The organism is Bradyrhizobium sp. Rc2d (assembly GCF_900099855.1).
GTDB lineage: Bacteria > Pseudomonadota > Alphaproteobacteria > Rhizobiales > Xanthobacteraceae > Bradyrhizobium.
Map to the genome: position 1 here is coordinate 1 of NZ_FNCU01000001.1, position 115,343 is coordinate 115,343.

Consider the following 115,343-nt stretch of genomic DNA (forward strand, 5'->3'; position numbering starts at 1 on the left):
GGGTGCTCTTAGAAATGGTTCCGAGTGCTGTTCGTTTCCTCGTTCGAATGGAGGCCTGCGTCGCGATCCCAAGGAACGAAAGCGCCTGCCAAGGCTTTGGAAGAACACGAGACCGCCGCTCGCCGTTACCGATACGGCGCAGATCGCGGGATAGCCAAAGGCCGCTGCGAGCGGTCCGCTGTTCTGAATGCAAGCGCTCGCGTAGATAGCCAAAAGCGACGGTCTCCGGTTCCTTGATTAGGGCAGCCGTACTCGCAGGCGGAGAAGCTGCGAGAAAGGGGTAGGCACGGAGTTCCGTTATGCCCCGCCCCATCGACATAGACCATAAATACAGCCGGGCAATCGCTAAAGAGATCGGCGAGAAATTGCGCGCGGCGCTGAAGCCTGAGCCGGACCAACCAGAGAGCCTTAAAACGCAAATCGAACGGCTTCGGAAACTAGAGGAGCGCGCACCGACAATCGTTCCCGGTACTGAGCATGGGAACAAATCTCGCCGTTGAGCCGTCTGCGAGGTTCCAAGCAATTCGATAAGGAACACCTTCCGGTGCACTGCTTTGGGCTTTGAAGAAATACGGGATGCCGAGCCATGCCACGTTACTTTTTCGATTTGCGCGACGAAAACGAACTGATCCCCGATGAGGAGGGATTGGAGCTTTCTGGCTTCCCCGCCGTACAAGCGGAGGCGGCGAAGTCACTTGCCGATATGGCGAGAGATGCGGTGCACACCTCCCTCCTTCCGGCACCCGGCAAGCGCCACATGGCGATCGAGGTTCGGGATGGCTCCAGTCCTGTGTTGCAGGTGAAGTTCACCTTTGAGGTCGAGCCGCTATAGCAGTGAGGCCGCTCAGTTGGTGCAAACCGGCTTTATCGGAGAATTCGTGGATGTGTAGGCTACACGCCCTCAAGCGTGATCAGCATATCGAGATCACTCGTGCTCTCTTTGCGTAATTTTATGAGCGGCTGATACTCAGGCGAGTTGTACCAAGCGTCGAGCGATTGCTTGTCCGGGAATTCGATGATGACAACGCGGTCTGGCTCCCAGTGACCGCCTTCGGGGAATTGATGCGCGTTGCCCTTGGTCAGATAGCGCCCGCCATATTTTTCGATCATCGGCCCAACCTTGACCCGGTACTCCTCGAATACGGCGGGCTCGGTGATGAGGTGCTCAGCGATCACGTAAGCCTTCGGCATGGCCGCTCTCCGGCATCGTCTCCGGCCAGAAGCCTATCACGGATCGTGGCTCTGTCCCAAAGTGGTTCTGTCCCAAAAGTGGAGAGCCGCGATCTCCGCCGGTTCGCGGACATCGGTTTGAGCAATCTCGATCGACACTCCCGAAAGCAGCCAGCCTTGCCGGGGCAGGACAGGCTGTAACGTCGGTGAGTTGCTTGAACTTTGAAAAATCTTGGCCGGAATTGAGGCGGTGCCTAACGGGGCGGCTGTAATTCAGCCGACGCCATCCACCTATCCATCCGAGACACCGTTTCGATCTGGCGCAGTCTCCGCTCGATCAATTCGCGCTGTTGTTGTTGGCTCGTATTTTCCAATTGCACTTCGAGGCAAGCTTTTTCAGCGGACAAGAGTTCGCGAAACGTGTGTGGGATAGAGCGCTTGCGATGCATCGCTCTCGCCTCTGTAACGTTCGGCGGGAGAACGGTTGATCTCTCAGCCACCGGCGGCCAAGTTAGTTTGCCGGTGATGCCCGTTAACGAACAAGCCGGCGGAGGGGTTCAAGCTGGAACCGCCATTGCTAACCGAACTCATTTTGGTGGTTGTAGCCCGCGTGAGTTCAGCCACTCAAATATGTGGGAACCTGTCTCGGCTTGGCGGGCCCTGCGGACAAGGCGCTCGCGGTCAATGCCCGGCGGGGTGCCTTGAGCCTGCTTGCGCAGCCGTCGTGCTTGCTCTGCAAGGCGTTCGTCAAGCGGACTTGTTTGTGTCAAACGATGAGGCTCTGGCATTTGCTCCATCCCTTCGAGCACTGGCGGGAGCGCAACCGGCGTTCTCATCACCGATAACTGCCAAGGCTTCGCGCGGCGACAGCATAGTGTGCGCCCGGAAACTGAGCAGCGCCAGAACAAAAACGTTAAGTGTCAACTGGCCCTGCGATGCAGCATGCGATCTGCGCCATTTCATCGGGTCCTACCGATTGCGGCGAGGACCGGGGGGGACGCGCGACCGCCCTCTTTGAGAATATTTCACCTGGACGATTTTGCAGTTTGATTACGTGGGAGCGCCGCCTGTGCGCTGTCGGCGGGGCCTATGGAGGACTGCGCAGGCTCGCGTACGCGCCGGTAAACGGCTCGTACCCCATTTACCGGGGCAAAGAGCAAGTGGCGGTCGCTTAGGCACGAAAGTCTCGACGACCTCTCTGATCGGTGAAGTCGGGTCAGTGGACAGTAGCGGACTTGATGTGCTCAGCCTGAGTTCTTCGCATTTTCGAACCCAACGCGGACAGGAGGTCATTAGATAGTCAGCCACGTTGTCCAAATCGAAGAAGTGTTTGAGGTTGCAGGCGGCTGCGCACAGCGCGAGACTGGACAGGTTCGCCGGGGAGGTCTGTCATGAGTATGTTGGCAGGTCCGGCTCGGCCTCCGCGCGGAGAGAATGATGTCGCTTTCATGGCGGCAGCGATCTTGGCAGGCGCGGTATCGGTCGGGTTGTTTGCATTGGCAATATTCTCCGCCGCTGTTTGATGCACAGTTGGGAGAAGCATTTGCAAAGAGCGCGCCGAATACGCGGGCTCTCGCGGGATCCTGTCGTACGTCTGAAATCAGCACAGCCCGCTCTTGCGAGGGGCTGCACTCGACATGGTACGCGGCGGACAGGGAGGAGCACCGCCCATCCGCCGCGCCGAAAGCGCCGCCTGCCCATGCGCGAAACCGGCGGCGCATCTCGAAAATCTCACTGACCGAAATGGCGAATGACGCCAGCCTCGCCCGCGCCCTCGCGCGGCTCCGGCGAAGGCGCGGCGACCCACTCGAATTGCAGGATCGCGCGCAGATCGCAATCAGGCCGATAAGCCACGGGCAGGCCCTGCGACTGCGCGAGCGCGATCAGCAAGCATTCCTCGCGCGAAGCCGCGAGAATATCGGCCAGCACCTCGCTTTCTTTCTCGGCGCGGGATTTGGCATCGAGGGCGGAGGCATCGTCGGCGCATTCGTCGATCTCGCCGGACAGCCGCTTGATCATGCCTTCTCGATCCCACCAACACATGAACGCGACGACGTTGGTTAGCTGCCCGAAGCCGATAGCGCCAGGAGCGACGTTGAAGATATCGCACTGGAAACGTTCGAGAGGCCAACGAATGGGCTCGCCGCACTCGATGCTGCTGGCCGCGTCCGGCCGTCCCTGCTCCGCCAGCGCCTCGACTTGAGCGATCATGGCCGCCTTGCGAACCGCGCTCGGATGGGGCGCGCAGCGGACGCGGTTCAGATCGCTTTCAAGCTCGCGCAGCCTGCGGCGACGATTTTCGACGGCGTTGAGGACATCTCCTTTGAAAGCCGGTATTTCACCGTCCACCATCTTGGCGACAGTGCCCGCCGGACGCACGGCGATCGCCTGCTCGATATTTCGCAGCAATTCGCCTAGGTGCTTGCCTTCGGCAGACCGCGCCTCTTTAACGGCTAAAAGCCGGTTGAGATTGCCGCGCGCCTGATCCATCTTCTCTTGCTCGGCGACGACCTGCGGCGCGTCGCTACCGAGATTGAAGCCGCCTTCGCCGCGCGGTTTTTGCAATTCGGCGATGCGAGCCTCGTGCTTGAAGATTTCGGCGCGCAGCGCCTGTTCGTTTTCGAAATCAACGCGGTACAGCAGTGTGAATTCTTCGCGTCGGCGTCTCAGGTCCTCAACTGTTTCGCGCGCTGCCGGGGGCAGCAGGTCCAGCGGATCGCCGGTGTTGATCACGAGCATGCCGGGGATCGGGCCGGAGACAATGCTCGCGCTGGCATCGCCTGCCGCGAAGCCCATCGCCTCGTTGCTGATCGCTGGCCGGTCGTGGCCGAAACCATAGTGCTGATACCGATCCGCCATGGTGTCACCTCGCTCGATGATCGACGACGCGATCACAGCGCGGTTCATTTGCAGCGAATAGTCCTAGCTCGTTGCAAAGATCGTTATGAGATGGTCCCATTTGAAACAGCAGCATCGGCCTTGCGCTTCGCCAGCCAGCATCGAAAGGATTTGCTGCTGATCGGCTTCCAAGTCCTCGTAAATCTCGCGGTTCTTTTCTTCGTTCAACCTGATCTTGACGAGCGAGCGCAATTCCTTCGTCGGGACGCCGCGCGCCTTCCGCCTAGTCGGGCACGAGAATGCCGAAGATTGTCCGGACCGCCGGGACGTGCCCGCCGCGCAGTTGCAGAATTTGCCAGATCAAGCGGCGGCGATCGTCGCGGTGGCGGCATTCGCGATCGACGCGACTGCGCAGCCATGTGCTGCCAGCGTAGCGGCGCAACTCGGCATGGATCGCTTTGGCCTGCTGATTTCGCGTGAAGCCGGGATAGTACCGAGCAGCAAACCGCCTGAGCAAGCGGTCGCGCTCTTGGATCGCCCGTTGCGTCTCCGGCCGCCGCTGGCCGGGTTCGGTGTGCAACGCGGCCCTCAGCGCGGCCAACTCGTCTGCCGAGAAGCGGGCGATCATTGCGGCAGCGCTAGTCCCGTGCGGGAGTTTCGGCTCGACGACCTCCGCAGGCTTTCGTGCGGGGGTGCGGAGGTTGTTTTTCCCTATAGGGAAAAACAACTACCTCCGCAGCCTCCCGTCACTAGCACTGCGGAAGTCTTGCGGAAGTTTTGCGGAAGTTCCTTTGACTGACTTCCGCACCCCGGTTCCGCTGACTTACTGCCGCGCTTCGCTAGTCGTCGGCCCATTGCCCAACCTCGACGAAAACATACGAGTGCCGGTCGGTGTCCTTCCGCTCGACGTGCTCGAACATGCCGTTTTCGGTCCATGTCTTGAGCAGGCGCTTCACCTTCTCCCGATCCGCACCCTTCCGGACGTTGAGCCCGAGCGCCTTGGCAATGGGCTTGCCGACCCACATGTCCGCCCGGATGTCGGCGCGCCAAGGTCCACCCTGGCTGACCGCCTGTTGTGCTGCCCGGAGATCGTGGACGCTCACGCCGTCGAATGGGTCCGGCCATGACCACGCGACGACTGAGCCGACGTGATCGCCATTGGCGAGTATATTGGAGGCGAGCCTGTACCAATCGGCCTTCTCGGGCCGTGTCGCCATGCTGGCCTTGCCATTTTCGACGCGGAAATAGCGCCATGCCTCGCTCGGACTGATGCCAGCCCGCTTGGCCTCGTTCTCGGTCATGCGGTTCAACACCCGCGCCGAGCGCGACGCACTAATGAGCGCCGATGCGCCGCGAGCGTCCTCGATCGTGGCCTCCGCATTTCCTGTCTTGCGCGAGTGGTGCAATAGTTCGATTGAACAATTTGTCTTGTCGGCGATCGTCGCCCATAGCGACACCACACTGTCGATCGCGCTGTTATCGCTTTCGCCGACCCGGTGGCTGCGAATGAAGGGATCGACGACGAGCACGTCGATCCGGTTCTGTTTGATGGTCGCGATGATCTCCTCCGCCACCGACTGCGCGATCACGATCCCCGCTCGGGTTTGCGTTGCAAGCGTGATCGGCGTTTCTCGGCAGTTGAGAAACAGGTAATCGCCGATGTCCTGCGCCGTTAGCTTGTGCTGCTGCATGGCCGCTGCGATCCGACGATCCAGTTCGTCGCGTGGGTGCTCACCATTCCAAATCCAGACGCGGGCGCGTTCGGTCGGTGCAACGCCAAGCAACGGCCTGCCGCTCGCCATTGCCAATGCATCCGTGATCGCCAGCGAGGTCTTGCCCATGCCGCTGTGCGAGATCGTGCAAGTCAGGAACTGCCGGATGTAGTGGCGGCCGTAGAGCCATTGGCGCGGAGGAATCCTTGCCGGATCGCAGTAGATAAAGGGCGTGGCTGCGATCGATTTCGTCGCTATCTCGCGCGCGTCGGGCGCTTCGTCACGTTGACGCGATGATCCATCATAGATTTTGCTGCGAAACGGGGCGTCGGTCATATCAGGCCCCGCATTGCGAGATCGTCGAAGTCGGCACCGATCTGGATCGGTGTCAGCACCTCAACCCATCGATCCGCCGCCTCCCACCGCTCCGCACATTCGCTTGCGGCGTCCTGACCCGTGCCGCTCATGTCATTGTCGCAAAGGATCGTAAGAGCCTCGACGCCGGTTAGGATCGGAAAATTCCTGAGATTGTCCGCGTGACCGCATGCCCAAGCCGGACGCAGTAGCGTGCCGCAGTGGATCGCGCGCGTGGCAGCGGCGAGCGTGGTCTCGATGCCTTCGCCGATGACCAAGCCCTGTTCGACATACTCGTCGGGCCACAGGCGGATTACCCGCGCCCGGATCGGCCCGATGCTTTTCGGCTTCTCACCGCTCAGCGGACGCCGCCAGAGACCGCCAGGTCCGTTCGTCACCGGATCGGTGAAGCGAGCCACGATGCACGGCAGGGTGACGCCGTCGAAGGGGCACGCGGAGAGGAAGCGCAGTCCGCCTTGATCGGGCACGTCGTCGAGCGTGATGCCGCGACGGGCGAAATAGGCGATGGCCTCTGGCGGCAGCGGCACCGTCTGGGACCAAAGGCGCTCGCAATATCCGATCGTCTCCCGCAACTCCGCCGCCTCGCGCGCTTCGCGCTCGATCCGCTCGCGCTCCAACCTTTCGCGCCTCTCGACGGCCTGCGCTTCGCGGGCGCGGCGCTCGTCGTCGGTTTCCGTGCTGCCGTCGGGTGGCCGCCCGGCCAGCGTCTCGACCGCGCGCAGGAAATCGACGCTATCGAGAAACATCACCAAACTGATCGCGTCGCCGCCGCTGGCGCCGCAGCCGCGACAATGAAAGACGCCGCCGTTGCCTTTCTTGAGGTTGACCCCGAAGCGATCCCGGCCGCCGCAGTTCGGACACGGGCCTGCGAGATGGCCGTTGCGGCCTTTCAAGGTGATGCCGCGCTGCTGCAAGACCGACGCGACGGTCACGCTGCGGGCGCGGTCGAGCCAATCGTCGCGGGCCGTGAGGAGCTTACCGGTCATTTCGTGGCCTCTTGCGAGACGCACCGACCCGGCATATTTCGGCACCGTGACGACGGCCCGACCCTGCCCGGTCGGCAGACTGTGAAGCGCCGCCCCCTGCCGGGGCGGCGTTGTCGTTTCAGGTGGTGCTCACCGCCGACACCGTCCGCAATTTTTCCGGACGAGGTTGACACACCGGCACCCGGTTGGCAAACTTTACGTTAGGAGTTTTGCATGGCGACGTTGGCCCAACTGGTAGCTATCATTTCCACTGAGGAAGCGATTGACGTGGAGCGCGTCAACGCGCTGGCCCGGGCCATCCGCGAAGCAGGACTTGTCAGGACTTTCGGGCGAGGACGTTCGGCCACGCAAATGGACGAACGTGATGTGGCGAACCTGCTGATCGGCATCAATGTGGCGGATACAGCGCGCACCGCACCGGCTGCCGTCGCCGAATATCGGGCGCTTCGAGCGAAGCGAAATCAGAGGGCCAGCGAGGCTGGCAGCGAATTCGGCACCGAATTCGAAGAACTGATCTGGTCGGCACGGCGAAAATGCCTCGCCAACTACGTCATGAAAACGGTCTCCCTGTTCGGGAGCCGGAACCACGTTTTGGGGCGAAAGCCCTTCCCAAATGAGGCGTATCGTTTCTCTATCGCGTTCGACAACATTCCATCAATCCTGCTCGGAATTTCGATCTTTCGGAGCAGCACCATGGATTTTGTCTCCTTCAAAGATCAACGACAGCCTGAACCCAAGGTCCGTGGTGACCGCAAAGTCACGACGACAATCACCGATCGGACAATCCTGGCTGTCGCTGATGCTTTACGCACGCAGGAGTGAGCCATGAAGGCGCAGGACAATGACCGTATTGCCGACGACTTGCTCGAAGGCGCGAACGAGATCGCCCGGTTTCTGTTCGGCCCGAGAGGCAGGCGGAGGCGCATCTATTACCTGATCGCCAATTCAGGTCTGCCGGTCTTTCGCTTGGGCGAAACGATCTACGCCCGGCGCAGCACATTGCGCGCGTGGATCGCCGAGCAAGAGAACGCGGCGCGACCGAAGGGCAATGTTGGCAAGTCAACGTCGATGGCCGCGAAGGTTTGATGCGCGATCCGGCCGGACCTGCCTTCGGGGGAGCTGAACCATGATGACCCGAGACGACATTAGGCAATTGCTCATCAACATCGGCGACGGGATCAGCGAGATCACCGCTGCTCTCGGCACCGATCTTCGGCGTGATGAGGAGGGCTCCATCGTTGACGACAGCGATCTCGGCATCGCGGTGCGCGAGTTGGAGCGCATCGATACCGTGTTGTCCCGCCTGTCATTCAAGCTTCACCGCGAGGGTATTGAGGCTGCGCCACCGCTCGAATGAAAGGTGGGAGGACTGACATGACACGAGAGCAAAGGGTTCGGGCTTACGCAAATCACCTTGGCCTCATGGTTCGAGGGAGTGGCAGCGGCGCGCTCAAGCTCGTGGAGCGCTACGACGAGAAACGGATCATCGGAACGTATCGTTCAATTGAGACGCTCGAGCGCGGCATTGATCGGTACGGCTTGCGAACGCTGGCCGCTCTCGAACGCGAAGGTTAGGACCCGCCCGGTCGAGCACGAGCGGCGCGCGAAGGACGAGTAAGAGTTTGCGTGAGGAGTTGGTTCAATGATCGATCGCAAATCGAAACCGATCGCCCCGAGCGGCGCCGATCTCGTTGAGTTGGACGACAGCGGCGCTTCGCCACTCGATACGGCAGGGTCTCGACGCGAGCACGATCCCGACGAGCCGCGCCAGATGATCGACGAGCAACGACTTCTGCAACTCATTCCGATCGGGCGAGCCACGCTTTATAGGATGATGCGAGATGGCACGTTTCCCAAGGGGACTTTCGTAAGCCCGAACCGCAGGCTTTGGCTTTCGTCCGAGATCGCGCGCTGGCAGCGCGAGGTTGACGCCTATGTTCCGAACCGTCGCCGGGGCAAGGGGCGCGGCCGTCGGGCTTCGGGTAGCTCCGACTAGCGCCTATTGATGAGACTGGGGCCTATTGGGGCCCGCCGCATTTCGGCGGGCCTTTTTCTTTGGCCGCGAGCATCACCTAAGCCTTTGGTCTCTTTACGTTTTATCCAGTTTTGGGTTAACAGAAATAAGACTTGCAGCAAGGACCACACGGTTTTGCCGTACGCACGGTTCGCTATTCGCAGCAGTTTTTCCAACCCCTGTCGACGGAGCCGGAAACTTGCTGGCGAGACGAACCTGACAGCGCCGTTCGTCCGCACGAAGCCTTGGGCTCACGGAGAGCAATCCGCCCTGCCCTTAGCTTTCGCGCCCGACACTGCCGCGTCCACCGCTCCCCGGCTCTGCGATCATCACGACACATGATCGCCCCTCAAGGGTAAGCCAGGATGGGCAACACATACGATAAATCCGAATTTCGGTAAAGCATAATTTTTTTGCAGGCGCGGCTTGACACCGATGCGTGTCGGAATAGCGCGGTGTTTTGCCCGACGGGCAGTCTCGCCCGGCGCCGAGATGTCGGGCAACATCTGTTCATATCCAGCAACATTCCGCCTGTCGAAAGGCCACGATCCCCCGGCTAGTGGCCCCTGTCTCGTCCTTCCCCTCGGAAGGTCGCCGGAGCCCTTTCCCGGGGTCAGGCCAATGGATTTCAGCCGATTTGATGCCGTCACACTTGTTCTTCGTCGTTCCCATGCCATCCGCAAAGGAGAACCATCATTCGACGCCCCGCCTGCTGCACGCAGCTCGTTCGCACGCCGGATCGATTTGCGTCGCGCTGATGATGATCGGCTCACTGACGGGCTGCGCGGTGGGGCCGGATTATGCCGGTCCGCCCAGGCTGGACCTGCCTTCGCATTGGAGCGTCAAATCCCTCTCCCGACGGCAGACCAGCCATCTCGATCGTTGGTGGCTGCGCCTGCGCGACCCGCTGCTCAACCGGCTTATCGAGCAAGCCGTCGAGGCCAACCCCGATGTCGCGAAGGCAAAAGCGGTCGTGCGCGAGGCGCGCGCCACGTTGCAGCAGACGACCGCAGGCCTGTTTCCCTCCGTGAGCGGAACGGCCTCGGTGACGGACAACAAGACCAGTGCGGGATCCAGCTCTGTCCTCGTCGACAGCGCGCCCTACGCGCTGCACCAGGCGAGCTTCGATTCGAGCTGGGAGCTCGATCTGTTCGGAGGCACGCAACGGAGCATCGAGGCGGCGCTGCGCTCCGAGCAATCCGCCGTCGAGGATCTGCGCGACAGCCTCGTCACGCTGATCGGCGACGTTGCCGCCTATTATGTCGACGCGCGCGGCTATCAGGCCCGGATCGCATTGGCGCAGCGCACCTCGGTCTCGCAGCGCGACACCGAAAAACTCACCCGCAGCAAATATGAGGCCGGCAGCGGCAACGCCGTCGATCTCGCCAAAGCCACTGCGCAAGCCGCCAGCACCGAAGCCAACGTTCCAACCTATGAGGCCGCGCTCGCGGCCGACATCCACCGGCTCGGAATCCTGCTCGGACGGCCGCCCGATGGTGTCGCCTCGCTGCTGGCGCAGTCCGCACCCGTGCCTGCGCCGCGGATGCCGTTGCCGACGGGCATACCCGCCGATCTCCTGACCTGCCGTCCCGACGTGGCGAGTGCCGAGCGCAAGCTGGCGCAGGCGACCGCCAAGATCGGGCAAGCCGAAGCCGACCGCTACCCGGCGGTGTCGCTGACCGGCTCGGTCGGCACGTCGGCGCTGCGGGCCGGCGATCTCGCCAAATATTCCAGCGTGAGCTGGTCGGTCGGCCCCTCGGTCACCGTGCCGGTGTTCGACGCCGGCAAGCGACAGGCGGCGGTCAGGATCGCCGAAGCACAACGCGACCAGGCCTTCGCCACCTTCCATTCGAGCCTGCTCACCGCGCTCGAGGATGTCGAGAACGCGCTGGTTTCGCTGTCGCGCGAACGGATTCGCGCCACCAAGCTGTCCGAAGCGGCCAAGAACTATCGCGAGGCTGCGCGCCTGTCGCGATCGCTGTTCGAGACCGGCAGCGCCAGCTTCATCGACGTGCTGGACGCCGAGCGCTCGCTCTATTCAGCCGAGGATTCGCTGATCCAGAGCAAGGTGTCGACGGCCAAGGACTACATCGCGCTGGCAAAGGCGCTTGGCGGCGGCTGGGCCGATCCGATCGATGTATCGGCGCCGATCATCGTCGACGCGGACACGGGACCTCACCGGCGGGAGACGGTCAAGTGACTGCCATCATCACCGCCAGGCGGCTGAAGATCACTGCCGCGCTCATTGCCGCCGTGGTCACCGGCGTCGTCGCGGCGACGCGCTTTCCGGGCACATCGAACAAGGCGCAATCCTACATCACCGCGCCCGTCACCGTCAGCGATTTGCGCGAGGAGGTGCTCGCGAGCGGCACGCTAAAGCCGGCGCGACTGACCGCCGTCGGCGCGCAAGTGTCGGGCCGGATCACCGCGCTCAACGTGCGCGTCGGCGACAGCGTCAAGGCCGGGGACGTCATCGCCCAGATCGATCCCGTCACCAAGCAGAACGATTTGCGGAGCTCGGAGGCGTCGCTGAAGAACTACCGTGCACAGAAGGTCGAGAAGGAGGCCGCGCTCGTGCTGGCCGAGGCCAACCTGGCACGCCAGCAGGCGACATTGGCGCAGCGTGCGACGTCGCGCAGCGATTTCGACAGCGCGGATTCGACCGTGCGCCAGACCCGGGCCCAGATCGCGGCCCTGGAGGCGCTGATCGTGGGTGCCGAGGCCAGCGTCGAGACGGCGCGGGTGAACCTCGAATACACCCGCATCACCGCACCGATCGACGGCACCGTGCTCGCCACCGTGGTGCAGGAGGGACAGACCGTCAACGCGGTGCAGTCAGCGCCGACCATCGTCGTGCTCGGCCAACTCGAGACGATGACCGTGCGGGCGGAGATCTCAGAGGCCGACATCGTCAAGGTCAGGCCCGGGCAATCGCTCTACTTCACCATTCTCGGCGACCAGGACCATCGCTACGAGGCCCGGCTGGAGCAGATCGAGCCGGCGCCCGAATCGATCAAGAGCGACGCCAGTTTCTCTTCGACCACCACCAGTTCGACCTCGAGCACGAGTTCGTCGAGCTCGACCAGCACGGCGATCTACTACATCGGCGTCTTCAACGTGCCGAACAAGGACCTTGCGCTACGCACCTACATGACCGCCGAGGTACATATCGTCACCGGCGAGGCCAAACGCGTGAAGGTCATCCCCGCGCTCGCCTTGACGCGCAAATCCGATGGCCGCAGCACCGTCCGCACCCTCGATGCGTCGGGTGAGGTTCGCGAGCGCGAGGTCAAGACCGGCCTCAACGACCGCACCACGGTCGAGATCAGGTCCGGCCTCGACGATGGCGAACGGGTCGTTACCGGAGAAGCGAACGAGCAAACCGCATCGCACGGCATGCCGGGCGGCCCGCCGGGAGGTCCGTGACGTGACCGATCCGATCATCGCGCTTCAGAACGTCCAGCGTGAGTTCGCGGCCGGCGACACCAGTGTGATCGCACTCGACGACTTCTCGCTCAGCATCCAGCCCGGCGAGATGGTCGCGATCATCGGTTCGTCCGGATCGGGCAAATCGACGCTGCTCAACATCCTCGGCTGCCTCGACCGTCCGACCTCCGGCACCTATCGCGTCGCCGGCAAGAACGTCTCCGAGCTCGATGCCGATGCGCTGGCGGCGCTGCGCCGCGAGCATTTCGGCTTCATCTTCCAGCGCTATCATTTGCTCGGCGACCTCTCGGCCGGCGCGAACGTCGAGATCCCCGCCGTCTATGCCGGAATGAAGGCCCGGGAGCGCCGCACGCGCGCAGAGAAGCTGCTCGCAAGACTGGGCGTGAACGACCGGCGCGGCCATCGCCCCAACCAGCTTTCCGGCGGCCAGCAGCAGCGCGTCTCGATCGCGCGCGCACTGATCAACGGAGCCGAGGTCATCCTGGCGGACGAGCCGACCGGCGCGCTCGACCGGCACAGCGGCGAGGAGGTCCTGCGCATCCTGGCCGAACTGCACCGCGAGGGGCGGACGATCATCATCGTTACCCACGATGCCAACGTCGCCGCGCAGGCCGAGCGCATCATCGAGCTGCGCGACGGCAGGATCGTCGCCGACCGCCGCGCAGAGACCGCCGTCATCGCGGAGCCGTCCGCTCCGATTGTCAGGGCGTCCTGGGACGGCGACGCCGGCTGGTCCGGTGCGTTGCGACGCCTGCGCGAAGCATCGCGGATGGCGCTGGTGGCGATGGCCGCGCACCGGCTGCGCGCCTTCCTGACCATGCTCGGCATCATCATCGGCATCGCGGCGGTGTCGTCCGTCGTCGCGCTCGGCAACGCCTCGCAGCGCAAGGTGCTGTCCGATATCGCAAGCCTCGGCACCAACACGATCGAGGTTTTTCCGGGCAAGGACTTTGGCGATGCCCGTGCCGGCAAGATCAAGACGCTGGTGCTCGACGATGCCCGCGCGCTCGACCGCCAGGGCTTCATCGCCGGGGTCACGCCGACGGTCTCCACCAGCACCACCGTTCGGTACCGCGGCAACGAATCCAACGTGCTGGTGAACGGCGTCGGCGAGAGCTATTTCCAAGTCAAGGGTGCCAAGCTGGCGAAAGGACGCCTGTTCGACACCGATGCGGTCCGCAATATCGAGCGGCAGGCCGTCATCGACGACAATACCCGCAAGACCTTCTTCGCGGACGACCAGACCTCAGGCATCGGCCGCGTCATCTGGCTCGGCAAGGTGCCCTGCCGCATCGTCGGCGTCATCGCCCAGCAGCAGGGCGGCTTCGGTTCGAACCAGAACCTCTCGGTCTATCTTCCGTACACCACCGTGCAGGCGCAGTTCACGGGCGACCGCTCGCTTCGCAGCATCCTGCTCCGGATCAGCGACGAGATCTCGACCGCGCTGGCGCAGGATGCGGTGACCACGCTGCTGACGCGGCGGCACAACGTCAAGGATTTCGTCATCCTCAACACCGACGACATCCGCCGCACCATCACGAGCACGACGCAGACCCTGGCCTTCCTCGTGGCCGCGATCGCGGTGATCTCGCTGATCGTCGGCGGCATCGGCGTGATGAACATCATGCTGGTGTCCGTTTCGGAGCGGATCAGCGAGATCGGCGTGCGCATGGCGGTCGGCGCCAGGCGCAGCGACATCCTCCAGCAGTTCCTGGTGGAGGCGACGTTGATCTCGTCCATCGGCGGCATCGCCGGCATTCTCGTCGCGATCCTGCTCGGGACCGTGATCAACATCGCGATCCCGGGATTCCAGGTCAGCTATTCGCCGTTCTCGATCGGCGCGGCGTTCCTGACCTCGACAGGGATCGGGATCGCCTTCGGCTTCTTCCCGGCCCGGCGGGCCGCCTTCCTCGACCCCGTGGTGGCGTTGAGCCGTGACTGACCGTAGGATTGCCCCATGACCGTAGTTCTTCGGACGAGACATTCGTCCGCACATCGACCAACGATCGGCAGCCCCGATGCGATCTCAATCATGACAAACGGCACGCAGAGCATCCTGATCGTCGAGGACGATCAGCAGACCCGCGACCTTATCGCGCGCTATCTGCGCGATCATAAATTCTCGGTCGACGCCGTCACGAACGGCAAAGAGATGGACCGTCACTTGACGCAGAACCGCGTCGATCTCATCGTGCTCGACCTGATGCTGCCGGGCGAGGACGGCTTGAGCCTCTGCCGTCGCCTGCGCATGGACTCCAAGACCCCGATCATCATCCTCACCGCGAAGGGCGAGGATCTCGACCGCATCCTCGGCCTCGAGATGGGGGCCGACGACTATCTGCCGAAACCCTTCAACCCGCGCGAACTCCTCGCCAGGATCAACGCCGTCCTGCGCCGACAATCGAGCGGCCTTGCGGCCAGTGCGACGGCGAGCCGGCTGAAATTCCAGGGCTGGACGATCGATCTGCGCCTGCGGGAATTGCGCGATCCCGAGGGTGCGCAGGTGCCGCTGACCAGCGCCGAATTCGATCTGCTGCAGGCATTCTGCGAACGGGCCGGCCGCATCCTGACCCGTGACAGCCTGCTCAGCATGACGCGGGGACGTGCCGGCGCAAGCTTTGGCCGCAGCATCGACGTGCTGGTCAGCCGGCTGCGCCGCAAGCTCGACCGCACGGAAGGGACGTCCGTGATCAAGACCGTCCGCACCGGCGGCTACATCTTCACGCCTGTGGTGGAGGAAGCATGAGCCGCGCCGCCGACATCGTCACGCTGTTCAGCTTCAGGCGGATCAGCGGCCAGATCGCGGCCCTGGTGCTGGTGTCGCTGATCCTCATCCATGTCCTGATCGCCGGCTATTTCCTGCTCAACCGTCCGAAAATTCTGGCTGACAGGCCGCTCGAGCAGTTTGCGCTGATCGTTCGGATCATCGCCAACACGCCACAAGCCGAGCGAGCTCTCGTTCTCGAGAACGTCAGCCGAACCTTTCCCGCGTTGAAGCTTCAATTGCTGGAAGGCGTTTCCGCCTCCACCGTGCCATTGCCGGAGCGGACACTGAACGTCCCGTCGCCGCTCGACGGTGAGGTCGACCTCATTCGCGGCAGCACGTCAGAACACGATCGTGTGTGGTTTCACCTCTCAAAGGACGACGTGCTCGAGGCCACGATCGGATCGCCCAAAATGCCGGCCTTCGTCAGCGGCCTCTGGACCTCTACGTTGCTGTTCCTGGTGGCGAGCGTGACGCTGCTCGGCGTCTGGGCCGGTCGCGCGCTCTCCTCGCCGTTGTCGGCCTTCGCGCGCGCTGCAGAGGACTTCAGCTTGAACGGATCATCTGCGCCGCTGCCCGAAAACGGTCCGGAGGAGATCAGGTCCGCGGCAAGAGCGTTGAACCGGATGCGCGAGCGCATCACCACGCTGATGAACGACAGAACCCGCATGCTCGCAGCCATCAGCCATGACCTGCGCACGCCGATCACGCGGCTGCGGTTGCGCTCGGAATATATCGAGGATGCGGCGCAGCGCATGCAGACCGTGCGCGACCTCGACCAGATGCAATCGATGCTCGAATCGGTGCTCTCGTTGCTGCGCAACGAAAGCTCTGTCAAGCCGACCCTGGTGGACGTTGCCGCGCTCCTTCAAATGGTCTGCGAGCAGTTCTCGGATTGCGGACACGCCGTGACTTATTCCGGCCCCGACCGTGCCGCGTTCGTCATGCGGCCGGACGAGATCATTCGCGCGGTCACCAATCTGGTCGAGAACGCAACGCGATTCGGAACCGACGTCCGCGTCGAGCTGTCGACGCCCGGAAACGAGATCGTCATCGACGTCTCCGACGACGGACCCGGCATTCCCGATGAGAGGAAGGCGGCGATGCTGGAGCCCTTCGTGCGCGGAGAGGACGCCCGCAACATGGACGAGAGGGCCGGATTCGGCCTCGGCCTTTCGATCGCGCAGGCGATCGTGATCGCACATGATGGAACGCTTCAGCTGCTCGACAATAAGCCCAGCGGCCTGCGCGTCCGCTTGCAGCTTTCAAGCGCTGCCTGCGACAATTCGGGCAAGCCTCGGACATAAAGGCGCGGCAATTCTGGGGCCTCTGGAGCATCCCACCCTTGCCTGCTTCCCCGGAGTTCCCATGCATTCTGTCGACCGGCCGGCGACGCGCCTTGCGACTCGGCTCGCCTTCCTCGTCGCGGGCTTCGGCATCGCGTGCTGGGCGCCGTTGGTGCCGTTCGCGAAGACGCGCCTCGGCGTCGACGACGGCATCCTCGGATTGCTTCTGCTTAGCCTCGGCATCGGCTCGGTCCTCGCCATGCTTCTGACCGGCGTCCTGAGTGCGCGCTACGGCAGCAGGCCGATCATCATTGCGGGCGGGCTCGGTCTCGCCCTGGTCCTGCCGCTGCTCGCGATCGCGAGCTCGCCAGCAGCGCTGGCGTTGGCGCTCTTTGCGTTCGGCGCCGCGCTCGGCTCGATCGACGTCGCCGTGAACATCCATGCGGTGGAGGTCGAGCGCGCCGCGAAACGCCCGCTGATGTCCGGCTTCCACGCTTTGTTCAGCATCGGCGGCTTCGCCGGGTCCGCGCTGATGACGGCACTGCTCTCGCTGCAACTCGGCGCGCTCACTTGCACGCTGATCTGCTCGATCCTGATGCTGATCGCGATGTTTGTAACCTGGCCGCGTCTGCTGCGTTCGGCGCAGGTGCAGGAGGGTCCGCTGTTCGTTCTGCCGCACGGATCGGTGCTCTTGCTCGCGCTGCTCGGCGCCATCACCTTCCTCGTCGAAGGTGCGATGCTCGATTGGGGAGCGCTGCTCGTCATCGGCGCGGGCCTCGTCTCGGAGACGCAGGGCGGCGCCGGCTATATCGTGTTCTCGATCGCGATGACGGTGGGGCGGCTCGGCGGCGACGCCGTCGTCGCGCGCATCGGCGACCGCACGACGCTGTTGTGGGGAAGCCTCATCGCCATCGCGGGCTTCGTGGTCCTGCTCACGGCACCCGTTGCGGCGGTGGCCATAGCCGGCTTCCTGCTCATCGGCCTCGGCGCATCGAATCTGGTGCCGGTGCTGTTCCGCCGGGCGGCCAAGCAGACCGCCATGCCCACGGGCCTCGCCGTGGCGGCGATCACGACCGCCGGCTATGCCGGCATCCTCATCGGCCCCGCCGGCGTCGGCTTCGTTGCTCGCGTCAGTGGGCTGCCAACGGCGTTCTGGCTGCTGGCCGCGCTGATGGGTCTCGTCACGCTGTCGGCAGGCGTCGTGACGAAGGAGCAGCGCCGGACATCGCGCGTCAGCGCGTGAGCGGCCTCACAACTGATTCAGTCCGATCGATTTGATCACGGGCGCCAGGCTTGCCGTCGTCGCCTCGACGATGCGCTGGAATTTTTCGGGGCTTGAATCGGCGTCCGGCTCCATGCCTTGAGCACGGTAGCTTGCCTGGAGCGCGGCATCGGCCATGGCCAACCGCGTAGCCTGGGCGATCCGATCGATGATCGCATCATCGGTGCGCTTGGGCGCGAACAGCCCGAACCAGCCCTCATATCTGAGATCCGGCATGCCGGATTCGACCGCCGTCGGGATATCAGGCGCGCCGCTCAGCCGCCTTTCGGTGGTGACCGCGAGCAGCCGGATCTTGCCGGCTTGGCTCAGCTGCTGCAACTGGATCGACATGACGGCAATGACGAGCGATATCTGGCCGCTGACGAGATCATTGGTCGCCTGCGCGATGCCGCGATAGGGCACGTGGACGATGTCGAGCGCGCCGGCCTGCTGCTTGAAGGATTCGCCGACCAAATGATTTCCCGTCGCGACGCCGGGCGTCCCGTAGGACAGCTTTCCCGGATTGTCCTTCGCATAGGCGATCAACTCGCGCAGATTGGCCGCGGGCACGGACGGATGGACGGCGAAAACCAGCGCGCTGTTGATCAGGCGGTAGATGGCGCGGAAATCGCCGACGGAATAGCCGGGATTTGCCGAGGTCAAGGGAATGATGACCTGCGTGCTGCCGTTTCCGAGCAGCAGCGAATAGCCATCGGGCTCCTCGCGCGCGACCGCGGCAGTCCCGATCGCGCCGCCTGCGCCGCCGATATAGTCGACGAAGGTCGGGCCGAGCAGCGCTGACATCTTGTCGACCCATGGGCGCCCGATCTGGTCACCCGATCCGCCAGCCCCGTAGGGAATCACCAGTCGAATGGGACGGGACGGATAGTCGGCGGCTTGTCCGCTGCGTGGGATGGTCGCCAGCGCCGCTGCGCCCGATAGCGCAGAGACGAACCGTCGCCGCGAGAAGGAAGGCATGTTCGAATTCCGGAAGCGGTAGTTACAGTCGAGGCGGGACCGGCTCCCTGTCATCCCATCGCAGCAATCCGTAACCACCGTCAATGCTCCGGTCCGATCGAGCGGCAGCATGACCGCCGCGTCATGTTGGTCTAACCCATTCCTTTTCAAGAATTATTTCAATGAGCCGAGGTCGACCCAAGCCATCTGCGCAGGTCTGCCAGTCATGCGGCTTTCGGCCAGTTTACTCGGCGCCTCGTTCTGCTAGACCAGAACGAAATACCTTTTGACTCCCGCGAGGGGGCAATGGCGCGTGCCAGCACATAGTAACCAAGACTCAGCCATTTCATTTGGGCCATTTCGGCTGTTTCCCAAGTCCCGGCTCTTGGAGAAGGAGGGCGCGCCGCTTCATGTCGGCGGCCGCGCGCTCGACATTCTGATCTTCCTGGCCGAGCGTCCCGGTGAAGTCATCGACAAGCGCGAGCTGGTCAAGCGCATCTGGGCCGACGTCAATGTCGACGAAGGCAGTCTGCGCTTTCATGTCGCAGCGCTGCGCAAGGTGCTCGGCGATACCGGCAAGTCGGCCCGTTATGTCGTCAATGTACCCGGCCGCGGCTATTGCTTCGTCGCCTCGTTCGCGCAAGCGGCGCCGCAAATCGCCCCACCCTCCGCCGAAACCGCGCTTCCTCGCTCCCTGCCCGCTCAGCTTGCGAAGATGATCGGACGAGAGGAAGTCATCGAGAAGATCTCCAACGGACTTTCGCTGCATCGCTTCATGACCGTGGTCGGCCCGGGCGGTATCGGCAAGACCGCCGTCGCCGTCACCGTCGGGCATCGCCGATCCCAGGATTTCGGTGGGCGCGTCTTCTTTGTCGACTTCAGTCCGTTACGGGACGCCAGCCACATCGCGACCACCATTGCTTCGGCGCTCGGCCTGACCATCAGCTCGGAGGATCCGACGCCGGCTCTGCTGACATTTCTGAAGACCGGCCCGGCCTTGCTGATCTTCGACAGTTGCGAGCATGTGCTGGATGCGCTCGCGCCGCTGGTCGAGCACATCGTTCGCGAAGCACCGCAGCTTCGCGTTCTCGCAACCAGCCGCGAGTCGTTCCGCAGCGAAGGCGAGCGGATATTCAGGCTCTTCCCGCTGGATTGTCCGCCGGAGCGCGAGGACCTTGATGTCGCCGATGTCCTTGCCTACCCCGCCGCTCAGCTCTTCGTCGAGCGCATCGCGCAGAGCTCGGGTCCGTTCCAGCTCAGCGCCGAAGAGGCGCCGCTTGTCGCCAGCATCTGCCGGCGCCTCGACGGCATTGCGCTGGCGATCGAGCTCGCGGCAGGCCGCGTCAATGCCTACGGCATTGCCGGCACCGCGTCCCTGCTCGACAGCCGCTTCTCGCTGCAATGGCGGGGGCGCCGCACCGCCGTGCCGCGGCACCAGACCCTCGCCGCCGCGCTCGACTGGAGCTACGATCTGCTGCCCGCAGCGGAGAGCGCCGCCTTGCGACGGCTGTCCGTCTTCGCCGGGCCCTTTGCACCGGAAGCGGCCGCCGCCGTTGCGGCCGGCGATGGCCTCAGCGAATCGGAGACGCTGGAGGCGATCGACAGCCTGGTCACCAAATCGCTGATCTCGCCGTCCGGTTCGCGAACGCTGCGCTATCGCCTGCTCGACACCACGCGCACCTATGCGCTTGCGAAGCTGCACGAGCTCGGCGAAAACAGGCAGCTCGCGCGGCGCCATGCGGAGCATTTTTGCGATTTCTTCGAGCGCGCCGAGGCCGACACGACAACGCCGCTGCCCGAATGGCTGAACATCTACGGCGCAGAGCTGGACAATGTGCGCGCGGCGCTGGATTGGGCCTTCGCGCCCGAGGGCGACGCTGCACTGGGTATCGCCCTGACCGCAGCTGCGGTCACACTGTGGGTGCGCCGTTCGTTGTTCGCCGAATGCCGCGAGCGCACCAGAACGGCCCTCGCCGCGCTCGGCGACGCCGGCGACAACGACCGCGTCCGCATGCAGCTGCTGTCGGCGCTCGGCTGGTCGCTGATGTATGGCGAAGGCCGCGCGCGCGAGGCACGTCCGATTCTGGAGACGACCCTCGAGCTGGCGGACCGGCTCGATGACAAGGATTTCCGGCTGCGCGCGCTCTGGGGTTTGTGCATCGACCAGTTCAACAACGGGCAGTTCGGCAAGGCCCGCGCGCTTGCCGAGCGCTTTGCCGCCGCGGCAGCGAACTCACCCGACAGGACCGATGTCATGCTGGGCGACCGGCTGATGGCCGTCGCGCTGCACTATCTCGGCGACCAGGACGAGGCGCGCGCGCGCATCGATCGGGTCAACGTGTCGCTGCACGTGCTGGCGGAGAAGCCGAAAATTTTCCCGCTCGACCTCAGGATATCGACGCAATATTTCCGCGCCCGCATCCTGTGGCTGCAAGGCCTGGCCGATCAGGCCCAGGCGCTCGCCGCCAGGAACATCGAGGAAGGCCGCGCCAACGGCCACGCCCTGACCTTCTGCAGCGTGCTCGGACAGGCCGCCTGCCCGATCGCCTTCTGGGCTGGCGATTTCGACGCCGCCGAGCGCCACGGCACCGAGTTGCTCGAGCACACCGAGCGCCATGCGATCCGGCTGTGGGGCTTGTGGGCAAAGGCCTTCAACGCAGCGGTCATTGCCAAGCGAGGCGACGTCGCGACGGGCCTGCCGCTGCTGCGCGAAGAGCTCAATCGCGCCGGCGATGCGCGCTTCCTGCCGCGATTTCTTCCCTTGCTCGGCGAACTCGCGGCGGCCTTCCTTGAGACCGACCAGATCGACCGCGGCCTCGACGTGATCGACGACGTCCTGACCCGTTGCAACGACCGGCAGGAGCTCTGGTATCTGCCAGAACTGACCCGCATCAAGGCAGAATTGATGCTCAGGAGTGTGCGGCACCCGGGGGACGCCGAAGCACGTTTGCGCGAGGCTATGGACATGGCCGTTGCGCAAGGCGCCCGCTTCTGGGCGCTGCGCTGCGCGATCAGCCTCGCGCGATTCATGTTCAGGGCTGGCCGGAGCGCGGAAGCACTGGCGGTTCTCGACCCTGTCTGCGGGAGGTTCGCCGAGGGCGCAGACATCGCCGATATGCGCACTGCCCGCGATCTGATCGCGCAATTGCGCGCCTGACCGCGCGCTGACGCCGCGGCGGCCTGGAGCATGATCGGTTCTGATTGAATCAGAACCGAAGCTCTAGATTCTTGTTTGACGCGTTTTCTTCACGCGAACCGGTATCCACTTCGCTCGAAAACGCTCTAGCCTCCGGCAGCGGCCGCGCGCTGTGGCAGCTTCCAGCCCGGCCGGATGAAGTGGCAGGTGTAGCCGTCCGGATAGCGCTCGAGATAATCCTGATGCTCCGGCTCGGCCTCCCAGAACTCGCCGGCCGGCGCGATCTCGGTCACCACCTTGCCGGGCCACAGGCCCGACGCCTCGACGTCCGCGATCGTGTCCTCGGCAATCCGCTTCTGCGCCTCGCTGGTATAGAAGATCGCGGAGCGATAGCTCGTGCCGCGATCATTGCCTTGGCGATTGAGCGTGGTGGGATCGTGGATCTGGAAGAAGAACTCCAGCATGGTCCGGAAGCTGGTCTTTGCGGGATCGAACATGATCTCGATCGCTTCGGCGTGGCCCTCGTGATTGCGATAGGTGGCATTCTTCACCTGGCCGCCGGTGTAGCCGACGCGTGTGGAGACCACGCCTGGCTGCTTGCGGATCAGATCCTGCATGCCCCAGAAGCAGCCTCCGGCCAAAACTGCGCGCTCTGTCGTCATCAGTCCGCTCCCAATTGATCGCTCTGTCCGTTCTGCGCCTGTCGCATCATATGCTTTCGGCTGCCTGGCCGAAAGGCAGGTATTTGTCCACCCGGTCCTCTCATGGGCCCAAAGCATCGACAGCTTCAGTTTCCCAACCAGAACCGGATGGACACGAATTGAAAGCTCGCCGCTAGCCCAGCTTGGCGTCGAGCGTGATCGCGGCGTTGAGCACTTTGGATACCGGACAGTTCTTCTCGGCCTCGCCGGCGAGGCGCGCGAAACCTGCTTCATCCAGGTTCGGCACCTTCGCGCGCAAGGTGAGCGCTGACTTGCTGATCTTGAAGCCTTTGCCTTCGGGTTCGAGCGTGACGGCTGCCTCGGTCGAGAGCTCCTCCGGCGTGAAGCCTGCCATTTGAAGGCCGAAGGCCAACGCCATCGTAAAGCAGCCGGCATGGGCCGCCGCGATCAACTCCTCGGGATTGGTGCCCTTCTCGTTCTCGAAGCGGGTCTTGAACGAATAGGGCGTCTCAGCGAGCACGCCAGATTCACTTGAGAGATAGCCCGTGCCATCACGACCGGTGCCCTTCCATACTGCTTTTGCCTTGCGGATCATCCTGGTTCTCCTTGTTTGTTTGTGGATCGTTCAGCCCGATCCCGGCACCTCGTGCCGGTGGAAGACGGCGGCGGCCTCGCGCCTGCCGTCTCTCCAACCGGTCACGCGGCGCCGAGGTTCCGTCAATCGCCGATTTGTCCGATGATTGGCGCAAGATGGAAGACTGCCTTCAACTCAGGACGGCAGCGGCAGACCGGCTTGCTCGCGCACGATGTAGTCGGCGTACCAATCCGCCCAATTCTCGTCGTGTCCGCCGACCCGCGTCTCGTGCTCACCATGCGCAACCGATGCACGGCGCAACGCCGCCGCCAGATCGCTCTGCGAGGCGAACGTCGTGCCGTCTGCCGTGATGCGTCCGGGCAATCGTGTCGTGACTTCCTGGAACAGCCAGCCATTGCCGTCGGGATCGCTGAACGAGGCAAACGAGCTGTAGCTGCCGCGCTTCGGGTCAGCGCCGCTGACCCGGACGCTGCCGAACAGGTACGGCTCGTCCGGACCGGCGTGAACATCGCCGGCACCGTGGAAGGGTTCGCTGACCGCGATGCCGCGGTCGAGCAGATCTTGTCGTGCAGCCTCCAGATCGGAGACGATCAGGTAGAGGCCGCGCGCCGAACCAGGCGCGGCCGCCGTGACGTTCCTGCCGAAAATCACCGAACAGGCCGAGCCCGGCGGCGTGAACTGGATCACGCGCCATTCGCTGCCCGACGCGAAGTCGGCGTCCAGTCGCCAGCCGAGACACGTGTAGAATGCCTTGGCGCGGTCGACATCGGAGACGGGGATGACGACGACTTCGAGCTTCAGATCAAGGCTACGCGATGTCGAAGGCTTGGTCGCGACGTCACGGTCGATTTCGATAGTGGCCATGATAACCTCCCCGTTGGAGTAGGATTTAACTCGAAGGCCATACTGAATGCATCGCTCGGGTTTTGCCCGTTAGACGTTGCAAGATTCTGTTATGATCGGCGGCATCGCAATCTGGCGGCGGACACTGCGACCTCGACAGTCAAGCATGCTGACGAATTGTCGCAGTCATCGTCGTAAATCGCTCGCCTTTAAGCAAAATTTGTGACGGCTATTCCCCGTGCATTCGGTGATCGCCACGCGATTTCGCCATTTTCGGTCAGTTTACTGGACGTCTCGTTCTGATAGATCAACGTGCAGACATCAGCCTTTTTCAGCGGACCATTGCTCGTGCCGGACACTAACGACCAGGATTCGGCCATTGCTTTCGGGCCGTTCCGGCTGTTTCCCAAGTCGCGGCTGATTGAGAAGGACGGCGCGCCGCTTCACCTCGGTGGCCGCGCGCTCGACATCCTCATCTTTCTCGCCGAGCGCGCCGGCGAGGTCGTGGACAAACGGGAGCTGATGCGGCGCGTCTGGGCCGACGTGAATGTCGACGAAGGCAGCCTGCGCTTCCACATCACGAATCTGCGCAAAGCCCTGGGCGGTGCCGGCGAAGGCTCCCGCTACGTCGTCAACGTCCCCGGACGTGGCTATTGCTTCGCCGCCCCGCTGCTCCGGACAGCACCATTCGAGGACCGCACCAGCCTGCCTGCCGCTTCGCCCCACGCGCTTCCCTCGCCGCTTGCGAGGATGATCGGGCGCGACGATGAGGTCGAGAGGATCTCCGCAGAGCTGACTCAGCACCGCTTCGTCACCATCGTCGGCCCCGGCGGGATCGGCAAGACCTCGGTTGCGCTCGCCGTCGCGCACCGCGAGCTCGGGGCCTTCGATGGTCGGGTGAGCTTCGTCGATTTCGGTGCGCTGACGGATGCCCGCCTCGTGCCCGGGACGATTGCGGCCGCACTCGGCCTGACCGTCAACTCCGACGATCCCATGCCGGGCCTGCTGACGTTCCTGCGCAGCCAGCGGATGCTGCTGGTGTTCGACAGTTGCGAGCATATTCTCGATGAGCTCGCCCCCCTGGCCGAACGCATCGTCCAGGAGGCGCCAGAGCTGCATATTCTCGCCACCAGCCGCGAGTCCTTTCGCACCGAAGGCGAGCGCGTCCACCGGCTGTTTCCACTGGATTGCCCGCCGCAGCGCGACGGTCTCAGCATCGCCGACATCCTTGCCTATCCCGCAAGCCAACTCTTCGTGGAACGCATTGCCGAGAGCCTGAGCGAGTTCGAGCTCAGCGAAGAGGATGCCCCGCTCGTCGCCGAGATCTGCCGGCGTCTCGACGGCATTGCGCTTGCGATCGAGCTCGCGGCCGGACGTGTGAACGCGTATGGCGTTGCCGGGACCGCCTCGCTGCTGGACAGCCGTTTCTCGCTGTTGTGGCGAGGACGACGCACTGCGATTCCGCGACACCAGACCCTGAGCGCGGCACTCGCCTGGAGCTACGACCTGCTGCCGCCGGCCGAAAGCGCGACGCTGCGCGCACTGTCGGTGTTCGTCGGCCCGTTCACGCTGGAAGCCGCAATTGCTGTCGCGTCCAGCCAGGGCATCAGCGAATCCGAAGCGGTCGAGACGATCTCGAACCTGCTCTCCAAATCGCTGGTCGCGACGTCGCCCGCGGAGCGGCGGCTGCGCTATCGCCTGCTCGATACGACACGCGCCTTCGTCGCGGACAAGCTCGTCGAGAACGGAGAAGCGGCCCGCGCTGCGCGCGCCCATGCCGAATATTTTCGCGATGTCCTGCGCGACATCGCTGTCAAATCAGCGGGCATGCAGAGCGCCGGCGGCTTCCTTCCTTATGCCGACTACCTGCCCAATGTCAGGGCCGCGCTGACCTGGAGCTTTTCGGACGGCGGCGACCGGACAATCTGCGTGGATCTGGCGGCCTCGGCAGCCCAGTTCTTCCTCGAGCTGACATTGCTGACGGGATGCTACCGTTGGACCCAGCAGGCGCTGGCCTCGCTCGACACGGATTCGATCGACAGCCGCCAGGAGATGACGTTGCAGGCGGCGCTCGGCGTCTCCGTGATGTTCACGCAGGGCAATACGGAAGCGGTCCGGGCGGCGTTCACGCGCAGTCTCCAGCTTGCACGGGAGCTGGAGGATTTGCACTGGCAGCTCTGGCTGTTGCGCGGATTGCACATCTATCTCACCAGGGTTGGAGATTTTCACGGCGCGCTCGGCACGGGCGAACAGGGCGAAAGCGTTGCGCGCAGGCTGAACGATCCCGCCGCCGCGCTGAACGTGGAATGGATGCTGGGCGTTGCGCATCATCTGATCGGCAATCAGGACAAGGCCGTGCAGTTTTGCCAGAGCGCGATGATGCATAATCCCGGCTCGCAGCGGCTGAACATCGGGCATCTCGGTTATGACGACCGCATCGTGGCGCTGGTGGCACTGGCGCGCGGGCTTTGGCTCACCGGCCGGCCCGATCGCGCGATCGAGGCGGCCAAGTACACCGTTCGCGAGGCCGAGCTGCTGGAGCAGCCGCTGACCCTCGGTATTTCCTTGATCTGGACGATCTATGTGTTCCTCTGGGTCGGCGACTGGGCCAATGCGGAAATCCTGATCGAGCGGCTGATCGAACATTCCGCGCGTCACTTCCTCGGCCCCTATCATGCGGTCGGCATCGGCCAGAAAGGCGAGCTGCTGCTGCGCCGCGGCGACGTCGCTGCCGGCATGGAGCATCTTCGCCGCAGCCAGGCCACGTTGTACGCCACGCGGCACCGGATTATGACGACGGTGTTGGCGACGGCGCTCGCGGAGGGGCTCTTGGCCCAGAACCAGCCCGACGAGGCCCTGCGGACCATCGATGAGGCCATCGCGGAAATCCCCGATCATGGCGAGTCCTTCGACATGCCGGAGATGCTCAGGGTCAAGGGCGACATCCTCGTACGGGCGGGCCATACCGCGGAGGCCGAGAGCGTCCTGCGCAGATCGCTCGATCTGTCGCGGCGCCAATGCGCGGTCGGCTGGGAACTCCGCGGCGCGATCAGCCTCGGCCGCATCTGGGAGCGCACCGGCAAGGCCGCGGACGCGCGCGACCTGCTCACCCCGCTCGTCGCGCAGTATCAGGAGGGCCTCCAGACCCGCGATCTGGTTGCCGCAAGAGGCTTCCTTGCCGCCTTGAATTGAGAGCATCTTCAACGAGATACCGCCATCCCGCGCGCTCGCAAGTCCTAACAACTTCTAACACGCCAAGCCGCACACGCCCCGCCATGGTGGCGGCACTTCACGGTGGATATGGCGGGACATGGCGCTTCTTGACGACGTAATCGATGCCAACGGCGGCATGGCCCGTTGGAACAGCTTGAAGGGGTTCACGCTCCACCTCTCCGTCGGCGGGACGCTGTTCTCCAGCGCCGGGCACGCCCGGGAATTCAAGGACGTGACCGCAGAAGGCTCGACCCGGACGCAATCGATCCGCTTCACCGGCATCACCGGGGGCGAACATTCCGGGTCGTTTCAACCGGACGCGATCACGATCGAGAGCCTGGATGGTGAGGTCCTGCGGACCTGGCGCAACCCGAGCTTCGCGTCTGCCGAGGCTGGCTCTGCTGCGCTCGCGGACGAACTGCACCTCGTCTTCTTCTGCGGCGTGGCGATCTGGAATTACCTGACGACTCCATTCCTGCTCGCCGACCCCGATGTCGTGGTGGAAGAGCTGACGCCGTGGCGCGAGAGCACCCAGACCTGGCGGCGGCTGCGGGCGCAATTCCCCCCGCGCCTGGTCACGCTCGCTCCCGAGCAGATCTTCTATTTCGACGAGAGCGCCCTGCAACGACGGACAGATCACGATCTCTTCGGGATGAAGGTCGCACATTCCTCCTGGGCTCATGACAGTTTCGGCGGCATCGTGGTGCCGACGCTTCGACGGGCGCAAACGCTGCGGCCCGATGGAACCGTGATCGTCAAGCCCGTGCTGATGGACGTCGAGATCTTCGACGCCGTCTTCGAGTAGCGGCGCATGAGCGCGCAAACGACGTCACGTGCTCGAACCAGGCCTGGACTGCGCCGACGATTGCCAACCGATGCGACGAATTGGGACGTTCATAGAGCCTCCTGCGGCGAGCTGTCACAGCGCTCGCGCTCACACAACAACTAACAACTCCTAATCACCACTAACGGGCGTCCTGGCGCGCACACGCGTACTCTCGGACCATAGCGAACTTGCGCATTCGCAAGCCGCCGATGAGACGAGAGAGAACGAACGATGTTCACCGACATGCAGGCACACGCCTGGGCCGATCTTCGAGCCGTCAACCGGAATCGCGAAGCCATTCGAGCGACGCAGGCATTCGCCCGGGAAAGCCGATGGCGTCAAATCGACCGCAGCGCGGAGACGTCAAGCGAGGACATCACGATCTCGCGATGGGAAGATTCCCGTGGCGCTTCGTCGCACGAAGCGACGACCCCCGAGGATCGCTATTTCGTTGGCATCGCCCTGAAGACCACGCGCGCAAGACTGACCCGGGACCGTCAAATCGTTTTCGACGGTACCATGCCCGCAGGCACGCTCTATGTCACCGCACCGTCGAAGCCTCTCCGCGCGCAATTCGAATCGCCATGCGCTTTCCTCCACTTTCACATCTCCACGGATCATTTTCCGGCGCAATTGCCCGCGACCCAAGGACTGAATGACCTCGTCCTGTTGCGCGACCCGCTCGCCGCGGAGCTTGCCAAGGCGCTGATCGAACGTGGTCACGCCGCGGACCACCAGTTCATGCGCTGCCTCGGCCAGACCCTTGCGATGCATCTCGCCCGGTTGGAGCCGCCGCGCGTCAGGGTCAATGCCTTGCCGAAATGGCGGCTGCGGCGGGTCGAACACTATATCGCCGATCATTTCGACCGCTGCATCAGCCTGGCCGAGCTCGCCCATGTCGCCGGCTTGTCCAGAATGCACTTTGCGGCCCAATTCCGCGCCGCGACTGGTTACCGTCCCCGCGAATATCTTCTCAATCACCGGATCGAACGTGCGAAGGCGCTGCTCACGACCACCGAGCGGCCCTTGGCGGAGATCGCGCTTGCCGTCGGCTTCAGCACGCAGGCGCATTTTTCCACCGTCTTCAAGCGCATCAGCGGCCAGTCTCCGGCACGCTGGCGCCTCGCCAGCAAGGGTGAGCGAACTGAGGCAGAAGCGCCTCCGCAGCGGCGTGCTGCTCGGGAGAGGGACTGGATCGCCAGCGTGGCCGCGTAGCGAGGCGGCGAGATCAGCCCCGGCTCTGCAGCACACGCTGCTGCGTCCGGGGCACGAAGGGGAAAGTGCGGCATACACACTCTCCCCATCGTCATTGCGAGCCACCGGGTCCGCGCAAAGCGCGGCCCGATGACAGGCTCCGCGAAGCAATCCAGAATCCCTCCGCGGAAAGACTCTGGATTGCTTCGCTGCGCTCGCAATGACGGAGCATGAGGCACGAGCTTCATCCTCCAATCACCACTGTCATTCCCCGCGAAAGCGGGGAATCCAGTACGCCGCGGCCTCTCGATTCAATCACAACCCTCTCGGAGTACTGGATCGCCCGGTCAAGCCGGGCGATGACACCGAGTGTGTGGTGCAGACACGCGTCCACATCCTCGCGGCTGATTCACCAGAGCTTCGTCGCTCCACCTATTGAGCCAAGCCCTACACCGGATCGAACGCCCGGATCGGGGGCAGATTGCCCGTGAACTTCTCCACCTCGACCGTCGTCAGCTGCCCCGTGCAGCCTTGCGCCAGGGATGAGGTGCCGATGTCTCGGGTGAGCACGTTCGGATTGCCGTGCACGCAGAGCGGCGCGTCGTCCTCGGGATCCATCGGGTCATACCAGGCTCCGGTCGGAAGCTGCACGACGCCGGGCGCGATGCCGTCGGTGACGTGGACGGCGGCAAGGCAGGCGCCGCGGTCGTTGAACAGGCGGATGATGTCGCCATCCTTGATGCCGCGCGCGGCCGCATCGCGCGGGTTCATGCGCGCGACCTCGCGGCCGCGATGTTTTGAGCCGAGCGAATGGCCGCCGAAATCGAGCTGGCTGTGCAGCCGCGTCACCGGCTGGTTGGCGACGAGGAAGCAGGGTGCGCCAGGCCTCGGCATATCGGTCTTGTCGAGCCAGACCGGATGGCCCGGACAATCCGCATCGCCATGGCCGGCGATCTTCGCCGAGAAAATCTCGATGCGGCCGCTCGGCGTCGGCAGGGCGTGACCTGCGGGATCCTCACGGAATCGGCGCAGCCGGCCGCCGTCATCGGGCTGCTGCGGCACGACCAGGCTGCCGCGCTGCCAGAATTCGTCGAAGCTGGGCGCTTCCAGGCCACGCTTGGCGAGCGAGGCGCGGGTTGGCTCATACAGATGTTCGAGCCACTCCCGGGAGGTGCGACCTTCCGTAAAGGGTTCGCGCGCGCCAAGACGCTCGGCGAGATCGGCGAAGATGTCATAGTCGTCGCGCGCGAGCCCGAACGGCTCGGCGATCCGGTGCATCGCGACCATCAAGGGGTCGTTGGTGGAATAGCCGATGTCCTCGCGCTCCAGCGTCATCGTTGCGGGCAGCACGATGTCGGCGTGCCGGGCCGTCGCGGTCCAGCCGAGCTCGTGCACGACCAGCGTGTCGACCTTCGCGAACGCCTTGCGCAGACGGTTGATGTCCTGGTGGTGATGGAAGGGATTGCCGCCTGCCCAGTAGACGAGGCGGATGTCCGGATAGGTGCGCGTCTCGCCATTGTAGCGATAGGTGCTGCCGGGGTTGAGCAGCATGTCGGCGATGCGTGCCACCGGAATGAAATCGGCAACGCCGTTGCGGCCCTGCCCCAGCGTCGGCCCCGGCACGTCGTTGACGCGGCGGCCGTAATAGCCGATCGCACCGAGCGAATAAGCATAGCCTCCACCGGAAAGACCGACCTGGCCGAGCGCTGCTGCCAATACCAGGCCCATCCACACCGGCTGCTCACCATGCTCCGCGCGCTGGAGCGAATGCGAGACGGTGATCAGCGCGCGTTTTCCGGCGAGGCGACGCGCCAGCGCGCGGATCGTGTCCGCTTCGACGCCTGAGATCGCGGCGGCCCATCCGGCATGCTTTGCTTGCCCATCGCTCTCGCCGGTGAGATAGCGCAGGAAGACGGGCCAGCCTTCCGTGTAGCGATCGAGGAAGGCCTGGTCGTGCAGACCTTCGCTCACCAGCGTGTGGACGATGCCGAGCATCAGCGCGGTGTCGGTGCCGGGCACGCAGCTCATCCATTCGGCGCCAGCTTCGACCGGCAGATCGTCGCGCAGCGGGCTGACCAGGACGAACTCGCAGCCGCGCCGGCGCGCCGCCGCCATGGCACCGCGCTCGACATGCTTGCTGATAGAGCCGCCGGCGACCATGGAGTTCTTCAGCGCCATGCCGCCGAACGCCAGCACGATCTCGGTATCAGCCGCGATCTGCTCCCAGGTGACGTTGCGCTTGGTGATGTCCTCGTATCCCGCCAGGATATGCGGCAGCAGCACCGAGGACGCGCCGGAAGAATAGGTGTTGACCGAACGCACATAGCCGCCCATTGCGATGTTGAGGAAGCGATGCACCTGGCTCTGTGCGTGATGAAAGCGGCCCGCACTCGACCAGCCATAGGAGCCGCCGAACACGGCGCCGGGACCACGCGTGTCGCGGATGCGCGCCAGTTCGTCGCCGAGCAGGTCGAGCGCCTTCTCCCAGCTCACCGAGACGAATTCATCGCGGCCGCGGCGATCGTCCGGGCCGGGACCGCGCTCGAGCCAGCCGCGGCGGATCGCCGGCTGGGCGATGCGCGCCTGATGGCGCAGCGCGCCGGGGAAATTGTCGATGATGCCGTTGGGATCGGGATCCCCTGCATAGGCCCTGACCTCGAGCCCGGCCGCGCCTTGGCGCGCGGAGAACACGCCCCAATGCGAGGTGTGCGGCTTGAAGCCGTCGGACAGGTCGAGGCCGGGGTCGGGGAAGCCAATCGTATCGTCCATCGCCTGATCCTTGTTCCAGTACGTGGTGGCAGTATACCGATCCACACTGCGATGTCATCGAGATCGGGGCTGACGTCTACGCTGGGCTCCCGTGCACTCTGTTGCACCCGACGCCGCCGAATAGCGAGGTCAAGACTCACGCCGATGTCGACGGTGCCGCTCGGTACGCCACAGGGCCTCGTATTGGTGGTGCAGATGTGCGATACGCCTCCCCTTCCTCACCAGCAACATCGGTCTCATCATGATCAAGCGCATCTTGCCTTACGAAGGTCTGCTCCACGAAGTGGTCGAGCATAATGGCGTGCTTTACATCGGCGGAATTGTCCCCGAAGACACGAGCCTCGATATGTCGGGCCAGGCCAACGACGTCCTCCGGCAGCTGGCGCAGCTGCTGAAGACCCTCGGATCCGATTTGGCCAACGTCTTGCAGGTGACCATCTACATGACCAACCTGAAGGAAAAGGCCGCCGCCTGGAAGGCGCATTTTTCAGAAGCTCATCTGCCGGCGCGCGCCGCAATCGGCGTCGCCGATCTCGGTCCGGGCGTCAAGCTCGAGATGACCGCGATCGCTGCGCGACAATAGCGGTTGGGAGAGCCTATCCATGTACCGGTCTTAACTTTTTGCGCCGACATCAATGTTAACGAGCGACTTTCGTTGCGCGAAGGGAATGCCCTGATACGCTCTGCGCATATCAAACGCAGCGTGTTCAAGATGATCAGATACTCATCCTACGGCACGACGAATTCTTCAAAGCAATCGCCGACGCTCGATTCTGACGATCCGCTTCGTGCCGCATATCGCGAATTGTTAGAGCTGCGTCGGCGCGTCAGGGCCGCTGAAGCAGCCATGATGACGCGAGCTAGCGATCGCAGACGCAAGCCGACCGCGAGCCGAGCCCAGAACTGGCTGAAGCAGTCTGGATGACCCTGCTCAATGACGGGTCTGCGGTAGCTTCCAACCCAGAACCTTGCTCGCGACGAGCGTGCGCAGCACCTGCGCCGTGCCGCCGCCGATCGTGAACATGCGGACGTCGCGCGCCATGCGCTCGAGCGGGAAGTCGCGCGAATAGCCGCGGGCCCCGAACATCTGAAGTGCATCGTTGACGATCTTGATCGCCGCCTCGGACGCGAAGATCTTCGCCTGCGCCGCGAGGGTCGGATCGGGAAATGCGCTGCCGCCCGGGCCTCGCGACGCGGCGGCTGCATGCAGCATCAGGCGGGATGCGGTGAGCTGCGTTTGCATGTCGGCGAGCATCCATTGCAGCCCCTGGAATTCGCCGATCGGGCGCCCGAACTGCTCGCGCGTCTTGACCCATTCGACGGCGTGCTCCAGCGCACCTGCTGCGATCCCCATCGCGACAGTGCCTGCGCCGACACGCTGACTGTTATAGGCATTGATGAGGTCGGCAAAGCCGCGCTTGAAGCCCGACGGAGGCAGCAGCACCATGTCCGGCGTGATCTCCAGATCCTCGAACACGAGCTCGCCCTCGGGCATGCCGCACAGTCCCATCGTCGTTTCGCGCTTGCCGATGCGCAGCCCTTCGGCCTCGCCGCGCACGGCCAGGAAGCCGCCGACGCCAAGCTCCTCACCGCTCTCATCGAAGACCCGCGCGAAGATCAAGTGCAGGCGCGATACGCCGGCACCGGTGATCCAATGCTTGCTGCCGTTGAGCACGTAGCGATTGCCGCGCTTGTCGGCCCGGGTCTTCATACCGCTCGCGTCGCTGCCCGCCTCGGGCTCCGTGATGCAGATGGCCGGCTTGTCGCCCGCCAGGACGAGATCGGCAGCGCGCCTGCGCTGTGCATCGGTGCCGTAGGCCATGACGGTGGAGATCGCGCCCATATTGGCCTCGACGACGATACGCGCCGAGACCGTGCACGCGCGCGCCATCTCCTCGATCACCAGCACCGTATCGAGGAAGCTCTGGCCCTGCCCGCCATATTCCTTCGGGATGGTCATGCCCATGAAGCGCTCGGCTTTCAGCGCCTCGACAACGTCGAAGGGATACTCGCGCGATTGATCGATCTCGGCGCCGCGCTTGCGCAGCAGCCCGTTCGAGAAGGCGGCGGCTCTTTCCTTCAAAGCCAATTGACGGGATGACAGCTCCATGGCGCCGCTCCTTCTCAGCGGCCCATGGCATAGAATTCGGCATTCGGACGCATGCTCGTCACGTTCGCGAGCCGGTTCGACAGGCCGAAAAAGGCCGAGATCGCCGCGATGTCCCAGATGTCCTCTTCGGTGAATCCGTGCGCCTTCAGCGTGGCGAAGTCGCTTTCAGACGTCTTGTGCGCCTCGGTCGAGACCCGAACAGCGAAATCCAGCATCGCCTTCTGACGATCGGTGATGTCGGCCTTGCGGTAGTTGACGGCGACCTGATCGGCAATCAGCGGGTCCTTGGCGCGGATGCGCAAGATCGCGCCATGCGCCACCACGCAGTACTGGCACTGATTGAGGTTGCTGGTCGCAACGACGATCATCTCGCGCTCGGCCTTGGTCAGATTGCCGGGCTTGTCCATCAGCGCGTCGTGATAGGCAAAGAACGCGCGAAACTCCTCCGGCCGGTGGGCGAGCACGAGAAAGACATTCGGAATGAAGCCGGACTTCTCCTGCACGGCCAGGATGCGGCTGCGGATATCGTCCGGCATATCGGCGAGATCGGGGACAGGGAAGCGGCTGAGGGCCCGTGTTTCGGTCATGAGCTTGGCTCCTCGTTGAAGATTGGCATGACAGTCATCGCCCCTCACCTTTCGCCCGGATCATCGCAAGAAAGCCTTCGGCGAAGACGTCGAGCGCATCCGGGCGCCGTTCGAGCTTGGCGCGCAACACCGCGCCCTCCCAGCCGATCCAGAAGAACTGCGCGAGATCCTCGCAGTCGAGCTCGCTGGACATCTCGCCCGCCTCTTGCGCCGACCGCAGGCAACGCGACGTCCGCGCTTCCCAATCCCGGAACACAGCAGCGAGGCGCTTCCGGAACGGTTCGGGCAGAACACCCATCTCCTGTCCGAGATTGCCGACGAGGCAGCCGCGCCGGTAGCGATGTCTCGCCATGCCCGAGCGCGCGTCCGCGATGAAATCACGCAGACGGTCGAGCGGAGCACGCTCGGTGTCGTCGAACCATCGGTCCAGCTTGCGCGCGAAATAGTCGGCATAGGCGTCGATCAGTGCGAGACCGAAGGCCTCCTTGCTGTCGAAGTAGTGGTAAAATGAGCCTTTTGGCACCTCCGCAGCGTCCAGGATCTCCTCGACGCCAACGGCACTGAAGCCCTTCTCGGTCAGGATCGCAACGCCGGTGCGCAGCAGCCGTGCGCGCGGCGCGTCTGGCCGTGTCTGGTCCTTGGGCGGACGGCCACGGCGACGCGGTTCGGCTGACGGCAAAATCGCTCTCATGGCAATTTATTAGACCGATCGTCTTGCAAAATCAATCCCGCGTCGTCATCGAGGCCCGGCGATTGTCGATGAGGCTTCAACGACGTGCAGGTCGCCTCGCATTTCACGGCATTTGGCAGACGTCCGGATGCAGCAAGGGAGCGTCCTTCAGCCAGACTTTCGCGCCGTCCGCACCACAGACGGCGCGCAGGGGCTGTCCGGCCGGCAAGCGGACCCAGCCTTGCGGGAGCAGCGTCTGATCACCAATCGACAGGCTCCCGGCGAGAACGAGCATTTCGAGCCCGCGTGCGTTCTCGACCGTGACGGAACTGCCCGGCATCCAGCTCTCGAAACGCACGTTCTCAAATCCGTCGTCGAACAGTTCGAGCGCGCTCGCCGCCCCCGATCGCGGCTCGCGCTGACGACCTTCCGCGGGCCGTCGCACGATCTGATCGCGATCGCCATCCCGGAATTGCCAAAGGCGCACGAAGATCGTGCAGCCAGCCTCCGATGCGGGAACGTGCGAGGTCCCGGGCGGATTGCGGAAGTAGCTGCCCGCGGGGTAATCGCCATGCTCGTCCTGAAAGACGCCATCGAGAACGACGATCTCTTCGCCGCCGCCATGCGTATGGCGCGGAAACGCACTGTGTGGGGCATACCGCACGATCGAGGTGGCGCGCGCGACCTCGTCACCGATGCGGAACAGCATGCGCCGGTCGACACCGGCCGCCGGGCTTTGGGTCCACGGCAGCTGCCCGGCCTGGACGATCACCGGAACCGTCAAATTATCATTGATGCGCATGGCTCTTCTCCCTCATGGTCAACACCATTCTGAAACGGGCCTGGCCGGACCGCATCCGTGCGACGGCCTCCGCGGCGCGCTCCAGCATATCACGACGCCGCATCGCCGCGGCGCGATCGTGGTGATGCCAGCGCCAGCGCGGCGACGGCCAGGAACAGAGGCGGAAACGAGACCCACAGGACCGTATTCCAGCCATAGGCGGAGAGCAGTCCACCCGACAGCAACGAGCCGAAGGTCATCGTGCCGAATACAATGAAGTCGTTCAGCGACTGGACGCGCGCCTTCTCCTCCGCGCGATGACACTCCAGCACCATCGCGGAAGCTCCGACGAAGCCAAAATTCCAGCCGACGCCGAGCAGGATCAGTGTCGCCCAGAAGTGCCCGACCTGAATGCCGAACAGACCGACTGCCGAAGAGGCGGCGGTGAGCAGCAGCCCTGTCGCCACCACCCTCGATGCGCCGAACCGGGTGATCAACCTGCCGGTCCAGAAGCTCGGGCCGTACATGGCGATCACATGCCATTGCAGACCAAGATTGGCAGCCTCCTGCGACAGATTGCAGAACTTCATCGCGAGCGGCGCCGCCGTCATCAGGAAGTTCATCAGCAGATAAGAGACGACACCGCAGACCACTGCGGCAATGAAACGCGGCTGGCGCGCGATCACGGAAAGAGGACGGCCTCTGCCTCTGTCGGCCGCGATCGGCATCGGCAGACGGACCCCGGCGAGAACCGATAAGGAGATCGCGGCGACCGCGCCTTGTGCCAGATAGGTGGCCGCGAACAGATGGGGTGGCCACAGACCCATCGTATACGTGACGAGTTGCGGCCCGATCACGCCGGCAAAGACACCGCCTGCCATCACCGCCGATAGCGCGCGCGGCCGCCGCTCCGGCGCCGCACAATCGGCGGCAGCGAAGCGAAAGGACAGCACCACCGCAGCGTAGACACCGCCGAGAAACGTCGCCGCACAGAACAGGCCGAATGAGGCGTATAGAATCGCGAGCGATCCGATCAGGCCGGAGAGGACACCGCAGCCGGTGCCGATCATGAAGGTCGCGCGTCGACCGTAACGTTGCGCGACCGCTCCGGCGGGCAAGGTGCAGGCGGCCATCCCGACCACGAAGATCGAGATCGGGAGAGTTGCCAGCGCCTTGCTGGGCGCCAGCATGTCGCCGATCACGGCGCCGGTGGCGTAGACGATCGTCGAATTCGCGCCGGCCAGTGCCTGCGCGACGGCGAGCCTTGCGACATTGCTGCGCTCGAAACGAAACGCGGGCGGAGCCTCCACCCGCCCTTGCACGGCAACTTCTGACATTCAGACCTCGATTTGGCCGCGCCAGCGCGCATCGCGCTGCGACGGACGGCGGTGAAGGCGGCGATCGAGCAGATCGCGTGCCTTGGCGGAATCGCCGCTTCGCATGAAAGCGAGCAACAACATGTCTTCGATGATTTCCCTCTGGGCGCCGCTGCCGCCGACCCGGGCGACGTCTGCGGCCACGGGCTCGAGAATCCGCATGCATTCGGCGTAGTCGGCGTTCGCGAACGCGAGCGCCGCCCGCCCGATGGCCGGCACGACGGGACCAGCCGGCAGCGCGCCGTCCGCGACACGTTGCGCATTCGCCTTGATGCGGTCGACGGCCGTGGCGTGTTTTCCGGTCGCGGCGGCCAACAAGGCCATGTGCACTTCGACGAATGCCAGACCGGGACTCGGATAGTGGGATCCGGCGTAGCTCTCGACCTCGCCCCACATGCCGGACGGCACCTCATGGCCATACGCCTGAAGCCTCCACAACAAGGAAACCGTGTCGCTCACGACGTTGATCGGCAGACCGAGCGAGGCCGAAGGTCGAACGTATTTGGAGTAGATCGCCAGGGCGTGTTGCGGATCGTCGCGCTCCAGCGCCGAGAGCGCCGCGTGCCAGGCCAGATGACCGTGAAGCATCCCTGCCCGATCATAATCAGGCAACCAGCCTTCGAGCAGCGTTTCGGCTTCGTCCTTGGCGCCCTGCTCGAACATCGCATGCGCGACCGCATGCGCGGCGTTCGCGTTGGCGCGGCGCCGTTCGAGACCACGTTGCGCGAGGTCGCGACCTCTCGAGACCGATCCGTTCTCGGCATGTGACCAGCCGCGATAGGTCAGGAACCACCAGTCGTCCGTGTCGTAGCGACCCGCGACGCGTTCGCAGAGATCCACGCGCGCCTGGTCATGCCCGATCATCCCCGAGAACGCGAACAGGCCGAACGCACCGAGCGGCAGAGAGAGGATCAGGACGTCGCGCGGCCACGCGTCCAGATGCGCGAGCGCGCGCTCCAACGCCTTGGCGGACTGACCGGTCACCGCGAGCGCGAGGACCGCCACATGGCTGATCTCACGCGGCGAGCCGTTTCGCGCGACGATTTCCTGCGCAATCGCGATCCTTGCGCGCGCCTCCGCGGGCTCGGCCTTGATCGCGTGCAGACGTGCGAGGGCGGCGTGCGCCAGCGCGAAATGCGGATCGTGCTCCACGGCTTGCCGCAGCGCCTCATCTGCGCCCGGCCACGCCGACAGAAGCAGATCGATGCCGGCCCGATATTGACCGGCGGCTTGCGGCGAATCTGTCGAAATCGGCAGGCCCCGGCTGTCGCACTCGGCCATGCTCCGCTCCTGATACGAGGGACGAGACGGGTCCGGCCAACGAAGTCCGTGGTGTGGCCGGCCTTGAACTGGAGCGCTAGCAGAGCGAAAAGCGGCTGTCTTTCGACGTTTTGCCAATTTATATAGAATATCGGCCAATCGGAAACGACATGACCTGGACCCCACTATCGGCTCCGCCGGATGCCTTGCCGCCGCGCCCGATCACCATGCGCGCCCAGTCGATCCCGGCGCGGCACGAATTCCCGGAGCACGCGCACGACTGGCACCAGGTGGTCTACGCCATCGACGGCGTGCTGATGGTGACCGCGGAGAACCGTTCCTTCGTCATCTCGCCCGACCAAGCCGTCTGGCTGCCGCGCGGCGTTCGCCATCGGGTGGGCTCCCTTCTCGGCGCGGAGTTTCGCAGCCTGTGGATTGCCGTCGACGCCGGGAGCAATCTGCCATCGGCTCCGACAGTGCTCGCCGTCTCCCCCTTGCTGAAGGCGTTGATCGTGGAGGCCGCCGTCATCGAAGGAAGTCAGGATGCCGACGGCTACCCCGATCGTGTCGCGACACTCATTCTCGATCAGCTCGGCAGGGCTCGCGCGCTGACGGCGGGGTTGCCGTGGCCGCGTGGCGAACGCCTGCTGCGTCTTTGCGAAGCGCTCTACGTCGATCCAGCCGATTCCCGAACTTCGGATGACTGGGCCAAGGCGCTCGGCATGTCGTCGCGCACGCTGACGCGCCAGTTCGAAGCGGAAATGGGTTCAAGCCTGCGATCATGGCGGCGGCGAGTGCGGCTGCTGCGCGCTATCGAGCTGTTGAGCAGCGGCACGGGAGTCACGGAGACCGCGATGCAACTGGGCTACGGATCCGCATCCGCGTTCGTCTACGCATTCCGGACGGAAATGGGATCCAGTCCGCACGCCTACATGCGAAGAGCAACTAGCGAGCAGCGTGCCGCCGACATTCGCTGATGAGGAGGATTTGAAGCGGCGAGTTCCGGCGAAGCAGCATTCGGGCTTCCTCGGAACCATCGAAGCCGAGCCCAGTTGGGGCCAGATTGGGTTGGGTGGCATTCTTCGGTGGCGGCACGACCGGCAGCACAGCGCGGACACCCTGAATGGAGTGACGAATGGCTACGGCGAGACTCAACGCTAAAGCGCGATGAGATTGGGATGAATCGTCATCGCGCTTTAGGTTATTGTTTTAGCATGATCTTTTCGGAAAACCGCTGCACACTTTTCCGGATCATGCTCTAGCTGGCGCTGACGCAGCCTCTACTTCGCCGTTCCGCTCTTGCTTCCGGTCGCGTCGGATCGTCGATCCGCGGCAAGGCCAAGCACCATGTCCGAGAACCGCTCACCCTGGACCAGAACATGATCGTGAAGTCGCGTTGCCGCGAGTTGCTCATCGCCGGCGCGGATCGCTTCGAGAATCCCCGCGTGCTCCTGGAGCGATTGCAGCAGGCGGTTGCGCGCACGTAGCTGGATACGGCGATAGGCGCTCAGCCGCTTGTGCAGAGCAAAGGCTTGATCGGCGAGAAAACTGTTGCGGCTCGCGCGGTAGATCGCTTCGTGAAAATTGCGGTTGTCGGCGTAGTACTGCTCGCTGTCGCCTTCGCGCGCGGCAATCTCGCAGGCGCGATGAGCAGTCTCCATTGCCGCATCGTTCTCCGGGGTCAGCCGACGCGCGGCTAGGCGTCCGCAAGCACTTTCGATCTCCGCCATCGTTTCGAACATCTCGAACAGCCGGGTCGGTGACGGGACACTGACGATCGCGCCGCGGCGCGGGCGAACATCGATGAAGCCCTCGGCGCCGAGCTGGAGCAGCGCCTCCCGGATGGGGGTGCGCGACACCCCGAATCGCTGCGCCAGCGAGGCTTCGTCCAGGCGATCGCCCGGCAGGAATTCTCCTGCAATCACAGCGTCTTCGATCGACTGCTTAAGTCTGAAGGCCTGGCTCATTGCATACACCTGATCCACAATTCCATATCATATACTTGACAAGACTAATAGCATGCAGTTCATATATTAATTGTATGCAAGATTATAAATAAAAAATGCAATCCAGTAACGGGAGGTATGGAATGAGGATTTCAAGACGCCAAGCCCTGGCCTTGGGAATCGCAGCCCCGGCGCTGCTCCGGTTCGGGGAAGCGCGCGCGGCCACGGCCCTCAAGATCTCGCACCAGTTCCCGGGTGGCACGGCGACCGAGGGCGATTTCCGCGACCGGATCTGCCGGCGTTTCGCGGCCCTGATCCAGGAGCGCAGCAAGGGCGCGATGACCGCCGAGATCTATCCCGGCTCGTCGCTGATGAAGACCAACGCGCAGGTCTCGGCAATGCGCAAAGGCGCGCTCGACATGAGCCTCATTCCGATCTCCTACGCCGGCGGAGATCTGCCCGAACTGAACATCGGCCTGATGCCGGGCCTCGTCACCGGTTACGACGAAGGCCTCGGCTGGAAGAACAAGCCGATCGGCCAGGAGTTCAGCAAGTTTCTCGCCGCCAAAGGCATCGTCATTGTCACCTGGATCTGGCAGGCCGGCGGCGTCGCCAGCCGTGCGCGTCCGCTGGTCGAGGTCGGCGATGCCAAGGGCATGAAGATCCGCGGCGGCTCGCGCGAGATGGATCTCGTGCTCCAGGCCGCCGGCGCCTCGGTGCTGTCGCTTCCCTCCAACGAACTCTATGCGGCGATGCAGACCGGTGCCTGCGATGCCGCCCTCACCTCGTCCACCAGCCTGACCTCGTTCCGCCTGGAAGAGCTCGCCAAGCATCTGACGACCGGCCGGGCCAAGAGCTACTGGTTCATGCTCGAGCCGCTCGTGATGTCGAAGGCGGTGTTCGATCGGCTTTCGAGCGAGGAGCGCGACATCATCGTCTCGGTCGGCGCTGAGCTGGAAGCGTTCGGCCGCACCGCGGCGATGGAAGACGACGTCCGCGTGGCCAAGGTCTACCAGGCCGCCGGCGCGACCGTGCATGATCTCGACGACAAGACGGTTCAGGCGTGGCGGGAGCTTGCGCGCGACACGGCCTGGAAGGATTACGCCAACAAGAACGAGAACTGCGCCCGCCTGATCAAGCTCGCCATGGAGGCCGGATCATGAGCGCGCACGGCGTCGATCTCGGCCACTCCGTCGTCATGACGGCAGCGCGACCCGGCTCCACGGTGGGACGGATCAATTGCGCGATGATCCTGCTCAACAGGACGATCGTCGTCCTCTGCTCGATCGCACTCATCGTCGCGAGCACGATCCTGAGCTACAGCGTGGCCGCGCGCTACTTCTTCAACGCGGCGACCTATTGGCAGGACGAGGCCGCGGTGTTCCTGCTGGTCGGCGCCACGTTCCTGTCGACCGCTTTCGTGCAAGCCGGACGCGGCCATATCGGCATCGAGGCCCTCACCGGCTATCTGTCGAAGCGCGGCAATGCGATCCGCATGCTCGTGGTCGACACCGCGAGCCTGCTGTTCTGCTGCTTCTTCGCCTGGAAATCCTGGACGCTGTTCCACGAGGCATGGGTCGACGGACAGGTGTCCGGATCGACCTGGGCCCCGCCGCTATGGATTCCCTACAGCATGATGTCGCTCGGGATGACGCTGATGACGGTTCAAATCGCGCTTCAGCTCGCCTCGCGCGTCGACGGATGGAGGAGCAAATGAGCACGTTTGCCGTCGGACTGATGTATGGCGGGGCCACGCTCGCCGTTATGGCCTCGGGCATGCCGATCGCGCTGGCGCTCGGTGCCGTCGCCGTCGTCTTCATGTATTTCTTCATGCCCGCCGCATCGCTCGATACGGTGACGCAGAACGTCTACGAGGAGATGGCCTCGATCACGCTGCTGGCGATCCCGCTCTTCATCCTGAAGGGCGCCGCGATCGGCAAGTCGAAGGCGGGACAGGACCTCTACAGCGCGTTGCACGTCTGGATGGGCCGCATCCCCGGTGGGCTCGGCATCGCCAATGTCTTCGCCTGCGCGCTGTTCGCTGCGATGGCCGGATCATCTCCGGCGACGTGCTCGGCCATCGGTTCGGCCGGCATTCCCGAAATGCGCAAGCGCGGCTATTCCGGCGGCTTTGCTGCGGGCGTCATCGCGGCCGGCGGCACGCTGGGCATCCTGCTGCCGCCCTCGATCACCATGATCCTGTACGCGGTCGCGGCGGAGCAGTCGCTCGGTCGTCTCTTCCTCGCCGGCATCGGCCCGGGCCTTCTCCTGGTGCTACTGTTTGCGACGTATGCGGTGTTGAGATTCAAGTCCGAATACGCCGCGGCAGAGCGCGCTTATGCCGCGGACCCTGCGCAGCATCCGATCCTTTCGAATGAGCGCTTCACCATGGCGATGCGGTTCGGTGCGCTGCCGCGGGTGCTCCCCTTCGTCGTGCTGCTCAGCGGCGTCATGATCGCACTCTATGGCGGCTATGCGACGCCGTCGGAAACCGCAGGCCTCGGCGGCATCCTCGCGCTGGTCCTGATCGCCTCGATCTATGGCGTGTGGCGCCCGCGGGATCTCGGCCCGATCCTGGAATCGACGCTGAAGGAATCGACCATGCTGATGCTGATCATCGGCATGTCGCTGCTCTACTCCTACGTGATGAGCTATCTCCACATCAGTCAGGCGGCGGCGCAGGCGATTGTCGCGATGCAGCTGTCGCGCTGGGTGCTATTGGCAGCGATCCTGGTGCTGGTGGTCGTGCTCGGCTTCTTCCTGCCTCCGGTTTCGATCATCCTGATGACTGCGCCGATCATCCTGCCGCCGCTCAAGGACGCAGGCTTCGACCTGATCTGGTTCGGCGTAGTGATGACGATCGTGATGGAGATGGGCCTCATTCATCCACCGGTCGGACTCAACATCTTCGTCATCAGAAACATCGCGCCGGACATCCCGTTGCGGGACGTGATCTGGGGAACGCTGCCCTTCGTGCTCCTGATGGCGTTCGCGGTCGTCCTGCTTTGCCTGGCGCCCTCGATCTCCACCTTTCTGCCCAACCTGGTGATGGGCGCCCCGTCGCGTTAACCGAGGAGGCATGAACGATGCTGAACGATACGAGATCCGGACGCATCACGGCGCCCGAATTCCTGCAAGGGCTCATCGATACCTTGACGCAACGTGGTCGCGCGGTTCTGGGCATCAAGCCTGATCGCGAGCCAGGCGAGGATCGCGATCTCGCCCTTCTGGGTGAAGCGCTGCTCTCCAGGCGCGGCGAAGCCTCCGGCGTTGCGATCGCGCAATCGCTGCTTGCGGCTTTCGAGCAGGCCGGCGAGCCGCAGCGGCTGAAATTCCTCGCCTCGCTCGCGGACCGGTTCGGGCCCGACCGTCGCGCGATCGAGCTCGCGATCGCGGCCTACCAACGCAAGGAGGGCGGCGACGGCAGCAAGCTCGAGGCGCTCCATGCCGTCGCCGAGCCGCGCCGGCAGGAATTGATCCGGCGCCTCAATCTGGCGCCCGGCGGCACTTCGTCGCTGATTCGCATGCGGGAGGTGCTGCTCTCGCTGCTGCGCGAGCATCCCGAGCTCCAGCCGGTCGACGACGATTTCGTCCATCTGTTCTCGTCGTGGTTCAACAGGGGCTTCCTCGTGCTGCGGCCGATCGATTGGACGACGTCTGCCAACATCCTCGAGAAGATCATCAAGTATGAGGCCGTCCATGCCATCCAGGACTGGGAGGACTTGCGCAACCGGCTCGAGCCGCCGGATCGCCGCTGCTACGCGTTCTTTCATCCGCAGCTGGTCGACGAGCCGCTGATCTTCGTCGAGGTCGCGCTAACCAAGGAGATTCCCGGCGCGATCGGCCCATTGCTCGACAAATCGCGCCAGGCGATTGCCGCGCGTGAGGCGACCACTGCCGTGTTCTACTCGATCTCGAATACGCAGAAGGGCCTGGCCGGCGTCTCGTTCGGCAATTTCCTGATCAAGCAGGTGGTGCAGGATCTCGCCCGCGAGCTGCCGAACCTGAAGACCTTCGTCACGCTGTCGCCCGTTCCCGGCTTTGCCGGTTGGGTGCGGCGCGAGCTCAAGACAGAGGCCTCCGGCGCGATCGATGAGGAGACACGACGCGCGCTGGCCGCTCTCGATGACGGCGGCGACATCGCGCAGGCGAAAGAGGCCGTCACCGCGCTTGCGGCCTACTACTTCCTGAAGGCGAAGCTGCCGTCAGGCAAGCCGGTCGATCCGGTCGCCCGCTTCCATCTCGGCAACGGCGCGCGCCTGGAGCGGCTGAATTTCCTGGGGGATGCTTCGCCCAAGGGCATGAAGCAGTCCTACGGACTGATGGTGAACTATCTTTATGCGCTCGAGCACATCGAGGCGAACCACGAAGCGTTTGCGGAAGCCGGCACCGTAGTGGCGTCCGACAAGGTGAAGAAGGCCCTTCGCGCGAAATTGTCATCGCGCGACCTCGTTCCGAGTCCCCAATCCAACTCTCAACGGAAGATCTCGTCATGACCTGGAACCTGTACGACCGCCTGCTTGGCTCTGCGGAGTCCGATCAGTCCATCTGCATTGAGAAGGAGGACGGCGAGACGTTGAGCTACGCCGAACTCGCTGCGCTGAGCGGCAAGTTTGCGAACTTGCTCGCCAGGATTGGCATCGGCCCGAACCACCGTGTCGCTGCCAAGGTCGAGAAATCCGTCGAGGCCATCGCCCTCTATCTCGCAACGCTCCGCTCCGGTGCCGTCTATCTGCCGCTGAACACTGCCTATACGCCGGCCGAAACCGAGTACTTCGTCCGCGACGCGCAGCCGACATTGATCGTGTGCGATCCGAAGGAAGAAGCCGACCTGCGCGCCATTGCTGCCAAAGCGGGCGGCCGGGTCGAGACGCTCGATCACCACGGCAAGGGCTCGCTCGCCGATGCCGCGGCGGACTTCCCGATTGCATTCGACACCGTGGCCAGGGGGAATGACGACCTCGCCGCCATTCTCTACACCTCCGGCACGACCGGCCGCTCGAAGGGCGCCATGCTGACGCACGGCAATCTGGCCTCGAACGCCCTGACGCTGGTTGAAGAGTGGCGCTATTCCAGGAAGGACGTGCTGATCCACGCGCTGCCGATCTACCACGTTCACGGGCTCTTCGTGGCCTGCAACGTCACGTTCGCCGCGCGCGGGCGCATCCTGTTCATGCAAAAGTTCGACGCCGAGCGCATTCTGGCGACGATGGCGCGCAGCACCGTGCTGATGGGCGTGCCGACCTTCTATGTACGCCTGCTCGAGAGCACGAACCTGAACGAGCGCACGACCGCCAACATGAGGCTGTTCGTCGCCGGCTCGGCGCCGCTCCTTGCCGAGACTCACCGCGCCTGGCAGGCGAGGACCGGACACGCGATCCTGGAGCGCTACGGCATGACCGAAACCGGCATGATCGCCTCCAATCCCTATGACGGCCAGCGCATTCCGGGCTCCGTGGGTCGCCCCCTGCCCGCGGTCAAAGTTCGTATCGCCGATCCCGAAAGCGGTGTGGCGCTGCCCGCGGACGAGGTCGGCATGATCGAAGTGAAGGGGCCGAACGTGTTTGCGGGCTACTGGAACATGCCGGACAAGACCGCGGCCGAATTCCGCAGCGACGGCTTCTTCATCACCGGCGACCTCGGCAAGCTCGATGCAAATGGCTATCTGCACATCGTCGGCCGCGGCAAGGATCTCATCATCACCGGCGGCTTCAACGTCTATCCGAAGGAGATCGAGACGGAGATCGACGCCATCCCGGGGGTCTCAGAAAGTGCCGTCGTCGGCGTGCCGCATGCCGATTTCGGCGAGGGCGTCACGGCTGCCGTCGTCCGGTCGCCGGGCTCGTCCTTGGACGAACGCACCATTCTCGCGGCGCTGTCCGGACGGCTGGCGAAATTCAAGCAGCCCAAGGGCATCATCTTCGTCGAGACGCTTCCGCGCAACACCATGGGCAAGGTACAGAAAAACCTGCTGCGGGAGCGCTTTGCAGAGCTCTATTCGGCCAAGGCCGGCCAGGGGAGTTGATACGGACGGCTTGAACGGTCCGCTCCGCAGAGCGAGCGCGGAGCCTCGAGTCTGCCGCCATCATGCAGATCGAATGGCGAGATCGGCATCCGATCGCCTCGACGACACGAGCAGCATCATCGGCCGCTCCAGCTCTTCCGTGAGCGCCTGACTCTCCCTGATCTGCTCAATCGACAGGGCGAACGCGTCGACGAGTTCGATGCTAACCGCACCAGCGCGTTCAAGGTGGTTCCGATCGTGCGGTGACCCAAAGCGCCTTGACAGATGGCCAAGCTTCGAAGATGTAATGTTATAACATTACATCTCGTCAGCCGAAATGCCCAGCCCCAAGCGCCGCCCTCTCCCCTTGAAAAGGCTCTTCGATCGCCATGCAGAAACTCCCCGTCACCGTCTTGTCCGGCTTCCTCGGGGCTGGAAAGACCACTTTGCTGAACCACGTCCTGAACAATCGGCACGGCCTGAAGGTGGCGGTGATCGTCAACGATATGAGCGAGGTGAACATCGATGCGGATTTGGTTCGCGATGGCGGTGCGAATCTATCCCGGACCGATGAGAAGCTCGTCGAGATGACGAACGGCTGCATCTGCTGCACGCTGCGCGACGATCTCTTGAAGGAGGTCCGCGCACTCGCCGAACACGGTCGCTTCGATTATTTGCTGATCGAATCGACGGGCATCTCCGAGCCGCTGCCGGTCGCGGCGACCTTCGACTTTCGCTCCGAAGACGGCGAAAGCCTCTCCGACGTGGCGCGTCTCGACACCATGGTCACCGTGGTCGACGCCGTGAACCTGCTCAAGGACTATTCGTCGACGGATTTTCTGGAGCAACGCGGCGAAGCGCTCGAGAACGACAAGCGCACGTTGGTCGATCTCCTCGTCGAGCAGATCGAATTTGCCGATGTGATCGTCTTGAACAAGGTTGATGACGCCTCGCCCGAGCAGCACGAAGCGGCGCGAAAGATCATTCGTGCGCTCAATCCAGAAGCGGACCTGATCGAAGCCAACCACAGCCGGGTCGCTTTCGATCGCATTCTCGACACCGGCCGGTTCGACTTCGAAAAGGCTCAGCAGCATCCCCTCTGGTACAAGGAGCTCTACGGCTTTGCCGATCACGTGCCGGAAACGGAAGAATACGGCGTGAGGAACTTCGTCTACCGCGCGCGCCGTCCGTTCGACCCCGCCAAGTTCGACAGGTTCATCAAGGAGCCTTGGCCAGGCGTCATTCGCGCCAAGGGGCACTTCTGGCTCGCGACACGGCCGCAATGGCTCGGTGAACTCAGCCAGGCGGGTTCGATCATTCGCACCCAGGCCCTTGGTTTCTGGTGGGCCGGCGTGCCGGCAGAACGATGGCCGGATGATCCTTTCTGGCGCAAGAAACTTCGACAAAACTGGAGCAGCATCTACGGCGATCGCCGTCAGGAAATCGTGTTCATCGGGGCCGGCATGGACGAAGATTCGATCCGCGCCCGCCTGGACGCATGTCTCGTCACGGGAAAACCTGCAATGGACGTTGCGGAATGGGCAAAGCTCGCAGACCCGTTTCCGACATGGCGGCGCGCCCACGAAGCAGCCTAGCGGGAGCACACATGGGCGACGTCATTCGATTTGTCCCGAAATCCGAGCTCGAGCGAATTCGTCTCATTCGGGAAGCTCGCGCAATATACGACAGCATATTCCCGCCAACTGCTTTGGTCGACGAGCAGCCCTATGGTTGCCCCGCACAGAGCACGCAAAGCTCATCCGATTCCCTCAGGAATGCGGTCGAAGGCGAATGATTTAGATCCTTTGCGTTAAACCGTGAGGGTCGAGCGCGAATCGCGACAGTCAAGACGATTGCGGAAGGGAGCCGCAAGGATGCAGAATGGCTGCGCGCGTTGGGGATCTGTGATGTTCGACTGGAACGATCTCAAGTACCTGCTGGCGGTGGCCCATCACGGCAGCACGCTCGCGGCCGCACGCCATCTGGGAGTGAACCAGTCCACCGTCCAGCGGCGCCTGACCGAACCGGAAGGACGCCTTGGGCTACGATTGGTCGAGCGATCGCCTAGCGGCTACAGCCTCACCACTGCGGGCGCGCTGGTCTTCCCAAGGCCCGGAGCTGGCTATGGCTTTTTGGCACCGGGGGGAGCGCCTCTCGGGTCATTGATGGCTCTGGGAGCTTCCACGCCTGCGTTTCGCCCGAACGGCGTGAAAGCGCGCGTTCGTCTGCGGCTTGATGAACAGGGCCGCGACGCTCGGATGATGCTTGCGGATTTCACCTTCGAGCGAGATCACGCATTGCTCGATATCGTCGGCGCGCTTCTCGTCGGCGAACTCGACGCTGAGGGCGGCGACAATCTCGTCCGGGGATAGTCGCGCAAGCTCAGGGTGCGCGGGCTCACCGATCAGCAGACTCTTGCTCTCGCGGGCGAGCCCGACGGACGTGATCCCCAGCAGAATCCCGATCAGGATCGAGCCGACGCCGTCCCACACCGGTCGCTCCAGCCACACCGCCGCCGCCGTTGCCCCTGCCGCAATGACGATGCCGACCAGCGCCGCGCTGTCCTCGAGCAGCACCATGAATGCAGGCGGGTCCTTGCTGCGGACAAAGGCCCGATAGTAGCCGAACCGCGCCGCGTCGAAGCGGAAACGTCGCAGGGCGACCAGCCACGATGCGCCCTCGAACAGGAACGACAGCCCGAGCACGATGAAGCTGACGATGGGATCCTCGATCCGCTCAGGCGCGGCAACATGCACGAGGCCCTGATAGAGCGAGACGCCCGAACCGAGCGCAAAGATCACCAGGGCGACGATGAAGCTCCAGAAATACAGCTCGCGCCCGTAGCCGAGTGGATGGGATTCGTCCGCTGGGCGGCTGGCACGACGGTAGCCATAGAGCAGCAGCACCTCGTTGGAGGTGTCGACCACCGAGTGCACGGCCTCGCTCGTCATCGCCGAGCTTCCCGCCCAGATGGCGGCGCCGATCTTGGTGATCGCGACGAGCACATTGCCGGCAAGTGCGGCATAGACCGTGGTCTTCGATGACGAAGCAGCGGCCATGTTCACCAAGGTCAGTCCTCCTCTGCGGTCGGCGGGCCCGCCGTTACGCACAGAAGGTCAGCGCCATCACAGCAGACGCCGTCTACGGCGTGCCGCGAGAGTTGGTGCACTCTCGCGCTACGATTTCGCCGTGCCGGGCTCGGCCAACTTCCGATGCTGCTTGGCCAGCATCTCGTTCGGCGTGATGGAGGCGACCGTCGCCTGGATCTTGTTCTTCAGCCCGGTGACGACGTCGGCCTCACTTCGCAGCATTGCATCGAAGCCGGCCTTGGCGACCTCGTAGGCGCCATCCTTCTGCTCGGTGCCAACCTTAGTGTCCATCATGTCGGCGCGGCGGAAGAATTCGGTGTCGGTGGCGCCGGGCATCAGGCAAGTGACGGTGACGCCGCTATCGCGCAGCTCTTCGCGCAGAGCGAAGGAGAACGAGTCGAGAAAAGCTTTGGAGGCGTTGTACACCGCCTCGAAGCTGCCGGGCATGAAGCCGGCGATCGAGCCCGTGATGAGAATGCGCCCGGAGTTGCGTCGCAGCATCGCATTGCCGGCGCGATGGATCAGGTAGAGCGTGCCGGTGATGTTGGTGTCGACGACGTGCCTGACGCGCTGGAAATCCTGATCGAGGAAGGCCCTGCCGAGGCCGATGCCGGCATTGGCCAGCAGCGCGTCGATCGGCCGGTCGGCGACCGCGGTGCAGAGCTTGTCGACGCCCTCGATGGTGGCGAGATCGGTCTCGACCGGCTCCACGCTGCCGCCGAACCTACGCAGGTCGACGGCCACCCCCTCGATCGCGGCCTCGTCCGCGGCGATGACAAGATTGAAACCTGCTTGGGCGCAGCACCTGGCAAGTTCCAGGCCGATACCGGTTGAGGCGCCGGTGACGACGGCGAGTTGATTGGTGGCCATAGGGCATATCCTCGCGGGTTCGGATGATGATGCCAAATCGCTCGACCGGCCAGCTGTTCCTATTCCCGCACGGGTCCGGTGCAGTGCGAAGAATTTGCGCGCTGCATAGCAACCATCGTTCATGCCTGAACTTAGATGCCACATGATTGATGGCGGAGGACCGAGATCAAGGCGCTGGTTTGGCATGGCAAGGCGGACATCCGGTGCGACACCATCACCGACCCGGAAATCCAGGACCCGCGCGACGCCATCATCAAGCTCACGAGCTGCGCCATCGCTGTCCGTTTCCAGAGCTTGATCGAGAGGCCACCTGCAACGAGGTGAAATCGAGGCAATGACCAAATCCCGTGACGAACGCGCGTGGTGGCAATCCGCGGTCATCTATGAAATCGCGCCGATCTCGTTCCAGGATTCCAATGGCGACGGCAAAGGCGACCTCGCCGGCTTGATGTCGCGGCTAGACTATTTGAGATGGCTCGGCATCGATGCGGTGTGGCTCACGCCGATCTACCGCAGTCCCTTTCGCGATCTCGGCTATGATATCTTCGATTATTGTTCAATCGACCCGGGCTTCGGCACGCTCGACGAATTCGATCGCCTCGTCAGCGCCCTGCACGCAGAAGGGATCCGGCTCATTCTCGACCTCGTCCCCAATCACACTGCCGACGACCACGCCTGGTTCGTCGAGAGCAGCAGTTCGCGCCACAGCGCAAAGTCCGATTGGTACATCTGGGCCGATCCGGCCGAGAATGGCGGACCGCCGAACAACTGGCTGAGTCGTTTCGGCGGTAGCGCCTGGGAGTGGTGTGACGCGCGGCGGCAATATTACTACCACTCCTTTCTGGTCGAGCAGCCTGACCTGAACTGGCGCAATCCGGACGTGAGGGCAGCGATCGCCGACGTCATGCACTTCTGGCTCGACCGCGGCGTCGACGGCTTTCGCGTCGATGCCAGCGCCGTGCTGATCAAGGACGATCTGTTGCGCGACAATCCACCAAACCCGCAAGCCAAGGACAAGCCGCCGCCGCAACGCCATACGTCCGTGTTTACCGACGACCGTCCGGAGACGATGTCGTGCATCGAATTCATCCGTGAGGTGATCGATGGCTATCCGGACCGGCTGTTGTGCGGCGAAGTTCAGGGCAAGACCGACCGGATCGGGCACTTCTACGGCAACGATCGACCGCGCCTGCACCTGCCGCTGAATTTCGCGCTGCTGGACTCGCGATGGGACGCGCTGTCGCTCCAGGCGACTATCGACGCCTATCTCAACGCCATTCCCAAGTACGCTTGGCCGGTGTGGGTGATCGGCGGGCACGACAAGCAGCGGATCGCAAGCAAGATCGGTGCCGCGCAGATGCGCGTGCTCGCGATGCTGTTGATGACGCTGCGGGGAACGCCGTTTTTCTTCATGGGCGACGAGATCGGCCGCAAACGGGTCCCCATTCCAGCCGATCGCGTTCGCGATCCCTTCGAGAAGCTTGTGCCGGGATATGAACTTTGCCGCGATCCCGAGCGCGCGCCGATGCGCTGGGATGACAGCGAGAGCGGTGGATTCACCACAGGCAGCCCATGGCTACCGCTGGGGCCGCGCGATGCGCCCAACGTGGCGCAGCAGAGGCGGGACGAACATTCCATCCTGGCGTTGTTTCGCGCGCTGATCGCGCTGCGGCGCGAGCATGCCTGTCTTCGCGAAGGCAGCCACGCGCCGCTGCGATCGCAAAACGACGTCCTCGCCTTCAAGCGCGTGACAGACAGAGGCGAAGTGCTGGTCGCCCTCAACATCGCCGGCGAGCCGCGGAGATGGCACTGGCACGGCCGCGGCCGCCTGCTGATGTCAACACATCTGGACCGGCCGCGCGAGCCATTGCCGGACGCATCGATCCTGCTTCGGGGCAATGAAGGCGTGATCATCGAGCTCGCACGGCGATGATCGGAGGAACCATCGGCGCGCCAAGGAGTCTGACCCACGCCTCCGGCATCTGCCCCCTGCTGTCGGACGCACTTTGGACGAAACCGCAGGCCCCGGCGCTTATTCCCCCGTTTGGCGCCGGGGCAGCGGCGTGAGCTTGGAGGCTGCCATGGGCAAGGTGAAAGGTCTTAAGCGGCGGATCGCCGGCAAGGCGAAACAGGCCGTCGGCGAGATCGTCGGGGATCAGGAGCTCCACGAGGACGGCAAGGCCGAGGCGGAGCGCGGCCGCGAGGAACAGGGCCAGCCGAGCGAACTCAATCCGCTGAAGAAGCTCCAGCAGCTGACGTGAACGCGCCGTCGCAACCGGCGCTCTAGCAATCAGGTGAAGCGGACGACCGGCGTTCTCCTGGGTCTTGCAACCGCTTTGGAGGGATGCATTTCGCGCTTGGCAAGCCCTACGAGGTGCCAATCCGCTCGCCGTCGCTTCATGCGACCTTCAGGGCGGCCGTGCTGTCGGCGTCCAGGAATCCCGTAAGCCTGCCCCTGATCAGTCGCTCGGCGTCCGCCATGATGCGGTCGACCAGTTCCTTCACGGTCGGAATGTCGCGGATGAGTCCGACGACCATGCCGCAGCTCCAAGCGCCCGCGTCCATATCGCCGTCGATCATCACCTTCGGATAGACGCCCGCTACCTGGTCATGGATGTCGTCGATCTTGAGGGTTTTACCTTTCTCTCGCTCGATCTCGAGCAAGTTTTCGACGCCCTTGTTGTTGAGGACCCGCTCGGTGTTGCGAAGCGCGCGCATGACGAGCCGGGTATCGAGCTCCGAGGCCTGGACCAGCGCATTCTTGACGTTCTCATGCACCGGTGCCTCCTTGGTGGCAATGAAGCGGGTGCCCATGTTCATGCCGGCGGCCCCCATCGCCAGCGCTGCAACCAGGCTGCGCGCATCCGCCATGCCGCCGGAGGCAACAAACGGGATCTTCAGTTCCTCGGCCGCACGCGGCAACAGGATCATGTTTGGCATGTCATCCTCGCCCGGATGGCCGCCGCATTCAAAACCGTCGACGCTGACGGCATCGCAGCCGATCTGCTCGGCCTTCAGCGAATGCCGGACGGAGGTGCATTTGTGGATCACCTTGATGCCGCCTGCCTTCAGGGCCGGCATGTACTGCTCGGGGCTGCGCCCGGCGGTTTCGACGATCTTGACGCCGCCCTCTCTGATTGCTGCGATGTACTCCGGATAGGGCGGCGCGCTGAAGGTGGGCAGAAAGGTCAGGTTCACCCCGAATGGCTTATCCGTCATGTCGCGGCAGCGCGCGATCTCCTTGGCCAGCAGTTCCGGCGTCCGCTGCGTCAGGCCCGTGATGATCCCCAGGCCGCCGGCATTCGACACCGCGGCGGCGAGTTCGGCGAACCCCACATAGTGCATCCCACCCTGGATGATCGGATGCTCGATGCCGAACAGTTCAGTGATCGCTGTCTTCACGAATGATCTCCCGCGTTTCCGCTCAGTGGATGATTTCAAACAATCCCGCTGCGCCCATGCCACCACCGATGCACATGGTCACCACGCCGTATTTCGCTTTGCGCCGCCGCCCCTCGATCAGGAGGTGACCGGTGAGCCGCGCCCCCGTCATGCCGTAGGGATGGCCGATCGCAATCGAGCCGCCATTGACGTTGAGCTTGTCCGGGTCAATGCCGAGCTTGTCGCGGCAATAGATCACCTGGACCGCGTAGGCCTCGTTCAGCTCCCAGAGATCGATGTCGTCGATCTTCAGGCCATGGCGCTTGAGCAGCCGCGGGATCGCGGCGACCGGACCGACGCCCATCTCGTCGGGTTCGACGCCGGCAGCGACGAAGCCGCGGAAGATGCCGAGCGGCTTGAGGCCCTTCCTGGCTGCAATCTTATCGCTCATGATCACACAGGCCGAAGCACCGTCGGAAAGCTGGCTGGCATTGCCCGCACTGATCGTCTTGCCCTCGAACACCGGCTTGATCCTGGCCAGGCCCTCGGCGGTCGTTTCCGGGCGCGGGCCTTCGTCCTTTGTCAGCGTCACCTGCTCGTAGGTGACCTCCTTCGTATCCTTGTTGACGAGCGCCATCCTGGTCGTGAATGGCACGATCTCGTCGTTGAAGTGGCCGGCCTGCATGGCAGCGCCGACGCGGCGTTGGCATTCGAGACTGTATTCGTCCTGCTTGTCGCGACCGATCTTGTAGCGTTCGGCGACGATCTCGGCCGTCTCGAGCATCGACATGTACATTTCCGGCTTCATGGCCATCAATTCATCGTCGACGGCATGAAACCGGTTCATGTGGTCGTTCTGCACGAGGCTGATCGACTCGATGCCCCCGCCGATCGCGACCTCGACCCCATCCGATATCACCGAGCGCGCGGCAACGGCGATGGCCTGCAGGCCGGAGGCACATTGGCGGTCGATGGTGGTGCCGGCCACGGTGACCGGCAGGCCAGCACGGATCGCGCCCTTGCGCGCGACGTTCATCACCATAGTGCCTTGCTGCATCGCGCAGCCCATCCCCACGTCTTCCACCTCGCCCGGCTCGATGCCTGCGCGCTTCACGGCTTCGCCCATCACGTGCCCGGCCATGGTCGGGCCGTCCGTGTTGTTGAGCGCGCCGCGATAGGCTTTGCCGACGGCGGTCCTTGCGGTGGAAACGATGACTGCTTCAGTCGTCATGCTGGCCTCTTCTCTTTACGCGGCTGCATCCAGCTGCGCATAGCGCAGCAGGTGGAACGCGGGATCGCCGAACTGGATGTTGATGGAGGAGATTCGCTTGAAATAGTGTCCGACGTTGAGCTCGTCGGTCATTCCCATGCCGCCATGAAGCTGCACCGCCTGGTCGGCGACGAACTTGCCGGCATAACCGATCTTCGACTTGGCGCCCGAGGCGAGCCGCGGGAGTCCCGCATCGCCCGCCGCGAGGCTGAGGTTGAGATGCTGCATCAGGGAGAGCGCCTCCTGATGCGCGATGAACATGTCGACCATCCGATGTTGCAGCACCTGGAAGGAGCCGATGGTGGTGCCGAACTGCTTGCGGATCTTGGAATATTCCAGTGTGGCGGAATTCAGCTCGCCGATGGCGCCGACGGCCTCCGCGCAGAGGGCGCCGATGGCACGCTCGCGGCAGGCCTCCAGCGCGACGACGCCCTCGCCTTCCCTCCCCAGCAATTGCGCGTGGACCTCACGCAGGCCGACCTCGGCGGCCCGGCGCCCGTCGATCGTCTTGAAGCTCCGAAGATCGACGCCGGCGGCGCGGCGGTCGACCACGAACAGGCTGACGCCGCCGCCGTCGCGGTCGTCGCCGGAGGTCCGTGCCGAGACGATCAGATGATCCGCCCAGGGCGCCGCGATCACCATGGTCTTCTGACCGCTCAGAACGTAGTCGTTCCCATTGCGCCGCGCCCTGGTCGCGACGTTGGCGAAATCGAAACGGGATGCCTTCTCCGCCCAGGCCAGCGCCCAGATCTTGCTGCCGTCGATGATGCCGGGAATGAAGCCCTGCTTCTGCTCGGACGTGCCCGCCTGCTCGATCAGGCCACCAGCCAGCACGACCGTCTCGATGAAAGGCTCGAGGACGAGATGCCGGCCGAACTCCTGCATGATGATCATGGTCGACAGCGCGCCGCCGCCGAGACCGCCGGCGTCCTCGGAGAACGGCGCGGCGAGCAGGCCGAGCTCCGCGAAGGCCTCCCACTGCTTCCGGCTGAAGCCCTGCTCGCTCGCCTCGATCTTTCGCCGCGTGTCGAAATCGTATTGATCGCGCAGCAGACGCTGGACGCTGGATCGCAGCATGTCCTGCTCTTCCGTGAACTGGATGTCCATCCGATCCTCCCGATGCGCCCGCGCCTAAAGGCCGAGCACTGCTTTGGCGATGATGTTGCGCTGGATCTCGTTCGATCCGCCGTAGATGCTGAGCTTGCGCGCATTCAGGTATTTCTCCGACGCGGTATGTCCGTAGTCGGGACCCGGCATGAAATGGTTGGCACTGGCCGGATGCTCGCGGATCGCAAGGCCGTAATTGCCAATCGCGCGGTGAGTAAGTTCGGTGATGCTCTGGAAGATCTCGGTGCCGCGGATCTTGAACAGCGACGCCGCCGGCCCCGGATCGATGCCGCGCGCCATCTGGGCGACGACGCGCAGTTCGGTCGCCTCCAGAGCCAGCACATCGAGCTCAATGCGGGCAATGTCCCGCAGAAACTCAAGATGTGCCGGATCGTCCGCCGGTATCTCGGCCTTCACGATCTGCTTCAGCTTCCCGATGTAACGGGTCGACCGGCCGATGCCCGCCATGCTGGTCCGCTCGTTGCCGAGCAGGAACTTGGCGTAGGTCCAGCCCTTGTTCTCCTCGCCGACAAGGTTCTCCACCGGCACGCGGACGTTCTCGAGGAAGACGTCGTTGACTTCATGGCTGCCGTCGATCGTGATGATCGGCCGCACCGTCACCCCGGGCGACTTCATGTCGATCAGCAGGAAGGAGATCCCAGATTGCGGCTTCGCGCTCGGATCCGTCCGCACCAGGCAGAAAATCCAGTCGGCGTGCTGCGCCAGCGTGGTCCAGGTCTTGTGCCCGTTGACGATGTAGTGGTCACCCTCGCGCACCGCCTTGGTTCTGACGGTCGCGAGGTCCGAGCCGGAGCCCGGCTCCGAATAGCCCTGGCACCACCAATCTTCGCCGGATAGAATCCGCGGCAGAAACTTCTTCTTCTGCGCCTCGTTGCCGAACGTGTAGATCACCGGCCCAACCATGGTCACGCTGAACGCGAGCGGCGGCAGCGTTCCGGCCCGAGAGGTTTCCTGCTCAAAGATGAAGCGTTGCGTGATCGACCAGCCCGGACCGCCGTACTCCTTGGGCCAGAGCGGCGCGATCCAGCCCTTCTTGTAGAGAATTCGATGCCAGAGCAGCGACTGCTCCTTGGTCAAATCCGTCTCGGGATTCGGAACGCGCATTTCCTGCGGATAGTTTTCCGCAATGAAAGTGCGCACCTCATCGCGAAAGGCAGCATCCTCGCTGGAAAGATTGAGCTCCATCGCAACAGTCTCCGCTACCACTTCTCGCCGAAGGGGCGGATCTCGAGCTCGAAGGTCCAGGCGCTGCGCGGCTGCTGATACAGCAGCCAATAGGATTCCGCGACCGACGACGGCGGCATCAACAGATCAGGATTATCGAGGGCGTTCGGACCGAGCGCCTCGATCCGCCGCTGCCGCACCCATTCGGTGTCGACGCCGGAGTCGATGATGAGATGCGCCACGTGAATGTTTTTCGGCCCCAGCTCGCGCGCCGCGGCCTGGGCAACGGCCCGCAGACCGAATTTGGCACTGGCGAAGGCTGCATAGCCAATTCCGCCGCGCAGGCTCGCCGTTGCACCGGTGAAGAAGATGTTGCCCTTGCCGCGAGGCAGCATCAGCCGCGCGGCTTCGCGGCCAGCGAGAAAGCCGGAATAGCAGGCCATCTCCCAGACCTTGCGGAAGACGCGCTCGGTCGTTTCCAGAATCGGGAAATTGACGTTGGCACCGATGTTGAAAATACAGACCTCGAGCGGCGCGTGCTTGTCGGCGTCTCCTAGGAAGGAGATGATCTCCTCCTCCTTGCGCGCATCGAGCGTGCGCGCGTGAATCTCGCCGCCGGCCGCCTCGATCTCCTTGACGAGCGGCTCGAGCTTGGCGCCGTTGCGGCGCCCGGCAAACACCGCGAAGCCCTCCGAGGCAAACTTCTTTGCGATCTCGCCGCCGATATAGTCGCCGGCACCGATCACGGCCACGGTCGCGTTTCTTTTTTGCAAGGGTCGTCTCCCGGTTAAATTAGACCTGTTGAAGCTGTTCTGCCGTGCCGGAGCGTCCAGCCCAATGCGCTGTTCGCGCACCATGATCACCCGGTCGCCTGCGATATCGGCCGCGCCTGAAGAACCCCGCCACTGCCAACCTCCCGAAACGATGAGCCCGGTCCTTGGCCGAGGCCTATTCGAATTGAAGTTAACGTTCTTTTTTAGAACTCGTCAATTACTAAATGACCATTTGGCGACTTAACGCCAGAGTGGCAGAATAGCTGTCGCTTTGCGTAGCCCTTGCAGAACGTCGTTTACAACGCTGCGGCGAACGGTTAGCTATAAGTACCAAATAAGAACTTATAGGGAGGAAAGCGATCATGATGGAAGGTCCGGGCGTGGCAATCCTGGTGGGCGCGGGCGATGCGATCGGAGCCGCCGTCGCCCGACGTTTTGCCAAAGGCGGCTACACGGTTTGTATCTGCCGGCGTGACGCCACCAAATCCCAGGGGCTCGTGGACGAGCTGACGGCTGCCGGCTGTCGTATCCACGCCTTCAGTGTCGATGCGCGGCAAGAAGCCGAGGTGCAGAACCTCTTTTCCGACGTTGAACGCGATATCGGACCGATCGAGGTCTGCCTTTTCAATGCCGGATCGAACGTCAACAAGCCGCTCGTGGACACCACGGAGAGGCTCTTCTTCAAGGCCTGGGAGCTGGCGTGCTACGCCGGATTCCTCGTGGGCCGCGAAGCTGCGCGCGTCATGTTGCCGCGCGGTCGCGGCACCATTTTCTTTACCGGAGCGACCGCCAGCCTTCGCGGCGGCCAGGGCTTTGCCGCGTTCTCGTCGGCAAAATTCGGCCTTCGCGCGGTGGCCCAGGCCATGGCGCGCGAGCTTGGGCCGAAGAATATCCATGTCGTCCATCTCATCATCGATGCCGGCGTCGATAGCGAAGCCATCCACCAGCGCATGAAAGCGGCAAAGGGGATCGAGGCAGGCGCGATCCCGCCGGACAGCCTGACGAAGACCTCCTCTATCGCAGAAGCCTATTGGTTCACGCACCAGCAGAGCCGCGACGGCTGGACCCATGAACTCGATCTTCGTCCGTCGGTGGAGAAGTGGTGATGAACGCGACACCCGATCTCACGCTGTGGGGCGCCGGCACAAGCCGCACCATTCGTGCACACTGGGCGATGCACGAACTTGGCCTATCCTATAAGGTCAAGCCGATCGGACCTCGGACAGGCGAAACCAAAACCGCTGAATATACCAGGCTCAATCCCCGCCAGAAGATCCCACTGTTGCAGGATGGCGACTTCTGCATCGGCGAGAGCGCCGCGATCGTTGCCTATTTGTCGCGCATGTATTCGACGCCGGAACGCTCGCTGATTCCGGAGTCCACCCACGACTATGCCGCGTGGCTCGAATGGTGCTTCTTTGTCGTGGCCGAGCTCGATTCCACGAGCCTTTACGTCATGCGCCGCCACCGGGCGGACGCGCTGGGACACATCTATGGCGTCGCACCTGAAGTCGTCGCTCAAGCCGCGGAGTACTTTCGCGGCCAGCTGCGCCACGTTGAAGTCGCCTTGGCTGACGGCCGGCCGTTTCTCATGGGCGAGCGCTTCAGCAGCGCAGATATCCTCCTTACGACGTGCCTTGACTGGGCCATCGCTTATGGCGTCGGCATTTGCGAGAATGCGCTGCCCTACCTCGAACGCATCCAGCGACGGGAGGCCTATCAGCGAGCGGTCGCGGCTAATGTTCCTGTGGCCCCGTTGCGGTAGGGCCGGCAAAGCTCCAAGCGATCGCCGGCAGCGCTAACGCTTCTGCCTACACAGCCACGCGCAGGGCGCGCTCGGCAATCATTTTGTCGATGGCGCCGTCGTCGTATCCGAGATCGCGCAGCACCTCGCGCGAATGCTCGCCGACCCGGGGGGCCGGCCCGCCGATCGCAGCCTGGTTGATCTCGAAGCGGGCTGCCGGTTTCGGCTGCCGGACACGGCCGACTTTCGGCTGATCGAATTCAGCGATGATGCCGCGCGCTACCACCTGTTCGTTATGAATGATCTCACTCCGGCGCAGGATTGGTGCGCAGGGCACATCCGCGGCGTCGAGGCGCTCCAGCCATTCGGCGGTCGTATGCTGACTGATGTATTCCGCCATCTTGTTGATCCGCGCGGTGGCATTGACCGAGCGCGCCGCGGGAGTCGCGAAGCGGGGATCCTTGGCGAGCTCGGGATCGCCGGAGGCGTGGCAAAAGCCCTGCCATTCGGAGTCGGAGATGGTGCCGGCGGTGATGTAGCCGTCGCTGGTCTTGAACACCAGGTCCGGCCGATCATTCGGATCGACAGTGGCCGCCTCGGCACCGACCACCGTGTACTGCATCATGCCTTCCGGCCAGAGGTAGGAGATCATCGCATCCAGCATCGCCACTTGGATGTGGTCGCCCTGCCCCGTCTTCTCACGCGCATAGAGCGCCGCCGCCACCGCCTGAGCGGTGAACACCGCGGTGGTCTTGTCACATACGATGGTGCGGATCATCTGCGGCCGGTTCGTGACCGGCTGCGACTGGATATCGGCGAAGCCCGACAATCCCTGAACGATCGGATCATAGACGCGCTTCTTTACATAGGGTCCGGTATCGCCGACCCCGCTGATGGAGACGTAGATCAGGCGCGGATGGCGCTGGCGCAATTCCTCAACGCCGAGACCGAGACGTTCCATGGTGCCTGGCCGGAAATTCTGCACCAGGACATCGGCCTGCGCGACCAGCCGGGTGAGCACCTCGCATCCCGACATACTCTTGACGTCGATCGACAGCGAGCGCTTGCCGCGGTTTGAAGAGATGAATAGCGCGGAGAACTCGCTCTCCTTGTCGATGGCGGCGCGGCTGCGGCGGGTAATGTCGCCGCCGATCGGCTCGATCTTCAGCACGTCGGCGCCCTGATCCGCCAGAAACATGGTCGCGAACGGGCCCGACACCACGCCGGTCAAATCGAGCACTCGAACGCCGTGAAGTGGGCCGGGCATGGGCATTCTCCCTGAATTTACGTTTGCTTTGGGTCCGAGATTGGCTTTCGCCACTCAACCCGCAAGTCGGCGCCGTCAGGCCGTCTTGGGAACAGGTTGCCTGGTCTGCTCGACGATCGATTCCTCGACGTCTCGGATCTGGTCCTTGCCGAAGAACATTTCCTTTCCGACGAAAAAGGTCGGAGAGCCGAATGCTCCCCGGCTGACGGCATCGTTGGTCAGATCAATCAGCCTCTTCTTGACGTCATCCTGCTGCGCGCGCGCCAACAGCCGATCGACATCGATGCCCGAGGAGACAAACGCGCGACGGAAGATTTCGAGGTCGTCCATTTTCTTCGGCTCTTCCCACATATGATGATAGGCGGCGCGGAAATAGAGCTCGAACATGCCCTCGAACTGGGCAGCGACAGCACCGCGCATCAGCATCAGCGTGTTGACGGGAAAGAAGGGATTCTGGCGAAACTTCGTGATGTTGTGGCGTCGGATAAACCGCTGGGTCTCCAGCGCCTGATATTCCGGCTTGTTCTTGATGCCGCGCAGCGAGTCGAACGGCGACATGTTGCCGGTCGCCTTGTAGATGCCGCCGAGCAGAACTGGGACGTACGCGAATTTCACGCCGGTCCGCTGCTCAATGCCAGGGATGGCCACTTCCGCCAGGTAGGCGTTCGGGCTACCGAAATCGAACTGGAATTCAACCTTCAGGGTCATCTCGGCCTTCTCCGGGAGAGCGAATGGCAGTCACTGGCGGTCCGATCGCCAGCGCGACTTTCGGCAACCATATAGTTCTTAAATAGAACTGTCAAATGTGCCTGTAATCCGCTGATTTTGGCTACTGGGAAGGGTATTGTTTGAAATCTAGTACCTATCTAGAATGCAAGAGTCGGTGCCGATCTCCGCGACGATTGGAGACGGCCTGTGCCGGGACGATTGGAGTGGGTGAATGAAGTGGAAAGAACTCGAGGAAGAGCCATGTTCGATGGCCCGAACCATCGGCGTGATCGGCGATCGCTGGACTCTTCTGATCCTGCGTGAATGCTTCCTGCGCACGCGCCGTTTCGAGGGATTTCAGTCGGCGCTCGGAATCACACGACACTTGCTCGCCGAACGGCTGAAAAAGCTGGTTCGGCAGGGCATCCTGCGCCGTATTCCCTACCAGGAATCCCCCAAGCGTCACGAATATATCCTGACCCAGAAGGGCCTCGACCTCTATCCGATCATGATGGCGATCGTGCATTGGGGCGATACCCACATGGTCGACGAGCGCGGCCGACCGTTGCTGCACCAGCACCGCAAGTGCGGAAAGGACTTCGATCCGGTCATGGTGTGCTCTGAATGCGGCGAGCCGCTGTCGGCCAAGGAGGTTCATACTCATCCGGGACCAGGTGCCCGCGGCACCCCCGCGACGGCGGCGCCGGAGGTCCGGAAGACAAAGACGCGCTCGCGCGCCGCTTGAGATGGCCGCCCACGGAATGCTGCTCGAGGGTCCGCGCATCGGATAGCAACGCAAGGGAGCGCATGCGGGCGCCGTCAGGCCGACACGCGATGTCGCTCAACTCGCCCTTACACTCGGACCACATCGCGGCCCGGTTCGCTGGTATAGAGGCGTTCAACCTGTTCGGAGCAAACCTTCAGCACGGCGCGTTGGTTGACATAGGCCTTGTCCGTGATCTCTCCGGCAGCCATTGATGGCGGATCCTTCAGCAGAGAGAAGGAACAAACTCTTTCGCTGCTTCCGACGGTCTCGTTATATTTCTGAAAACAATCCCTTAGAAATTGAATCACGAAGGGATCGCAGGTCAGATCTGCGGCTGGGTTCGTTGAAACTCGCGTCGCCTCGGTCGGATTCAACCAGCAGAGCAGCGCGCACGCCTCGCGATTTTCGCCCGCAACGACGATGTCGAGCAAGACGCCGCGCGTCGCGGCCAGGATTGCCGCGCGCATGTTTCCGATCGAGACCCAGGTGCCATTCGCAAGCTTGAAGTTCTCGGAAATTCTTCCCGTAAAGCGCAGCCCAAGCTCCGGCTTCCCTGGATCCAGAAACGAGACAGTGTCGCCGATGCGGTAGAATCCTTCCTCATCGAAGGCCCTTTCCGTCAAATCCGGCCTTTCGAGATAGCCGGGCGTGACGTTAGGGCCCTTGACCCTGGCCTCGTAGGTATCGGAGACCGGGATGAGCTTGAGCTGCAACCCCGGCGCGGGAAGACCGATCTCTCCGGGCTGGTCCGTTGCCCAATGCGTCGAACTGATTGTCGGCGCCGTTTCGGTCGTGCCATAGCCCGACATGACAGGAATTCGTCGGCCGGTGACCGCGAATGTCAATCGATAGAGTTTTTCCAGGGTGCCCTGCGAAATTGCGGCGCCGGCATAACTCAATCGGTCCATCCGCTTGAACACGGTGACGCCAAGGTCGAGGTCGTTCTCGATCGCATCACATAAGAGGTTATAGCCGGCAGGCACGTTGAACATGGCGGTCGGTGAAATCTCCCTGAGATTGGCGACTGTCTTGTGAAAGAGCTGCGGCAGCGGCCGGCCATCATCGATATAGAGCGTCCCGCCATTCTTCAGGATGCCGTGAAGGATGACATTACTGCCCATCGTATGGTGCCAGGGCAGCCATTCAACCTGCACCGGCACGGCCGGAGGTGACACGAGCAGGCTGCCCATTTGCAGGGAGCTTGCCATCATGCGATGGGTGTTGAGCACCCCTTTGGGGAAGCCGGTCGAACCTGACGTGAAGAGAATCTTTGCGACGGCGTCGCAAGGCACCTCACGCGATGCGCGATCGAATCCTTCGCTCCCGGTTCGAGCCGCCAGAGCCTGAAAAGGCACCGTATCCGGCGCGCCATCGACGCTGAACCAGGTCGCGGCCGCCAATTCGGGAATCGCGCGGCCGGCGGAAAAGTCGCGTCCGCTTTGAACGAATACGAAGCTCGGGCGCAGCACTTCCGCGATGTCCTTGAGGCGTGCGAGGCCCCCCGGCATCAGCGTGTAGTTCGGCGAGATCGGCGCCAAGATGACCCCGATCGACATCGCCGCAAACGAGATCACCGCGTTCTCGATGGAGTTTCCGGAAAGCACCGCAAGCTTGTCGGCAGGCTTAGCGCCCAAATCGATCAGGCCTTGGCCGACCGCCTGAACCTGCGACCATGCCTCACCATAGGTGATCTCGTCCCATCCTCCCTTGGCATTGCGCTGCGCAAGGAAAACCCGATCCGGAACGGCATTGGCCCAGCGCGGCAGAAAATCTGTGATGCGCCAGTCGCACGGCGTCCATTCGAGTGGTGAGCTCAAGATAAGCGTGCCGTCGGTTCGACGCTCGATGGAAACCTCGCGGGGTGCAAACGTCAGTGCGGTCGTCGACATCGAAAATGATCTCCCGAATTGCTGAAAGGCGACCGCAGGCGGTGCAGTCCTGTCTTGCCCAGCGGCGGCCTGCCGGCGCAGAGCAAGCTCGGACGCAACTGATGCCGCGTCCGTCACTCTGGCTGGGGCGAAATCATTCGGACCTGGCGTCCAACACCTCGCCGAAGGCTTCCCAGGTCGATCCGGTCCATCGTTGCAAACGCATCTGCGTCCAGATCATGTTCTCGGATTCGCTGGTGTTCACCTTGATCCCGGGCAGCGCGGTCGGGACGACGAAATCCCTGAGGTTCTTGGCCTGCGCCAGAATGTTCTTGCGGGACAGGTCATTGCCGCATTGCTTCAGGATCTGCTCGAGCAGGATGCCTTGCTGATAGCCGGTCAGGTAGCTGCCGTTGGTGATATCGACGCCGGCCAGGTACTTGTCGAGAAACGCCCGATAAGCCTGCATGGCGGGATCGTCTTTCCATGTCGGATCCACGACGTCCTTGTTGATCGTCCCGACGATCACACCGACTGATTTGTCGAGGCCAGCCGGCGCGAGCGTGCCTCCGACCGAACCGGACGGAAAGTTGATGATCACGGTTGCTTTCCAGCCGATCACAGAAGCTTGCCGGATCGCCTGCGCTGCGAATTTCGGCGTTCCCGCGATCATCAGGGCCTCGGCACCAGAGCTTTTCAGGGTTGTGATCTGCGAATCGACGGTCGGCTCCGTGACCTCATAGGACGCGCTGACGACCTTTCGGTCGTAGTCCTTGCCGAGAAAGCTCTTGAAGGCATTGACGTAATCTTTGCCGAGATCGTCGTTCTGATAGAGGATGGCGTATTTGGCGTTCGGCAGCGTCCTGATCAGATATTTGGCGTAGATTTTTCCTTCGGTGTCGTAGCTGACAAGGCCTGTCGTCGTCAGCGGATAACTGCCAACGTCCGTGAATTTCGACGAGCCGCTGATGATTGCGATGCTGGGCACCGCTTTCGCCCTCAGGTATTTTGCTGTGGCCGAAAGGCCGGGCGTGCCGAGCTGGCCGAACATGAACGCCACTTCATCGCTCTCGACGAGCTTGCGGACGTGCTCCACCGCTTTCGGAGGACTGTAGGCGTCGTCATATGCGATGTAGTTGATCTTGCGGCCATTGATGCCGCCGCGGTCATTCACCGATTGAACGTAGGCGATGAGGCCCTTGCCCACGAGACCGATCGATGACGCAGGTCCGCTGAACGGAAACACCCCGCCAATCTTGATCTCGGTCGCGGTAACTCCCGGCTCGTCGGCTGCGAAGGCTGGACTGCTCAAAAGCAAAGCCAGAGCCGCAAGACTCTTCCATTTCGCCAACATGACCCGTCCTCCCTGATGCGCACCCATCCGGGCACGCCATTGTGTTTTGCTGACCGCCCGCCCGGCACCGCGCCGAGCGAATTGCGCGCCTCGCCGTCCAAGCGTGGTTGGCCAGCGCGGTAGGCCCTGCGGCCGTTCAGCTCGGCCATCTTGTCACAAAATCTACAGTTCTTTTTTTGAACTCGTCAAGCGATTTGATGACCATCGCTTTGGGACGGACCGCACATGCTGCGTCCGGTGAGACGTGCCAGTCTCCACGCAAATAGACTAAGCAGCGAAGCGCCTTCAATCGGAATGCCGCGTGGGGAAGCGGAGCGCCTCGTCGTCGAGATCATCAGTTCTATTATTGTACTTATTTGGGCACGCTTGCGATCTTACTGCGCGGCTCTATCGGGCCCTCGAGTCGGACAACGCCAGGTATCGCGGGGCGCAGTCATGGGAGAGCGAACAATCACGCTCCTGCTGAAGCCAGATCTCCCATGTCAGATCATCGTGCCCCGCATGAAGCAGCGGACCCGCGGATGACCGTCAATATAGTATTTCCAGACCATAGTCCGCCCAGTCTTGTTTGGCTGTGCGACCACGGCGCCGTCCGGCACCATCACCCATTCGCCATCGATGCGCACCCGGTAGTGGCCGTGATCGGATTCCCAATCGATATCGGCGACAAAATATCCATCAGCGTCCGAGCAACATGGTCCGAGCTCGCTGGACAGGCTCTCAAACCATTCCTTCAGCGGTGAATTGGCGTAGCGGCCATCGTCACGCGCCGGCGCAGACGTTGCTAGCATGATGAGGGCCAGTGACCACACGATGCGCTTCATGGCGGGTAGCCCTGGTTTCTAGCCGTATACACATCGGCGTATCGCAGGACGACGTCGTAAATGACCAACGGTTCCTGCGCCACCCGTGATCAAGACTGGAGATTCCATGTCTTCCTCCTCCGGCTGCGCCCGGCGCGCCGAGCGAACGCGCTGAGAGTCCGATCGCCGTCAAAATAGGGGCATATCAAACTATATTTGGATATACAGCAGGAAGCGTCAGCGCGCAACGCTCTCGCGCGCGCGTGCGGTTCTGGAACTATCGACAGCAAATAGGAGCCGTGTGATTATGTTGGACGCTGAGAAGGGGTATTGATGCCGAGAGCAGCAACAAAAGCATCCAATCTGGTCGATGACCCGGCGCGCTGTAACTGCAATCAAGTCCGCCGCGCAGCCAGACGTCTCTCCCGGTACTATGACCTCGCGCTAGCCTCGAGCGGGCTCAAATCGACGCAATACAGTTTGTTGGGTTATCTCGTAACGTCAGGGCCGATGACCATGGCCCAGCTCGCCAAGCTGATGTCCATGGATCGTGCGACCACGGGGCATAACCTGAGGCCGCTCGTGCGTGACGGCTTCGTCGAGATTTCAGTCGGCAAGAATGACCGACGGGAGCGTATCGTTACGATCACAAGGCAGGGTCATAAGACGCATGGGCGAGCCCTGGCTGCATGGCGGCTCGCGCAGACAGCCTTTGAAGAGGCCATGGGCGAACAGGAAGCCGCCGATCTGCGCGATTTGATGAAGCGGATCGTTGACCTCCCTCTCCCTCGCCCTGAGTAGATCATACGATTCAATTCGGCGCTCTCGTCATTGCACCAGTGTTGGTCCGGGTCAGAACATTCTTGCGGGAATTAGTTCGACCCCGAATAATCTCAGAGCGCGCTTGCAGTCCGCACCTTGCGCGTCACTGATCGCGGCCGACGTGCTTGTTCGGAGAGTGGTCGCTGGCACAACCCTCTTTCGGCTCCCGCGTAGGCCTGGTGAGCACAAGGTTGATGCGATCAGTTGTGCGGCGGCGCTGCCGGACGCCACTGGAGCCGCGACAGGATCTCGGCCGCAGGGGGCGGCTGTCCGGCATGCCCATTCATCGCTGGAACCATATCTGAGGTGGCCGGTTGGCTTGCTGTTGAGCTGTCACTCTGCAGAGCAGCTCGGCACGACCGGCACGAGTCCCAGCGCCGGTTATCCGTCGGGGGTGAATCCCGTGATGGACCACGCGACCAGAGTTGGTAATCGTTTGTTAGCAGCGTTGCCGCCGGCGGATTTTGCTTTGCTTGCACCTCATTTGCGGAAAGTCGCGCTCGAGCGCGACGCCGTACTGGTCCGATCAGGCGATCGGATCGAACACCTTCACTTCCCCTGCGGCGGCGCGATCGCCTTTATCGTGGACTTGCCGAACGGGCAGACGGCCGCCACGGGGGTAATCGGTCATGAGGGTGCCGTCGGTCTGACGTCGGCGCTTGGCGCATCCCGCTCACCCGTGACGGCGGTCGTCCGCGTCCCAGGGTCAGTGCTGCAGATTCCGGCGGCGCAATTCATGCCGGCTCTGCGTCGCAGCCCTGCGATCACATCCAAGGTGCAGATTTTCACGAGATCGCTGTTGACGCAATTCCAGTACGTCGCGGCTTGCAATGCCCTGCACTCCGTCGAGGCCCGGATGGCGCGCTGGCTGCTTCACATTCACGACCGGGCGGATGGCGGCAATCTCCTCCCTTTGACGCAAGAGACCATGTCGGAGTTACTGGGAGTCCGCCGCACCACCGTCACGCACGTCGTGAGCGCGTTGCGCGCGTCAAGAGCGTTGAAATCGAACCGGCGCGGTCAGCTCGAGATTGATCGGCCGCGGCTCGAAGCCGTGGCATGCGAGTGCTACAAGGTGATGAGCCGCAGGATCGATCGGATCGTTTCGCAGGGCGCAGCCGAGGTTCTTCACGCCGCTCCGGCGCGAGCCTGCCAGCCGACCGGTAACCGACTATCCAAGGCAGGTTCGTAGACCCAGGCCTCCCTCGCGAACCACTCGTGTGTGGCGGCGCAAATCCGGCAATAGGTGCGCGAGAAGAATACTGCGCTGCACCGGAATCTTTCGCGATCGGTCTCGATCCCCGTCGAAATGGCGCTCCCCGTTTCCGGGCACTTAATCATTACTATACCCATCTTGATTTCCTGCAATCTATTGCCGGCTCTGAGCACACTCGCCCGCCATCGGCTGGACCGCGCCTCTCCTTGTCGGGGAGAGGCTTGTCCAGCCGATCCGCGCGGCCGGTAGCCTCGATTCAGACGGTCTTATGCGACGGTCCTTTGCAATACCCGGTTGAAGCCAGTCTTGATGGGCTCGGTCGTATCGATCGCGACTTTCTGCGCGAGCGCCCAAAGCTCCCGGTTCTGTGCGGAAGCGGCTTCGAAAGCCTCGCGGCTTTGGGCGGTCGAAAGATGTACGATATCCAGCAGCGATCTGGTCTCAGCGAGCCGGGAAAAAAATTCCAGGGTGGCACTGGTATTGTTTTTGGAGATCTCGATCACCCTGGCGCCGTAGTCAATGGTTCCCTTGACGTTCATAGAACAGGCTTCACGGAGAACGTCGCTGATCTCCTCGGAAGTGGATTTCATGCTCTCAATATTTTTCCTCGCCTGCGCGGCGCCCTGCTCGGCAAAGCCGCGGAAGAGTTCCTGGAAATTTAAAAGCGGCAACTCGAACCTTGGCTTTGCTCCGTTCGAGCTCTCATTCGCGGCATGCGTTTCGACTTTCACATTGGCATCATTCACGAGCATTCATCCTTTCAAGCGAAACTAGGTATGGATTGAAGACCCCAAAGCGCCCGGCACGTGCTGCGCCAGAAGACTAGCGCCCCTATTCTCGGCATGGTGGGATGCTGCTGCGAATGAACTGCCTCCCCCCGGCCGAAGCCAACTATGATCGATCAAAGCCGAACCATCCGTTCGCTTTCGGACACTCGTTGCAATAATTCGACGAATTGCGACCAGGCGGCGCAGGGATGAAATTTAAATCTGCCAGGTTGCAACGACTGCTTGCTTGCCTTCTGAGCTCGCTCGCTTTCCCAGGACAGCCCGGTTGCGCAGGTGGCGCTGACGGCGCTCAGCCCGATCTACCCGGCCTCTGAGACTCTCAAGTTCTGCGAGTTCGGAGGCAAGCGCTTCGAGACGCTGGCGAAGAACGGCAGCAGGGTCGTCCGCCCGAGCGCGGATAGGCATGGCAGGTCTCCTGCTCGATAGACCAAGCTGCATGCACTAATGCTCAGATCCCGTTGCAGTCGAAACTCGAGTGGCGGGTCGCTCGCAATCGGGATTGCGTCTCCGCGCCTCGTCATCTTCATCTGCACAATCGACGCCGCCAGCTGCGATCGGGTTTTCGGAGCTCCCACCGGTCGCGAACGGCCCTTTACCACCGGCTCCCCCTCCACCGGATCCGCCACCGCCGGAGGTCCCTCCGGCACTTGATGACGCACCACGGCGACCGCCAGATGCTCCGCCACCTCCGGGGGCCCCACCACCGCCACCGCCACCGCCTGATGCTCCACCACCTCCAGCTGACCCGCTGCCAGAGGCTCTCGACCCTGCCCCGGACGGACGATCGTCGTCGAAGAATGACCTGCCCCCGTCGTCGTCTCGGGTTACACCGGTCTGTCCGCCCGAACGTGCGATCGCGGTCGAGGTCAGGGAGGTCGACAGAAGCAGCGTCATGACGGGGGGTGTCACGGCCGCGAATCTTCCGCAGGTTTTGAGGAATGCCCGCCGATCGTCGTCTTCAGTGCAGTCACGGGACACAATGCGCTCTCCTCGAGTTAAATATTTATTCCCCATATTATATATTAAATCCGCATTCAACCAAGACTTTTGTTTGAAAATGGGCAGCTGTTAAGCGTGTGTCGAGCCGGCAGCTCTTCGCCATTTTCCGCATCCTCTTGAACTTGCGGTTCTCCGCGGCGGCGGCCGTCGAATTTCGGGCTTGCAAATTGAGGATTTAATGTATTTATTTCTGATTTATATTAATCGAGCGACCACCAAGACACCGCAGGATTTGCCATGCCACTGCAGTTTCATCGATCCCTTGAGCGCATGGAGATATGGAGCGCGAGCAACGATGGCTTCTCGTTTGTGATCAGCTTTGGAAGCCCCACGGGTCCAGGCTTTCACGGACGTTCCGGCTATCTGGCGAGTTGGCGACCGCTCTACCAGAACAACGGCGCGGTCAAGATCAGCGGCTCACCCTTCCGAACGCTGGCCGAGGCCGAGGGGGCCTGCCGCAACATGGCTGAGCATCTGGCTGCGACAACCGACCTCCCCCACTTAACGTAATGAACGACGCATCTCGGACAGGATGCACGAAAACAATCGACGATTGTTCGCAGGTCTCTGAGAGCGCCGCCGGCTGCGGCGTCAAACTCCCTCTTTAGTGCTGCTGGGGCCGGCAGGCCGCGGGTAAAATCGTCCTGTCCTGCCTGCGTGCACCGGCCCCATTGCACGCCCGCGACAGCAAAGGCCTACACCGAAGGTGCAGCGAGGTTAACGGCAACAATATCCAATCAAGTGCGATTTGCAGCTAACGCGTACGTTCCGGAAGGACACCGTTGCGCTTGGCGTCCTCGTCATCTCGAACCACCGGATCCGGCTGGAGCAGCCCGGAGGGGGCGAATTCACGCGGAGCTGCATGCTGCTCGTTTTGCGAAATCGCCAATGCCGCGAGAACTGTACGATTGCTGATATCCAGCTTCTGGAAGATGTGGTGAAGGTGGACCTTGATCGTACCGTCGGCAATGTTCAGGCGGCGCCCAATCTCCTTGTTCGACAACCCCTCCGATACGAGCCTCATGATCTGCCGCTCCCGGTCGGTCAGTTGTGTCAGGGACTTCTCCTCACCTGCGCGAGGCTCCTCACTGATCTCCCCACCAGGGCCCGTCGACCCCGACGCAAGTCCTTGGTTTTGTGCAACTTTCCGCAGGGTCGCGACCAGCATCTCCGGCTGCGCATCCTTCGTGAGAACGACGCACGCGCCGTCCGCGGCCAGCCTTTGCAACTCGCGATCGCCAGCCTTACCGGCGAAGAAAATGACCCGGGCTCCTCGGCCAGCGATGTTTGCCAGAGCAAGAAGATCCGGTCGGCTGACGTTGGGCATTGCGTTATCGACCAGCACAATGTCCGGCACGAGGAGTCGGATCGCCTCGATGCAGCTCGCAGCATCGCCGCAGGAGGCCACGATCGCAAAATCGTGCTGCGTCGCAAGGACGCTGCTGATGCCCTGCAAAACGATCGGGTGCCGATCCGCGATGACGACTTTGATGCGGCGCATGCTTCCCTTGCCTATCGCTAACAACTCCGCATGCAGCCGTTTAATCCACCATTCCCTCTATAGAGACGCGCAGGAGGCATAACCAATCCGTTCTGCCAAAACGTCGCACTGCCGACTTCGCCACGGCACGAATCGGCAACGCTTGATGGCCGCATCAACGTAACTCGCTTAGAGAATGCGTGCAGCACCGTAAGAATGCGGGGCCTCCTCAAGGAAATCCGAAACCGCATATTCATCGACTAAACTGCAGTTTCTACTGCAATTATGAGTTGTAGTTGCATAAAAATCCTCCCACAGAATGTATTGATGCAGTAATTTGGCCGCTTCGTCAGTGTTGGTTAACATCATCTAACTCGTCACCGGCCACTTATTACGAACGATATATAGGGACATTCACGATTCAAATCTAACATTCGACAAAGTTTCACCGGAGCGAAGCAAAAAGCCTCGTCCCAGACAGGAGGCCCCAGAAGGAGGAGGAGGAGGAGGCGCAAAAAAGTAATACTATTCAAAGATAATGCGAGGACTGGTCATCAAGCGCGACAGCGGCTGGAATCCTTCCGATCTCAGTCGTGTGCCAGCCGGGAGGCTCAAATGAGGGGCACGAATTTATTTCCAACCATTGATCAGGGATCTCGAACGATAACTGTACTGCTTCAGTAGTAGCACCGATGAAAACCTTGTCAGCAAAGTTGGGGCGGCATTTCGTCAACCCGCAACATTCAATCTGCAGTCACGGGCTCATCGCTGGTCATGAGTAGGTGGTCACATGTATTCTTCGGCTATTTTGCGTCAAACGCATAAGGCGCTGATCGTTCAATTCACCGAATTGCAGAATTTACGTAGTCGCGTGTTGATGGCCGAGCAGCGCTTGCTTGGTCCAATGCGAAGGGTCCGTCGGCGGAGAGCAGCCGAGAGGCGGCCGGTCGGTCGGAGGCACGGACCCGGCCGGTAGCGTCAAGAAGAACCGCGTTGCACACTGGGCTGCGCGCGAGCCGATCGTGCTTGCCCGACCCGGGTTCGACCTGATAAGTCCCCCTCCTATTTCAAATCGGAAGTAGTGGGGACGGCTTCCATGGAGAAGGACGACTGGGCATCCGCGACCACGGCCGAGCTGTGGCGGCTTTACGATGAGGTGACGACTGTTCTTAGTCGGAGAATGATCGCGGAAAAAGCCAAGCTCGAAGAACGGCTTCGCAGGATTGAGGGAACTGCCGGGGCCCCGAACGCGGAGCGTGCGCGCCGTCCCTACCCCCCAGTGCTGCCGAAGTACCGGAACCCGAAGGACCCATCCGAAACCTGGTCCGGTCGCGGTAAGCAGCCCCGATGGCTGAAAGCGCAGCTTCGAGCCGGCAAGAAGCTGACCGATCTACTGATCAACCGCCCATCCGGACAAAGCCGCCGCCGGACCGGCTGAGCACCACGGCCCTATCCCGACGCCGCGCGCCGAGACGATGCCCTTTGCCGTGGGCGGCTTACTCCGCGGTGGGGCCATCCTTGCCGCCAGGAGGCCGCAGCCCATTGACCACAATGCCGAACTGCACGGGGCCGGCAACGACGGCCATGGTGGGCCGACTTGCGGATATCGCCGCTGCCGGTCCACCGATGAGCAGTAAGCCCGATCCACGGGAGCGCGGCGCCAAGGGAAAGGAAATGGCGATCCGCATCGCGCTCGCCCGGTAACGATTACGCCCCTTTCCCGTCGATCGTCGCCCACAGCTGATGACTGCTCGGCATTTGTACGCGAAGCCAACGATAGGGGACTCGCGACCAGAGCTTGATCTCTGGGGCGAGATTGTCGAGCACGAGATCGCCGCTCCGGGTACGGACGAGGAGCACCAAATGATGTTCTCCGGAACTGACGATCACCTCGCTCAGTAGCAAAGCCCGCGCCGGCCAGCCACGCCGAAGCAGTTCGTGACGTTTGCTTACAGCGTAGTCGTTGCAATCCCCGCGATCGGGATTGACGCTCCACGCCTCGCCGGCCAAGCCGAGGTCGTTGGGCACCGGCACAATGGCCAGATTGACCGCGCGGTTGACCTCCAAGAGATCCGCCCACCGCTCCTCGGTCAGCCGGACCGGGCCGCCCCGGAAGCCTCGCCGCGAGCGGCATTCGGCCTCATAGCGCAGGCAGAACATCGTGTACGTCAGAGGCGGGAGCGTGGGCCGTCCGAGTTCGATGCGCCCTAGCGCTGCTTGAGAAGTTATGGGCATTGCCAGGCGCCCTGCGCCCGCCCATGGAGTACCTCCGGCCATCATGGCGACCGCTACAACCAACACGGAGCCGGAGACTCGATACATCTGCCGATCCCCTTGCGAACACCACTGAGGTTCGGATCCAGCCGCAGCCAGCCATGGCCAGAACTGCGCGATTAATTGCCGTATTTAAATGTATTAAATTTTATCTAATTATCAAGCAAAATAACAGCGAGATTAAATAATCCAACTTCGGAAGAAAAGTTGGGCCTGCCAGTGGACAAGCAGGTTCAAATGCGCGTCGGTTACTTCTCTCCGAGAGCGCTGCTGCCCTTCGGCTATGCCGTCTGTCAGCGACAGTGGCGTTCGTGTCGCGAGCGTCGCGCTGTTATCGGGCGGACGGCGCCGAAGGAGCGCTGGCTCCAACTTCGTCCCCTCATAGTTCAGGCGACAATCGTAGCGATGACTTCGCTCGCCAAGCGAATGGCTGCAATGAGCAGACATTTTTTTTGCGACAGGCAAACGCCGCACTCGGTCCGCGGTTATGCGCCGAATTTGTGCGCAGGGCGCGAACGCGAGTCGAAATCACCAGCACCATTGCTTCTCGCGCAGGACGTCGCCTGACAGAAGCCTGCGATGGAGCTTTGGAATCGGGGTTCGAACCGAACGCTCGGATTGAGCGTTCAGGTCCAACTATGCGGAGCGTTGGTCGAGTTGTTCGTCAAGACAGCCGATTTGAACCACCGATCATGACGGCTGCACCTTTCGATCACCTCCGGCAATCCACCGGCGGTCTCTTGATCAGCGGGTAGTGCGCTCGCGACAGCCGCAGGGCGTGCGCGACTGATCTCCCAAGGCCACAAATCCACTGGTTCGCCCGTTCCCGAAATAGAAATTTTTGCGCGTAGGGCGGGGGCGAGCCGCTCCAGAATCAGGTGCCGCTCCAAACGGATCTCGCGTTCGAGGGCGTCCGAATAGATCGGGAGCGCGTGGATTGTCTCACGAGGGATTCTACACGACACGTGCCCAAATGGGGTCGCTACCCCGACCACGATGGCCTTGCCATCCCACTCGACCTCGCCGACGAACTCGATGTCTCCGATATAATTCAGCGTCATATTAAATTCCAAATTTAATAGTTTCCGCCATCGATTTACATTATTAAATAAAACAATTAATACAAGTAAAATTTTCTTTCAGAAACTTAGTGAACCGTACTTCGGCATCACAGAATCAACCGCTTCAGGCTCTCGCGATGATCGACGCACTTTATTTTTGAAAGGATGATGGCGCGTCACCAGCCATCAGGGCCGGATTGGCCCCCTCCAAGACGAATGCGACTTTGCAGCGAATTCCCCCAGGCAGCGCCAAACGCGGGTTCGGCAAGGCCAGACGCACCCCGAACGTTCCGCTGGCAGCGTCGAGGACGCGGTCGACAACGGTGACAGAGGCAATATAGACGCCCCCGATGGGCAGCTCCGGTCGCACCTTGGCCCTGCTGTCGGCACGGATTTGACCAAAGTATGCGGTGGGCACGAACACTTCGACCCTCAGCGGATCAATCTGTGCGAGGGTGAGGACTGGGCTCTGGTCATTTCGATATTCACCCGGAACGAGAAGCCGCTCGACCACCACGCAGCAGCGCGTTCATGATGCCGCCGCGCTCCTTGCTGGAGCGAGCGATTGAGTAAGATTGAGATCCTCACCGTTCGCGCGATTGACAGGGCATGAAATCGGCAAGCTCTCCAAACGCAACGGCTCGGGGCGCCTGCCCTTCGCTCTTGTTGTCCCTACTTCAGCCAGCGCTTCAGGACGCGCCGTTGCGCGGCCCGAACCGGCCTCTGATAGCGCTCCAATCCAGCAAGACGCCTCGCTAGCTTCGGGCTTGGGCATTCCAACAAGTATGTCATGGCGGATCTGCCGAATGCGACGCAGCCGCACGTTGGCACGGACTAGATCATCCACATCCAATGGGCTCTGTTGCTGCGCGAAGCCTGCAATGATCGCGCCGACCAATGCGCTAGCGCTGACATCGTCTCGGCTGGCGTGCGGAAGCGATCACTTAGGATTACCTCTCGCAATAGTAACGCGGATTGAACCGGCGTGCCCCGGTCCGGCCTCGCCGAAGGCGCACTGGCACATCTACTCACTAAGCGGGCTGGCCGACTGACGTCCGTCCCCCTCCCCAACAATGGTCGAAGGGCGGACATCCCCGATGTCGCCGATGGGCCCATAAGCGGAAGCGGCCCGCCGCTATTCATCGCCTCGTCCGGGACAATGAAATGGGCGTCATTCGGCACAACCTGGAAGGGATCAACGGTCCCTATGACGCGCGCGGTCGATGAGGACTTCGACCTTTGGCAATATGCGCGTGACGACAGCTTCGATTCCGGCCGCTGTCGGGTGTAGGCCGTCCGGCAGCTTGAGCTGAGTATCATCCACAAACGCATCGTCGAAAGCCGGGTAGAACAACACATTGTGCTCTCTGGCAAGATCAGAGAACATCGCCGCAAAGGCACGCTTGTAGTCATCTCCACGGCTGGGTTGCGTCCGCACCCCGCAAAGAAGCACGACAATCCGGCGCGCTTCGAGATTGCGCAGTATCTCCGCGAGCGCCGCGCGAGTGACATTTGGTTCGAATCCCCTAAGCATGTCATTCGCACCGAGTTCCAAGATTACCGCGTCGGTATCGTCACTGATCGATCGGTTCAATCTGGCAAGACCCCTTGCAGCTGTGTCACCAGACACACCGGCATTTGCAACCGCGGCCGATTGACCTCTGGCTCTCAATGCAAATTCTAGTTTCTTCGGAAAGGCGTAGCCGGCAGGAACACCGTACCCGGCAGTGAGAGAATCCCCGAGCGCGACAATTCTGACCACCCTTTCATCGGCTCGAACATTATGGTTCGTTGTCCACGCCAGCACGATGGAAACCGCGGCGACAATGATCGTGAGGTGAAGAGTGGGCGTGACCATACTAAACAATAATCCGGATAGCGAACAAACAGCAAGGCGCTATGACGACCTACCCCCTCGAGGCTCACGATAGTCGGCTTGCTGGAAGACTTCTGTCTCGCCTGATGCGCGGATCGATGCTGCTTGCTGATCGTGGCTACGACGCCGAGTGGATTAGAGAACTTTCCATGAAGAGAGGCGCATGGACCAACATTCCGCCCAATCGCAGCCTGCAATTAGTCTGGAGGTCTATGCGCAAGCGCGAGAGGCGTTCGTTCTGTTTGAGAGCCTGCCGAACGCCGCGCAGACACGGAGATTGCTACTAAATCAAGAGCCACTAGAGCTTTTCGGTGCGCAAGACCTTTTGCCAAGCACAGGGCAATCAGATGCATTGAAAACAGTTCACGTACCTGATCCTGGTTTAAACAGGTCCAGATGAGGCGGCACCGCTCCCGGTGGCGCGCGCTCGGAACAATTCAGATGAAGGTCCCGTGAGATTGTTTCGTAGCCAAAATATCGCACCAGCTCCGGCTCCTCGAACGGCACATCGTGGAATGCCGTCGACAGCCATTTACTAGACGGGTCGCGCTCCCATTCCTGCGGGAATAAAGCTACCTCTTCTTTCCACTGTTGACTCGCTGTACTGACTACTGGCTCACTGCGAACTGCACAGAACAGTGCCGTAGCCAAATCTGGGCTGTCGTAACCCGGAAAATGATTGATTTGAGTTGCGCGCGGATTGATCTCTATGAGGTTAGCGCGCTGGGTGACATCATCCAACACAAAATCGAAACCAACAATGCCGGAAAGCTTCAGGTGTCGCGCGATTGAGCGTGCCGCGGCGATCATCGCCTCCCCTTTTACACGACGAACCACAGTTGCGATGCCGAAATCGCGGCCACGCTGCAAGACTTCTACGGCTGCCCAACCCAGAACGTCACCACGCCAGCACGCGACTACACAGTTGGCAAGGCGCCCCGTGACGTACGATTGAACACACATTTGTGCAGTCGAAAAGCTCCTCGGAGCGAAAATCGGCTCGACATCTCCGTCAAAGAGGAATGATTTCATGCGGCGAACCCAGCTTTTCTGAAGTCGCATTCTGAGAAGGCAAGGCAACACGTCACTCATCGTACGTATCAAGATCACATCCCTGCCGCCGGTACTGCCGTCGAGCTTCAGAACGGCAGGTAGCCCATGCCGCCGGACCCAATCCAGCAGGTCCCGAAATCCGTAAATTGCAGACGTCTGCGGAATATGTACATCAGGCAATTGCGCAAGATTCGTCAAGAACGAACGCTTGGCCACGACGTGATAACTCAGTGGCGATCCCAGCGACGTCTCGATCAGCGAAGCTGTCCGCTGCATCTCGGGACGACTGCCGACTGCTGATGTCTCCTTATATAGCCTATGCAAGTGACCGACGACACGATCGTCGCACGGTACGATAAGATCAGGCTGTGACGCTGCTATCGCTTCTTTAACGGAGCTATAGGGAGACATCGGCCGATATTCGAATGTCCGATTTGGCGAGTGCATCCTATGAATCGGATGCCCGGCTAGCGCAACGACGTCAACATCAAAGCCCGCCTTCCGAAACGCCATCGCCAAGCGCGCGACGTTGGGCCACAACACACTATGCGCGAGCAGTACTCTTAGAGTCATCTCTCCGCCCATGCGTCGACCTGCCGCCTCCAGCCTTCTTGCGACCTGCGAAGCGATCGGCACAGGCTTGGTATCAGACGTTGCGAGGCAAAGCCTGCGCCAAATGCAAAACGCAACATCGGACCGAAGCTGTTTGCGGCAACCGGTCCGACGAAGAACAGCCCCTCGAGCGAGGATTCAAAGCGCGTCGACAATCGCGGAGCCTCATTTACGTACGCCAAGCGCGAGAGCACCGATTGATCGAGATAATTAAGCCGTCCGATGTCGGTGCGATACCCCGTCGCAGCGATAACGTGGTCTACGCTCATGCCTGCGATATCGCCTGTACTGCTCCGCAATTCCAGACGCACGCGTCCGCCGGAAACGGACGCGCTGACCAATTCGCGACCACTGAGGACAGGGACGCGACCGTCGAACATAGCCTTCATCGGCCATCCCGCCGCAGGTCCGAGATGCCGTCGAACGACTTCCCCGCGGAAACCGTCAGGCATGAAGTGAAAAAGAAGCGGTGCGTCGGTACACATCCGAGACTTCAGGCCTGGCCCTATACCGGAGCGGGGACGTCTGATGCGCTGCCACAAGGATTCCCCTGCTGAGGGCGGGTTCGCAAAAACCAAGTTTTCACGCCGGCAGATCAATGTAACATCGGATCCGCATTCCTTCAGCAGGGCGGCAAGATCGATTGCCGATGCGCCACCACCAATGACTGCCACGCTACGACCTGCGAACTGGCCCAAATCATGGTGATCGTAGCTATGTGATACAAGCCCTGTTTCCAATGCGGCGAGAGGTGCAGGCAAATAACGAAAATGCCCAATCCCTGTGGCCAGGACGACTCGCCGGACACGCACACAGCCTCCGTTCTCAAGGTCAAATTCAAAACCGTTGCCATGCTGGCGAAGCGAGTGAACCGTCGTCTCTTTCAACGCGGGGGCGAAGCGCTCTTGAAACGCCATACCGTAGTCGATGAACGTCTTCAGGCGCACTGGGACCAGGGTGTCGCTGTACTCGATTGAATGCTCACTACAGAATCTCGACAGTGGGAACGCATTTTCAGGATCGTAGAGATTGGAAGCAAAGCCATCTGACTTCAGCAGCATTCCTTCGGGCATGTGGCGCTGCCACAACTCCATAGGGTGCCCAAATATTAGATGATCAACCCCCGCAGCACGCAGATGTGCCGCAACTGCCAAGCCATAAGGACCGGCGCCCACAATTGCGACTTCAGCATCCATAGAAAAACCCAATTAAATCAATTCTTGGCATTTAGTAATTTATGATATTAAATTATTTATTTAAATGCAACCACAACGTGGTCGCCCGAGTTCGATCCGTCCTAATGCTGTTTGAGGGGTCGTGAGCATCGCCGAGTGTCCTGCGCCCGCCCATGGAGCACCTCCGTGGCCCAGAACTGCCGCGACTAATCAATTTGGATAATTAAATTGAGCTTAACTTATATATAATCGTCAACTGGAATAAGAAATTAATTTAATAATCCGATCTCGAACGGAAACAGCTCGGCCTGCCAGTGGACGAGCCGCTTCAAAATGTGCGTCGGTTTGCTTCTCTCCGGGAGCGCTGCTGCTCTTACGCGGCTCTGCCGTCTGTCTCCGGCAGCAGCGTTCGGGTCGCGAGTGTCGCGCAATATCAGGCCGGCGAGCGCTCAACGGCTGGGTTCCAACTTCGTCCGCCCAAAGTTCCGGCGACAATCGTAGCGGGTGACTTTGCACACCAAGCGAATGGATGCCCTGAGCGGACAGATCTTTTGCAACAGGGAAACGCCGCAATCGGTTCGCGGTTATGCGCCGAATTTTGCGCGCAGGGCGGGGACGCGAGTCGAAATCGCCCAACATTGCTTCCCGCCCGGGTACCGCCTGACAGAAGCCTGCGGTGGAGCCTTCGAATCGGAGTTCAAACCGAACGCTCAGGTTGGACGTTCAGGTCCATTTATGCCGAGCTCTGGTCGGGTTGTTTGTCAAGGCAGCCGATTGAATTCAGATTGAGTATGAGGGGGCGCCTTCTCTCTGCGCCCTCCATCCAAAGGGCCGCAGAAACTCCGGCTCTTCGAACGAAATGTCGCGATAGAGCTTGGGTCAAATCCGATTGCCGGTCGTGCCATCGAATCTCGGACCATCATCGTTTTGAGCAGCGCGACCAGCGTGCGCACCGGCGCAATGCCGCCCAATAATGCCGAGTCGGTATCGAGCTCACTCCCACTATTGAGTCCACTGACCAATCATGACGGCTGCCGCCTTCCGATCGCCTCCGGCGGTCTACCGGCGGCCTCTTGATCAGTAGGTGATGCGCTCGCGAAGGTCGGAGCGCGTGCGCGGCTGATCTCGCAAGGCCACAAATCCACTGGTTCGCCTGTTCCCGAAGTGGAAATTTTCGCGCATAGGGCGGGGGCGAGCCGCTCCAGAATCAGGTGCCGCTCCAAACGGATCTCGCGTTCGAGGGCGTCCGAATAGATCGGGAGCGCGTGGATTGTCTCACGAGGGATTCGGCAGGATACGTGCCCAAATGGGGTCGCTGCCCCGACCACGATGGCTTTGCCATCTCATTCGATCTCGCAAAGTCCCGACTCCAATAATTTGGCACCAGTGATTTTAAGTTATTGCATCTGAGACTGGTGAACCGCACTTCGGTGTCGCCAGGATCAACCGCTTCAGGTTCTCGCGATAATCGACACACTCTATTTCTGAAAGGATGATGGCGCGTCACCAGCCATCAGGGCCGGATTGGCCCCCTCCAAGACGAATGCGACTTTGCAGCGAATTCCCCCAGGCAGCGCCAAACGCGGGTTCGGCAAGGCCAGACGCACCCCGAACGTTCCGCTGGCAGCGTCGAGGACGCGGTCGACAACGGTGACAGAGGCAATATAGACGCCCCCGATGGGCAGCTCCGGTCGCACCTTGGCCCTGCTGTCGGCACGGATTTGACCAAAATATGCGGTGGGCACGAACACTTCGACCCTCAGCGGATCAATCTGTGCGAGGGTGAGGACTGGGCTCTGGTCATTTCGATATTCACCCGGAACGAGAAGCCGCTCGACCACCACGCCGTCGATCGGGCTACGCAGCGCGCGTTGATTCAGAACCTCTTCGGCGTGCGCGACTTCCAAGCGAGCAAGCTCCTTGTTGAGTTGCGCCTCCTTGAGCTGCTGCTCGGCAACCTGCACCTCCGCTTCGGCTTCCTGGAGTGAAGCGAGTGTACTGACGGACCTTGTATGAAGCTCTTTTAGACGCTCATGTTTTTGACGCAGGAACTGCACGCGGGCTTCGGCCGACTTCATTGGGGCATCATTGGTTGCGCGGGCCCGCGCGAGTGCCAGCGTTGCGGCCTCGACTCCATCTTCGATTTTGCCAATGATTTGGCCCTGCCGAACGATATCGCCGCGATCAACATCGAGGCGCGCGATCATGCCGACTGCCGGGCTCGCCAGCTTGACGGTTTGTTGCGGCTCGATCACGCAATTGAATTCTCGCTCCCCCGCCGAGATTTCCGGGGTCTCTGCCCTTGCACCAGAACCGGCAAGCAAGATCCCCACTGGTAGATACAAGCACAACATGATGTAGTTCATCCGCTGAGCTCTGCGGACAATTCCCTCAAACGGACGCATCATGCGAGTTCCCATCGAATTCCGCTTCCGCTCCCATGCCATTTTATATAACATTAATTGAAAATTAATAATTTAAAATAGCGGAGCTCAATATGGCCAATGGATTGCATGACGGCCACCCTCCGATAGCACCGCAAGTCATTGGTCGACGCTGTTTTTGGACGGCACATGTCTGAGCCCGACTTGACAGCAAGCGGGGGCCCCGCCCCACAATTGCGGCGGGTGCCCGCAGATGCCACGACGTCGCCGCACTGGCGAGGATTGCTGAACGCGGGAAACGAAGCGACATTTGTTTCGGCCTGGTTGGCGCTGCAATGCAGCCGTATTGCCGGCGTGTCAGCGGGCCTGTTGCTCATGCGGCGGGTTGATTCCACTGCGCCGTCATTATCGGTAACGTGGCCGCCTCGGGATGTGGACACCAGCGATCTCAAGCGCCTGGCCGAAACCGCCTACGCGGAGCGCCGATTGGTCGTTGCTCCCGGTCGCGTCGGTCCTGATTCCAGGCCCGCGCAACCTGTGGCCCTGATAGTCGCCCTGCCGCTGGGCACTGCGAACGAGCCGATTGCGGCTGTGGCCATCGCATTGACGACGACGGCCGCCAAGCCCCTGGTCACCCCGGCCGTCGTCGCTGAGCAATTGCGCTGGGGCGCGGGCTGGCTCGAGGCATTGCCCTGGGCCAGGCACACTAAGGATCTCTCGTCTGATGTAACGCGAGCCGCATCGTGCCTCGACCTCCTCGTCACAGTGAACGCGCAGCCGCGGCTGAGCGGTATGGCAATCGCGGTGGTCAATGAGCTGGCAACCCGACTGCGGTGCGAGCGCGCATCGCTGGGCATTATCGGTCGGAATGGCACAATCCGCCTGCGCGCGGTTTCGTTCTCGGCCAGCTTCAAACGCGAGAGCCGCCTCGTCAATGCGATCGAGAGCGCAATGGAAGAGGCGATCGAGCAGCGTGGCTGCGTCGCTTATCCGCCATTGCCGAGGATCGGACGTGTCGTGACCATCGCCCATCGGGCACTGGCGGAGGAAGCAAAAGCGTCCGGCTCGTCGACGATGTCAGCTGTACTGGTCGGCCCCCATGGAGAACCGACCGGCGCTCTCACCTTCGAACGTCACCGTGCCGAGCCCTTTACGGACGACGCGCTGAAGTTGGTGGAGGGGATCGCGGCGCTGCTGGGACCTCAGATCGGATTGCAGCTGCGGGCGAACCGGCTGTTGGGCGGACGTGTGGTTGACGGTATCGGTGACGGATGCGCGGCACTGTTCGGCACACGGCGGCCGACCCTCAAGCTCTGCGTCGGCGGTGTCATGGTGCTTGCGCTGACCCTGGTCTTTGCGAAAGGCGAGCACCGCGTCACCGCGAAATCGGTGCTTGAGGCCGAAGTGCAGCGCGCAGCCGTGGCTCCGTTCGACGGATTTGTTCGAGCGGCCCCGGCACGGGCTGGCGACACGGTGCGGCAGGGCGACCTTCTCGCCCAGCTTGAGGACCGGGATTTCGTTCTCGATCGGTTGAAGTGGCGAGCCGAACTCGACAAGCTGCTTCAGCGCGATCGCGAGGCGCTCGCCAAGCACAATCGCAACGGCCTCGTGGTGCTGGAACCGCAGATCCGGCAGGCGGAGGCGCAGTTGGCACTCGCCGAAGAGAAGCTCGCGCGCACCCGGATCCTCGCTCCATTCGACGGTGTCGTCGTCTCCGGCGACCTGAGCCAGATGCTCGGCTCCCCCGTGGAGAAGGGAAAGACGCTGTTCGAGGTGGCGCCACTCAATTCCTATCGCTTGATCGTTCAGGTCGACGAACGTGACGTTCGCTTCGTGGCGGTCGGGCAAAGCGGCACCGTCGCGCTCGCAGGCAGGCCCGGCGAACCGGTGCCGATGACCCTGAGCAAGATCACGCCGGTTACGCTCGCCGAGGAAGGACGCAATGCTTTTCGGATCGAGGCCCGCCTCTCGGAAGCGGGCCTTGCATTGCGTCCCGGGATGGAAGGCGTTGCAAAGATCAATTCCGGACGACGCTCGCTTGCGTGGATATGGATGCATCCTGTCATCGATTGGCTGCGCCTCGCCGCGTGGAAGTACCTGCCGTGAGAGGGGCGATATGACCGCAGCCCCGTTTCTAAGCTCTTCCTGGTATCGCGTCGCGCAACGCAGGCCGAAGCTTCGCGACCACACCTCGGTCTACCGACATCGGTATCGGGGCTGCATTTGGTACGTCGTGCAGGATCACGCGACCGGCCGCATGCACCGCTTGTCGCCTGCCGGCTACATGATCGTGGCGGCGATGGACGGCGTGCGAACGGTTGACCAGATCTGGCAAGAGGTCGGATCCGTTCTTGCAGAGGAGGCGCCGAGCCAAAGCGACGCCATCCAATTGTTGGCCGAACTCAGCGCTTACGACCTATTACAAACCGAAGTGACTCCGGATGCAAGCGCGCTGGTCGCACGTGCGGCGAAAGCCAAACGATCCAGGTGGCTCGGCAACGTGCTCTACCCGCTGGCCCTGCGGATTCCGCTCTGGCATCCGATCAGGTTTTTCGAGCGAACGCGGCCGCTTGCAGAATGGTTATTCGGTTTGCCGGGTGCCGTGCTGTGGCTACTGGTGGTGTTGCCGGCGCCTCTACTCGCGGCACAGCACTGGCAGGAACTAACAGCCGACGCCTCCGACCGAATCCTAGCCACCGACAACCTTCTGTCGCTCGCGCTGGTGTATCTCCTGCTCAAGACGTTGCATGAATTTGGACACGGATTTGCGGTCACGGCGTTCGGGGGAACAGTACCCGAATTCGGAATCATGATCCTGGTGTTCGCCCCGTTGCCCTATGTCGACGCTTCTGTTGCATCGGCATTCCGCAGCAAGTGGAGGCGCGCTCTTGTCGGCGCGGCCGGAATGATTGTCGAAGTATTCTTCGCCGCGCTCGCGCTCTACATATGGCTTACCGTGGAGGCTGGACTTGTCCGCGCGCTCGCATTCGACGCACTGGCCGTGGCCGGAGTCTCGACCCTGGTATACAACGGCAATCCACTTCTGCGATATGACGGCTACTACATTCTCGCGGATCTGCTGGAAATCCCGAACCTGGCGCTGCGCGCTACCCGGTACTGGACCTACCTTGTCAATCGCTACGCGTTTCGCGCGGATGGATCGAAGGATTTCGTAGCCACGACTGGCGAACGAATCTGGTTCGTTCTTTACGCACCGGCTGCTTTCCTTTACCGCCAGGTCGTGATGCTCGCGATCGCCGTGTTCGTCGCCTCGCAGTATCTCGCCCTCGGCGTCTCGATCGCGGTCTGGAGCCTGCTGACAGGTGTTGCGCTTCCGATCGGCAAGGCACTGTGGTTCGTGCTCGCGAGCCCGAGCCTTCATCGCAATCGCGCCCGCGTCGTGACGGCGACCTTCGGCACGATCCTGGCCACCGGGTTGATGCTTTTCCTAATTCCGGTCCCTTCCTACACCACGACGGAAGGCGTCGTCTGGTTGCCGGAGAATGCAATCGTGCGCGCGAGAACCGACGGCTTCGCGCGCGCACTTCTGGTCCAACCGGGCATGAACGTCACAGCCGGAGAAGCGCTGGTCGAAAGCGCGGAATCAACACTCCAGGCCGAACTCTCAATTCTCCGCGCACGCGTCGCCGAACTCGAGACGAGGCTTGCCACCGAGCGCTTTACCGACCGCGCGAGCGCGGAGATCACCACGATGGAATTGGGGCAGGCACGCGCCGAGCTCGCGACCGCGACCGATCGCGCCGCGCGCCTCATCGTGCACAGCCGCAGCGATGGCACCTTTGCCGTTATGAAACCACAGGATCTGCCTGGACGCTTCCTGCGCGAAGGGCAACAGATCGGCTACGTACTTACTCCCGGTTCACGCATCGTTCGCGCAACAATCCGTCAGGACGACATCGACCTTGTTCGCCATCGGCTGCAGAGCGCCGAAGTTAAACTCGCAGAGCGCCCTGACGAGACGTTGCCCGTTGAATCCATTCGCGAAATACCGGCAGGCCGTGACGTCCTCCCCAGCAGAGCTTTGGGGGGCGCCGGCGGCGGCGCTTTCTCCGTCGATCCTGGCGATCCCGAAGGCGTAAAGACGCTGCAACGCGTCTTCCAAATTGATCTTGTGCTGCCCGAAAATGCACCGGCAGCCACCGCGTTCGGCGGTCGCGCCTACATCCGCTTCAACTTCAACTGGGAGCCGCCGGGCCGGCAGATCTGGCGCCGTCTACGACAATTATTGCTGTCTCAGCTGCAGGTCTGAGGGCTCTCCGTATGCTCAAGCGCAAACGAAACTTCGCCAGTTTGACCTCGGTGGCGGTGGACGCACCCTATGCGGAGCAAGCCGCTCGCCGAGAGATTGCACTCGATGCTACCCTGCTCGACGCTTGGGGCCGGGTCTTGCCCTTCCTGCAGCCGGCCCTCGCGCGCGACCGCCTCGGCCGCTTTGTCCGGTTGGTCGGTGATCTGGAACCGCAGTTCGCTGTCCTGACGAACCGACGTTTGCGCGAAACCGCGGAGGAGCTGCGCGCATCATTGCTGTCAACTCCCCCCTACTCGCATCAAATGGCGCGTTCGTTCGCGCTTGTGCGCGAGGCGGCGTGTCGTCACGTCGGGATGCGTCTCTTTCCGGTACAATTGCTCGGCGGCGCCGCCATGATGGGAGGCGCGGTCGCCGAAATGGAAACCGGTGAAGGCAAGACTTTGACGGCGCTGCTGCCGGCGATCACCGCCGCACTCATGGGACGTCCGGTTCATATCATCACGGTCAACGATTATCTCGCGCGCCGCGACGCCGATCAGCTCGCACCTATCTACAATGCGCTCGATCTTACGGTCGGGCTCGTCGCGCACGGGCAGTCGCGGCAAGAGCGGCAAAGAGCCTACGCAAGTGACGTCACCTATTGTACCAACAAGGAGCTTGTGTTCGACTATCTCCGCGATCGGCTCGCGCTCGGCTCCCGCCGGGCCCGTTCTCGGCTTTCCCTCGACACAATATTCAACAGCAGACTTGCTAGCCACCATCAATCACCGCTCTTGCGCGGTCTGCAATTCGCGATCGTAGACGAGGCTGACAGCGTTCTGATCGATGAGGCCCGTGTGCCATTGATCCTCTCCGGAACGCAAGAAGGACCTGAGAATGCCGGGGGCCTGCACCAGACCGCACTAGATCTCGCTCGACGCCTGGTGCCCGGCGACGACTTTCATGTGCGCGCCAACGAGAAGTCGGTGCGGCTGACCACCCGCGGCGAGAGCCGGATCGCTCAGCTGGCTGCAGGACTACCAGGGCTATGGGCAATCCGGCGCGCGCGCGAAGAACTCGCGCAGCATGCGCTTGCCGCCCTTCATCTCTACCGACGCGACGTCCAGTATATCGTCGCTAATGACAAGGTACAGATCGTCGACGAGTATACCGGACGCATCATGCCGGACCGCTCGTGGGAAGGCGGCATTCACCAGCTCATCGAAGCCAAGGAACATTGCACCTTCACGGAGCGACGCACGACCCTTGCGCAAATAACCTATCAGCGCTTCTTTCGGCGCTACATACATCTTTGTGGCATGTCCGGGACGGCGATCGAGCCGGCAGGGGAACTGTACGGCACCTATGGCCTCCGCGTTGTACGCATCCCAACAAACCGGCCATTGCGACGAACGAATGCCGGCACACGCTTGTTCCCGACGGCCAACCTCAAATGGGACGCCGTGGTCGATTCAGTTCACGACATCGTTCGCAAAGGTCGCGCCGTGCTCGTCGGGACCCGCTCGGTTGAAGCATCTGAACAAATTTCGCAGTTGCTTGGCAGATCGGGACTCGAGGCCGTGGTTCTTAACGCGCGACAGGACCACGCAGAAGCCGAGATCATTGCGGGCGCCGGTCAACCGGGCCGCATTACCGTCGCTACCAACATGGCCGGCCGCGGCACCGACATACAACTTCATCCTGCGGTCCGGAGCCGAGGCGGCTTGCATGTCATCCTGACCGAATATCACGAATCCCGCCGCATCGACCGCCAACTCTTTGGGCGCGCCGGCCGCCAGGGTGATCCCGGTAGCTACGAAACGATCGTCGCGCTCGATGATGAGCTTTTCAGACGCTTTATGAACCCGAAGCTTCTTCGGTTGCTGGGCAAACGATCGAAACGGACACAGCCAATTCAAGGAGCACTAGGACACGCATTACGCAGCTATGGCCAACACGCGGCCGAGCGCCTTCATGGGCAAGCCAGACGAACCGCCCTCGCCGAAGATCTTCGTGTCAACAGAATTCTCAGCTTCGCCGGGACTGAATAATGGTTCGCTTTATGCGAACTACTTCCCCAGGAAATTCCCGCAATTTCACCCATCCGACGCATACACAAATATATTATTATATTTTGATTAATAAATCCGTAGCCAGGCCGTCGCGTTGTGCTATTAATCGACAAATTAATTTATCCATTATCCAGCTCCATTATCCAGGAGCCGATTTCGGTTCTGGCATTCGGAGACAACGATGTCGGGTTCCCGGGGCCTTTTCAGCCATCTGGCACGACGGATCGTTCACAGCAGCGCGAGGAGCGATCGCAAGCCGATCGTCGATGGCAAACGCGATGCTAGCCATTCGCCGCTGATCTTCGAGACGCTCGAACCGCGCCTGCTGCTTGCCGCAGACCCGCTCCGCATCACTGCCGGCTACGCCTTCAACGAGGCCTCGGGCACCACGACGGCAGATGCGTCGGGTCACGGCATCGTCGGCACGCTCACGAACGGTCCGACCTTCACAACCGGACGATACGGCAATGCGGTCGCACTCGATGGCGTCAATGATTTCGTCAATCTCGGCAATCCGACTGCGCTACAATTCACGGGCAGCATGACAGTCGGTGCGTGGGTTTACGTCGGTGCGTTCCCCTCCGATGATGCCGCGGTCGTGTCCAAGCGCAGCTCGAGCGAGTCCGGATATCAGCTCGATATCACCGCCGATACTGGTCCCCGCACCATCGGATTCAAGCTCACCAACAGTGCCGGCCAGCCGATGTTCCGCTATGGCGCGACGCCGCTGCAACTCAACACGTGGTACCACATCGCCGGCGTCTACGACGCTGCGAACCAGACCATGGACGTGTACCTCAATGGCACGCTCGACAACGGTCAGTTGGTCGGCACCGTCACGAATTCCCAGCAGAATTCGACAGCCAATGTGAACGTCGGCCGCCGGGCCGGCAGCGCCGGATACGAATTCCCCGGTCGTATCGATGACGTGCGCATCGCCGACCACGCGCTCACTCAGGCGCAGATCCAGACCGACATGGCAACGCCTCTCGCCGGAACAGCGGACACGACGCCTCCGACCGTGTCCCTTACGCCTCCGGCCTCGATCGTATCCGGAACGGTGAGTCTTGCAGCGAGCGCGTCGGACAATGTTGGCGTTATCGGCGTCAAGTTCCTGCTGGACGGCAACACCCTGATCGGTACGGAAGATACCACCTCGCCGTACGGTGTCGCGTGGACCACGACCACGGCATCGAACGGCTCTCATGCGCTGACCGCGCAGGCACGCGATGCCGCCAACAACGTAACCACCTCGACGGCGGTCAACGTTACGGTCGACAATCAAGCGCCGACGGGCACGGTGACGATCAACGGCGGTGCCGCAGCGACCAATAGCACTTCGGTCACACTGACGCTCACCGCGACCGATGCCGTGACCTCCGTCAAGCAAATGCGCTTCTCCAACAACGGGAATTCGTATTCGACGGCGGAAGCTTTTGCCCCGACCAAGGCTTGGACACTGTCGAACGCAACGGGCACCAAAACGGTCTATGTCCAGTTCATGGACGCCGCGGGCAACTGGTCGGCGGTGGCGACCGACACCATCGTGCTTGACACGACGGCACCAACGGTCTCCGGGCAGACAGCAACGAACATTACCAGCAGCAGCGCACGAGTCACATGGACGACCAATGAAGCCGCGACTTCGCGGGTCGAGTATGGACTGACGACCAGCTACGGATCGTCGACGACACTGGATGCGACCCTGGTGACGGCACACAGCGTTGCGCTAGCCGGTCTTGCTCCCAACACTACTTACAATTACCGCGTCCGTTCGATCGACGCCGCCGGGAACGAAAGGATCGGCTCAAACGCCACCTTCACGACGACTGCCACCCAGGACATCACGCCGCCATCGACTCCTACGGGCCTGGTGGCAACCGCGGCTTCGACAACGCAGATCAATCTTTCGTGGAATGCCTCGACCGACAACGTTGCGGTCACCGGCTATCAGGTCTTCCGCAATGGTGCGCAAGTAGGCACCCCGACGACGACCACGTTCAGCGATACCGGCCTGTCGCCGGGCACATCCTACACTTATACCGTGCGGGCGAGGGACGCGGCGGCGAACCTCTCCGGACAATCCGCGCCGGCCAGTGCCACGACGCTGACGCCCGACACGACACTACCCACGGCCACGATCACAGCGCCGACGGGATCAACGACCGTTTCAGGTACGATCACGATCAGTGCCAATGCGTCCGACAATGCCGGGGTGGCGGGCGTGACCTTCCTGGTGGACAATATCGCGGTCGACGGGGGCGAAGACCTGACATCACCCTACAGCGTCAGCTGGGACACGACGACAGTCGCGAATGGCGTGCACACGATCACGGCGCGCGCACGGGATACCTCCGGAAACACCGGCGATTCGCTGCCAGTCAGCATCACGGTGTCAAACACTCAAACACCGGGTCTGGTTGCTTCCTATTCGTTCGATGAAGGATCCGGAACGACTGCGGGCGATTCCTCAGGACAGTCAAACCTAGCGACACTCAACAACGGCGTTGCCTGGGTGGCCGGCACGCATGGCCAGGCCGCGAGCTTTGACGGAGTGAATGACTACATCTCTATTCCAAACTCTGCCTCGACCAACATCTCCGGTAGTGCCCTTACACTGTCAATGTGGATCAATCCCCAGCCGCTCGCGAGCGGCGATTCCGTCGTTATCGGCAAGTTCTGGAATACAACTATGTCATCGCCCTACTACCAGTACGGGCTCGAACTGCATGGCGGCAATCAGACCAATTTCTATATTGGGACATCCAGCGGCGCGCGCGTCGCCGCCTCAGGAACCACTTTGCCATTCAACCAGTGGTCTCACCTCGCCATCACCTTCGATGGTGCGCAAGTCAAGACCTATGTCAACGGAACCCTCGTCAACACGCAGGCGCTGTCAGCAACTATCACGGCGCGCGGCAATCCCATGCGCATCGGAGCGGATGCGTCGACCGCCCAATTCTACAAGGGAGCGCTCGACGATCTGCGCATCTACAACCGTGTGCTGACTTTGGCGCAAGTGCAATCGGACATGACGACGCCTGTCGGCACCCCGACCGCTGGATCACCGCAGGTCTTGATAAATTCCCCAATCAATGGAGCGCAAGTTAGCGGCATCGTCAACGTGACTGCAGATGCAACGGACGATACCGGCATCGCCAATGTGCAGTTCTATATCGACAATGTGGCAACCGGCTCCCCCGATACGACCAATCCTTACGCTCTTGCATGGGATACGCGCACGGCAAGCAATGGCGCGCACACTATCACGGCGATGGCGACCGACATAGACGGCCATGCGACGTTGTCAGCACCGATAACCGTCAACGTGGCGAACAGCAGCTTCTTCCAGAACGACGTCCTAGCCACGGGATTCAATCTGCCGACCGCGATCAAATTCCTGCCCGACGGCCGCATGCTGGTGGTGGAACTTGCAGGCACAATCAAGATATTGCCGCCGCCCTATACCACGCCCGATCCAACGCCTTTCCTGCAACTCACCAACATCGGCTCGGCGGGCGTACAGCAAGGCATTTATGACATTGCACTCGACCCCAACTTCAGCACCAATCATTACTATTACATCTTCTATACGCTGGGCACGCCAAACGTGGATCGCTGCTCGCGCTTCACGGCGAACGCAACGCTGACGGGTACCGTCCCTGGCAGCGAGTTCGTCATCTATCAGGATTCGGAGATTGCCAATGCCGAGCACCACGGCGGAGCAATCAACTTCAGCAACGACGGCAAGATCCTGCTCACCACCGGGGAGCATTTCCAGGCCGGCGAAGCGCAGGATCTCACGAAGTCGCGCGGCAAGATCCTGCGATACAATATGGACGGCACCGTTCCTACGGACAATCCGTTCTATGACGGCAACGGACCGAACTACGATGCGGTATGGGCGCTTGGTCTGCGCAATCCCTTCCGCGCCTACTACGACGCCCCCACCGGGCGGCTGATCATCGGCGATGTCGGCGGGAACGTTTACTCAACGGCAATCGAAGAAATCGACATCGGAGCGAAGGGTGCCAATTACGGCTGGCCAAACGTGGAAGCGCCTGACGGCAACCCCGCCTACACGGCACCGGCTTACTATTATCCGCATAATGGCCGCGACGCGGCAGTCGTCGCCGGGTTTGTCTATCACGGCACGCAATTCCCAAGCAGCTATCAGGGCAGCTTCTTTTTCGCGGATTACACTCAGAACTGGATCAAGCGCATGACGTTTGACGCCAACGGAAACGTCACCGGCGTCTTCAACTTCGAGCCACCCGACGGCTCGGTAGATGGCCCCTACGGCGACATTGTCTATTTGACCGAAGGCCCCGATGGCGCGCTTTACTATGTCGACCTCGGCTATTCCGATATCAGTGCTACATTCGGCGTAAGCAAAATCCGCCGCATCGAGTTCATTCAATCGGATCTGCCCCCGGTAGCGACGGCTTCGGCATCACCAACGAACGGACCCAGCCCGCTCACCGTCAACTTCTCCAGCAGCGGTTCATCTGATCCGGAAGGAAAGCCTCTCACCTATTCGTGGAACTTCGGTGACGGAGCGACTTCCACCGCGGCCAACCCGTCGCACACATATACGGTCGCCGGCCCGTATCAGGCCCGACTGACGGTCTCCGACGGAGTCAATTCCACGCTATCGACCCCAATCGCAATCAGCGTCGGCAACAGTCCCGTTGTCAGCCTCCTTGCGCCAACCGATGGCGCGATCTTCAGGGCGGGCGACGTGATCACGTTCAGCGGCACCGCGACCGATGCCGAAGATGGTACACTCCCCGCAAGTGCTTACACCTGGAATATCGACTTCCTCCACGAAGGCCATGTTCATCCCGGGACTCCCATCACCGGCGTGACGAGCGGCACGTTCACGATTCCGACCAGCGGTCACGACTTCAGCGGATTCACGCGGTATCGAATAACGCTAACCGTAACCGATTCCAGCGGGCTGCAATCGAGCCAATCGGTCACCATCTTCCCCGACAAGGTCAATCTAAACTTCGCCACGGCGCCGAGCGGACTCACGTTGTATCTGGACGGCATCGCGCACGCGACACCTTTCACTTACGATACGCTCATCGGCTTCAATCACGAAATCGAAGCCCGCAACACGACGGTCGGAACGACCACCTACAACTTCGCATCGTGGTCGGATGGCGGCACTCAGGACCACATTATCGTCGTTCCCGTTGGCGGTGCCACCTACACTGCCACGTACAATACAGTCACGGCGCCGGCACCATTGGCATTCGTCCAGGCGAATTCCGCCACCCCGCAAACCAACCAGACCCAGGTATCGGTCTCCTACACGAACGCGCAGACGACAGGGAATACGAACATTCTCGTGATCGGATGGAATAACACGACATCGAACATCACGTCCGTCACGGACTCGGCCGGCAATGTCTATCAGCTCGCCGTTCCGACAGCGCGAGGCAGCGGCATCAGCCAGGCCATCTACTACGCCCCGAACATCAAGCAAGCCGCTGCCGGCGCGAACACCGTGACAGTGACCTTCAACACTGCGACTCAGTACGTGGACATTCGCGCTCTGGAGTACAGCGGTCTCTCTCTCATCAATCCGTTCGATATCGGGGCCTCGGCGGCCGGCACCAGCAGTACAGCCAGCACCGGGGCCGTTACGACCTCCACCGCCCATGAGCTCATTATTGGTGCCGGAACGACGACGGGTGGGTTTACTGCGGCAGGCAGCGGCTTTACCACGCGTGTCATTACCACGCCCGACCTTGATATTGCCGAGGACCGGTTCGTAACCGCGACGGGTAGCTACAGTGCGACCGCATCTCTCCAGGGCTCTGCGGCATGGGTGATGCAGGTCGCGACCTTCAAGGCCGTGGGTTAGTCTGGATGCCACGGTCTCGAGGCGTATGTGGCAACGCCGTCACCCGCCACCTCGTCTGTAGCAATGCGCTGGAATAACCAAGGCGCGCACGTCATACCCCAGTCGTTTGCGGCTGGTTGGTCAAACCTGACGCACCGAGGTGCCGGAGAGCAGCACGATGGCTTGCGAAGGGCTCTTACATGTACTCGACCGATCCGGAGCAAAGCCATCTGACTTCACAGCATCCCCTCGGCTATGTGGCGCTGCCGCATCTCCATAGGGCGCCCAAATATCAGATGATCAACCCTGCTGCAGGCAGATGGGCCGCGACGGCCAAGCCATAAGGGCCGACGCCTACAATTGCGACTTTAAGCGTCGATAGAAAACCAAATTAAATAAGTATCCGACATTTAGTGATTTTTATGATATTAAATACTTGATTTAAATACAAACCTCATTTAAACATTTCCTCGAAATGGTTCGACGAGTCAGCGTGGAGTGCCATTGTGTCAAACAGAGTGCTCGTTGTGGCGTCCGGAGGTGGGCACTGGATCCAAATGCGTCGCCTCCAACCGGCATTCGATGGATTGGAGCTTGTGTTTGCAAGTGTTCATTCAGCGTATGCCGACGAGGTCGCAGGCTGCCGCTTCTATACCATCCGTGACGTGACGCGCTGGGACCGCATTGGCTTGGCGATACTGGTCGTTCAACTGACGTCTATTCTGCTGCGCGAGCGTCCACATGTGGTCGTCACGACGGGATCGGCCCCCGGTATGATCGCCCTGGCGCTTGCAAAATGCCTGTTGCGATCCAAAACGATGTGGATCGATAGCATCGCCAATTGCGAACAGATGTCCCTATCAGGAACGCGGGCGAAACGTTTTTGCGACGTGTGGCTCACCCAGTGGGCACACCTACAGCGGACAGGCGGTCCCGATTTTTGGGGAGCAGTCTTATGATTTTTGTGACTGTTGGCTCAATGATGGCGTTCGATCGCCTGATACTTTCCATGGACAAATGGGCGTTGGCCCACGCTGATGGTGAGGTCCTGGCTCAAATTGGTGGCGGCGCTTATCGGCCGAGCCACATGCGCTGGACACGGATGCTTTCGCCAAGCAAATTTCAGGAGGCAGTCAGCAATGCGGCAGTTCTGGTCGCCCATGCAGGAATGGGTAGCTACTTCGTCGCCGCCAAGATGCGCAAGCCTATCGTGATGCTGCCGCGGCTCGCAATGAATCGGGAGCACACCACTGACCATCAGCTCCACACCATCAAGTGGCTTCGCGACAAGCCGGGCGTTTATGCTGCCATGTCGGACGACGAACTCGATTCTGCAATCGAGAAAGCCATGGCAGGCGGCCATGTCGCCGACGCCGACTTCGCCAATTTCGCACCGGAGCCTTTTCTGATGCGGGTGCGACAATTCTTGGTCAATTGAAAGCCGTTCTCTTAGTGAGGAGACCTCTATGGTCAATGTTGGGCTGATAGGGCTAGGCAAAATGGGGCTATCCCATCTTGCTATTATCAACACGCATCCCACGGCTAAGCTTACCGGAGTTTGCGATACTGCCGGCTACCTATGCAGCATCCTGCACAAATATACAGGCATCAAGGTCTTTTCCAACTATCGGGAATTGCTTGACCAGAAGTCACTCGATGCTGTTATCATTGCGACGCCATCACGATTTCACGGCGAAATAGTCCGTGAGGCCCTCCTCAGAAATCTGCACGTGTTCTGCGAAAAGCCCTTTTGCCTCGATGCGGCCGAGGGACTCGAGCTGGCCGAGCTCGCCGACTTGAAAGGCGTTGTCAATCAAGTCGGATATCATTACCGATTCGTCGGCTCGTTTAACGAGGCCAAGCGTTTACTCGATACGCAGGCACTTGGGCGACTTCATCACGTCAGGGTTGAAGCCTACGGCCCGGTAGTCTTGCGGCCCAAAGGTGCGACGTGGCGGGCAAAGGGTAGCGAGGGCGGGGGTTGCCTCTATGACTACGCATGCCATGCAATCGATATCGTGAATTATCTCGTTGGCATGCCCGATGCCGTGAGCGGAACGGTGCTGAACAGGGTCTTTTCCCGGGACGTGGACGACGAAGTCTACGCGACAATGCATTTTTCCGATGGAATGACCGGTATGATTGCCGCCAATTGGAGCGACGACAGCCTTCGCAGAATGTCGACGCAGGTTACGGTCTGGGGCACCAATGGCCGTATGATCGTCGATCGCCAGGAAGTGAAGACGTTCATTCGCCCCAAGGCGGGGAGCACTGTTCCGCCAAAAGAAGGTTGGGACGTTCGTTACACAACCGATTTTCATAATGATGTTTGGTACTACCTCCGGGGCGAGGAATATTCAGCGCAGCTCGACTACTTCATCCGGTCCATCGTGGACGGTCGCCGGGAGAACATCTCGTCCTTTGCATCTGCCGCGCAGACGGATCGAGTGGTGTCCGCGATGTTGCAAAATGCCGGAGACGCGAAACGGCCAGTGGATTCCGGGATCACGATCGCGCCGCATCGCCGGTCCGGAGGCTTCTTGTCCTCGGTCAAGAGCGCACTGAGGTAGAAATTGCGCTCTCAGCAAAGGGCGGAGGCCCCGATGGATCGAATATTATTTGGCGACAATCAGTTCTTCGGCATCAATCACATGTCCGAAGAAAAAGCGCGGGCGCAGGCCATGCGCTTTGGCGATATCCGGGAAGTTATTGATTTGCTGGACACCGCCTATGATAGTGGAATCCGCGTCTTCATGTGCACGACGCATGATCGAATTGGTGAGATCTGCGCGCACGTCCGTTTGCATCCGGAGCGATATCCGCAACTCGAATTTTATCCCTGCATGCCGTACGCCCACAAGTACGCCAATGCCGTGACCGAGTACGGAACGATCGAGGCATTAAAGCGCTTTTTGCCGGCCGAGGGTGCCCTTGCTGCGCTCTTAAGGGGAGGTGTATCGGTGGCGACGCGAGACGTGGAAGGCATAGCGCGGCTCCTGATAGACGCTGAAATGAAAATGTTCAGCGGGTTGAGAACACCCGTTATCTTCCTCCAGAACGTGGTCACCGACCTGCTACTTGGGATGGGGATCAAGGACGCGTTTCGCATCTTTGCCGACCACGTGCGCCAGCGCTACAACGCGGAGCCAGGCTTCATAACGATGAATTTGCCGCATCTCCTTGATGTACTCGAGGAGATCGGATTACCGAATCCGATCGTCTGCGCCAACATAAATAAGATCGGTTTTCGAATGTGCGGAGGCATCAAGCTTTACGAACAGCAAATTGCGTCACGTAAGTTCAGGCCCGTAGCAATGTCTGTTTTGGCTTCCGGTGCGATTACGCCGCGCGAGGCAATCGAGTATGTTTGTCGACAGAAAAACATCCAATCCATTGTTTTCGGTGCTTCGAGCAAACAGCACATCAAAGAAATAAAGCAGCACATTGATGCTTTCGATCGCCACGCGCAGAATGCTGCTACACCAGTTACATCCTTCTATGAAGCAGACCAAATAGCGTAGGCTGCCATCACGATAGCGCCTACCTAACGGGATTCCTGTGACCGCTTTGGATGAACCGACCGTCGGTGGTTCCGTAGCGCGATTGGCGAAGGAGCTAACGCGCGGTGAATTCTTTGCGGGCCTGTTCGCTCTCGGTTGTGCGAGTGGCCTCGCATCCCGTCTCATTCAATCGATCCACCGGCTTGGATGGATGGATGCGCTTCTCGGCACTTTCGAGATCAGTGTAATCGTCTGGGCATCGTGTGCTGCCGGCATCTCTCTCGTACTTCAGGATAAAGGTATTGGAATCCGTTCTTCAGAACTCGTCCTGGGGGCTGCCTTTGTGCTGCTCGCCCTTCTTCCAATCGGTCCCCTTAGCTGGCTGGCAGTAACTGCGCTCAGCCTCTACATCATCAGCACGGCCGAAGTGTCATCGTTGCGGCGCGGCGCCGTTATATTGCTGGCTACTACCGTGCCCATGCTTTGGAGCCGGCTGCTCTTTCAATTTTTTGCCGAGGCAATATTGCGGATCGACGCATCGCTCGTTGGTTGGCTGCTGCGCACGCGCCGGACCGGAGACATTGTCGAATTTGCCGATGGCTCCGGCGTTCTGGTCATTCTGCCGGCGTGTTCTTCGCTCGCAAACGTCTCACTCGCATTTCTGTGCTGGGTTACCCTGAGCCAGCTGGTCAGCCACAAGAAATCTGTTTACGATCTATACTGGTCTCTAATGGCCTGCTTCTCCGTCGTAGCGGTGAATGTTACCCGTATAAGCTTTATGGGATTGAGCCAATGGCATTATGCCATGTTCCATAGTCCCTGGGGTGACGCGGCCGCGAACACAATCATTCTGAGCCTCATGGTCGGCTTCTGCATGCTGGGGGTGAGGCGTGAGCTCTCCCAGCGCATTTAGATGGTGCATCGCGGCCGCGCTTTTCCTGGCCATTGGATGGAAGATTGCGGTACCATTCGAGAATCCAAACTATTTAAAAGAGGATCTGGTCAGATTTCTCGAACGGAATCACTTCAACGTCGTGGTGACCGACGAGATAGCAACGGACGCGCCAATCATTAGAGCCACCAGAGCGTCATGCCAATTGCAGGTCGCAAAGCTCACTCCCGACGGATCGAACCGAAACCTCGTTCGACATCTTGCGACAGGCATGGATCGCTCGTTCGTCGTATTTCGCGCTAAAGTGTACAGCCGGCAACCGATCGCCTTGACGGTGCTGCATTATCTGTGGTCCAGATTCCTTCGCGAGCTTGGATTGATTAATCAGATCACTCCCGTCATCGACGTGGCGGAGAGCATATCTTGCAATGCAGAACGGCTCCCATGGATCGAACTTCACCTCACCTGACCCGGCACGACCTGTTCTCGGAAACTCTCGGCGGTCGCAGCGAGGCATCGGTTCTTCTTGACCGGCGTCATTTTGTCGCCAGCCTGAGTTCGACTTAAGATTGAATTGACATGATATTAAATCATAGTTATCTTTTTATTAGATTAATAAAACATTGTTTGTTAATCTAGCCAATCGCGGCACATTCGAGAGGACAAGAAAATGACAATTCCTGCATGGGCCCTCGCTATTTTCCTTGCAATGGCCGCAGCGGTGCCGGCCGGCGTCTATTTCACGGCCACGCTGTTCTTTCCTCCTGATCAAAGCTACACGTATGTCGGCCAGGGAACAGCCCAGGGCGCACCTGGACCTCTTGCAGGCGCAGGGCTATCGTTCGCCGCGGTTGCCTATGGCGCGTATTGGATGGTGAAGCGCCGTCGGCGCAAACCGGACTAGGCGACCGCCTGATCCGCACAGCGGCCGCCGCGAATAGTCCAGCTGGTGGCCCATGGTCTGGGCGGAGGCCGCCCACACCTCATCCACGAGGGGGGACTGATCAGCGCTCCTTGAATGCACGCTCCGCCTGATCGTGCAGCGGCTTGAGCAAGTAGGACAGCGCGGTCCGACCGGCCGTCTTGATGAAGACCTCCACTGGCATGCCGGGCAGCAGCTTGGCCGATCCGAGTTTCGCCATCTCTTCGGGCTTCAGCAGGACGCGCCCCGTGTAGTAACTCGTGCCGGCACGCTGATCCTGCGTAATGTCTGCCGAGACCATGCTGACCTCCCCATCGATTTCGGGCGTGGTCTTCTGGTTGAACGCCGCGAAGCGCATCGTCGCGGTCTGCCCCACATAGACCTGATCGATATCGCGCGGTGCGATCTTGACCTCGATTGCAAGCGAATCCGCGTCAGGCACGATCAGCATGATTTGCTCGCCGGGAGAGATTACCCCCCCAACCGTGTGGACGCTGAGCTCGTGGACGCGGCCGGATTGCGGTGCCCTGATATCGACCCGATTCAATTGATCCACCGCCGCAGTCTTGCGCTCGCCCAGTTCGGAGAGTTTCGAGCGCGTTTCGATCAGGTCCTTGCCGACCTCCGTCCGCAGGTCCTGGTCGATCTGAATGATCTGGAGTCCGATTTCGGAGATCTTGCCCTTCGACTGAGCGATCATGCCAGCCAACTGACTGCGCTCGCCTTCGAGGCGGGCAGCGTCGCGCTCAAGGGAATTGAGCCGCGTGATCGGCACCAGATTTTTTTGCCAAAGGCTGCGCACGCCTTCCAGCTCCTGGCGAATAAAATCGACCTCCTTCTGCTTGGCCTCGGTCTGCCCCGTATAGCCCTTGATCTCGTTTTCCAGCTGCGCGCTTTTCTCCTGCAGCTGTGCCTTTTGGCCGCTCCTCGCCTGGCGACGCAGCTCAAGCAGCTTCCGCTCCGCGGTAACTGCCCGGCTCGCCTCGGAGTTGTTCTCCTTGGCACGGTCGAGCAGCACCTTGGGAAACTTGAGCTCCTCTGCGCCATCGCGCTCGGCCTCGAGACGAGCCTGCCGCGCGAGCAGCTCATCGATGCTGTTGGTGACAATCGTCGCATTTGCGAGCGTCTGAGTCTCGTCGAGACGGATCAAGACGTCGCCTGCATTGACCCGGTCGCCCTCCCGCACGCGCAACTCTCCCACGATCCCGCCAGTGGCGTGCTGGACCTTCTTCACGCTCGAATCCACTACGACAACGCCTTGGGCGATCACCGCGCCCGACAATTGGGTCGTTGTCGCCCAGCCGCCGACCCCAAAGGTCACCAGCGCGAACATGATCATTCCGACGATCATGTAACGCTGGATGGATTGCAGTGCCGGCGCTACCTGACCGCTCATCGACCTCCTCCTTGAGCTTCCGCGACGACCTTGAGCGGTACCGGATTTCGCAACACTTTCCTGAGAACCTCCTCTCTCTTGCCGAAGGACTGAACCCTGCCTTCCCCGAGGCACAAGACATGGTCCACACCTTCCAGCGCCTTCGGGCGATGCGCGACAACGGCGACAATCCCTCCCCGGCGGCGCACGTTCAGGATCGCCTCGGTCAAGGCCTCCTCACCCTCCGCATCGAGATTGGAAGACGGCTCATCGAGAACGACCAGGAAGGGTTTGCCGTAGAAGGCACGTGCGAGACCGATCCGCTGCCGCTGCCCGGCGGACAACGCCAGTCCCCCTTCGCCGATTTTTGTGCTGTAGCCGTCCGGAAGCGAAAGGATGAGATCGTGCGCGCCCGCGGCATGCGAGGCTTCCAGAACAGCGGCGGCGGTTGCCTGCGGGTCGAACCGTGCGATGTTCATTGCGATGCTGCCGTCGAACAATTCGACATCCTGGGGCAGATAGCCGATGTGCTTGCCCAGGGCGTCCGAAGACCAGTGATCGAGCGCGGCGTTGTCGAGCCGGATCCTGCCCCGCATGCTCGGCCATACCCCCACCAGTGCACGTGCCAGCGTTGATTTGCCGGATCCGCTCGGTCCAATGATTCCAACGGCCTGTCCGCTCCGCAGTTGGAACGACACTTCGCTGATGGTGGGCCTCTCCGAGTTTGGCGCGCCGATATAGAGATGCTCGACGGTGAGAGTCTCAGCAGGGGGAGGCAATGCCAGCCGCTCCTCCTCGTGAGGCAGAAGCTTCAGCAGATGATCGAGCCGTTGCCCCGATTGCCGCGCGGCGACGAATCCTTTCCAGTTCGCAATGGCCATTTCGACGGGCGCCAGTGCCCGCGCGGTGAGGATTGATCCGGCAATGATGATGCCGGCCGTCGATTCCTGGTTGATGACGAGGACTGCGCCAACGGCAAGGACCAGCGATTGCAGGATCGCTCGAAAAAGCTTGGACGCACCACCGAGTCCGTTCGCGACATCGCTGGCCCGCTCATGGGCCGCGAGATACTTCGCGTTCACATCCTGCCAACGCAAAGCCGCCTGTTGCCGCATGCCCATGGCCTGCAGAACTTCGGCGTTTCGCCGCCCCTCGAGCGCCAGTGCGGTTCGCGAAACGGCGAGGCGCGAGGTCGCCTTTGCCGGGCCTCGCGTGCGTGTTTCCGTGAGCATCGTAATCCCGACCAGCACCAGCGCGCCGGCTAGCGCAGTGACGCCAATCCAGAAGTGGAAGAGGAAGCAGACGCCGAGATAGATCGGCATCCAGGGCAGATCGAACAGCGCCGTCGGCCCTCCGCTCGACAGGAAGCTGCGGACCTGATCAAGGTCCCGCACCGGCTGCAAGCCGTCGCCATCGGCTCTGGTCTTCAAAGGCAGGCGAACAAGCGCATCGAATATGCGAACGCCGAGCCTTTCATCGAAATACCGGCCGACCCGGGCACTGATCCTGCTCCTGACGAGGTCGAGTCCGCTCTGAAACAGATAAAGCACCGTGGCCAGAACCATCAAGGCGATCAGCGTCGGTATGCTGCGCCCGGGCAGCACCCGATCGTAGACCTGCAGCATGAAAAACGAGCCGGTGAGCATGAGGAGATTGCTCATCCCGCTGAAGGCCGCGAGAGCCCAGAATATCCGGCGGCAGGACCGCAAGAAAGCCGACAGCTCCGACTGCGGCTCATCATAGTCGCTAGCCGGCCGCGGAAGACCGGAGAACAGTCGTCGACGCAAGACTTCGACGAGGTGCTTTGCCCAGATGATCGGCCCCTGCGTCCGCAGTTCGGCATCTTCCGCCCACTGGCGTGCGACGGCCCCAAGTCTCGCCAACTGCGAAAGTTGGATCCGGTAACGTCCTGCTGGCAGGGGGATCACCCCCCACCGTTCGAAGTTTGTCATGACTCCCGCCCTTGAAAACGTGCCTTATGTGACGATCCCCAAGAAGATCACCAAGGCAGTCCTGAGTTTGATTTCCCTGTCGTCGAGCTACTGTTACGCGAAGTAGAAGTCAGATCGATTTTGCGCACCAAGCCTGGCCAACTTGAGCGTGTCGCCTGCCGGTACCAGCGTGACATAATGGCCATCCCGCCATTTAATCTGCTCTCCCAGCCTTTTCGACGCGTACTCCACTACACAGTCGTTCGCAGAGCGCGATGTCGTGGCGATCTGTATCCACCACCTCATGGTTAATCAGCTTGGCCTCACGTGCCGGTCGCCATGGGCTTTTTTGGGACCAGATGGGGGCCGGGCTGAGGTTTTTTTAACCAGCGCGTCAACTCACGGTACTGAAATAATCGCGCGATTCTCCTCCATTAAAAACCGTCGCGAATTTCTCTGATGTCATGCCAGACAGCGAGACTCAATACGCTTCTATTGCGGCACGGCCTCAGCCCACAGAAATCGCTTGCTTAAAACGCCCGGCGAGCCCATCTGAGTACGAGACTGACTCTCACACCATATTTAATTCCATTTATTTCCACGTGCTCGAGGTCTTTCTTAATGCGATGGGAGCCGAGCAAGACAGTCGGATCTGAGCGAAGAAAGCGTAGCGACACGAGGCGCTCGGTTGCTTGTTGCGACCGGTCCGAGAATGGCCATCGCGCGAAACGTCACCGGCTAAAGTTGCGCGTATCAATCCTGTCCGGGCGCTGCATCCCGCGAACGCCGCGAAGCCGCTCACGCGCAGATCAATAGAGGCAGCCAGAATAAAAAGAAGGCGGGGGACCATCCCCCGCCTTCCATGATCTGCACCGCAGATTGGTTGCTACTTCCCGCCGTTACCTCCTCGCTATGCGAAACGGAAATCGAGGTTCTTCAGCATATCGAGCTTCGTGTCGTGTAGCGCAGGCGTGTCGTTCCCCGTCGCAATGCCTAAGTCATGGCCTGACAGCGCCGCACGGGACAGAACGCTCGCAAAATTGTCGAACGCGCTGTTGCTGAACTGGAGCGTGTTTTGAGCCGGCGCACCGGCGACGAAGTCATTGAGGATGCCCCGGCCGAAGTTGGCGGTAAACGCGAAGGTATCCGCGCCTCCATTGCCTACCGTGACGTCGTGGTCAGTCGTGCCGGTTAGCATGAAGCTGCGGCTCATGCCGAGGATCGTCTCGACATGACCAGTCGTGTCAACCTGCTGCGTTGCAGAGGCATGAGACCACAGGTCGGAGATTTGGAAGATCGAACGACCATCGGTCCCCGCCAATCCGGACACCGCTGCGGGATTGAACGTCGTCAGATCGCTCGGCCGATACGGAGTGTGGGAACCAGCAGTATCCGCCGTCACGCTGTAGCTGGTAGTGTTATCGCCTGCCGCCCCGCTGTCGGTCGAGGACGCCGCAGTCGTCGGTGTGGAAAGGGACGACGAAGTGGCCGTCGGAGTGGAAGGCGTGGTCGGTACCGAGCTAGGGTATGGCGTCGGATCTGTGCTGTTGTCCCATTCGACGTTGCCTGAGATAGTCGGGTTGGCGTTGGAGACTGCAACGTAGTCCCAGTAGGGCTTTTGCATATAGTTATTCGAGACGGTAACGTTTGTGGTGTCGGGCCCGTACACATAGACATCGCTGGCCGGAACACCATACTTCGGGTCTCCGAGCAGGAGGTTGTCCGTCACTGTGACGTTGCTGATCGGGCCGAAGTCGTTCTTGATGAAGATATCGGACGTATCTCGGCCGATGACAGTGTTGCGCTCGACCTGAACGTTGTTCTGTCCGCCTTGGAGGGCGATGCCGTCATAGTGCGGATCGCCAAAATTGTCGTTCAGGTCGTGAATGTAATTGCCCTTCACCACGCTCGCGCCATCCAGTAGGCGAAAGCCATTTTCGCTGTTGCTGATGTTATTGCCGATGAACGTGCCTGATCCCACAATGGCAGAATCCGTATCGTAGCTGGAGCTAGCCGTTAAGGTACAGTTCTGCACGGTTACGTTTCCGATCGCCACCGCGGCCGAAGCGTCGACCCCCCAGAATCCATAGTTCTGAATAACGCAGTTCTTGATCGTCACGTTTTCCGCCGCGACGGTCAGCGTCCCGTCGATGATCATGCCGTCAATCACCGTCCCCGGTGTGGTGATCGTCATCGGCCCTGTGTAGGCAGTGAGAGTCGTGCCAGCAGGAACGCCCGTGTTGCTCGCGTTCGGCATGCCGAACAGGGCAGGATCAATGGTGCCAGTCATGTGATTGCTCCATTACTAATTGTACAGCGGTACTCTTGAGCCAATGTTTGGCTTCGTCGGACATCTCCGCAGCCGCGAGACTCGCAACAACAGTAAAGCCAGCTCCACCCGCTGGCGTGTGATGTCCCAGAATTCCGTCAAACGAAAAGAATAAGTTCGATGACGGTTTGCAGGCGGGGGGATTACCCCCCGCCTGCAAAAATCACTCATAGGGCTCCGCCTGAACGAGATCTTGGTGAGACGATCCCAAGGCAGATCTGAGTTGCTACCCCATGTGATCAAGCCCTTCGCTACGCGAAATGGAAGTCATGGCTGTTCAGCTTGTCGAGCTGCGTGTTCTTTAGCGTGAGCGTGTCGCTCCCCGTCGCGATGACGACGTCGTGGCCTGACTGGGCCGCGTGGGAGAGAACGCTCGCAAAACTATCGAACACGCCCTTGCTGAACTCGATCGTGTCGTGGGCAGGTCCGCGGGCAGCGAAGTCCTTGATGACGTCGTGGCCGAAGTTCGACGCAAACTCGAAGGTATCCGCCCCCCTTTTGCCGACCATGATGTCATTGCCCGTGGTGCCGGTCAGCGTATTGCTGCGGCCCGTGCCGATGATCGCCTCGCCCGAGCTGGTCCCGACCACGTGGCCGGTCGCGTCGACCTGCTCCGCGTTAAAGGCGTGGGTCTTGCCCGACAGATCGGAGGTGTGGAAGCTCCACTTGCCGTTGTCGCCCGCCGTGACCGAACCAACCGAGGTCGTGCCGTCAAACAGCTTGATCTGGCTGTTGGGATCGGCAGTGCCCTTGATCGTCGCGGTGTGATCCCAGTGCGGGCGCACGTTGGTGACTTCCACCGTCGAGGTGCCGTTGCCGCCGTGCGAGCCAATTGGCGGATCGATCGGCTGCGACAAGGCGCTGGTGTTGCCGGCAGCATCGGTGGCCGAGGCGATGAACGTGTGCGACCCGGTTTTGAGGCCAGAGGTCGTCACGCTGAAGTGCCCATCGGCGCCTGTCTCCCCTGTGCCAAGCAGGGTCGTCCCCTCATAGACCTTGACGGTGCTGCCCGCCTCGGCCGTTCCGGTCACTGTCGCACGATGATGACTGGTCGCATCGCTGAGCAGAACCGGAGCATCGGGGGCAGTGGCATCCACCGTGACATCCAGCGCAGTTGATGCCTTGCTGGTGACGCCAGAGACCGTGTCCGTCGCAGTGAGACTATGCTTGCCATCGGGCAACGCGACAGTCGTGTAGTGCCAGGCTCCATTGGCGTCCGCTGTAGCGGTGCCGAGCTGGGTGGTGCCGTCAAACACTTTGATCGTGCTGTTGGCAGCCGCAGTCCCCGTCAGGGTAAGCGTCTTGTCGTTGGTGATGTGATCACCGGCAACACCGCTGTCTGTCGAGAAAGAGGCGATTTTCGGCGCGGCCGGCGCTGTGGTGCCCGTGCCCGACGTGCCCGAGCCGGAGGTGCCCGTACCCGAGGTACCCGAACCGGTGGAGCCCGACGATCCAGAACCAATGACCGGATCCACGACCGTCGACGCAGCACTGACGTTGCCCGCAACGTCAGTGGCCTTCGCCGTCAGCGCATGTGAACCGGCCGACAACGCAGACGTCGTGACGCTCCACGCGCCGCTCGAGTTGGTTGTCGCCGTCCCGACCTGCGTCGTTCCATCATACACCTTGATCGCGCTGTTGGCTTCGGCAGTCCCCGTCACCACCACCTGATTGGCAGAGTTGACGGTGTCGCTCGCGATCGTCGGTGCAGCTGGTGCCTTGGTGTCGACGGTGACAGCCACCGCAGCCGACGCCGCGCTGGTCTGGCCCGACGAATTGGTCGCGGTCGCCGTCAGGGTGTGCTTTGCGTCGGTCAGAACCTTGGTGATGTAGTCCCAGCTGCCGGTCGAAGTCGCAGTCGTCGAGCCGATCTGGGTTGAGCCGTCGTAGATCTTAACTGTGCTGCCGGCTGCAGCAGAGCCCTTGAGCTCAAGCGTGCTGTCGTTGGTAATTCCGTCCCCCGCGGCACCGCTGTCGGTCGAGAACGAGGCGATCTTCGGAGCGGAAGGCGCGGTGGCGGTCGGAGTGGAAGGCGTGGTCGGTACCGAGCTAGGGTATGGCGTCGGATCTGTGCTGTTGTCCCATTCGACGTTGCCTGAGATAGTTGGATTGGCGTTGGAGACTGCAACGTAGTCCCAGTAGGGCTTTTGCATATAGTTATTCGAGACGGTAACGTTTGTGGTGTCGGGCCCATACACATAGACATCGCTGGCCGGAACACCATACTTCGGATCTCCGAGCAGGAGGTTGTCCGTCACTGTGACGTTGCTGATCGGGCCGAAGTCGTTCTTGATGAAGATATCGGACGTATCCCGGCCGATGACAGTGTTGTGCTCGACCAGAACGTTGTTCTGTCCGCCTTGGAGGGCGATGCCGTCATAGTGCGGATCGCCAAAGTTGTCGTTCAGGTCGTGAATGTAGTTGCCCTTCACCACGCTCGCGCCATCCAGCAGGCGAAAGCCATTTTCGCCGTTGCTGATGTTGTTGCCGATGAACGTGCCTGATCCCACAATGGCAGAGTCCGTATCGTAGCTCGAGCTAGCCGTTAAGGTACAGTTCTGCACGGTCACGTTTCCGATCGCTGCCGCGGCCGAAGCGTCGATCCCCCAGAATCCGTAATTCTGAATAACGCTGTTCTTGATCGTCACGTTTTCCGCCGCGATGGTCAGCGTGCCGTCGATGATCACGCCGTCAATCACCGTCCCCGGCGTGGTGATCGTCATCGGCCCTGTGTAGGCAGTGAGAGTCGTGCCAGCAGGAACGCCCGTGTTGCTCGCGTTCGGCATGCCGAACAAGGCAGGATCAATGGTGCCAGTCATGTGAACTAGTTCTCCTTCGAATGTAGATTTAATGCCGCCGCCGCGTCACGCGCCTCGCATCTCCACCCTGTGCAAGGCCAGTTGCGTATGCCCCTTCCGCAGGGGCTTTTTTACGACCACATAGGGGCGCAGCCGCGACTTTTCGTGACGGTCAATGCTGTGGATTGTTGGCGATGAATACAGGGGTTTTGAGTTTGATTCCATTTTTGCGCACCTTATTTATTTGAGGAAGATTGAGAGCACGCGCAAAACAACAACAACAACGCCCCAACTCTGATCACGAAACGCTGGGCGCGTTCAGAATACGTGATTCCCGAACCGAGTTGGCAATTTTAGCGATACCAATCCACGAACGACGCGAACAGCCCGTTATATTCGATGAGAAGTCCACGTTTAAATACTAAAGCACCAGGCATATTTAACTCTGATCGCCGCAAGGCTCCCAACGTAGGTACGCCAAAACCAGCCGAGTTTTTAATCCAAACACATTGCGCTGGATTCTTCGCATTTCTGCCACGTTCGCATCGCCGTTCGGCGCCGATCGTACGCTGAAGGTCTTGTCAGCCCTTCGGAGAAACGACCCGAGCCCCGCTAGCCTCCAAAAATGAGCGCGGCCCGTTATCTCGGATGGATAACACACAGCCGACCGATTCACGGAAGAGCCAATGACCGTGGCCTTTCAAACACGAAGGCGGCGCATCCCTGCTGCAAACCCAAAGGTCAGCAGCGAAGGCTTCCACAAATGGAGGACCGTGTACGGCGGGCCGGAAAGGTTTCCAGTGCCAAGCGACTGAGGTGCTCGAAGAGGTGAACGCGAAGCCGAAGAAGTTGGTGGCCTACCCTCGAATCTATCGTCGAGGGACGTTGCAAAAGATGGCAACACTCCTGGCGTGAAGCCGCCGCTCAACTTCAGTCGCCGGTGAGGGCAGCGCGCGGCCAGCCCGCACAGAGCCTGGGGCCGTCCCAGTTCGGCAGTGATAGCGGAGACCGGACATGCAGCAATGTGCGCGCGGGCGCGCGACCGGCATCCTGTCGCCGCTCCGCGCGTGTTCGGCGGCGGCCAGCGTAGGTCGGAGGGCAGCGCGTCTGCGAGAGGGGAAAAGTGCCGACAGTACCAGACATCCGTAGGGGTGCACGGCGGGTGCCGCGCACACCCAAGCCGATCAGGCCCTGCCGGTCGGTGATGACGATCGTGCCACCTCACACCCGGTCACGAACCGCGGCCGCTCTCTCGCCCGGCTGAGGTAGGTGCAACGCCGGCTCCTTTCGCATCCTCTCTGGAGGTCACCATTGCGCCGGCGGTCAGATCAGGACAGTCGGTGGAGCAGCCGCGCAATTCAAGGCATCATTTTTAATTATAAAAAATGTTTCAAACCGATTTAAATTAGGTAAAATAGAATGCCTTTGGATTTTATTACCCATCACAACCGAGAGTACAGTCGACAAGCAAGGCCAATGATGAGCGATCAATTGCCCGTTTTGCAGGACGCAGTGCCAGTTCGGAGCGCTTCCCCAATGATACAGCCCCCCTCGGACTTAGGGCCGGCGATCATCATCGTGACCTACAACAGTGCGCCTGTTCTATCCGGCCTGCTGGATTCATTGCCTGCCGGACTGGAGGGGGTCAAACAATTCCAAACGATCGTGGTCGATAACGACTCGCAAGACAGCAGCGTCCACATCGCACTCACCCACCCAACACGACCCCGAGTGATTAGAATGGGCCGAAACGCGGGCTATGCCGCAGCCATAAACGCTGCAGCGGCAACCGTGAGCCCAATTACCGATCTTCTAATTCTAAATCCCGACGTCCGTCTATTTCCCGGGGGAGTTCGTTTGCTCCTCGATCGGCTGGCGGATTCGTCCGTTGGTATCGCAGTGCCGAGAATTTTCGAAGCGAATGGAGAGATCTCCTGGACGATACGCCGAGAGCCATCCGTCGGGGCGGCATGGGCGGAAGCCGTTTTAGGTGGAACATTGGCTGCCCGTCTCGGCGCGGGTGACATGGTCTGCGATCCTGCTGTGTACGATCGGGACGGCCTCATCGATTGGGCGACTGGAGCGATCCTCGCTGTTTCGGGGCGAATGCGTGCAATCGTCGGCGAGTGGGATGAATCATTCTTTCTGTACATGGAAGAGGTCGACTATATGCGAAGGGTCCGCGAATGCGGACTTTCGGTCGCGTACGTCCCAGATGCGCGAGCGATGCACATTGGAGGAGAGTATCGCGAGAACCCCCGTCTTCGGGCACTGTTGACAGCCAATCGAATTCGGTACCACCGCAGGCATCACGGTCCGATATCCACAGCCGCTCTAAGGCTAGGTATCATTCTCGGGGAAGGAATGCGCGCCCTCCGCGGGCCACCCGCGCACCGAGCCGCAGTGCGAGCAGCGCTTAGGCCGTGGGAGTGGCCGGCAGCGTACCAACCGGGCAACCAGTCGCGTCCGGCGGATCTGGCGCCAAGCTAGCAGACGGAAATTTGCCTCGTTCCTCGTGTCTCGGCGGATCAGCGCCCTGGCATCAAATGGTACTGCAGCCTGCGTCAGAACGAGCACTGCCTGTCGTGGTCACGAAGAGTGCCGCCATGTCAGGGTTGGAGGGGACACTTGCAGCTGAGTGAGGGGACACCTGATGTCGAGGCGCAATGCGCTGGCGAGGTCGACAGCGATCTCGATTACATCCAATGGCCGTCTAGGTCACGCCGCCACGACCGTACACGCCGCAAACAGCGTCTACCGATGGGGCCGGCTAATGGGCCGGCGCGGACGCTGAAGCTGAGCCGTCAAATATGCGTGAGCCCAGATTTGAGCCGTCACTGGCTGAATTCACACCCAGTGAAGTGGGGGCCAGTTGAAATCCGCTCCACGTTGCCGGATTTGCGCCACCAGCGAAGGTAGGCGAACCGGGGGTGTCGCCGGCGCGGGCGCCAATGCGAACCAAGTTGTGATCGATTCTGGCAGCCGTTGAACCATTGCCGAGCGAGATCGACGTCGCGATATTATCAACGACGATTGTACCTTTCCCGGCCGGATCGGCCAACTTGCGGCCCAAATAGATCTGCCCGCAAACTTTTCTGAAAGCGCAGTTTGCTCCATAAAGAAGCGTGTTGTGCCGAATTGTCGAATTGGAATCAGAATACCATTCGATCTGCCAGGGTCGGCCTATGGGGCCGCTGACAAAGACGTTGTCTTCGATGATGGCATTCGCAATCCGGTCAAACGCGGTCAGCACTTGCTCATTGTTTTCGAAGTAGTTGCCCTTGATATGAGGGCCTTCGGCGCCCGTGGCTCCGACAAATTGAATGGCATCGGTGTGGGGATCATTGGGACAACTGCCAACCATGATGTTTATGAATCGGTTGTTGTAAATATTGACGCCGATGCCAGCGTTAATTCCGTCCGAACAGCCGCCGATGAAATCAGAATTTTGAATGGTGACTCCGGAATGGAGATCGCCCCCATATGGCAACTGCACCCGGCCCGCAAAGCCGTTCTCGGGAATATCGCTGTTGTTGTGTGTGTTGCCGTCCAAAAGAATGTTCGAATGGACGGCGCCGTCGATAACCATCCTTGCATTCTCGACAAAATCGGAATGGCTGATGGTGATATCGTGCGGATCACTTCCGTAGATATAGCCCAGCGTTAAGGTCAGACTGTCCAAGGTGACACCGCTGGTCCCATTGCGGATTTCAAAGGCGAGCTTGGCCTCCTTCCCTGAGGCTGATCTAATCGTCACTCGCGGATTCTTCGCCACTCCGCTTAACATTAGCTTCTTATGAGTGCCCGTATTGAGACATACGGTTGAACCCGACGAAGCATTGACAACGGCTGCCGAAACGTCTTCCCCGGGGTTGACGGTCGTGTCGCACCGCGCAGCAATGCCTAGCTGCGGCTGAAAGATCGCACTCGCGACAAGAATATATAAGCCGACCTTCATCCTTCTCCCCTCCGCCGCAGCCCGGAAACCCAGGGAGCAGTCAGGTCGCCGGTAGCCGCAGTTCGGTTTCCGCTGCGTCGACCGTCGAGGTTTAGCTTTGCCCGAGCACTGCGGTGCGTATCGCGAGCCTGTAGAGGACCATGGCCGATCCAAAGAACGGTCTGTCGTTCGCTTCTAGCCGATCCCATGAATAGCTGACTCCCGTAGTGAAGCCCTCACCCCGAGACACACTCCCCAGAACGTCAACATGGACTTCCAAAAGTGAACGGTGAGGCCAGTAAACATGAACATCAAAAGAACAAGCGTGAATGCGAGACGCATCCGGTCCATATGTACATCACCGGCTCCTTCAAGACTCCGCGGATTTGAGAAGAACGCCGCGACGTTTGTCAAAAAGAACAACAAGAGCATCGGCACGCCGAACCGCAATGAAAGCACCAGCCAGATGGAATCGACCGTGTTATCCAATAACACGTCATTGAATTCATAGCCGTACCCGATCACCGGGGATTGAGCGATGTAAGTCAGCGCGACATCCCAGACCATCGCGCGATAATAGCCCGTTTGAGGATTGAACGTTAAATGCGAAAAGATCCAGTTCAACGGATGCTCAGTAACGACCAAGACCGCCAGCATCGATGCACCTAGGGTTACCCAGAAGGCGCTCCATCGCCAAGAATACCGTCCGAACAACTGGTCATATGCGAAAACAATTAGGATGATTGCAGAGGCCATTAGGGCGGCAGAGGAGAGAGACAAGAAACACCCCAGCAAACACAGGCCGGCCGCCCCGCTCCGGCCGAGGAATGTCTTCTCCCAATAGAGCAAAATTGCCGCCGTCACGGCGCAAAATACTCCGAACAATATCGGGTGATCAAAAGTCGACGACGCCCTCGCCCAACCATCTCTCAGCACAGCTTCCGCAAGAGCGATGGTCTCGTGTGGGAGCACGTTCTTACCGGAGATGCTGTCCGCAACAGCGAGAATGATTACTATGATTGTCAAGAGTTTTAACACTTGGACGAATGCGTCCAGCGCGGGGCGTCCCAAAAAATATGCGCGCGATACCAAGTAGCCGCCGAGAAAGTCGAGGGCATCACCTCCCGCTGCCGGTATTGCGCTTGGGCCAACCGAGCCGACTGCTGCGACGATCATCCAACCCGCTGTCGCGGTGGCGAGAAAATCGCACAATACAAGCCGACGACCGTTCTGAAACAATGCAAGCAGAGCGGGGACGAAGAGCAATGCCGCCGAAATTCGCCCCGGAGTGAATGTTACTCCGGGTCCTAGAGAAATCTGAAACTGTTGCGGAAGAACGATCCCCAGCAGAGCAATCCATGCAACTGCGCGGTGGACGCGAGGAACGGCAGGTGGACCAGACTGAACTCGGGTATTGCGAGGAACTCCACGTTGCACCAGCCGCCGACCAGTCGCCGGAACGCCAAGGATGCCGCCCGCGCCCGTCACAGCACGCTCCGTTTCGCCAACGAGCCCGCATCTGATGGAACAAGGCGCGTGGTGAGCCTTTGTGGCGGAAGGCTGCTTCTCATAGGATCGTCCGAGTCCCTGGCTGCCCCAAATCGATCAACCTTTAATATATATTTTATAATTCGTCACTTATTATATTTATATTTGGTAATTTGTCGAGCCGATTTAAATAAGCGACGCTGCGTGGCATCGATTTTGAGGAGAGCTCACCCAAGGAGACAGTCCTTGCGAGGCCCCATCGTAAATCGCTGGATCGGAATGCCGAGCCCAGCTATCGCGGATTTGATGAGCATCACCATAATCCGCAAAAAAAACAGATTGTCATTAAATAAAAATAAAATAGGATATTTTACAATAACTCTGCCGATTTAATGCGACAGATGCGTTCATGCTCTGGGTTTGTAAATGGCCATGATTTCGATCGTCGTCCCAGCACACAACGAGAGTTCAGTAATTGCACGAACGTTGAACCAATGGGTCAATAGACCTGGTTCCGAGGAATTGAGCATTGTCGTCGTTTGCAATGGCTGTAACGACGACACCGCGACGATCGCACGGCACTTCGGCCCCACTGTTCGCGTCATCGAGTCCGACATTGCGGGCAAAACGCACGCATTGAACGTTGGAGATCAGATTTCAAGCGGCTTTCCGCGGATTTATGTTGATGCCGATGTCGTCGTTACTCTGGAGGCAATTCGAGCGCTGGCAAAGCGCCTCGAGCGGGGCGACGTATTGGCAGTGGCACCGGCAGCCTATATCGACTTGACCGGCTGTTCGCAGCCGGTCCGTCTGTATTTCGGCATTCGCTCTCGGCTGCCCTCTTCGCGACAAGGCTTCGGGGGATCGGGTGTATATGCCTTGTCCGAAGCCGGACGAATACGTTTTGCCCAGTTTCCGAACGTTATTGCCGATGACACCTTTGTTCGCCTGCAGTTTGGACCTGAAGAACGGGAAACGCTGAGCTCGGTGAGTGCTACGGTATTTCCTCCACGCAGGATCCGGCAACTCATCGCGGTAAGGACTCGGGCCTACGCCGGAAACTTTGAATTGGCGCGCCGCTTTCCCACGCTCAGCATGAATAAAGGAGAGAGCAACAATCGGACGCTGATTGGACTATTCAAGCACAGCCGATTGTGGCCAGGACTACTGATTTATTGCTTGGTTAACATCCTCGCTCTCGGCAAAGCCATGGTTCGATCCCGTATCAGAGCTTCCGTTTGGCAGCGAGACGATACGTCTCGCCGTGCGCCGCCTACCCTTCGTCATAA

Annotated in this window: 93 protein-coding genes and 3 pseudogenes (1 of these 96 running past the window's edge); 51 read left to right on the plus strand and 45 right to left on the minus strand. The window is 61.4% G+C overall.

From position 1 onward, the window contains the following. The first annotated feature begins 299 nt into the window (after window positions 1–299). Window positions 300–500 carry a hypothetical protein gene (locus tag BLV07_RS00005; protein ID WP_091878135.1) on the plus strand — a complete coding sequence of 67 codons (201 nt, stop codon included), beginning with the start codon at window positions 300–302 and terminating at the stop codon, window positions 498–500. Window positions 501–586: 86 nt separating this feature from the next. Beyond that, window positions 587–832, plus strand: a complete 246-nt coding sequence (locus tag BLV07_RS00010; protein WP_091878137.1) for a DUF6894 family protein — start codon at window positions 587–589, stop codon at window positions 830–832. A 59-nt stretch (window positions 833–891) separates the two neighbouring features. Here BLV07_RS00010 and BLV07_RS00015 read toward each other — a convergent pair whose 3' ends face one another. The 5 genes from BLV07_RS00015 to BLV07_RS00040 form a co-directional block, all read right to left on the minus strand. After that, on the minus strand, window positions 892–1,191 hold the full coding sequence (locus BLV07_RS00015; RefSeq protein ID WP_091878139.1) for a DUF1330 domain-containing protein: 300 nt from the start codon (window positions 1,189–1,191) through the stop codon (window positions 892–894). Window positions 1,192–2,901: 1,710 nt separating this feature from the next. After that, window positions 2,902–4,077, minus strand: a complete 1,176-nt coding sequence (locus BLV07_RS00025; RefSeq protein ID WP_091878141.1) for a hypothetical protein — start codon at window positions 4,075–4,077, stop codon at window positions 2,902–2,904. Between the two features lie 214 nt (window positions 4,078–4,291). Beyond that, entirely contained in the window at window positions 4,292–4,636 is a 345-nt protein-coding gene (locus tag BLV07_RS00030; RefSeq protein WP_091878143.1) for a hypothetical protein, read from the minus strand. 211 nt (window positions 4,637–4,847) lie between these two features. Beyond that, window positions 4,848–6,056 carry an AAA family ATPase gene (locus BLV07_RS00035; RefSeq protein WP_091878145.1) on the minus strand — a complete coding sequence of 403 codons (1,209 nt, stop codon included), beginning with the start codon at window positions 6,054–6,056 and terminating at the stop codon, window positions 4,848–4,850. Beyond that, window positions 6,053–7,081: a toprim domain-containing protein gene (locus BLV07_RS00040; RefSeq protein WP_283806498.1), complete on the minus strand. Its 1,029-nt coding sequence runs from the start codon at window positions 7,079–7,081 to the stop codon at window positions 6,053–6,055. The genes BLV07_RS00035 and BLV07_RS00040 overlap by 4 nt, the downstream gene beginning before the upstream one ends. A 213-nt stretch (window positions 7,082–7,294) precedes the next feature. On the opposite strand from BLV07_RS00040, the gene BLV07_RS00045 reads away from it, so the two are divergent. From BLV07_RS00045 to BLV07_RS00095, 11 genes are all read left to right on the plus strand, one after another. Continuing rightward, complete coding sequence (locus tag BLV07_RS00045; protein WP_091878147.1) at window positions 7,295–7,903, plus strand: hypothetical protein; 609 nt, start codon at window positions 7,295–7,297, stop codon at window positions 7,901–7,903. A gap of 3 nt (window positions 7,904–7,906) precedes the next feature. Then, window positions 7,907–8,167, plus strand: a complete 261-nt coding sequence (locus tag BLV07_RS00050; RefSeq protein ID WP_091878150.1) for a hypothetical protein — start codon at window positions 7,907–7,909, stop codon at window positions 8,165–8,167. A 67-nt stretch (window positions 8,168–8,234) separates the two neighbouring features. Further along, window positions 8,235–8,438 carry a hypothetical protein gene (locus tag BLV07_RS00055; RefSeq protein WP_091878152.1) on the plus strand — a complete coding sequence of 68 codons (204 nt, stop codon included), beginning with the start codon at window positions 8,235–8,237 and terminating at the stop codon, window positions 8,436–8,438. Between the two features lie 17 nt (window positions 8,439–8,455). Continuing rightward, entirely contained in the window at window positions 8,456–8,656 is a 201-nt protein-coding gene (locus BLV07_RS00060; RefSeq protein WP_143035309.1) for a hypothetical protein, read from the plus strand. Between the two features lie 67 nt (window positions 8,657–8,723). Beyond that, window positions 8,724–9,077, plus strand: a complete 354-nt coding sequence (locus tag BLV07_RS00065; RefSeq protein ID WP_091878156.1) for a helix-turn-helix transcriptional regulator — start codon at window positions 8,724–8,726, stop codon at window positions 9,075–9,077. A 658-nt stretch (window positions 9,078–9,735) separates the two neighbouring features. Beyond that, a complete protein-coding gene (locus tag BLV07_RS00070; RefSeq protein WP_244550916.1) occupies window positions 9,736–11,295 on the plus strand; it encodes an efflux transporter outer membrane subunit in 1,560 nt (519 codons plus the stop codon). Beyond that, on the plus strand, window positions 11,292–12,521 hold the full coding sequence (locus BLV07_RS00075) for an efflux RND transporter periplasmic adaptor subunit (protein WP_091878159.1): 1,230 nt from the start codon (window positions 11,292–11,294) through the stop codon (window positions 12,519–12,521). Before BLV07_RS00070 ends, BLV07_RS00075 begins: the two co-directional genes overlap by 4 nt. A gap of 1 nt (window position 12,522) precedes the next feature. Then, complete coding sequence (locus tag BLV07_RS00080; RefSeq protein WP_091878162.1) at window positions 12,523–14,484, plus strand: MacB family efflux pump subunit; 1,962 nt, start codon at window positions 12,523–12,525, stop codon at window positions 14,482–14,484. Between the two features lie 90 nt (window positions 14,485–14,574). Further along, a complete protein-coding gene (locus BLV07_RS00085) occupies window positions 14,575–15,288 on the plus strand; it encodes a response regulator (protein ID WP_143035310.1) in 714 nt (237 codons plus the stop codon). After that, window positions 15,285–16,613, plus strand: coding sequence for an ATP-binding protein (locus BLV07_RS00090; protein ID WP_091878166.1), 1,329 nt, complete (start codon window positions 15,285–15,287; stop codon window positions 16,611–16,613). The genes BLV07_RS00085 and BLV07_RS00090 overlap by 4 nt, the downstream gene beginning before the upstream one ends. 61 nt (window positions 16,614–16,674) lie before the next feature. Next, window positions 16,675–17,835, plus strand: coding sequence for an MFS transporter (locus BLV07_RS00095; RefSeq protein WP_091878168.1), 1,161 nt, complete (start codon window positions 16,675–16,677; stop codon window positions 17,833–17,835). Window positions 17,836–17,841: 6 nt separating this feature from the next. Here BLV07_RS00095 and BLV07_RS00100 read toward each other — a convergent pair whose 3' ends face one another. Continuing rightward, the gene (locus BLV07_RS00100) at window positions 17,842–18,831 is read right to left on the minus strand and encodes a Bug family tripartite tricarboxylate transporter substrate binding protein (protein WP_091878170.1); all 990 of its coding nucleotides are present in this window, start codon (window positions 18,829–18,831) and stop codon (window positions 17,842–17,844) included. 292 nt (window positions 18,832–19,123) lie between these two features. Here BLV07_RS00100 and BLV07_RS00105 point away from each other — a divergent pair, with 292 nt between their 5' ends. After that, window positions 19,124–21,967 carry an ATP-binding protein gene (locus BLV07_RS00105; protein ID WP_091878172.1) on the plus strand — a complete coding sequence of 948 codons (2,844 nt, stop codon included), beginning with the start codon at window positions 19,124–19,126 and terminating at the stop codon, window positions 21,965–21,967. A 125-nt stretch (window positions 21,968–22,092) separates the two neighbouring features. Here the strand turns inward: BLV07_RS00105 and msrA are convergent, their stop codons facing one another. The 3 genes from msrA to BLV07_RS00120 form a co-directional block, all read right to left on the minus strand. Further along, complete coding sequence (msrA, locus tag BLV07_RS00110; RefSeq protein WP_091878174.1) at window positions 22,093–22,608, minus strand: peptide-methionine (S)-S-oxide reductase MsrA; 516 nt, start codon at window positions 22,606–22,608, stop codon at window positions 22,093–22,095. Window positions 22,609–22,780: 172 nt separating this feature from the next. After that, entirely contained in the window at window positions 22,781–23,203 is a 423-nt protein-coding gene (locus BLV07_RS00115; RefSeq protein ID WP_091878177.1) for an OsmC family protein, read from the minus strand. A gap of 174 nt (window positions 23,204–23,377) precedes the next feature. Continuing rightward, on the minus strand, window positions 23,378–24,067 hold the full coding sequence (locus BLV07_RS00120; protein WP_091878179.1) for a VOC family protein: 690 nt from the start codon (window positions 24,065–24,067) through the stop codon (window positions 23,378–23,380). A gap of 327 nt (window positions 24,068–24,394) precedes the next feature. Between BLV07_RS00120 and BLV07_RS00125 the strand changes: the two genes are divergently transcribed. From BLV07_RS00125 to BLV07_RS00135, 3 genes are all read left to right on the plus strand, one after another. Beyond that, window positions 24,395–27,238, plus strand: a complete 2,844-nt coding sequence (locus tag BLV07_RS00125; RefSeq protein ID WP_091880154.1) for an ATP-binding protein — start codon at window positions 24,395–24,397, stop codon at window positions 27,236–27,238. Between the two features lie 118 nt (window positions 27,239–27,356). Then, window positions 27,357–28,064, plus strand: a complete 708-nt coding sequence (locus BLV07_RS00130) for a hypothetical protein (protein ID WP_091878181.1) — start codon at window positions 27,357–27,359, stop codon at window positions 28,062–28,064. A gap of 252 nt (window positions 28,065–28,316) precedes the next feature. Continuing rightward, the gene (locus BLV07_RS00135; protein WP_091878183.1) at window positions 28,317–29,300 is read left to right on the plus strand and encodes a helix-turn-helix domain-containing protein; all 984 of its coding nucleotides are present in this window, start codon (window positions 28,317–28,319) and stop codon (window positions 29,298–29,300) included. Between the two features lie 426 nt (window positions 29,301–29,726). Here the strand turns inward: BLV07_RS00135 and BLV07_RS00140 are convergent, their stop codons facing one another. Further along, window positions 29,727–32,048, minus strand: coding sequence for a molybdopterin guanine dinucleotide-containing S/N-oxide reductase (locus BLV07_RS00140; RefSeq protein WP_176945267.1), 2,322 nt, complete (start codon window positions 32,046–32,048; stop codon window positions 29,727–29,729). A 241-nt stretch (window positions 32,049–32,289) separates the two neighbouring features. Here BLV07_RS00140 and BLV07_RS00145 point away from each other — a divergent pair, with 241 nt between their 5' ends. Next, on the plus strand, window positions 32,290–32,631 hold the full coding sequence (locus BLV07_RS00145; protein WP_091878187.1) for a RidA family protein: 342 nt from the start codon (window positions 32,290–32,292) through the stop codon (window positions 32,629–32,631). Window positions 32,632–32,979: 348 nt separating this feature from the next. On the opposite strand, the gene acdA is transcribed toward BLV07_RS00145, so the two are convergent. The 6 genes from acdA to BLV07_RS00175 all read right to left on the minus strand — a co-directional run bounded on the left by acdA (window position 32,980) and on the right by BLV07_RS00175 (window position 38,853). Next, window positions 32,980–34,158, minus strand: a complete 1,179-nt coding sequence (gene acdA / locus BLV07_RS00150; protein WP_091878188.1) for a 3-sulfinopropanoyl-CoA desulfinase — start codon at window positions 34,156–34,158, stop codon at window positions 32,980–32,982. A 14-nt stretch (window positions 34,159–34,172) separates the two neighbouring features. Next, window positions 34,173–34,745 carry a peroxidase-related enzyme gene (locus tag BLV07_RS00155; RefSeq protein WP_091878190.1) on the minus strand — a complete coding sequence of 191 codons (573 nt, stop codon included), beginning with the start codon at window positions 34,743–34,745 and terminating at the stop codon, window positions 34,173–34,175. Window positions 34,746–34,779: 34 nt separating this feature from the next. Next, window positions 34,780–35,424 carry an acrylate utilization transcriptional regulator AcuR gene (gene acuR / locus BLV07_RS00160; RefSeq protein ID WP_244550917.1) on the minus strand — a complete coding sequence of 215 codons (645 nt, stop codon included), beginning with the start codon at window positions 35,422–35,424 and terminating at the stop codon, window positions 34,780–34,782. Between the two features lie 115 nt (window positions 35,425–35,539). After that, window positions 35,540–36,217, minus strand: coding sequence for a cupin domain-containing protein (locus BLV07_RS00165; RefSeq protein WP_091878195.1), 678 nt, complete (start codon window positions 36,215–36,217; stop codon window positions 35,540–35,542). Window positions 36,218–36,306: 89 nt separating this feature from the next. After that, window positions 36,307–37,533, minus strand: coding sequence for an MFS transporter (locus BLV07_RS00170; RefSeq protein WP_091878197.1), 1,227 nt, complete (start codon window positions 37,531–37,533; stop codon window positions 36,307–36,309). Beyond that, window positions 37,534–38,853: a tetratricopeptide repeat protein gene (locus BLV07_RS00175; RefSeq protein WP_091878199.1), complete on the minus strand. Its 1,320-nt coding sequence runs from the start codon at window positions 38,851–38,853 to the stop codon at window positions 37,534–37,536. Window positions 38,854–39,038: 185 nt separating this feature from the next. On the opposite strand from BLV07_RS00175, the gene BLV07_RS00180 reads away from it, so the two are divergent. Beyond that, complete coding sequence (locus BLV07_RS00180; RefSeq protein WP_244550918.1) at window positions 39,039–39,809, plus strand: AraC family transcriptional regulator; 771 nt, start codon at window positions 39,039–39,041, stop codon at window positions 39,807–39,809. A 303-nt stretch (window positions 39,810–40,112) separates the two neighbouring features. Here BLV07_RS00180 and BLV07_RS00185 read toward each other — a convergent pair whose 3' ends face one another. After that, window positions 40,113–40,799 carry a GntR family transcriptional regulator gene (locus BLV07_RS00185; protein ID WP_091878204.1) on the minus strand — a complete coding sequence of 229 codons (687 nt, stop codon included), beginning with the start codon at window positions 40,797–40,799 and terminating at the stop codon, window positions 40,113–40,115. 122 nt (window positions 40,800–40,921) lie between these two features. Here BLV07_RS00185 and dctP point away from each other — a divergent pair, with 122 nt between their 5' ends. The 8 genes and pseudogenes from dctP to BLV07_RS50235 form a co-directional block, all read left to right on the plus strand. Next, the gene (dctP, locus tag BLV07_RS00190) at window positions 40,922–41,941 is read left to right on the plus strand and encodes a TRAP transporter substrate-binding protein DctP (protein ID WP_091878206.1); all 1,020 of its coding nucleotides are present in this window, start codon (window positions 40,922–40,924) and stop codon (window positions 41,939–41,941) included. Next, on the plus strand, window positions 41,938–42,495 hold the full coding sequence (locus BLV07_RS00195) for a TRAP transporter small permease (protein WP_091878208.1): 558 nt from the start codon (window positions 41,938–41,940) through the stop codon (window positions 42,493–42,495). The genes dctP and BLV07_RS00195 overlap by 4 nt, the downstream gene beginning before the upstream one ends. Further along, window positions 42,492–43,847, plus strand: coding sequence for a TRAP transporter large permease (locus tag BLV07_RS00200; protein WP_091880157.1), 1,356 nt, complete (start codon window positions 42,492–42,494; stop codon window positions 43,845–43,847). The genes BLV07_RS00195 and BLV07_RS00200 overlap by 4 nt, the downstream gene beginning before the upstream one ends. A 17-nt stretch (window positions 43,848–43,864) precedes the next feature. After that, on the plus strand, window positions 43,865–45,274 hold the full coding sequence (locus BLV07_RS00205; RefSeq protein ID WP_091878210.1) for a malonyl-CoA decarboxylase: 1,410 nt from the start codon (window positions 43,865–43,867) through the stop codon (window positions 45,272–45,274). After that, the gene (locus tag BLV07_RS00210) at window positions 45,271–46,803 is read left to right on the plus strand and encodes a malonate--CoA ligase (protein ID WP_091878212.1); all 1,533 of its coding nucleotides are present in this window, start codon (window positions 45,271–45,273) and stop codon (window positions 46,801–46,803) included. The genes BLV07_RS00205 and BLV07_RS00210 overlap by 4 nt, the downstream gene beginning before the upstream one ends. 368 nt (window positions 46,804–47,171) lie before the next feature. Continuing rightward, the gene (gene zigA / locus BLV07_RS00215; RefSeq protein WP_091878214.1) at window positions 47,172–48,377 is read left to right on the plus strand and encodes a zinc metallochaperone GTPase ZigA; all 1,206 of its coding nucleotides are present in this window, start codon (window positions 47,172–47,174) and stop codon (window positions 48,375–48,377) included. An 11-nt stretch (window positions 48,378–48,388) separates the two neighbouring features. After that, window positions 48,389–48,577, plus strand: coding sequence for a hypothetical protein (locus BLV07_RS48490; RefSeq protein ID WP_091878216.1), 189 nt, complete (start codon window positions 48,389–48,391; stop codon window positions 48,575–48,577). 112 nt (window positions 48,578–48,689) lie between these two features. Further along, window positions 48,690–48,863: pseudogene (locus tag BLV07_RS50235) on the plus strand (helix-turn-helix domain-containing protein); the annotation flags it as partial. 78 nt (window positions 48,864–48,941) lie between these two features. Here the strand turns inward: BLV07_RS50235 and BLV07_RS00230 are convergent. Both BLV07_RS00230 and BLV07_RS00235 read right to left on the minus strand, forming a co-directional pair. After that, window positions 48,942–49,841 (minus strand): cation diffusion facilitator family transporter, encoded by a 900-nt coding sequence (locus tag BLV07_RS00230; protein WP_091878218.1) that lies wholly within the window; start codon window positions 49,839–49,841, stop codon window positions 48,942–48,944. Between the two features lie 117 nt (window positions 49,842–49,958). Then, window positions 49,959–50,741: an SDR family NAD(P)-dependent oxidoreductase gene (locus tag BLV07_RS00235; protein ID WP_091878220.1), complete on the minus strand. Its 783-nt coding sequence runs from the start codon at window positions 50,739–50,741 to the stop codon at window positions 49,959–49,961. 334 nt (window positions 50,742–51,075) lie between these two features. On the opposite strand from BLV07_RS00235, the gene BLV07_RS00245 reads away from it, so the two are divergent. Both BLV07_RS00245 and BLV07_RS00250 read left to right on the plus strand, forming a co-directional pair. Further along, window positions 51,076–52,674, plus strand: a complete 1,599-nt coding sequence (locus tag BLV07_RS00245) for an alpha-amylase family glycosyl hydrolase (RefSeq protein WP_091878222.1) — start codon at window positions 51,076–51,078, stop codon at window positions 52,672–52,674. Between the two features lie 148 nt (window positions 52,675–52,822). Next, a complete protein-coding gene (locus BLV07_RS00250; protein ID WP_091878224.1) occupies window positions 52,823–53,002 on the plus strand; it encodes a CsbD family protein in 180 nt (59 codons plus the stop codon). Between the two features lie 136 nt (window positions 53,003–53,138). Here BLV07_RS00250 and BLV07_RS00255 read toward each other — a convergent pair whose 3' ends face one another. Genes BLV07_RS00255 through BLV07_RS00275 form a run of 5 tightly spaced genes read right to left on the minus strand, consistent with a single transcriptional unit; the run spans window position 53,139 to window position 58,457 of the window. Then, a complete protein-coding gene (locus BLV07_RS00255) occupies window positions 53,139–54,143 on the minus strand; it encodes an NAD(P)H-dependent flavin oxidoreductase (protein WP_091878226.1) in 1,005 nt (334 codons plus the stop codon). A gap of 22 nt (window positions 54,144–54,165) precedes the next feature. After that, window positions 54,166–55,353, minus strand: a complete 1,188-nt coding sequence (locus BLV07_RS00260) for an acetyl-CoA C-acyltransferase (RefSeq protein ID WP_091878228.1) — start codon at window positions 55,351–55,353, stop codon at window positions 54,166–54,168. A gap of 15 nt (window positions 55,354–55,368) precedes the next feature. Beyond that, window positions 55,369–56,499: an acyl-CoA dehydrogenase family protein gene (locus BLV07_RS00265; protein WP_091878230.1), complete on the minus strand. Its 1,131-nt coding sequence runs from the start codon at window positions 56,497–56,499 to the stop codon at window positions 55,369–55,371. Window positions 56,500–56,523: 24 nt separating this feature from the next. Beyond that, window positions 56,524–57,705, minus strand: a complete 1,182-nt coding sequence (locus BLV07_RS00270; RefSeq protein ID WP_091878232.1) for an acyl-CoA dehydrogenase family protein — start codon at window positions 57,703–57,705, stop codon at window positions 56,524–56,526. 14 nt (window positions 57,706–57,719) lie between these two features. Then, a complete protein-coding gene (locus BLV07_RS00275) occupies window positions 57,720–58,457 on the minus strand; it encodes an SDR family oxidoreductase (RefSeq protein WP_091878234.1) in 738 nt (245 codons plus the stop codon). Window positions 58,458–58,819: 362 nt separating this feature from the next. Here BLV07_RS00275 and BLV07_RS00280 point away from each other — a divergent pair, with 362 nt between their 5' ends. Then, window positions 58,820–59,563 (plus strand): SDR family NAD(P)-dependent oxidoreductase, encoded by a 744-nt coding sequence (locus BLV07_RS00280; protein WP_502689879.1) that lies wholly within the window; start codon window positions 58,820–58,822, stop codon window positions 59,561–59,563. Continuing rightward, the gene (locus tag BLV07_RS00285) at window positions 59,563–60,222 is read left to right on the plus strand and encodes a glutathione S-transferase family protein (protein ID WP_091878239.1); all 660 of its coding nucleotides are present in this window, start codon (window positions 59,563–59,565) and stop codon (window positions 60,220–60,222) included. The genes BLV07_RS00280 and BLV07_RS00285 overlap by 1 nt, the downstream gene beginning before the upstream one ends. Before the next feature lie 46 nt (window positions 60,223–60,268). Here the strand turns inward: BLV07_RS00285 and BLV07_RS00290 are convergent, their stop codons facing one another. After that, on the minus strand, window positions 60,269–61,468 hold the full coding sequence (locus tag BLV07_RS00290; protein ID WP_091878241.1) for a CaiB/BaiF CoA transferase family protein: 1,200 nt from the start codon (window positions 61,466–61,468) through the stop codon (window positions 60,269–60,271). A 75-nt stretch (window positions 61,469–61,543) separates the two neighbouring features. Further along, window positions 61,544–62,176: a 2-hydroxychromene-2-carboxylate isomerase gene (locus BLV07_RS00295; protein WP_091878243.1), complete on the minus strand. Its 633-nt coding sequence runs from the start codon at window positions 62,174–62,176 to the stop codon at window positions 61,544–61,546. Window positions 62,177–62,408: 232 nt separating this feature from the next. On the opposite strand from BLV07_RS00295, the gene BLV07_RS00300 reads away from it, so the two are divergent. Beyond that, window positions 62,409–62,921: a winged helix-turn-helix transcriptional regulator gene (locus tag BLV07_RS00300; RefSeq protein WP_091878246.1), complete on the plus strand. Its 513-nt coding sequence runs from the start codon at window positions 62,409–62,411 to the stop codon at window positions 62,919–62,921. Between the two features lie 107 nt (window positions 62,922–63,028). Here BLV07_RS00300 and BLV07_RS00305 read toward each other — a convergent pair whose 3' ends face one another. The 3 genes from BLV07_RS00305 to BLV07_RS00315 all read right to left on the minus strand — a co-directional run bounded on the left by BLV07_RS00305 (window position 63,029) and on the right by BLV07_RS00315 (window position 66,988). Next, window positions 63,029–64,831, minus strand: a complete 1,803-nt coding sequence (locus BLV07_RS00305) for an AMP-binding protein (protein WP_091878248.1) — start codon at window positions 64,829–64,831, stop codon at window positions 63,029–63,031. 133 nt (window positions 64,832–64,964) lie between these two features. Further along, the gene (locus BLV07_RS00310) at window positions 64,965–66,164 is read right to left on the minus strand and encodes an ABC transporter substrate-binding protein (RefSeq protein ID WP_091878251.1); all 1,200 of its coding nucleotides are present in this window, start codon (window positions 66,162–66,164) and stop codon (window positions 64,965–64,967) included. A 482-nt stretch (window positions 66,165–66,646) separates the two neighbouring features. After that, a complete protein-coding gene (locus tag BLV07_RS00315; protein WP_091878253.1) occupies window positions 66,647–66,988 on the minus strand; it encodes a hypothetical protein in 342 nt (113 codons plus the stop codon). Window positions 66,989–67,300: 312 nt separating this feature from the next. Between BLV07_RS00315 and BLV07_RS49665 the strand changes: the two genes are divergently transcribed. Both BLV07_RS49665 and BLV07_RS00325 read left to right on the plus strand, forming a co-directional pair. Then, window positions 67,301–67,768: a MarR family winged helix-turn-helix transcriptional regulator gene (locus BLV07_RS49665; RefSeq protein ID WP_091878255.1), complete on the plus strand. Its 468-nt coding sequence runs from the start codon at window positions 67,301–67,303 to the stop codon at window positions 67,766–67,768. 427 nt (window positions 67,769–68,195) lie between these two features. Next, a complete protein-coding gene (locus BLV07_RS00325) occupies window positions 68,196–68,981 on the plus strand; it encodes a Crp/Fnr family transcriptional regulator (RefSeq protein ID WP_176945268.1) in 786 nt (261 codons plus the stop codon). A gap of 290 nt (window positions 68,982–69,271) precedes the next feature. Here BLV07_RS00325 and BLV07_RS00335 read toward each other — a convergent pair whose 3' ends face one another. After that, window positions 69,272–69,757 carry a phasin family protein gene (locus tag BLV07_RS00335; RefSeq protein WP_244550920.1) on the minus strand — a complete coding sequence of 162 codons (486 nt, stop codon included), beginning with the start codon at window positions 69,755–69,757 and terminating at the stop codon, window positions 69,272–69,274. Window positions 69,758–70,620: 863 nt separating this feature from the next. Beyond that, window positions 70,621–70,807: pseudogene (locus BLV07_RS50240) on the minus strand (hypothetical protein); the annotation flags it as partial. A gap of 222 nt (window positions 70,808–71,029) precedes the next feature. Here BLV07_RS50240 and BLV07_RS00345 point away from each other — a divergent pair. Next, complete coding sequence (locus BLV07_RS00345) at window positions 71,030–71,302, plus strand: hypothetical protein (protein WP_091878259.1); 273 nt, start codon at window positions 71,030–71,032, stop codon at window positions 71,300–71,302. Between the two features lie 244 nt (window positions 71,303–71,546). Here BLV07_RS00345 and BLV07_RS00350 read toward each other — a convergent pair whose 3' ends face one another. After that, window positions 71,547–72,293: a LuxR C-terminal-related transcriptional regulator gene (locus BLV07_RS00350; protein ID WP_091880168.1), complete on the minus strand. Its 747-nt coding sequence runs from the start codon at window positions 72,291–72,293 to the stop codon at window positions 71,547–71,549. Window positions 72,294–73,368: 1,075 nt separating this feature from the next. Here BLV07_RS00350 and BLV07_RS00355 point away from each other — a divergent pair. Together BLV07_RS00355 and BLV07_RS47280 are read left to right on the plus strand one after the other, a co-directional pair. Continuing rightward, window positions 73,369–73,710 (plus strand): H-NS histone family protein, encoded by a 342-nt coding sequence (locus BLV07_RS00355; protein ID WP_091878262.1) that lies wholly within the window; start codon window positions 73,369–73,371, stop codon window positions 73,708–73,710. 104 nt (window positions 73,711–73,814) lie between these two features. Beyond that, a complete protein-coding gene (locus BLV07_RS47280) occupies window positions 73,815–73,976 on the plus strand; it encodes a hypothetical protein (RefSeq protein ID WP_176945269.1) in 162 nt (53 codons plus the stop codon). A gap of 3 nt (window positions 73,977–73,979) precedes the next feature. Here the strand turns inward: BLV07_RS47280 and BLV07_RS00360 are convergent, their stop codons facing one another. From BLV07_RS00360 to BLV07_RS00375, 4 genes are all read right to left on the minus strand, one after another. Beyond that, complete coding sequence (locus tag BLV07_RS00360; protein ID WP_502689881.1) at window positions 73,980–74,552, minus strand: transglutaminase-like cysteine peptidase; 573 nt, start codon at window positions 74,550–74,552, stop codon at window positions 73,980–73,982. Between the two features lie 620 nt (window positions 74,553–75,172). Then, window positions 75,173–75,607, minus strand: a complete 435-nt coding sequence (locus BLV07_RS00365; RefSeq protein WP_091878266.1) for a hypothetical protein — start codon at window positions 75,605–75,607, stop codon at window positions 75,173–75,175. A gap of 151 nt (window positions 75,608–75,758) precedes the next feature. Beyond that, the gene (locus BLV07_RS00370; RefSeq protein WP_091878268.1) at window positions 75,759–76,124 is read right to left on the minus strand and encodes an efflux RND transporter periplasmic adaptor subunit; all 366 of its coding nucleotides are present in this window, start codon (window positions 76,122–76,124) and stop codon (window positions 75,759–75,761) included. 678 nt (window positions 76,125–76,802) lie between these two features. Further along, entirely contained in the window at window positions 76,803–77,465 is a 663-nt protein-coding gene (locus tag BLV07_RS00375) for an arylesterase (RefSeq protein ID WP_091878270.1), read from the minus strand. A gap of 53 nt (window positions 77,466–77,518) precedes the next feature. Between BLV07_RS00375 and BLV07_RS50030 the strand changes: the two are divergent. Then, window positions 77,519–77,672 (plus strand): annotated as a pseudogene (locus BLV07_RS50030) (IS5/IS1182 family transposase); the annotation flags it as partial. A gap of 174 nt (window positions 77,673–77,846) precedes the next feature. Here the strand turns inward: BLV07_RS50030 and BLV07_RS00385 are convergent. From BLV07_RS00385 to BLV07_RS00395, 3 genes are all read right to left on the minus strand, one after another. After that, on the minus strand, window positions 77,847–78,812 hold the full coding sequence (locus BLV07_RS00385; RefSeq protein ID WP_091878272.1) for an ATP-grasp domain-containing protein: 966 nt from the start codon (window positions 78,810–78,812) through the stop codon (window positions 77,847–77,849). 293 nt (window positions 78,813–79,105) lie between these two features. Next, complete coding sequence (locus BLV07_RS00390; RefSeq protein WP_143035313.1) at window positions 79,106–80,356, minus strand: NAD(P)-binding domain-containing protein; 1,251 nt, start codon at window positions 80,354–80,356, stop codon at window positions 79,106–79,108. A 1,445-nt stretch (window positions 80,357–81,801) separates the two neighbouring features. Next, entirely contained in the window at window positions 81,802–82,689 is an 888-nt protein-coding gene (locus BLV07_RS00395; protein WP_176945270.1) for an efflux RND transporter periplasmic adaptor subunit, read from the minus strand. A 207-nt stretch (window positions 82,690–82,896) separates the two neighbouring features. Between BLV07_RS00395 and BLV07_RS00400 the strand changes: the two genes are divergently transcribed. The 11 genes from BLV07_RS00400 (at window position 82,897) to BLV07_RS00450 (ending at window position 100,178) form a co-directional block, all read left to right on the plus strand. Beyond that, a complete protein-coding gene (locus BLV07_RS00400) occupies window positions 82,897–84,813 on the plus strand; it encodes an efflux RND transporter periplasmic adaptor subunit (RefSeq protein ID WP_091878279.1) in 1,917 nt (638 codons plus the stop codon). A 10-nt stretch (window positions 84,814–84,823) separates the two neighbouring features. Continuing rightward, complete coding sequence (locus BLV07_RS00405; RefSeq protein WP_176945271.1) at window positions 84,824–86,977, plus strand: PqqD family peptide modification chaperone; 2,154 nt, start codon at window positions 84,824–84,826, stop codon at window positions 86,975–86,977. 11 nt (window positions 86,978–86,988) lie between these two features. Continuing rightward, on the plus strand, window positions 86,989–89,007 hold the full coding sequence (locus BLV07_RS00410) for a preprotein translocase subunit SecA (protein WP_091878283.1): 2,019 nt from the start codon (window positions 86,989–86,991) through the stop codon (window positions 89,005–89,007). A gap of 202 nt (window positions 89,008–89,209) precedes the next feature. Continuing rightward, complete coding sequence (locus BLV07_RS00415; protein ID WP_091878285.1) at window positions 89,210–94,903, plus strand: LamG-like jellyroll fold domain-containing protein; 5,694 nt, start codon at window positions 89,210–89,212, stop codon at window positions 94,901–94,903. 536 nt (window positions 94,904–95,439) lie between these two features. Further along, window positions 95,440–95,841 (plus strand): glycosyltransferase family protein, encoded by a 402-nt coding sequence (locus tag BLV07_RS00420; protein WP_091878287.1) that lies wholly within the window; start codon window positions 95,440–95,442, stop codon window positions 95,839–95,841. Continuing rightward, a complete protein-coding gene (locus tag BLV07_RS00425; RefSeq protein WP_091878289.1) occupies window positions 95,838–96,320 on the plus strand; it encodes a glycosyltransferase in 483 nt (160 codons plus the stop codon). Before BLV07_RS00420 ends, BLV07_RS00425 begins: the two co-directional genes overlap by 4 nt. Before the next feature lie 28 nt (window positions 96,321–96,348). After that, on the plus strand, window positions 96,349–97,452 hold the full coding sequence (locus tag BLV07_RS00430; protein WP_091878292.1) for a Gfo/Idh/MocA family protein: 1,104 nt from the start codon (window positions 96,349–96,351) through the stop codon (window positions 97,450–97,452). 33 nt (window positions 97,453–97,485) lie between these two features. Next, window positions 97,486–98,403 (plus strand): hypothetical protein, encoded by a 918-nt coding sequence (locus BLV07_RS00435; RefSeq protein ID WP_091878294.1) that lies wholly within the window; start codon window positions 97,486–97,488, stop codon window positions 98,401–98,403. A 37-nt stretch (window positions 98,404–98,440) separates the two neighbouring features. Then, the gene (locus BLV07_RS00440; RefSeq protein WP_091878296.1) at window positions 98,441–99,295 is read left to right on the plus strand and encodes a hypothetical protein; all 855 of its coding nucleotides are present in this window, start codon (window positions 98,441–98,443) and stop codon (window positions 99,293–99,295) included. Beyond that, on the plus strand, window positions 99,273–99,743 hold the full coding sequence (locus BLV07_RS00445; RefSeq protein ID WP_091878298.1) for a hypothetical protein: 471 nt from the start codon (window positions 99,273–99,275) through the stop codon (window positions 99,741–99,743). Before BLV07_RS00440 ends, BLV07_RS00445 begins: the two co-directional genes overlap by 23 nt. A 201-nt stretch (window positions 99,744–99,944) precedes the next feature. Beyond that, on the plus strand, window positions 99,945–100,178 hold the full coding sequence (locus tag BLV07_RS00450; protein ID WP_128939367.1) for a hypothetical protein: 234 nt from the start codon (window positions 99,945–99,947) through the stop codon (window positions 100,176–100,178). A gap of 100 nt (window positions 100,179–100,278) precedes the next feature. On the opposite strand, the gene BLV07_RS00455 is transcribed toward BLV07_RS00450, so the two are convergent. The 4 genes from BLV07_RS00455 to BLV07_RS00475 all read right to left on the minus strand — a co-directional run bounded on the left by BLV07_RS00455 (window position 100,279) and on the right by BLV07_RS00475 (window position 108,650). Then, complete coding sequence (locus BLV07_RS00455; protein ID WP_091878301.1) at window positions 100,279–101,592, minus strand: HlyD family type I secretion periplasmic adaptor subunit; 1,314 nt, start codon at window positions 101,590–101,592, stop codon at window positions 100,279–100,281. Next, a complete protein-coding gene (locus BLV07_RS00460; protein WP_244550922.1) occupies window positions 101,589–103,523 on the minus strand; it encodes a type I secretion system permease/ATPase in 1,935 nt (644 codons plus the stop codon). Before BLV07_RS00460 ends, BLV07_RS00455 begins: the two co-directional genes overlap by 4 nt. Window positions 103,524–104,412: 889 nt before the next feature. Beyond that, complete coding sequence (locus BLV07_RS00470; RefSeq protein WP_244550923.1) at window positions 104,413–105,792, minus strand: right-handed parallel beta-helix repeat-containing protein; 1,380 nt, start codon at window positions 105,790–105,792, stop codon at window positions 104,413–104,415. 290 nt (window positions 105,793–106,082) lie between these two features. Beyond that, window positions 106,083–108,650, minus strand: a complete 2,568-nt coding sequence (locus BLV07_RS00475) for an Ig-like domain-containing protein (RefSeq protein ID WP_091878305.1) — start codon at window positions 108,648–108,650, stop codon at window positions 106,083–106,085. 1,515 nt (window positions 108,651–110,165) lie between these two features. Between BLV07_RS00475 and BLV07_RS00480 the strand changes: the two genes are divergently transcribed. Further along, window positions 110,166–111,119: a glycosyltransferase gene (locus BLV07_RS00480; protein WP_091880177.1), complete on the plus strand. Its 954-nt coding sequence runs from the start codon at window positions 110,166–110,168 to the stop codon at window positions 111,117–111,119. A gap of 280 nt (window positions 111,120–111,399) precedes the next feature. Here BLV07_RS00480 and BLV07_RS00485 read toward each other — a convergent pair whose 3' ends face one another. Beyond that, window positions 111,400–112,587 carry a right-handed parallel beta-helix repeat-containing protein gene (locus BLV07_RS00485; protein WP_143035315.1) on the minus strand — a complete coding sequence of 396 codons (1,188 nt, stop codon included), beginning with the start codon at window positions 112,585–112,587 and terminating at the stop codon, window positions 111,400–111,402. A gap of 174 nt (window positions 112,588–112,761) precedes the next feature. After that, on the minus strand, window positions 112,762–114,054 hold the full coding sequence (locus tag BLV07_RS00490) for an O-antigen ligase family protein (protein ID WP_143035316.1): 1,293 nt from the start codon (window positions 114,052–114,054) through the stop codon (window positions 112,762–112,764). Between the two features lie 426 nt (window positions 114,055–114,480). Here BLV07_RS00490 and BLV07_RS00495 point away from each other — a divergent pair, with 426 nt between their 5' ends. Further along, on the plus strand, window positions 114,481–115,343 hold the 5' portion of the coding sequence (locus BLV07_RS00495; protein WP_244550924.1) for a glycosyltransferase family 2 protein. 40 nt of this gene lie beyond the right edge of the window; the window shows 863 of its 903 coding nt (coding positions 1–863); it begins with the start codon at window positions 114,481–114,483; its stop codon lies off the right edge, out of view.

Bases quoted from the DNA above. Each gene is read 5' to 3' on its own strand.
- BLV07_RS00120 (WP_091878179.1), bottom strand. From the start codon at position 24,067: ATGGCCACTATCGAAATCGACCGTGACGTCGCGACCAAGCCTTCGACA.
- BLV07_RS00210 (WP_091878212.1), top strand. From the start codon at position 45,271: ATGACCTGGAACCTGTACGACCGCCTGCTTGGCTCTGCGGAGTCCGAT.
- BLV07_RS00155 (WP_091878190.1), bottom strand. From the start codon at position 34,745: ATGACCGAAACACGGGCCCTCAGCCGCTTCCCTGTCCCCGATCTCGCC.
- BLV07_RS00385 (WP_091878272.1), bottom strand. From the start codon at position 78,812: ATGCAGCGGACAGCTTCGCTGATCGAGACGTCGCTGGGATCGCCACTG.
- BLV07_RS00305 (WP_091878248.1), bottom strand. From the start codon at position 64,831: ATGTCGACGACCGCACTGACGTTTGCACCCCGCGAGGTTTCCATCGAG.
- BLV07_RS00070 (WP_244550916.1), top strand. From the start codon at position 9,736: ATGCCGTCACACTTGTTCTTCGTCGTTCCCATGCCATCCGCAAAGGAG.
- BLV07_RS00115 (WP_091878177.1), bottom strand. From the start codon at position 23,203: ATGATCCGCAAGGCAAAAGCAGTATGGAAGGGCACCGGTCGTGATGGC.
- BLV07_RS00135 (WP_091878183.1), top strand. From the start codon at position 28,317: ATGTTCACCGACATGCAGGCACACGCCTGGGCCGATCTTCGAGCCGTC.
- BLV07_RS00245 (WP_091878222.1), top strand. From the start codon at position 51,076: ATGACCAAATCCCGTGACGAACGCGCGTGGTGGCAATCCGCGGTCATC.
- BLV07_RS00030 (WP_091878143.1), bottom strand. From the start codon at position 4,636: ATGATCGCCCGCTTCTCGGCAGACGAGTTGGCCGCGCTGAGGGCCGCG.
- BLV07_RS00165 (WP_091878195.1), bottom strand. From the start codon at position 36,217: ATGCGCATCAATGATAATTTGACGGTTCCGGTGATCGTCCAGGCCGGG.
- BLV07_RS00280 (WP_502689879.1), top strand. From the start codon at position 58,820: ATGATGGAAGGTCCGGGCGTGGCAATCCTGGTGGGCGCGGGCGATGCG.
- BLV07_RS00230 (WP_091878218.1), bottom strand. From the start codon at position 49,841: ATGGCCGCTGCTTCGTCATCGAAGACCACGGTCTATGCCGCACTTGCC.
- acdA (WP_091878188.1), bottom strand. From the start codon at position 34,158: ATGGAGCTGTCATCCCGTCAATTGGCTTTGAAGGAAAGAGCCGCCGCC.
- BLV07_RS00130 (WP_091878181.1), top strand. From the start codon at position 27,357: ATGGCGCTTCTTGACGACGTAATCGATGCCAACGGCGGCATGGCCCGT.
- BLV07_RS00235 (WP_091878220.1), bottom strand. From the start codon at position 50,741: ATGGCCACCAATCAACTCGCCGTCGTCACCGGCGCCTCAACCGGTATC.
- BLV07_RS00270 (WP_091878232.1), bottom strand. From the start codon at position 57,705: ATGGAGCTCAATCTTTCCAGCGAGGATGCTGCCTTTCGCGATGAGGTG.
- BLV07_RS49665 (WP_091878255.1), top strand. From the start codon at position 67,301: ATGCCGAGAGCAGCAACAAAAGCATCCAATCTGGTCGATGACCCGGCG.
- BLV07_RS00200 (WP_091880157.1), top strand. From the start codon at position 42,492: ATGAGCACGTTTGCCGTCGGACTGATGTATGGCGGGGCCACGCTCGCC.
- BLV07_RS00400 (WP_091878279.1), top strand. From the start codon at position 82,897: ATGTCTGAGCCCGACTTGACAGCAAGCGGGGGCCCCGCCCCACAATTG.
- BLV07_RS00185 (WP_091878204.1), bottom strand. From the start codon at position 40,799: ATGAGCCAGGCCTTCAGACTTAAGCAGTCGATCGAAGACGCTGTGATT.
- BLV07_RS00260 (WP_091878228.1), bottom strand. From the start codon at position 55,353: ATGACGACTGAAGCAGTCATCGTTTCCACCGCAAGGACCGCCGTCGGC.
- BLV07_RS00410 (WP_091878283.1), top strand. From the start codon at position 86,989: ATGCTCAAGCGCAAACGAAACTTCGCCAGTTTGACCTCGGTGGCGGTG.
- BLV07_RS00145 (WP_091878187.1), top strand. From the start codon at position 32,290: ATGATCAAGCGCATCTTGCCTTACGAAGGTCTGCTCCACGAAGTGGTC.
- BLV07_RS00095 (WP_091878168.1), top strand. From the start codon at position 16,675: ATGCATTCTGTCGACCGGCCGGCGACGCGCCTTGCGACTCGGCTCGCC.
- BLV07_RS00425 (WP_091878289.1), top strand. From the start codon at position 95,838: ATGATTTTTGTGACTGTTGGCTCAATGATGGCGTTCGATCGCCTGATA.
- BLV07_RS00375 (WP_091878270.1), bottom strand. From the start codon at position 77,465: ATGGTCACGCCCACTCTTCACCTCACGATCATTGTCGCCGCGGTTTCC.
- BLV07_RS00420 (WP_091878287.1), top strand. From the start codon at position 95,440: ATGCGTCGCCTCCAACCGGCATTCGATGGATTGGAGCTTGTGTTTGCA.
- BLV07_RS48490 (WP_091878216.1), top strand. From the start codon at position 48,389: ATGGGCGACGTCATTCGATTTGTCCCGAAATCCGAGCTCGAGCGAATT.
- BLV07_RS00360 (WP_502689881.1), bottom strand. From the start codon at position 74,552: ATGATGGCCGGAGGTACTCCATGGGCGGGCGCAGGGCGCCTGGCAATG.
- BLV07_RS00355 (WP_091878262.1), top strand. From the start codon at position 73,369: ATGGAGAAGGACGACTGGGCATCCGCGACCACGGCCGAGCTGTGGCGG.
- BLV07_RS00300 (WP_091878246.1), top strand. From the start codon at position 62,409: ATGAAGTGGAAAGAACTCGAGGAAGAGCCATGTTCGATGGCCCGAACC.
- BLV07_RS00485 (WP_143035315.1), bottom strand. From the start codon at position 112,587: ATGAAGGTCGGCTTATATATTCTTGTCGCGAGTGCGATCTTTCAGCCG.
- BLV07_RS00460 (WP_244550922.1), bottom strand. From the start codon at position 103,523: ATGACAAACTTCGAACGGTGGGGGGTGATCCCCCTGCCAGCAGGACGT.
- BLV07_RS00085 (WP_143035310.1), top strand. From the start codon at position 14,575: ATGACAAACGGCACGCAGAGCATCCTGATCGTCGAGGACGATCAGCAG.
- BLV07_RS00205 (WP_091878210.1), top strand. From the start codon at position 43,865: ATGCTGAACGATACGAGATCCGGACGCATCACGGCGCCCGAATTCCTG.
- BLV07_RS00025 (WP_091878141.1), bottom strand. From the start codon at position 4,077: ATGAACCGCGCTGTGATCGCGTCGTCGATCATCGAGCGAGGTGACACC.
- BLV07_RS00350 (WP_091880168.1), bottom strand. From the start codon at position 72,293: ATGCGCCGCATCAAAGTCGTCATCGCGGATCGGCACCCGATCGTTTTG.
- BLV07_RS00005 (WP_091878135.1), top strand. From the start codon at position 300: ATGCCCCGCCCCATCGACATAGACCATAAATACAGCCGGGCAATCGCT.
- BLV07_RS00035 (WP_091878145.1), bottom strand. From the start codon at position 6,056: ATGACCGACGCCCCGTTTCGCAGCAAAATCTATGATGGATCATCGCGT.
- BLV07_RS00290 (WP_091878241.1), bottom strand. From the start codon at position 61,468: ATGCCCGGCCCACTTCACGGCGTTCGAGTGCTCGATTTGACCGGCGTG.
- BLV07_RS00170 (WP_091878197.1), bottom strand. From the start codon at position 37,533: ATGTCAGAAGTTGCCGTGCAAGGGCGGGTGGAGGCTCCGCCCGCGTTT.
- BLV07_RS00345 (WP_091878259.1), top strand. From the start codon at position 71,030: ATGCCACTGCAGTTTCATCGATCCCTTGAGCGCATGGAGATATGGAGC.
- BLV07_RS00395 (WP_176945270.1), bottom strand. From the start codon at position 82,689: ATGAACTACATCATGTTGTGCTTGTATCTACCAGTGGGGATCTTGCTT.
- BLV07_RS00475 (WP_091878305.1), bottom strand. From the start codon at position 108,650: ATGACTGGCACCATTGATCCTGCCTTGTTCGGCATGCCGAACGCGAGC.
- BLV07_RS00455 (WP_091878301.1), bottom strand. From the start codon at position 101,592: ATGAGCGGTCAGGTAGCGCCGGCACTGCAATCCATCCAGCGTTACATG.
- zigA (WP_091878214.1), top strand. From the start codon at position 47,172: ATGCAGAAACTCCCCGTCACCGTCTTGTCCGGCTTCCTCGGGGCTGGA.
- BLV07_RS00060 (WP_143035309.1), top strand. From the start codon at position 8,456: ATGACACGAGAGCAAAGGGTTCGGGCTTACGCAAATCACCTTGGCCTC.
- BLV07_RS00470 (WP_244550923.1), bottom strand. From the start codon at position 105,792: ATGACTGGCACCATTGATCCTGCCCTGTTCGGCATGCCGAACGCGAGC.
- BLV07_RS00175 (WP_091878199.1), bottom strand. From the start codon at position 38,853: ATGGCCGAGTGCGACAGCCGGGGCCTGCCGATTTCGACAGATTCGCCG.
- msrA (WP_091878174.1), bottom strand. From the start codon at position 22,608: ATGACGACAGAGCGCGCAGTTTTGGCCGGAGGCTGCTTCTGGGGCATG.
- BLV07_RS00310 (WP_091878251.1), bottom strand. From the start codon at position 66,164: ATGTTGGCGAAATGGAAGAGTCTTGCGGCTCTGGCTTTGCTTTTGAGC.
- BLV07_RS00325 (WP_176945268.1), top strand. From the start codon at position 68,196: ATGGACCACGCGACCAGAGTTGGTAATCGTTTGTTAGCAGCGTTGCCG.
- dctP (WP_091878206.1), top strand. From the start codon at position 40,922: ATGAGGATTTCAAGACGCCAAGCCCTGGCCTTGGGAATCGCAGCCCCG.
- BLV07_RS00430 (WP_091878292.1), top strand. From the start codon at position 96,349: ATGGTCAATGTTGGGCTGATAGGGCTAGGCAAAATGGGGCTATCCCAT.
- BLV07_RS00250 (WP_091878224.1), top strand. From the start codon at position 52,823: ATGGGCAAGGTGAAAGGTCTTAAGCGGCGGATCGCCGGCAAGGCGAAA.
- BLV07_RS00100 (WP_091878170.1), bottom strand. From the start codon at position 18,831: ATGCCTTCCTTCTCGCGGCGACGGTTCGTCTCTGCGCTATCGGGCGCA.
- BLV07_RS00090 (WP_091878166.1), top strand. From the start codon at position 15,285: ATGAGCCGCGCCGCCGACATCGTCACGCTGTTCAGCTTCAGGCGGATC.
- BLV07_RS00140 (WP_176945267.1), bottom strand. From the start codon at position 32,048: ATGGACGATACGATTGGCTTCCCCGACCCCGGCCTCGACCTGTCCGAC.
- BLV07_RS00195 (WP_091878208.1), top strand. From the start codon at position 41,938: ATGAGCGCGCACGGCGTCGATCTCGGCCACTCCGTCGTCATGACGGCA.
- BLV07_RS00415 (WP_091878285.1), top strand. From the start codon at position 89,210: ATGTCGGGTTCCCGGGGCCTTTTCAGCCATCTGGCACGACGGATCGTT.
- BLV07_RS00045 (WP_091878147.1), top strand. From the start codon at position 7,295: ATGGCGACGTTGGCCCAACTGGTAGCTATCATTTCCACTGAGGAAGCG.
- BLV07_RS00295 (WP_091878243.1), bottom strand. From the start codon at position 62,176: ATGACCCTGAAGGTTGAATTCCAGTTCGATTTCGGTAGCCCGAACGCC.
- BLV07_RS00335 (WP_244550920.1), bottom strand. From the start codon at position 69,757: ATGCTCGTGAATGATGCCAATGTGAAAGTCGAAACGCATGCCGCGAAT.
- BLV07_RS00015 (WP_091878139.1), bottom strand. From the start codon at position 1,191: ATGCCGAAGGCTTACGTGATCGCTGAGCACCTCATCACCGAGCCCGCC.
- BLV07_RS00265 (WP_091878230.1), bottom strand. From the start codon at position 56,499: ATGGACATCCAGTTCACGGAAGAGCAGGACATGCTGCGATCCAGCGTC.
- BLV07_RS00065 (WP_091878156.1), top strand. From the start codon at position 8,724: ATGATCGATCGCAAATCGAAACCGATCGCCCCGAGCGGCGCCGATCTC.
- BLV07_RS00040 (WP_283806498.1), bottom strand. From the start codon at position 7,081: ATGACCGGTAAGCTCCTCACGGCCCGCGACGATTGGCTCGACCGCGCC.
- BLV07_RS00405 (WP_176945271.1), top strand. From the start codon at position 84,824: ATGACCGCAGCCCCGTTTCTAAGCTCTTCCTGGTATCGCGTCGCGCAA.
- BLV07_RS00010 (WP_091878137.1), top strand. From the start codon at position 587: ATGCCACGTTACTTTTTCGATTTGCGCGACGAAAACGAACTGATCCCC.
- BLV07_RS00450 (WP_128939367.1), top strand. From the start codon at position 99,945: ATGACAATTCCTGCATGGGCCCTCGCTATTTTCCTTGCAATGGCCGCA.
- BLV07_RS00315 (WP_091878253.1), bottom strand. From the start codon at position 66,988: ATGAAGCGCATCGTGTGGTCACTGGCCCTCATCATGCTAGCAACGTCT.
- BLV07_RS00050 (WP_091878150.1), top strand. From the start codon at position 7,907: ATGAAGGCGCAGGACAATGACCGTATTGCCGACGACTTGCTCGAAGGC.
- BLV07_RS00285 (WP_091878239.1), top strand. From the start codon at position 59,563: ATGAACGCGACACCCGATCTCACGCTGTGGGGCGCCGGCACAAGCCGC.
- BLV07_RS00365 (WP_091878266.1), bottom strand. From the start codon at position 75,607: ATGACGCTGAATTATATCGGAGACATCGAGTTCGTCGGCGAGGTCGAG.
- BLV07_RS00435 (WP_091878294.1), top strand. From the start codon at position 97,486: ATGGATCGAATATTATTTGGCGACAATCAGTTCTTCGGCATCAATCAC.
- BLV07_RS00480 (WP_091880177.1), top strand. From the start codon at position 110,166: ATGATACAGCCCCCCTCGGACTTAGGGCCGGCGATCATCATCGTGACC.